Source organism: Pseudomonas bananamidigenes (assembly GCF_001679645.1).
GTDB classification, from domain to species: domain Bacteria; phylum Pseudomonadota; class Gammaproteobacteria; order Pseudomonadales; family Pseudomonadaceae; genus Aquipseudomonas; species Aquipseudomonas bananamidigenes.
On record NZ_LRUN01000009.1, the window covers coordinates 1 to 96,939 of the forward strand.

Consider the following 96,939-nt stretch of genomic DNA (forward strand, 5'->3'; position numbering starts at 1 on the left):
TTTTTGGTTACTTTTTCGGCGTTTGGAAAAAGTGACCCGCCGTAAGGGCGGAACCCTAAGCAGCCATAACCGCAGCAACGGATATGCCCCCAATCCAGATTGACTGAAATCCCCCCCGCATGGTCTCCTACACAACTTGTTACGGGTGCCCTGCAAAGGGTGAAACGGGAAACCGGTGAATCATGTGCTTTACTCAAAAGCCATGTCAGTCCGGTGCTGCCCCCGCAACGGTAAGCGAGTGAAGTGTCAGATCCACTGTGCCCACGGGCATGGGAAGGTGACGCTTGCAGGTCGGCAGACAGCCACCCCTCGCGAGCCCGGAGACCGGCCCGCAACGCACAGTGCGCATCCTGCGTCGCTGAACATAACAACCCGCGGTGGGCGGGCGCTGTTCGAACCGCTGCGTGCCCGCTCGCAGGGGTCTTCATGCGCTCCATTCACCCGCTGACACTCCAGAGGGAAGCGCCATGTCGATCATCAGCAGCACCGCCGGCAACACGGACAAAATCGCCAGCACCACCACCCTGAGCCAACGCCTGACCGCTGCGATCTTCGCGTCGATCCTGGGTGCCAGCCTGGTCTACTTCGCCGGTTTCTCGCACATCGAAGCAGTGCACAACGCCGCGCACGATACCCGCCATAGCGCCGCGTTCCCGTGCCACTGAGGCCTGACGACATGATCAAGCGTATTGCGCAGACCGCAGGTTTCAGCGGTCTCCTGGCCGCCTTGCTGCTGACCCTGCTGCAAAGCCTCTGGGTTTCGCCGCTGATTCTGCAGGCGGAAACCTTCGAGAAAGCCGAACCGGTGGCCGAGGTCCATGAACACGCCGCCGGCACCGCCGCACACACCCACGATGCCGAAGCCTGGGAGCCGGAAAACGGCTGGCAGCGCGTGGTCTCCACCACCGGCGGCAATCTGGTCGTCGCCGTAGGCTTCGCCCTGATGCTGGCCGGTCTGTACACCCTGCGTGCGCCGACCAAGACCTCGCAAGGCCTGCTCTGGGGTCTGGCGGGTTACGCGACTTTCGTGCTCGCACCGACCATGGGACTGCCACCCGAGCTGCCGGGAACGGCTGCCGCAGATCTGGCCTCGCGCCAGATGTGGTGGATTGGCACTGCCGCTTCGACCGCTGTGGGCCTCGCGCTGATCGTGTTCAGCCGCCACTGGCTGATGAAGATCCTCGGCGTGGCGATCCTCGCCGTGCCGCATGTGATCGGTGCGCCGCAACCGGAAGTGCATTCGATGCTCGCTCCGGAAGCACTGGAAGCCCGCTTCAAAATCGCTTCGCAGCTGACCAACGTGGCGTTCTGGCTGGCTCTGGGCCTGATCAGCGCCTGGTTGTTCCGCCGTAAAAGCGATGGTCAGTACCACGCATGACCGATGACAGCGCAGCGCCGACCCTGGTGGTCGGCCTGGGCTGCCAGCGCGGTTGCCCGGCGAGTACGCTGCGCGCCTTGCTCGACCAGGCCTTGCAGGCCCATCACATCGAAATCGAGGCGGTCAATGCTTTGGCGAGCATCGACCTGAAACGCGACGAACCCGGCCTGCAGGAACTGGCGGCGCAACTGGCGCTGCCGTTGCTGTATTTCAGCAGCGAAGAACTGGCCGGCTATCAGCAGCGACTGAGTCACCATTCACAGATTGCCTTCGAACGCACCGGTTGTTACGGCGTGGCGGAAAGCGCTGCACTGGCGCTCGCAGAACAGTTGATTCAAGCCCCGGCAAAACTGCTGATTTCCCGGCAAAAGTACGCTCAGGCAACCCTGGCATTGGCCGGCGCGGCTTGAATTCCCGATAATCCCCGCTTTCGATCATGAGCATTCTTCATCTGAAGTGCTTATGAAGCCTCGACCCGCCCTACTTTCACAGGATTGAGCGATGACCGTCTACTTCATCGGCGCCGGCCCCGGCGACCCGGAATTGATCACTGTCAAAGGCCAGCGACTGATCCGCAGTTGCCCGGTGATCATCTACGCAGGATCGCTGGTGCCAGCGGCGGTACTCGAAGGTCATTCGGCTGAAACCGTGGTCAACAGCGCCGAACTCCATCTGGAACAGATCATCGACCTGATCAAGACAGCCCATGCCAGTGGCCATGATGTGGCGCGTGTGCATTCGGGCGATCCGAGCCTGTATGGCGCCATCGGCGAGCAGATCCGCTGTTTGCGAGAGCTGGAAATCCCGTTTGAAATCGTCCCCGGAGTGACAGCCACCGCCGCATGCGCTGCGCTATTGGGCGCCGAACTCACGCTGCCGGACATCTCGCAAAGCGTGATCCTGACCCGTTACGCAGACAAGACTGCGATGCCTGCAGGAGAAGAACTGGGCAACCTGGCGCAGCACGGGGCGACGATGGCGATTCATCTGGGGGTCAATCATCTGGAGAAGATCCTCGCCGAGCTGCTGCCGCACTATGGCGCGGACTGCCCGATTGCAGTGATCCACCGGGCGACGTGGCCGGATCAGGACTGGGTGGTGGGGACGCTGGAGGATATTGCCGCGAAGGTAGCCGCCAAGGGCTTTCGGCGTACGGCGCTGATTCTGGTCGGGCGGGTGTTGGCCAGCGATCATTTCAGTGAGTCGTCGCTGTATCGCGCGGGGCACGCGCATCTTTACAGGCCCTGAAAGCAATTGTGGCGAGGGAGCTTGCTCCCGCTGGATCGCATCACGATCCCGAAACCAGACAACCCACTCATCACGGGTCAATGCGTTGCCTGGTTTGTGACTGCCAAGCAGTCAAGCGGGAGCAAGCTCCCTCGCCACATGCCGTTCGACTGTGCAGCGAACGCCTTAGTAGTAGGCGTTTTCTTTCTGCGTGTGGTCGGTCACGTCGCGAACGCCCTTGAGCTCCGGAATGCGCTCGAGCAAGGTGCGCTCGATACCTTCCTTCAGGGTCACGTCCGCCTGGCCACAGCCTTGGCAACCGCCGCCGAACTGCAGCACGGCAATGCCGTCGTCAACCACATCGATCAGACTGACCTGACCGCCGTGGCTCGCCAGCCCCGGGTTGATTTCGGTTTGCAGGTAGTAGTTGATGCGCTCGTTGATCGGGCTGTCGGCATTGACCATCGGCACCTTGGCGTTCGGCGCCTTGATGGTCAGCTGGCCGCCCATGCGGTCGGTGGCGTAATCGACGACGGCGTCGTCCAGGAACGCTTCGCTGAACGAGTCGATCCAAGCGGTGAAGCTTTTCAGCCCCAGCGCGGTGTCTTCAGGTTTCTCTTCGCCCGGCTTGCAGTAGGCAATGCAGGTTTCGGCGTATTGGGTGCCAGGCTGGGTGATGAAAATACGAATGCCGATGCCCGGGGTGTTCTGCTTGGAAAGCAGATCGGCCAGGTAGTCATGGGCGGCGTCGGTGATGGTAATAGCGGTCATGGAAACTCCTCGCAGGCTTGGGCGGAGTTTACGCCAATCGGCGTGCGACACAAAGTCCCAGTATTTACGTAGGAATAGTTCGCAATCGGCTAATCCGCAGGTTTGCCGTCGATTCGCGCCTTAAGCCACTGATAACTGCGCTTTTCTACCCATTCGTAACTCAACCAGGAACCGAAGAGGATGGTCAGCGCACAGACAAAAAACATCAGATACGGGTTGATCCCATAGCGTCGGGCCAGATAACCGCCGGTCGAAAGTATCAGCACGTGCATCAGATACACCGAGTACGAACAGTCGCCCAAAAGTTTGAGCAGCCTGTAACGTTGCACATGACGTTCCAAAGCCATGCTTGCCATCACCAGCACCGCACTGGGCACGCCCCAACTCAGCAATCGGGGTTGCGGCGGCAGTTGGTAGATCGTCAGCAATGCCGCAGTGATCCCGAACAGCGGCAGCCAGAGCGCCGGCCCGATCCAGCCACGACGATAGAGCATGCCGATGCCGATCCCCAGCAGGAACTCGTAAACGATGTCCGAGCGATAGAACTCGCTGATCCAGCCGAACCCGGTCCAGGCCTGGCACACCGCGAACAGCAGCGCCGCGACCACCCACAACCGGACTTGCAACCGAAACAACAGGGCCCAGGCGAACAACACGTAGAACAGCATTTCGTAATTCAACGTCCAGCCGACATTCAAGGTCGGATAGATCCCGTAACCGCCGGGGTTTTCGGTCGGAACAAACAGCAACGACAGCAGCAAATGCCCCCAGTCCAGTTTCTGGTCCGGCAACAGCGGTCGGGCGAACACCACCAGCAACGCCATCAGCACTGTGTAGAGCCAATACGCCGGAACAATACGAAACAGTCGATGCAGCAGAAACCGCGCAGGCGGCAGCGCCTTGCCCTCGGTGGACAGAAAAATCACCAGCCCGCTGATCACGAAAAAGATGTCGACGCCTACGGCCCCCTTGTCGATGAACAGTTGGCCCAGGGGCCCGCTCGCCTCGAAGCCGAAGAAAATCTGCATGAAGTGATGGCAGACCACCGCCCACGCGGCGAGCGCTCGCAGGGCCTGCACTGAAATCAACATTGCCCGCTCTGACCTCATTCCCAAAATGCCACTTCACCCTGTGGGAGCGAGCCTGCTCGCGAAAGCGATGGCACATTCAATGTATCAGTGCCTGACACTCTGCCTTCGCGAGCAGGCTCGCCCCCACAGGAGATTTTGTTTTACCTGGGGTTGGGACAGCAGGCCTGCCTCAAACGATCAAAGATTCTCGTACCGGTTCATGTCCAGCACGCCCTCTTCCACCGGGTCGGTTTCGTGGATGTACTGGCTCAGGTCATGAAAGTAGAACCAGAACTGCGGATGGCTGCGGCGTATGCCCCAGCGCTCGATGATTTTCTCGAACTGTGACGCATCCTTCGCGTTTTCCATGGCATCGACAAACGCCGGCACCTGATCCGCCGGGATGTTGAACATGAAATTCGGGTAGCTGCTGAGCACGCCCGGATAAATGGTCACGCTGTCGAGCCCCGGCTGATAGCGCAGCGACTCGCCCAACAGAAACGCCACATTGCTGTGGGCGCGGTTGCGCAGCAGGCTGTAGACCTCGCGCTTGCCGCTGCGGGTCTCGATGCGCAGCATGGTGGCTTCCGGCAATTGATCGATCACTTTCAGACCGGCCGCGGGACGCGCCGTCAGGCGGCTCAGGGCCTGCTCGGCGTTTTGCAGCGCCGGGTCGATATTCGGCCGTGAACAGTAAGCATCCTTGCAGCGGTTGATCGGATCGGGCCGCGCATTGAGGTCGCCGTAACGGGCAAGCAACTGCATGGCGAAATCGTGTTTCGGGTCTTTTGCGTCCAGTTTCAGCGCCGTCGGCTTGTCATCGTCGATGGACTCATAGTCCAGCCACATCTTGAACTGGCCACTGCTCTGATACCAATCGTCGAGATAAGCCTCACGGGAATCGGCGGGCATCAGGCGCAGAAAGTTCTGCTCGGCACCATTACGGATCAGGTCGAAATACAAGCGTGTCTGCGCCTGATGGGAGACGTTGCCGAACACATCGAAATTCACCGCCAACTGGTAATAGGTGCGTTCCAGCAGCGGATAGTCGAACAGCCACATCGTCTGCGGCACCTCGCCGATCAGGCCTTTGGTCACCGAGGCGCTGTCGAAATGGCGGAAAATGCTCAACAGCGCATTGTCATTGCCGGCCCACAGGGTCGACCAGCTCGGCGGCGGCAGTTCGGCGTAGCTGTCGCGGCGCAGGGCCTCGTATTTGTTGCGCTTGTTGCGATAGTCGTGCCACAGGCTCAGAACGCTTCCGACGTCGTCGTTCTGCCCCGGCATGGCCAGCAACGGCGTGGCCTGGCCGCGATAGTTCGGATCGGTGATGTACAGGTCGTGTTCCGGCGCCTGAAACAAGGCCCAGAAGTTGTCGCGGATCACGTCGGTCGCAATCTGCCCGCGGCACACCGGGCCACGAATGAAAGTGCGCACAAAATACTCGGCGTTATCGAGCATGAACTGATAACGCGCCTGCGCCGGAATCGCCTCGAAGGTCGCGAACGGATTGGCCCGGCTCTGCGGCCCGTAACCCGGCAACGCATGCACTTGCCAGTTGCCGTTGTAGAACAGGCTCTTGACCCGCGCCATCTTCGCCGCACTCAGCGGGTAGGTGATGTGAGTCTTGTGCACGATCACGCCCTGCACCGGCCACAAGCGGTAATACACCTGGGTGCCCGGGTCGTCGTTGGGGCGGCGGGTGGCGATCAGGTCGATCGGCTGGCCGGTCGGCGTGCGCGAACGCACCCACTGGAAGAAATGTCCCGGTTCGCCGTCCTTGAAATAGACATGCGCCAGGAACCAGTGCTCAAAGAGCCAGCGCCCGACCAGACTCTCCCGGGCCCCCGGCTGATTGAGCAGGTTCTCCCACTGCACGATCTGCAGCGCTTCTCTGGCGCTCGGCGCCAGCCCCTGTTCATCAATGGGCGCGCCGGAAGCCAGCCAGCGTTGCAGGGTCTGGTATTGCTGATCGGTCAGCCCGGTGACCGCCAGCGGCATGCCCTCTTTCGGATGGGCACCGGCATAACCGTCGAACTCGGCAGGCATCGCGCACATGTTTTCCCGTTGCAGACCGAGAACGATCTCCTCCGGCAATCTCGCGTTGGGGGTCAGCGGGGTCCTGTGACCCAGCTCCAGCATGCGCGCCATCAGCGCAGCCTGGCTGCCCTGGGCATCGAGCACCGAATAGAACCCTTTCTGCTGCCACGCCCGCTTGCCGGAAGCGTCGTAGAACAGGCGCGTGGTCGGCGCCGCCTGAGTGCGCTCACCGTCGTAGACGGGCATTTTGCTCGCGCCCCGGGCCGCGCCCTCGCCACTGCCCAGGTTCAACTGGCAGGCCGAGTCGTAGCACGCATGGCAGGCCACACACTTCTCGGTGAAGATCGGTTGAATATCACGGGTGTAGGAAATCGAGGGTTGCTGCGCAGCGGCGCCCCAGCTTAAGAACAGCAAGAAAATGCTGACGACGCGATACGACATGTCCCTGATCCTGATCCTGAAGAAAATCGCCGCGATTCTACCGTTATGACGCCCGTGCCAACATGAGCGATATTCATGCAAAAGCCGCACATGCTCTAAATCCGCGCAGGTTTGTTATGATCCGGGCCCTTAGTCATGGTCTTTTTTCGAGTAGCCCCAATGTCCGATCGCAGCGTCCGCCTTCAAGCTCTCAAGCAAGCTCTCAAAGAGCGCATCCTGATACTCGATGGCGGTATGGGCACGATGATCCAGAGCTACAAGCTCGAAGAGCAGGATTATCGCGGCAAGCGTTTCGCCGACTGGCCAAGCGACGTCAAGGGCAACAACGACCTGCTGGTGCTGACCCGTCCCGACGTCATCGGTGGCATCGAAAAGGCCTACCTGGATGCCGGCGCCGACATTCTGGAAACCAACACGTTCAACGCCACCCGGATTTCCATGGCCGACTACGGCATGGAAGAACTGGTCTACGAACTCAACGTAGAAGGCGCCCGTCTGGCGCGCAAGGTGGCCGATGCGAAAACCCTTGAAACGCCGGACAAGCCACGTTTCGTCGCCGGCGTGCTCGGCCCTACCAGTCGCACCTGTTCGCTGTCGCCGGACGTCAACAACCCCGGCTATCGCAACGTTACCTTCGATGAACTGGTAGAGAACTACACCGAAGCCACCAAAGGCCTGATCGAGGGTGGCGCCGATCTGATCCTGATCGAAACCATCTTCGACACCCTCAACGCCAAGGCTGCGATCTTCGCCGTGCAAGGCGTGTTCGAAGAGCTGCACATCGAACTGCCGATCATGATTTCCGGCACCATCACCGACGCCTCCGGCCGCACCCTGTCAGGCCAGACCACCGAGGCGTTCTGGAACTCCGTGGCCCACGCCAAAGCGATTTCCATCGGCCTGAACTGCGCCCTCGGCGCCCGTGAACTGCGTCCATACCTGGAGGAGCTGTCGGACAAGGCCAGCACCCACGTCTCGGCACACCCGAACGCCGGCCTGCCGAACGAATTCGGCGAGTACGACGAGCTGCCGGTGGACACCGCCAAAGTCATCGAAGAGTTCGCCCAGAGCGGTTTCCTCAACATCGTCGGCGGTTGCTGCGGCACCACCCCGGGCCACATCGAAGCCATCGCCAAGGCTGTGGCCGGTTATGCGCCACGGCAGATTCCGGACATTCCGAAGGCCTGCCGCCTCTCGGGTCTGGAGCCGTTCACCATCGATCGCAACTCGCTGTTCGTCAACGTCGGCGAGCGGACCAACATCACCGGTTCCGCCAAATTCGCCCGTCTGATCCGTGAAGACAACTACACCGAAGCCCTGGAAGTCGCCCTGCAACAGGTCGAAGCCGGCGCCCAGGTGATCGACATCAACATGGACGAAGGGATGCTCGATTCGAAGAAGGCCATGGTGACCTTCCTCAATCTGATTGCCGGTGAGCCGGACATCTCTCGCGTACCGATCATGATCGACTCCTCGAAATGGGACGTGATCGAAGCCGGCCTCAAGTGCATTCAGGGCAAAGGCATCGTCAACTCGATCAGCATGAAAGAAGGCGTCGAGCAGTTCATCCACCACGCCAGGCTGTGCAAACGCTACGGCGCGGCAGTGGTGGTTATGGCGTTCGACGAAATCGGCCAGGCCGACACCGAAGCGCGCAAGAAAGAAATCTGCAAACGCTCCTACGACATTCTGGTCAACGAAGTCGGCTTCCCGCCGGAAGACATCATCTTCGACCCGAACATCTTCGCGGTGGCCACCGGCATCGAAGAACACAACAATTACGCTGTGGACTTCATCAACGCTTGCGCCTACATCCGTGACGAGCTGCCGTATGCCCTGAGCTCCGGCGGTGTGTCCAACGTGTCGTTCTCGTTCCGCGGCAACAACCCGGTGCGCGAGGCGATCCACTCGGTGTTCCTGCTGTACGCGATCCGCGCCGGCCTGACCATGGGCATCGTCAATGCCGGTCAGCTGGAGATCTACGACCAGATCCCGCAGGAACTGCGCGACGCTGTTGAGGATGTGATCCTCAACCGCACCCCGGAAGGCACCGACGCCCTCCTCGCCATCGCCGACAAGTTCAAGGGCGACGGCAGCGTCAAGGAAGCCGAGACCGAAGAGTGGCGCAGCTGGGACGTCAACAAGCGTCTGGAGCATGCGCTGGTCAAAGGCATTACCACCCACATCGTCGAAGACACGGAAGAGTCCCGGCAGTCCTTCGCCCGTCCGATCGAAGTGATCGAGGGCCCGTTGATGGCGGGCATGAACATCGTCGGCGACCTGTTCGGCGCCGGCAAAATGTTCCTGCCGCAGGTGGTCAAGTCCGCCCGCGTGATGAAACAGGCCGTGGCCCACCTGATTCCGTTCATCGAACAGGAAAAAGGCGACAAGCCGGAAGCCAAGGGCAAGATCCTCATGGCCACTGTGAAAGGCGACGTGCACGACATCGGCAAGAACATCGTGGGTGTGGTGCTGGGCTGCAACGGCTATGACATCGTCGACCTCGGCGTAATGGTGCCGGCAGAAAAGATCCTGCAGGTGGCCCGCGAAGAGAAATGCGACATCATCGGACTGTCCGGCCTGATCACTCCGTCGCTGGATGAGATGGTCCACGTGGCCCGCGAGATGCAGCGCCAGGACTTCCACCTGCCGCTGATGATCGGTGGTGCGACCACCTCCAAGGCGCACACGGCGGTGAAGATCGAACCGAAGTACAGCAACGACGCGGTGGTCTACGTGACCGACGCCTCCCGTGCCGTGGGCGTGGCGACGCAATTGCTGTCCAAGGAACTCAAGGCCGGTTTCGTCGAGAAGACCCGCGAAGAGTACGTCGACGTGCGTGAGCGCACGTCCAATCGCAGCGCCCGTACCGAACGCCTGAGCTACGCCGCATCGATCGCGAAAAAACCGCAGTTCGACTGGGCGTCCTACACACCGGTCAAACCGACGTTCACCGGCACCCGCGTGCTGGACAACATTGACCTCAACGTCCTGGCCGAATACATCGACTGGACGCCGTTTTTCATCTCCTGGGATCTGGCCGGCAAATTCCCGCGCATCCTCGAAGACGAAGTGGTCGGTGAAGCTGCCACCGCGCTGTACAGAGACGCCCGCGAAATGCTGACCAAGCTGATCGACGAAAAGCTGATCAGCGCCCGCGCGGTGTTCGGCTTCTGGCCGGCGAATCAGGTGCATGACGACGACATCGAACTGTACGGCGATGACGGCAAGCCGATGGCCCGCCTGCATCACCTGCGTCAGCAGACCATCAAGACCGATGGCAAACCGAACTTCTCCCTGGCCGACTTCGTCGCGCCGAAGGACAGCGAAGTGACCGACTATGTCGGCGGTTTCATCACCACCGCCGGCATCGGCGCCGAAGAAGTGGCCAAGGCCTATCAGGATGCAGGCGACGACTACAACTCGATCATGGTCAAGGCCCTGGCCGACCGCCTGGCCGAGGCCTGCGCCGAGTGGCTGCATGAGCAAGTGCGTAAAGAGCACTGGGGTTACGCCAGGGATGAAGACCTCGACAACGAGGCGCTGATCAAGGAGCAGTATTCCGGCATCCGCCCTGCCCCGGGCTACCCGGCGTGCCCGGATCACACCGAGAAGGCCACCCTGTTCGCCCTGCTCGACCCCGAGGCTCAGGAAATGCGCGCCGGCCGCAGCGGCGTGTTCCTCACCGAGCACTATGCGATGTTCCCGGCAGCGGCGGTCAGCGGTTGGTACTTCGCCCATCCGCAGGCGCAATACTTCGCCGTGGGCAAGATCGACAAGGATCAGGTGCAGAGCTACACCTCGCGCAAGGGCCAGGAGCTGAGCCTGACCGAACGCTGGCTGGCGCCGAACCTGGGTTACGACAACTGATCCGGCGTCACGCGACACCCTGTGGGAGCCTGTTGGCTCCCACAGTTATTTCTGCGGTCTGAAAAGGGTTGACTATGCTTGTCTGACACACACGGCAGACGAGGGATTTATGGACGATCCAGTCGACAACAAGCCACCAACCTTCTGGCAGATGCTGCACAGCGTCATGGCGGCAGCGTTCGGCGTGCAGAGTGGCAAGAACCGGGCAAGGGACTTCACCCATGGAAAGCCCAGCCACTTCATCTTCCTGGGCATCGCATTCACGGCAGTGTTCGCCCTGACGCTGTTCGGCATTGTGCAACTGGTGGTGCATCTGGCAGGCGCCTGAGCGGCGTCAGTGCATGAGGGTCTGCAAGTTGAACGGGTAGCGATACGAAACCGGACGGCCCTTCGCCGACATCTTGCTGAAGCGCACGCCGTAATCCGGCGCCGTGCCCATGGCCAGCATTCGACGTGCCTGCTCCTTGTCGATCAATTGCAACAACGGGATCTGTCGGTCGCGGCCACCGTACTGATTCAGGTCGACGCCCTGAGCATGATCGTGCACTTCGACCAGCGCCCAGCCGCCGAGCGTGAAATGACCGCCGAGCAAGGCGCTCAGGCGACCGTCGACCAGCGCCTGCAACGCCGCAGGTGATGTGTTGACCGCGCTGAACAGCACGTCTTTGCCGGGCACCTTTCCGGTTTCCGAAACCGCCCGCATTGCACCGAAGGCCATTTCGTCGTTGGCAGCCCACACCAATGACACTTTCGGATAACGAACCAGCAACTGCCTGGCTTGTTCATAGGCGCGCTGCTGTGTCCAGCCGCCGTAGACCAGTTGCCGCAAACGCACTTCAGGATGCTCCGCCAGCGCCCGTTGCATGCCCTTCTCGCGCAACTGCGACGATGGGGTGATCTTCAGGCCGGAGAACGCCAGCAATTCGATGCTCTCGCCGGGCGCCACGGGTGGGTGCAGACGGATCAACTCCTTCATCAACAGGTAACCGCCCTCCTCGTCATTGGGAACAAGGCTGCCGATCCGGTCGGCCCGATCTCCGACCAGCGCCTGCTGGTTAGGGGTCAGTGCAGCATTGACGATGAACAGTTTCACGCCGCTCTTGTCGGCCATTCGCAAGATCTGCGGCGCGATGTATTGCTCGTTGGCGAACATCAGATAGTCGGGACGATCAGGCCCCTGCAGGGCCAACCGCGCCTGGGCCAGTGTCATTTCGGGCTGGCGCTGGGAATAGAGGATCCGCAGATCGACGCCCAGGTCCCGGGCGGCCGCCTGCATGAACTGTGAATAGCTGACCCAGAATGCTTCGTTGGTCGAACCGGGGTTCAGAAACAGCACGGACTCGGCCCGCGCACCGGCACCAAAGGCCAGACCCAGCAACAGCAGGCTGATGTGAAGAAACTTGAACATGAAGCATCCGGGCCCGGGGAAAAATGGCCACGCATTATAGCCATTCAATCGCCGGCCATTAGCGCCTGATCCCGCTTTTTGTCCGACAATCGTCGGAAGCGGGCCCGGAGAGGTCGTTTTACTGATGACTGACCCAGAACACCGCCGTTCCAACGACCAGAATGATCAGGAACAGAATGGCCCACGCATCGACACTGCTATCGCTTTTCCTTGCCTTGGTTGGATTGCTCATTGCATCGCCTCTTGTCGGTTTTATCGGTGATTGCAGAAAGACTCGACCACAGTTAAGACGATGATTGTCCGCACGACAAATGCGGGTTAGTTGACACTCATTCCTGTTAGGCGATTTGGTTCTTTACATATACTCAAACATCACTTTTGCGCATAACTGCAAACGGGTATATTGCCCCGGCTCCATCAGGGAGTGCGCGGCCGTGCGCGCGTAATTGCCGAGGCACCATCGGACTCCAGCAAGCGAAAACGCAGCGTTTTCCGAGTAGCCCAAAGCCTGAGAACAGGACTTATATGTACGTATACGACGAGTACGATCAGCGGATCATCGAGGACCGCGTCAAGCAGTTCCGTGATCAGACCCGACGCTATCTGGCAGGTGAGCTGAGCGAAGAAGAATTCCGCCCCCTGCGCCTGCAAAATGGCCTGTACATCCAGCGTTTCGCGCCGATGTTGCGGGTGGCGGTGCCCTACGGCCAACTGACCTCGCGTCAGGTGCGCATGATGGCCAAAATTGCCCGCGACTACGACAAGGGCTATGCCCACATCAGTACTCGCCAAAACGTGCAATTCAACTGGCCGGCGGTGGAAGACATCCCGGACATTCTCGCGGAACTGGCCACCGTGCAGATGCACGCGATCCAGACCAGCGGCAACTGCCTGCGCAACGTCACCACCGACCAGTTCGCCGGCGTCGCGGCGGACGAGCTGATCGACCCGCGTCCATGGTGTGAAATCGTTCGTCAGTGGACCACGTTCCACCCGGAATTCGCCTACCTGCCGCGCAAGTTCAAAATCGCCGTCAACGGCTCGACCTCTGACCGCGCAGCCATCGAAGTCCACGACATCGGCCTTGAGCCGGTACACAACGCCGCCGGCGAACTCGGCTTCCGCGTGCTGGTCGGTGGTGGTCTGGGCCGTACCCCGGTAGTCGGCGCGTTCATCAATGAGTTCCTGCCGTGGCAGGACCTGTTGAGCTACCTCGACGCCATTCTGCGGGTCTACAACCGCTATGGCCGTCGTGACAACAAATACAAGGCGCGGATCAAGATCCTCGTCAAGGCGCTGACTCCGGAAGTCTTCGCCCAGAAAGTCGATGCCGAGATGGAACACCTGCGCGGCGGCCAGACCACCCTGACCGAAGCCGAAGTGCATCGCGTGGCCAAACACTTCGTCGATCCGGACTACAAGGCACTGAGCAATCAGGACGCCGAACTGGCCGCCCTCGACAAGGAACACCCGGGCTTCGCCCGCTGGCGCGCCCGTAACACCCTGGCCCACAAGAAGCCAGGCTATGTGGCCGTGACCCTGTCCCTGAAACCGACCGGTGTTGCACCGGGCGACATCACCGACAAGCAGCTCGACGCCGTCGCCGACCTGGCCGACCGTTACAGCTTCGGTCAACTGCGCACTTCCCACGAGCAGAACATCATTCTGGCCGACGTCGAGCAGAGCCGGCTGTTCACCCTGTGGGGCGAGTTGCGTGAAAGCGGTTTCGCTACCCCGAACATCGGCCTGCTGACCGACATCATCTGCTGCCCGGGCGGCGATTTCTGCTCCCTGGCCAACGCCAAATCGATCCCGATCGCCGAATCGATCCAGCGCCGTTTCGACGATCTGGATTACCTGTTCGACATCGGCGAACTGGACCTGAACATTTCCGGTTGCATGAATGCCTGCGGTCACCACCACGTCGGCCATATCGGCATTCTAGGTGTGGACAAGAAAGGTGAAGAGTTCTACCAGGTCTCCCTTGGCGGCAGCGCCAGCCGCGATGCGAGCCTGGGCAAGATCCTCGGCCCGTCCTTCGCCCAGGAAGACATGCCGGACGTGATTTCGAAACTGATCGACGTGTACGTGGAACAGCGTACCGAAGACGAGCGCTTCATCGACACCTACCAGCGTATTGGCATCGACCTCTTCAAGGAACGCGTCTATGCAGCGAATCATTAAGAACAACGAGGTCGTCGACGAAACCTGGCACCTGCTGCCCAAGGATTTCAACATCGACGAGATCAGCAACTGCGACGATCTGATCGTCCCGCTGCAACTGTGGCGCGATCACAGCCGCATGCTCAAGGCCCGCGATGGCGGTCTGGGCGTATGGCTGGATGCCGATGAAGAAGCCGAGGAAATCGCTGCCGACGTGGATCAGTTCCAGGTCATTGCGCTGAACTTCCCGGCCTTCACCGACGGCCGCAACTATTCCAACGCCCGCCTGCTGCGTGACCGTTACGGCTTCAAGGGTGAGTTGCGGGCGATTGGCGACGTGCTGCGTGACCAGTTGTTCTACATGCGCCGCTGCGGTTTCGACGCCTTCGCCCTGCGCGCGGACAAGGATCCGTACGATGCCCTTGAAAGCTTGAAAGACTTCTCGGTGACCTATCAGGCCGCCACTGACGAACCTCTGCCGCTGTTCCGTCGCCGGTAAATCCACGGGGCGTACTCAAAAAAAACGCCGGTCATTCGACCGGCGTTTTTTATTGTCCGCTCTACCAGAAACGCTGCTGGGTCAACCGGCTCCACCAGTTCAGCAACACGCGATCCACCGAACCGCTGGCCGCCATGCCGATACGTTCCTGAAGGCTTTTGCGTTCGGCGTAATGAAGATGATAGACCTCGGCTTTTTTCGCCCGCTCCGCCAGATACTCGTCACTGGTCTTGAGTTCGTCCACCAGTCGTTTTTCCAGCGCCGCGAGGCCGAGCCAGACCTCGCCGGTGGCCACTTCGTCGATGGCCAGCTGAGGGCGATAACGGGCGACGAAGTTCTTGAACAGCCTGTGGGTGATATCCAGGTCTTCCTGGAACTTCTCCCGGCCCTTCTCGGTGTTTTCGCCAAACACGGTCAGGGTGCGTTTGTATTCGCCGGCGGTCAGCACTTCGAAATCGATGTCATGCTTTTTCAGCAGGCGATTGACGTTCGGCAACTGCGCAACCACCCCGATGGAGCCGAGAATGGCGAACGGCGCGCTGATGACCTTCTCGCCGATGCACGCCATCATGTAGCCGCCGCTGGCCGCTACCTTGTCGATGCACACCGTCAACGGCACGCCGGCCTCACGGATACGCGCCAGTTGCGAAGAGGCCAGACCATAGCTGTGAACCATGCCGCCGCCGCTTTCCAGACGCAGGACCACCTCGTCCTTCGGCGTGGCCAGGGTCAGCAGTGCGGTGATTTCATGGCGCAGGCTTTCGGTAGCGGACGCCTTGATGTCACCATCGAAATCCAGCACGAACACCCGGGGTTTGCTTTCGGTTTTTTTCTTCTGTTTCTTCTCGGATTTGGCCTCGCCCTTGCGCAACGCCTTGATCTGATCCTTGTCGAACAGGCTTTGCTCCAGGCGTTCACGCAGGCCTTTATAGAAATCGTTGAGCTTGCTGACCTGTAACTGGCCCGCGGCTTTGCGCCGGCCTTTGCTGCGCAATGCAGCGAAACTGGCCAGCACCACCAGAATGGCGATGACCAGTGTCACGGTCTTGGCCAGGAAACTGGCGTATTCAGTCAAAAGCTCCACAGTGACTCCTTCAAACGATGCGCCGTTGCTTGCCAGGCGCGGAATGCTTCCAGCATACCCATGCCGTGCGTCGTCGGCCAGCCGTGAAACCTCTGGAAACAGCCCTGTAACGGGCATTTCAAACAAGCGTATGTTTTTTCATTGACAGCTCACCGTCATCCCCATAACCTCGCCACAACCTTCAACGTACCGGGATGACGCGGACGTGGGCAGCATCTACTTGATTCGACATGGCCAGGCCTCCTTCGGTGCAGACGACTATGACGTCCTGTCGCCGACCGGTGTACGCCAGGCAGAGATCCTCGGGCGCCATCTCGCCGACCTCGGAATCAGCTTCGACCGCTGCCTGTCGGGCGACCTGCGTCGTCAGCAGCACACGGCGAACAGCACGCTGGAACAGTTCGCCGCAGCCGGCCTGCCGGTTCCTGCGCTGGAGATCGATCCGGCCTTCAACGAATTCGACGCCGACGCCGTTATCCGCGCCCTGCTGCCGGCCATGCTGCCCGAAGAGCCCGAAGCACTGGACATACTGCGCAACGCTGCACAGAACCGTGGCGAGTTCCAGCGCATCTTCGCCCTGATCATCGAGCGCTGGCTGGCCGGTACCTACGACACGCCCGGTCTGGAAAGCTGGCTGGGATTCGTCGAGCGAGTCCAGGCGGGGCTGAACCGCATCCTCGATCAGGCCGACAACACCCGGAAAATCGCAGTCTTTACCTCGGGCGGCACCATCACCGCCCTGCTCCACCTGATTACGCAGATGCCTGCCCGGCAGGCCTTTGAACTGAACTGGCAAATCGTCAACACCTCGCTCAACCATCTTAAGTTTCGTGGTCGCGAGGTGGCTCTGGCTTCCTTCAACAGTCACGTGCACCTGCAACTGCTGAAGGCCCCGGAACTCATCACTTTCCGCTGAGTCCGGATTACTGTGACCCTGCTGCAATCAACCAAAAAGGATCGAACAATGACCTCCGTAGCCGATGCCGTAAAAGCAATGCAAGCCAAGTTCAACCCAGCTGCCGCTGCCGGCCTGGACCTGGTTTTCGGTTTCAACATCACTGACGAAGACAAGCACTACGCCCTGATCGTCAAAGACGGCACTTGCGACATCCAGGAAGGCGAAAATGCCGACGCCAACTGCACGCTGGTGCTGGACAGCGAAACCCTGAAAGGCATCGTCAGCGGCGAAACCGACGGCATGCAGGCCTTCATGGGCGGCAAGCTGCGCGTCGAAGGCGACATGATGCTGTCGATGAAACTGTCCGAGCTGTTCCCGGCGTAAGTCGCAGGCCAGCCAAAAAAAAAAAATCCCGCCTTGATGGCGGGATTCTTGTTTATGGAGTGTTTGAGACGATCCTTCAGCGCCTGCGCCGCTCGGCCTCATCCAGCTCGTTGAAGATCTGGACATACTCGGCATCCGCCTGCTGATCCACTGAAATCAATCGTGCACTGTTGCTATCGATCAGGTTCCCGGTCTGCCCATCGCGGCTGAACGTGATCACAAAGCGCTGCCCCTCCAGCTCAAGAAACAGGTTATACAGATCAACGGGCTTGTCCGGCTTGTCGAACTTGCTAAGCCAATATCTGACCCGTTGATTCAGTTGCGGAGGATGGCTTATCAGCGAATCCGTATTGACTCCCGGAAAGTCATATTCCAGAGCAACACCTGCAGTGGCAACCAAATCCTCGTTCATGTCTCGTGTTATCGGCAGCGGCTTGTTTCGAAGCATGGTGTCTGCACTGACTTCGGGCGGTGTCCCGATCGAACGACGGCGGTACATTCCGCTGTCGAACCAGCGAGATGCATCGAAACGATTGTCTTCAGGGCTCCAGAGGCCGTAGTTCATCATCACTTTTGCAGGCATTTCATCTTCCTTGCCGACAGAAAAAAGACCAATGGCTAACGCTGTCACGAACAAAGCGCTGACAACGAACCCTTTGAACGTTCTTGTCGGGATCATCATTTGGCAGGTCTGTACTCGCACAACTTTTTCGGTACGCCATCTGGCGTGTTGCCAGAGCGAACCGGGTGAACGGCGCCTTCAGCATCCAGGGGATACCCGAGGGTACTGTTGTAGTGATCCCTTCCCTGAGCCTGCTTGAGTAAAGCGGCATCTTTGTCCGTCAGTGTCTTTTGTGGCGCAACGGGTGCCGTCTCGTTCGGTAACTGCGCCTCTGGATTTTTTTGTGCCGTGCGATGGGCTGCCAGACGTCGCTGGTAGTCACTGAGCTGTTTACGATAAGCGCGACTGGCCGCTTTGTCGGCTTCCTGTCGGGCGGGTGCCTTCTCGACAGCTTTACGATCCTCATCGGTGCCATAAGTCTGGTCGTACAGACTTCGTCGAGGAAACGCCCAGACCACTGCGCCGGTCGCGTTCGCCATGACTTGAGCCAGGCTTCGTTCGTAATGCGGATCCTCGTTTTCCCCCACCTTCAAATCGGCATCGATTCCCAAACCGGTACGACAGGCGTAGGAATAAATCTTTGCACCGTAGGCAAATGCGTCCGGTGTGAACATTTGTGCCTGAGCGTCGCGTAAACGGTAGCTCAAGCGTTTGTCGAGTTCATAGCCAAACTCGATGGCTCCGACAATACCGTGGGAGAAGAAGTCCATTTGCTTGATCTCACGCCCTCTGCGCTTACGCGAAACCACGAAATCAACCAGTTGCGAAATATTGTCGTATTCGCGGTACTCAGCCTTGTAGCGCTCCGTCACGATCTTTTTGACTTCCGCCAGCAGCTTCGGGTCGTATTCATCCTTGAAGATGAGAAACACCCGTTGTACGGCATAGTTCGGTTTGGGCTCAGGGTAGTTCCGGACCTGCCGGATTCCCTGATTGATGAAGTTCATCATGTTTCCGCGTTGGCCGCGAAAATTGGCGACAAAACTGATATAGGACGCCCCCACCACCGTCACATAATCCTGCGCCAGCGTCCCCGTGACTTGTGTCGTTCCATGCTGATCGCTGGTTTGGACCTGTTTCTTTTGCGGTGCTGCCACGGTTGATACTCCTTAGTATTCGATACCCAGTGCGTCCAGATGGGCAGCCGCTTCCTTGCCCCATTGCACGGTAATGGAGGTCGGATTGGCGGTGAACACCCGAGCGGCATTACCGTGGTTGTCTGTGTGTCCGACCAGCCGCTGTCCATCGCCGGTTTCGATGCAATAGAGCATGTCGGGAATGGCTTCTCCGCTGGACTCATCCACCAGTTGAAAGCGTTCGCTGTGTTTGGGCACGGTGACAATCGGGGTAAAGGGCGCCGCGCCAACCTGAGTACCTACAAAAACATCGCCGGAGCCGGTGATGATCATGCCGCCATGGGCAGTGGCGCTACCGAGAAAGGCTATGGGCTTGCCGTTTATCAGGATATTGCTGATACCTTCGGTCACCGAGTCACCGCATGCGGTGGCATCACCGACACGTAACACCGGCATGCCGTTGATAAACACGTTCGAAGAGGCGCTGGTGCTGGGATTGGTTGCGTGCCCGGTCACCGGGCAGGCATTGAGATCGCTAAGTCGAGCGGCAGGTTTCGCCATCGCCTACGTCCTTGTAAGTGAAAGAGGTCGAAAATTTACCGGATTCACTCGCCAGTTGAAAGTCGGCCATCCGCCAGTTGCGACGCGGCCATCAATTCCCGGGTGTAAGGATGCTGTGCACAGGCGAACAACGCTTCCGTTTCCCCACGCTCCACGACCTCACCCTCCTTCATCACGATCAGATCGTGTGCCAGCGCTCGCACCACCGCCAGATCATGACTGATGAACAAATACGTCAGCCCATGTTCCTCCTGCAACCGGCGCAACAGCGCGACGATCTGTTTCTGCACCGTGCGATCCAGCGCCGAGGTGGGTTCGTCCAGCAGGATCAGATCCGGTTTGAGCACCAGCGCCCGGGCGATGGCGATGCGTTGACGTTGCCCGCCGGAAAACTCGTGGGGGTAGCGGTGCGCGCGGCAGGGTCGATGCCTACTTCCCTCAAGACATCGATCACGGCCTGTTCACGTTCCCTCGCGCTCAAGTCACTGTGCACCTGCAACCCCTCGGCAATGATCTGCTCAACACACAAGCGCGGACTGAGGCTGCCGAACGGGTCCTGAAACACCACTTGCAGGCGCTTGCGCAATGGCCGCAGTTGTTTGCCGCTCAGTTCCTCCAAGGCTTCGCCTGCAAAGCGGATGCTGCCGTCGGCGTCGATCAGACGCAGGATCGCCTGGCCGAGGGTGGACTTGCCCGAACCGGATTCGCCGACGATGCCAAGGGTCTTGCCTCGCTGCAGAGTCAAATCAATACCGTTGACCGCGTGCAGATACGACTTGCGCCGCAGCCAGCCGCCACCGAGGCGAAAACGCACGTTGAGATTGCGCACCTGCAGCAGATCCTCCGCCCGGTCCCGGCATAACGCCGCGCCACCGGGTTCGGCATTGAGCAATTCGATACTGTAAGGATGCTGCGGCGCCCGGAATAACTGCTCGCAAGTCGCCTGTTCGACGATTTCGCCGGCACGCATCACCGCCACCCGCTGGGCGATGGTGCGCACCAGATTCAAGTCATGGCTGATGATCAGCAGCGCCATGCCCAGTCGTTGTTGCAGGTCCTTGAGCAGCAGCAGGATCTTGCGTTGCACGGTGACGTCAAGGGCCGTGGTCGGCTCGTCGGCGATCAATAACCGAGGCTCACACGCCAGCGCCATGGCGATCATCACTCGCTGCCGTTGCCCGCCGGAGAGCTGATGCGGATAAGCCTTCAGACGCTCGTCCGGGCGTTGAATACCCACCAGTTCCAACAGCTCGATAATCCGTTTGCGCGCCGCCGCACCCGCCAGACCTTTGTGCAGCGCCAGGCTTTCCCCCAGTTGTCGTTCGATGCTGTGCAACGGGTTCAGCGAACTCATGGGCTCCTGAAAAATCATTGCGATCCGGTTGCCCCGCAGTTGCCGCAGGTAACGCTCATGTACGCCAAGCAACTCTTCGCCACCATAGCGAATGCTGCCATGGATCTGCGTAATGTCCGGGTCGAGCAGTTGCAGGATGCTGTGGGCCGTCACCGATTTGCCGGAACCCGACTCCCCCACCAGGGCCAGGCATTCCCCCGGACGAATGTCCAGATCAATACCGTGAACCACTGCCTGGCCTTTGAAAGCCACGCGCAGGTCGCGTATTTCGATCAAGTGTTCACACATATCAAGTCCTCGGGTCGAAGGCATCACGACAGGCTTCGCCAATGAAGACGAGCAATGAAAGAATCAACGCGAGCGCAAAGAACGCCGTCAGTCCCAGCCATGGCGCCTGGAGATTGCTTTTGCCCTGACCGATCAACTCACCCAGCGAAGCGCTGCCCGCCGGCATGCCGAAGCCGAGAAAGTCCAGCGCCGACAACGTCGCGATAGCCCCGGTGAGAATGAACGGCAGGTACGTCAGCGTGGCGCTCATGGCGTTGGGCAGGATGTGCCGCACGATCACCTGTGTATTTCCGACGCCCAGCGCACGCGCCGCTTTTACGTACTCCAGACCCCGGCTGCGCAGGAATTCGGCACGCACAACGTCCACCAGGCTGAGCCAGGAAAACAGTGCCATGATCCCCAGCAGCCACCAGAAATTCGGCTCGACGAATCCCGACAGGATGATCAACAGATACAACACCGGCAGCCCCGACCAGACCTCCAGCAAACGCTGCCCGATCAAGTCGACCCAACCGCCGTAATAACCCTGCAGAGCGCCGGCGGCAATGCCGATCAAAGCACTGGCGGCAGTCAGCGCCAACGCGAACAGCAACGAAACCCGGGTGCCGAAAATCACCCGCGCCAGCACATCGCGCGCCTGATCATCGGTACCCAGCCAGTTGTCGCCGGAGGGCGGGCTCGGTGCCGGTTCCGTGAGATCGTAATTGACCGTGTCGAAACCGAACGGGATCGGCGCAAACCACGTTCGCCCGCCCTGCCCTTCGATCAGCTGGCGCACCTGGGCGCTGCGATAGTCCGGTTGAAATGGCAGCTCGCCACCGAAGTCCTGTTCGGTATAACGCTTGAATGCCGGAAAAAACCATTCCCCTTGAAACGTCAGCAACAGCGGTTTGTCATTGGCAATCAGTTCACCGCCCAGACTCAGCCCGAACAATCCCAGAAACAGCCACAACGACCACCAGCCGCGCCGATGAGCCTTGAACCGCGCCCAGCGGCGCTGCCCGATGGGAGAAAGCGTCAGCATCACGTAGCCCTCGCAGTCAAGTCGATACGCGGGTCAACCAGCGTGTAGCACAGGTCGCCCAGCAGCTTTATCAGCAGCCCGAACAGGGTGAAGATGAACAGCGAACCGAACACCACCGGGTAATCTCTCGATACTGCCGCCTCGTAACTCAGGCGTCCGAGGCCGTCGAGGGAGAAGATCACTTCGATCAGCAATGAGCCGCCGAAGAACACCGTCACCAGTGCCTGAGGCAACCCGGCAACCACCAGCAGCATCGCATTGCGAAACACATGTCCGTACAACACCTGCCGCTCACTCAGGCCCTTGGCCCGGGCCGTGACCACGTACAGCCGGGAAATCTCGTTGAGGAAGCTGTTCTTGGTCAGGATCGTCAGGGTCGCGAAACCGCCGATGACCAGCGCGCTGACCGGTAGCACCAGATGCCAGAAGTAATCCGCTACCTTGCCCCAGAGCGTCAGCTCGGCGAAGTTGTCCGAGACCAGCCCGCGTACCGGAAACCAGTCCAGCACCGTGCCGCCGGCGAACACCACGATCAGTAGCAGCGCGAACAGAAATCCGGGCATCGCGTAGCCGACGATGATCGCTGCGCTGCTCCAGACATCGAACGCCGATCCGTTGTGCACGGCCTTGCGAATGCCCAGCGGGATCGACACCAGATAAGTGATCAAGGTCGCCCACAGCCCCAGCGACAAGGTCACCGGCAGCTTCTGCCAGATCAGTTCGGTCACCGTGGCCCCGCGAAAGAAGCTCTTGCCGAAATCCAGTTGCGCGTAGCTTTTGAGCATCAGCCACAAACGCTCGGTGGCGGGCTTGTCGAAGCCGTACTGACGCTCGATATCGGCCACCAGTTTCGGGTCCAGACCGCGAGTGGCGCGGGACTCGCCGCCAATGGTTTCGACATGGCTCGCTCCCACGGCACCACCGGCGCCGATCCCCTGTAACCGGGCGATGGCCTGCTCCACCGGGCCACCGGGTGCGGCCTGCACGATCACGAAATTGAGCAGCAGAATCGCCAGCAGAGTCGGCACGATCAGCAGCAGACGCCGCAGGCTATAACCCCACATGGGCGAACTCCTTTTGCTGTTTTTGCGCCTGAGTGGCGGTCAACGCCGTCGGGCTGATTTCCCACCAGGTATCCAGACCGGCGTCGTACAGGGGCGCAATCGCCGGCCGACCAAAACGGTTCCACCACACCGTGGAGATACCGGGCGGGTAATAGTTGGGAATCCAGTAGTATCCCCACTGCAGTACCCGATCCAGCGCCCGGGCATGACGCAGAAGACTTGCGCGACTGTCGGCCTGCACCACGCCTTCGAGCAACGCATCCACCGCCGGATCACGCAGCACCATGTAGTTGTTGGAGCCCGGATCATCGGCGCCGTCGGAACCGAAGTAATTGAACATCTCACGGCCCGGCGCCTGGCTCACCGGATAACCGACGACGATCATGTCGTAGTCACGGTTGCGCACGCGGTTGGTGTATTGCGCGGTATCGACCTGACGGATATCGAAACCGATGCCGATCTGTGCCAGGTTGCGCTTGAACGGCAACAGCAAGCGCTCGAAACCTTTCTGGCCATTGAGAAAGGTGAATTGCAGCGGCTCGCCGGCAGCGTTGACCAGTCGATCGCCGCGGGGTTTCCAGCCGGCGGCCTCCAGCAGTTTCAACGCCTGCAACTGCTGCGCGCGAATATTGCCGCTACCGTCGGTGCGCGGCGCTTCGAACACCTGGCTGAACACTTCGTCGGGGATCTTGCCGCGCCAGGGTTCGAGGATTTTCAGTTCCTCGACGTCCGGCAATTCAGTGGCCGACAGCGCGCTATGGGAAAAGAAACTGCGCTGACGCAAGTACATGCTGCGCATCATCTGCCGGTTGCTCCATTCAAAGTCCCAGAGCATGGCAATCGCCTGGCGCACCCGGCGGTCCTGAAACATCGGCTTCTGCAGGTTGAACACGAACCCCTGGGCACCTTGCGCAGCGCCCGGTGCGAGGTGTTCGCGCAGCAGCTTGCCCTGCTCCAGCGGCGCACCGGCATAGCCGATGGTGTAACCGGTGGCAGAAAACTCGCGGTTGTAATCGAACCCGCCGGCCTTGAGCACTTGCCGTGACACGTCGGTGTCGGCAAAGAACTCCACGCTCAGCTGATCGAAGTTGTAGAGCCCGCGAGTGATCGGCAAATCCCTGGCCCACCAGTTCTTGATCCGCTGGAACTTCACGCTGCGCCCGGCATCCACCGCGCTGATCCTGTACGGTCCGCTGCCCGGCGGAATCTCGAATCCGCCGCCTTCGGCAAAGTCCCGCGTGCGCCACCAGTGTTCAGGCAAAACGGGCAGCACCGCCAGATCCAGCGGCAAGGTGCGGCTGTCGTTGTTCTTGAACACGAAGCGCACCTGGGTGGGTGACTCGACCTGCACTTCGGCGACATCGCGGAACTGCTGTCGGTACTTCAGGCTGCCCTTGGTGATGAACAGTTCAAAGGTGTAGCGCACGTCCTCGGCGGTGATCGGCGCGCCGTCTTCGAAGCGCGCCTTTGGGTCGAGATAGAAACGCACCCAACGTCGATCCGCATCCAGTTCCATTCGCTGCGCCACCAGACCATAGACGCTGTAGGGTTCATCCTTGCTGCGATAAGCCAGCGGCGCGTATAGCCAGCCATCGACTTCGGCGACACCGGTGCCTTTGTCGACGTAGGGAATCAGGTGATCGAACGGACCGCTTTCCAGCGAGGAACGCCGCAGGCTGCCGCCTTTGGGCGCATCGGGATTGACGTAGGCCAGATGCTGGAAATCCGCGGCGTATTTCGGGGCTTCGCCGTAGACCGTGAGGGCGTGTCGGGGCTGCGCAAATATCGCCGGGCTCAGCAAAAGACATACACCCAGCAAAGTGATTCGGGAGAACATGGTCAGATCCTTCAACCCCGCGCCCGCCTGATTGTGATGTGCAACAGGCGGGCATTTTTTATAGGGCCGGTTTTAGAACGATGGGTTACTAAAACCGGCACTGACTGGTCATCTCAGAACTTGTAGTTGACCCGCGTGTACAACGTCCGCCCGAACGGGTCACCGTATTTCGGGTCGTAGCCGCTCTGGAACGTGTAGGTCTGATTACTGAATGGCGGCTCGCGATCGAACAGGTTTTTCACGCCCAGCGTCACCGCCAGTGTCTTGCGCCAGGTGTAGGTGCCGGCCGCATCCCAGACGTTGTACGAACCGACGTAGTCGTGGGTTTCGCGATCCGAGTCGTGATAACCGCTGGTGTAGCGGTTGGTCAGGCTCGCGCCGAACGGGCCGTAGTTCCAGCTGCCGGTCAGGCTGTGACGCCAGCGGGCCACCGCGCCGGCCGACGCGAAGTCGCCACCCCGAAAATCGCCAAGCTTGTCGATGAAGTCGCCCTTGAGTTGCTGCTGATACTCGTAACGACTGACATAGGTCCCTTGCAGAGCAATGCCGAAATCGCCGTACGGCGTGCTCGGCAGGCGATAGTCGAAACTGACGTCAACGCCGTTGGTCTTGATCTTGCCGAGGTTGGCCAGGCCGGTGACAACGTGATCGATGGAGCCGTCGGGCTTGCGGATCAAACGCTCCGGATACAGTTCCGGGCTCTCGAACACCGCCGACTCGGGGAACTCGGCGATCTGGTTGGCGATGCTGATCCACCAGAAGTCCAGCCCGGTGGTCAGGCGGTCGAAGGGCTGATAAACGAAACCGAGGGTGACGTTGCGAGCCGTTTCCGGACTCAGGTCAGTATTGCCGCCCGTGGTGCGGTTGAACTGCTGGGCGCAGTCGCGGTTGGCAATGCCGCCGTTGCTCGGATTGCCACCGGCACACAGACGCGGGTCGTTGTAATTGGCGTTGGTGAAAGTGGTGAAGTTCGGGTTGTAAAGTTCGTAAAGCGACGGCGCACGGAAACCTTCGCTGTAGGCACCGCGAACCACCAGTTCCTTGAACGGCTGGAAGCGGAACGAATACTTGGGGTTGGTAGTGCTGCCGAAATCGCTGTACTTGTCGTGCCGAACCGCAGCGGACAGTTCCAGACTGTCGAGCACCGGCACATTGACCTCGGCGTATTGCGCCGAGACGCTGCGATCCCCTGACACACTGCCATTGGGGTCCACACCGAGGCTCTGCACATCGCCGGCAAACGCGGCGAAGTCCTGATGAAAATCTTCCTTGCGATACTCGCCACCCAACGCAAGCGCCGAAGGACCGGCGCCGAACCAGTCGCCAATCTCGCGGCTGACGCGACCATCGATCGCCTTCACCCTGCCCACGGCTGTCGCGTAATCGCCGTCCACAGCGTTGGCCGCCAGCAATGCTGAACCGGCAGCATTCTGCGGGCCGAACGGGTTGATCACGCCGCTGGCGATGCCCTGGCTGACGGCCCGATCATTCACGTAACCGCTGCGAATGGTATTGACCACTTTGTTCTGGTTGTAGGAGGCGCCCAGATTGTAGTCCCAGCCCGCCAGCGCACCGTCGAAACTCAGCAGCAGGCGCTGGCCGGTGTTGTCGTCTTCGTGGCGGCGGGCGCCGACAGCGGTTTCACGCCAGTTCACATCTACCGGTTGCGTCGGATCGAGGTCGAAACCGCTCGGCCCGGGGGTGATGCCGTTGCCCGGATAGAACGCCGTGCCGGGATTGACCTGGTTGCCCATCAACGTGCCGGGGCCGATCTGGGTTTGGTTTTCATTGCGCGCCCAGAAGTATTCGAGGCTGACATTGTGATCGTCCGACAGCTTGCCGGTGGCTTTGGCGAAGGCCGACGTTTTTTCGGTTTCCGGCACCAGGTCGAGGTAATTCCACAGGCTCTGGCGGCAGATGCCGTTACGCAACAGCAAGCCTGGCGCGTTGCATCCGGAACCGGTCAGCGGGTTGGTGGCGTTGCGGCCCTGGCTCCAGTTGGCGGGTGATGCTGTGCCGGACGTGTAATCAAGCCCCCGTCCGGGCTGGTAGTTGTAGGTGTAATCACGATCTTCGGCGGCCAGCCGTTGCTGCTTGTCGTAACTCACGACGCCGAAGACGTTGAAGCGATCGTCCTGCAAATCACCGAAACCCCAACTGCCGCTGAAGTTGCGGCTTTCACCGCCGCCGGAATGGGTAGGCGTGTCGTAGCTGGTGCTGATCTGGCCTTCGGTGAGGCTGGTTTTGGTGATGAAGTTGATCACCCCGCCGATCGCATCGGTGCCGTACAGCGCCGAAGCACCGTCGCGCAGAACCTCGACCCGGTCGATGGCGGCGAACGGAATGGTATTGAGATCCACGCCTGAACCATTGATCGCATTGGTCGCGTTGTTACTCAAGCGGCGCCCGTTGAGCAGCACCAGCGTCTTGTTCGGCCCGATACCGCGCAGGTCCGCGTAGGACGCCCCGCCGCTGCTCGAACCCACCGAGCGCCCGGAACCGACGGAGGACTGGTTGGCGGAGATCCGGCTGACCAGTTCCTCAGTCGTCGTCACACCTTGCTTTTGCAATTCTTCCACCCGAAGGATGGTGACCGGTACGGCGGTTTCGGCATCGACGCGGCGGATCGCTGTGCCGGTGACTTCTACGCGTTGCAGTTGGGTCGTCGGCTCGGTTGCCGTGCTGTCGGCGGCGACAGCCGGCAACGTATTGATTGCCAGCAGCAAGGCCAGGCTCAAACGGGATTTAACGGGTGAAAAATGAATCATGAAAAGCCATCCCTGCGTTCTGGTTTATGCAGGGATGTGCGATGGAGGATGGCGATTTATAGGGCGCGATTTAGACCGTTGGGTACTGAGGTTATGCAAAATGCGGCATGGCGATTCATCAGACCAATGCCATTTCCCTGAGTAAACGGGTATCGAGGCCGAACCGCTCCTGCGAGACCATCCTGAACTGCCCTTCTGCCAGTTCACAACTCACCAGTAGATTCCACGAGTAGCGGGTCGCTGCCGACGGGATCAGCACGAATGGATGCTCCGCCAATAACGCGTCAGCGAACAATCGCTGATTGGGCGAAGGCCGTGCAGGGCTCAGCCAGTAAGGATTCGGTACCTCTTCGGGCTGCACGATTTTGACCTTCGCATTGTTGATGACTTCGAAACACGTCAAAACGTAAGGTTCGCGGTCCAGGTCATCGAAACTGCGGTTGGCTGCCACCTCCAGAATGGCCGAGGACGGATCGACCGATGCATAGACGACGCGTCGTCCGGGTCTATTCCATCGACCGCCTCTCAGCTTTGATCCCATTCCGCTGTCCCACGTTCTTCCATAAACCTCGCGATCCAGCCGCCATGCATACCAATGCTCGTCCCAGGGCAATGGGTTCATGGATAAACCCCATAGATAAGCTGCCCCAGATACTGCTCCACCATCTGAAAGCCCAGTGGGTGTCGGGTCAACTCCAGGGGAACACGACCGTGAAAATAGGTGGATGGATTCTGCATCCAGGCCTCCGCCCGAGGCTGCCCACCGAAGGCCTCGATGGCCAACTCCAGCACCAGTGCATATTGGTAGGCGATGACGCTCTGCTGGGGGTCAAGACGTACCGGCTTGCCTTCTTTCAACAGGCGCCGAACCGTTCTGACAGACTTGCCAGTGATGCGCCGGACCATCTCGCCTTGCTGGTAAAGCGCGGAGGTCGAAAGCATGTCGACGACGTCGCTCAACTCGAAGCCTTCATCGGTCAGGTGAACGATCAGCATCGCGTCATCACCGATGTTCCGGCCATGCACAAGCAAATCGACAGGTTTGCCCTCCACCTTCTTCAAGCCCGCCAACCGGGGTACTTTGGCACTGGGCAACGCGACATCCTCCTTGGGGCACCTGGCACAATCGTTGCGCCATTGATGACGAGCGGAATAAGCAGGCGTTTCGTATTCGAGGTGTGCAGTTCGCATGATCCATCCATTATCAGAGGCCTTAACGTCCAGGCCGATTGCGACTTCAATGTCAAAGCCGATGCTATAGATCATGCTTCCGACGACCAACCTGAAAAAGTCGTCGGAAATATCCCTGATTTCTCGCGAAACCTTCTTGTTTCCGTAGGACGATACCGACCACAGAGACTCAGCTCCCGAAGTGATAACTCACATCCAGCCACCACTGCCGTCCATACGGGTCGTAGTTGCCGGTGGGGTAATAAGGCCAGCCTGCGGAGTCGTCATGCTTGACCTGATTGAGCACGTTGTTCACGGTCAGCCCGACGCTCGCCCGGTCGTTCAAGCGGTAACGCGCACTGGCGTTGAATACTGTCCACGGAGACAGACGCCCGTCGCCCGCGCCGTTGGTGACCGAACCATAGCGAATGCCCATCAGCGTCGCCGTGGCCTTCTGGTACTCCCAGGTCAGGCTGGCGTTGACCTTGCTGCGCCAGTCGTAGTTGCTGCGCGAGGTGCGCAAGTCCTGGGTCGGGGCCTCGTCCGATTCCTTGTAGAAGTGCGATAAAACCAGGGTGTAACCCAGCGCCGAACTGAACGCTCCGTACTGCCCGGCACCCCAACGAATGTTGCTCTTGAAATCGAGTCCGCTGACCCGCTCGCTGGCGGCGTTGATCGCATTCACCCGCACTCGCTGCAACTGGTTGGGATCGATGGCGGCATTGCCGGGATTGCGATCGACGCGGGCCAGCGTCGACTGACAGTTGGCCGAGTTGATGTCTTGAGTGCCGTTACGGCATTCGTTCTCTTCCTGCAACAGACGGTTTTCATCGACGGTGGTCAGCAAATCATCGATCTCCACCCGCCAGAAGTCGGTAGAGAAATCGAAGTTGCGGAACGGCGACCAGACGAACCCGTAAGTCCAGGATTTGCCGCGCTCGGATGCCAGATCCGCCGTACCGCTCTGGGTGTAGTTGACCCGCCCGCGATCACAGGCGCCCTCCACACCCTGGCTGCAACCGTAGTAATCGATCTGGGCCGGGTAGTAGCCGTTGCTGTCGGACTGGTAGATGTAGTTCAGGTCCGGCGCCCGGAAACTGGTGCCGTAGCTGCCGCGCAGCAGCAGGCTGGTGACCGGTCGCCATTCCAGACCGAGGTTGTAGGTTTTCTGCTGCTCGGTGCGACCACTGAATTTGTACTGGTCCCAGCGCCCCGCCGCAGTTGCCAGCACCGTGTCGGTGACTGGAATGCTGAACTCACCGCCGGCTGCGTAACGCTTGCGCGAACCGCCGGAGCCTTGCGCCGGCGTCACGCCGTAAAAGCTGCCGTCGTTGAGGCTGTCGTCCGGATCGATGCGGTATTCCTGCTTGCCCGCCTCCAGCACGCCGGCAAATCCGACCGGGCCGGCGGGCAGGTCGAACAGATCGCCATTGACCGAGGCGTTGTAACTGGTGGATACCGACTTGCTGCTCTGGGTCAGGTTGCCGCGAAACTGCTGCCATTCCTCAGGCGTCAACGGCCGGTCGAGGCGCGAGGCGTCCGGTGCGAACACCGGATAACCGTCACGGGTGCCGAGCTGCGGGCCGAGATAAAAGTCCTGAATCGACGACAGCGGCGTATAGCGCGTGGTGCGCACGCTTTTGTATTCCGAGCGGTTGGCCGCCAGGTCAAAACGCCAGCCGCTGTCGGCGATCTTGTCCGAAAGCCCCAACGTGCCGGTCCATGAGGTGTCGCGCCATTTGCTGTTGTTGCTGGTGCGCCCGCCGATTTCCTCTTCACCGAAGCGGCGATACCAACGCTCCAGATTGCCACTGTTCCGGTTGATGAAATCCGGCGACGTAAAAGTCGGGCCACGGGTGTTGTTCTGGATATGATCGAGGCCGTACATCAGGTCAGCGAACACTTGACCGCTGTCACTGAAATGCCAGGTACCGCGGGTGTAGCCGTCATAATTTTCCTTTTGCGTCTGGATCGTCCAGTAATCGTTGTACATCTGGTCGGTGCGGCAACGTCCGCCGTTGTTGAACAGCTTGTTGTCGAACGTGCCTTGATAAGCGCCGCAGCCCGGCCCCAGATAACGGTTGCGGGTCAAGTCACGACGGTAGCCGACATCCGCCAGCGGACCGCTCTGCATGAAGCCGCGATCATCGGCCCAGATCGGGTCGCGGTTGGTCAGCTCAAGTCCGAACAACCCGTCGAAATCGCCCCAACTGCCGCCGCCGCTGATTTGCAGCCGCCGGTTGTCACCGCCGCCACGCTCGCTGGTGCCGCCCTTGAGGTTGACGTCGACGCCATTGATCTTGTCCTTGAGGATGATGTTGACCACCCCGGCAATCGCATCCGAACCGTAGATCGCCGAGGCGCCGCTGCTGAGGATTTCGATGCGGTCGATGATCGCCGACGGAATGTTCGCAAGGTTGGTGAAGTTGACCTTGCCGTCGTACGGCGTCGGGTAATCAGCGACCCGCCGACCATTGATCAGCACCAGCGTGTGGTTGGGCCCGAGCCCGCGCAGGTTGAGGGCGCTGGCCGCCGGTTGCCAGGTGTTGCCATAGTCTTCGCCCTGGGTCATGCCGGTGTTCTGGGTTTGCGTGGCGAGGGCGTCATAGACGTTCTTGTAGCCCCTCGCTTCCATTTCTTCATGGGTGATGACGTTGACGGGTGTCGCGCCATCGCTCTGCGCCCGGGCGATCCGCGAGCCGGTGACCGTAACTTTTTCCATGCGGTAATCGGCGTTGCCGGCAGGCGCCACAGCGGCGGCCTTGACGGGCACGGCGCTTGGCGCATCGGCCTGACGAATGCTCAGACCTTGAGTGCCCTGCTCGACTTGCAGACCGCTGCCGAGCAAGGCTTTCTCCACCGCTTGCCGCCCTCCCAATGCGCCGCGCACCGCACCGCTGCGCTTGCCCTGAACCAGATTCTGATTGAAGGAAATCGGCACGCCGGTCTGGCGCGAGATATCCAGCAGCACCTCGTCGAGCGCACCTGGGGCGATGTCGAAAGTGAACACTTGTGCGGCAGCGTCTTGCGCCAGAACGGCCGAAGGAACGATGCCTGTCGCCAGCGCGGCGGCCAGCGTCAGGAGGGGTAATTGTTGTTTGAATGAGAACATCGAGGGGCTTCCCTGTTGAAGGCGTCTGCAGGGAATGAGCAGCGGGCCGACGCTTTTTATAGGGTGGCGGATAGACCGGGAAGTTATGGTTTTATAACCGCGCTTCGACGCTCACCCAGTACGGGTTGTGCCAGGTGACACGGATCGGCAGGGAACGCTCAAGCAATTGCAGCGTGCGGTCACTGTCGTCCAGCGGAAAAAGACCGCTGAGGCGTAAACCGGCGACCTCGGGGCTCAGGTGCAGGATGCCGCGACGGTAGTTGCGCAGGCTGTCGATGACTTCACTCAAGGGGCGGTCGCGCACTTCGAGACGACCCTGAACCCAGGCACTTTCCTGTCCCTTGCTGCGTTCCAGAGAGAGGGTTTGCCGTTCGTTGAACAACAGGCTTTCGCCCGCCTCCACCACCTGTCGCGCGCCGCTGGCGGTTACGACTTCGACCTGGGAATGCAGCATCACCAGCCGCGTCGCATCTTCTGCGCGCTGTACCAGAAATGTCGTGCCGAGTGCGCGCATCCGTCCGTGGCCGGTTTCGACCACGAAGGGCCGGGCCGGATTTTTCGCCACATCGACCAACAGTTCACCGCTGCGCAAATCCAGCAACCGCTCGACGCTATCGAATCGCGGCACTACGCGGCTGCGGGCGTTGAGTGTCAGAGCGCTGCCATCCTCCAATGTGAATGCACGTCGCTCGCCTGTTCCGGTGGACAACTCGCCAGCCTCCGGCAGCCAGCCATAACGACGGCCGAGCAGACCGGCCAGCACCGCGATACCGATCACGCTCAGGCTGCCGCTGATAAACCGGCGACGGCTGGACGGTGCATTGAGGCTGTGCAACAGACTTTCACGGGGCACCCCGCGCAAATCCGAATGGCGCAACAGGCTCAGCCCTCCACCCATCTGCTCGATGATCTGCTGGTGCCTTGGATCCGCCGCACGCCAGGCTTCGAACGCTGCACGCTCCTGCAGGCTGACGTCCCCCGACTGCAACAGCGCCATCCATTGTGCGGCTTCATCGATCAGCGTTTCGTCCGGTCTCATGCCTGCATCGCCTGATAGCAACGCTTGAAGGCTTCGACCATGTATTGCTGCACACGGCTGGTGGACACGCCGAGGTGTTCGCCGATTTCGCTGTAGGTCAGGCCATCGAGTTGATGGTAGAGAAACGCAGCCTTGGCCTTGGCCGACAGACCGTTGAGCAAGCGATCCACCGCCAGCAGCGCTTCGATCACCAGCGCCCGTTCTTCGGGTGACGGATGCACCGGCTCCGGTGCCAACGCCAGGCTCTGCAGATAGGCGCGCTCCAGATCCTGCCGTCGCCAGCCTTCATAGACCAGCCGCCGGGCAATCGTGGTCAACAGCGCGCGCGGCTCGCGAATGGCCAGCGGATCGGGCAGCGCCAGCACCCGCAGAAACGTTTCCGAAGCAATGTCCTGTGCACTGTGCGGGCAACCGAGGGTACGGCTGACTGCGGCGCATAACCATCGGTAGTCCTTTTGGAACATCTGCCCGATGACCTGGTAATGCGGGTTGTGACTCCCCATGCCTTGCTCCCTGAAAACGGGCTCCACCCGCTGCGAAAATCCATGGATACGCCGGGATCGTCCGGCGTTGATCAGGGCTGCGACTGTGCAATAGCGTCGCGGACATTTGAAGTAATAAAAAATCAGGATATGCAAACCATTGAGCATAAGGCGTTTTATCGCCACGGCAACATTGGCTGACACAACGTTGATCTCGATCAGTGGCGCCCGCCACGCCAATCTCTAACCTTGCGCCTCCATCGATAGCCACGGACGGCTCACCGGGAGCTGCGGCTGACCTTTCAAGGAAGAGCAATCATGCGATCACTCAACATCATTCTTTTGTCTTCGGCGTTCAACGGTCTGACTCAACGTGCCTGGCTGGATCTGCGCCTGGCCGGGCATTCGCCCAGTGTGGTGCTGTTCACCGATGAAGCCGCCGTGTGCGAGCAGATCGAAAACAGCGGCGCCGATCTGGTGATCTGCCCGTTCCTCAAGGACCGCGTCCCCCATGCACTGTGGAGCAACCTTCAGCGTCCGGTGGTGATCATTCATCCCGGCATCGTTGGCGATCGCGGTGCCAGCGCACTGGACTGGGCCATCATGCGCGAACTGCCGACCTGGGGCGTGACGGCCCTGCAAGCCGTCGAGGAAATGGATGCCGGGCCGGTCTGGGCCACCTGCGAATTCAACCTGCCGGCAGGCCTGCGCAAATCCGAGCTGTACAACGGCCGGGTCGCCGACGCGGCAATCCGTTGCATACGCGAAGTGGTGGAAAAATTCATCGACGGTTTTGTTCCGGTGCCCCTGGACTACACCGATCCCAAGGTTCGCGGCTGCCTGCAACCGAACATGAAGCAGGATGACCGCACCTTCAGCTGGCACGACTGCTCGCGCTTCATCAAACGCTGCATCGACGCGGCGGACGGCCAGCCCGGCGTGCTCGCCAGCCTCGCCGGCGGTCAGTATTACGTGTACGACGCACACCTCGATCAGCGCACCGGCATCCCCGGCAAGATCCTCGCGGTACACGACGACGCCGTGCTGGTGGCCACCGGTGATCACAGCCTGTGGATCGGCTCGCTGCGACGCAAACCGCAACCGGGCGAAGAAACCTTCAAGCGTCCGGCGCGACATGTGCTGGCCGGGCAACTGGCGGATGTACCGGTGCTGGACTGGTCAATCGCCAATGCGCCGTTCAGTGACGAAGCGTATCAGCCGATCCGTTACCGCGAATCCGGACACGTCGGCGAGCTGACGCTGGAGTTCTACAACGGCGCCATGAGCACCGAACAGTGCCAGCGCATGGTCGAAGCGCTGCGCTGGGCCAAATCCCGTGACACCCGGGTGCTGCTGGTCAAAGGTGGGCGCGGCAGTTTCTCCAACGGTGTGCATCTGAACGTGATTCAGGCCGCCGAAGACCCGGGCGTCGAAGCCTGGGCCAATATCCAGGCCATCGACGACGTCTGTGCAGAGTTGCTCAGCGCGCGGCAACTGGTGGTCAGCGGGATCACCGGCAATGCCGGCGCCGGTGGCGTGATGCTCGCGCTGGCGGCGGATATCGTGTTCGCCCGTGCCGATATCGTGCTCAACCCGCATTACAAGAGCATGGGCCTGTACGGCTCGGAATACTGGACCTACAGCCTGCCCCGCGCCGTCGGGCCGGCCATGGCCGAACAACTGACCCAGGCCTGCCTGCCGGTCAGTGCTGCGCAGGCGTTGCAACTGGGCATGATCCAGGAAGTCGGCCCGCGCTGCCCGGACGAATTTGGCCTGTGGTTGCTGCAACGGGCCAACGCGGCGCTGACCGATCCGACGTATGCGGCGGTGCGCGAACGCAAGCTGCGGGTCGATCACGAGTTGATCCGCCAATGCCGCGAGACCGAGCTGCAAGAGATGCAGGAAGACATGCTCTACAACCGCAATCAGTTTGCCGAGAAGTGCCGCAATTTCGTGTACAAGCGCAAGACGTGCTGCACGCCGGCGCGGTTGGTGGAGGATTGGGCGCGGGTGCGTGAGGCTGAGTTGGCCGGTTGAATCCCGATGCAGGTTCGCGATTGCCCGATGACGTGATCGCGAACCTGCACCTACAATGCCGGCACCTCAACCACCGGCCCGCCCATGGACATCGACCTCGCCCGCACTTTTCTGGAAATCGTCCGCCACGGCAGTCTCGCGGCAGCGGCGGAAAAACTGTTCATCACCCAGACGGCAGTCACCGCCCGGGTCCAGAAACTCGAAAGCCAGTTGGGCAGCACACTGTTCGTGCGCAACCGTGCCGGTGCGCGTCTGACCGCCAACGGCGAGGCCTTCGTGGTCTACGCCAATCAACTGGTGCAGACCTGGGAAGCCGCCCGCCGCGACTTGCCGCTGCCCGAAGGCTACGACAACGTGCTGCACATCGGCGGTGAGGTCAGCCTGTGCAACCCGTTGATGCTCAGTTGGGCTGCCGAGCTGCGGGAAAAAATCCCCAGCCATGCCCTGCGCATGGACATCCGTGACGGCGAGAATCTGCTGCGCCAGCTCGAACTTGGCGTGCTCGATGCCGCCCTCGTCTACCAACCGGAATACTGGCCGGGACTGCAGGTCGAGCAAGTGCTGGAAGAAAAACTGATTCTGGTCCGCACGCCGAACCGCCCCGCTCCCTACGTGTACATCGACTGGGGCAGCGACTTCCGCCGCCAGCACGATGCCGCACTGCCGGAAAAAGCCAAGGCCGCCCTGAGCTTCAACCTCGGCCCGCTGGCCCTGCAATACATTCTGGAGAACGGCGGCAGCGGCTACTTTCGCACCCGAGTGGTGCGCACTTACCTGGAAAGCGGCGCGCTGGAAGTGGTGACCAAAGCCCCGGAATTCGGTTATCCGACCTATCTCGTCTACTCCCGTGACCGCGACTCGGCGACCCTGCAACAGGCGTTCGACCTGCTGCGCGAAGTCATCAGGGCCGATGACGACTGGTCGCAGCGCTGGAACCCGTTGAGCTGACGGCCACTTTGCACCGGAGCATGGCCGTTGTGTCGTCAAGGCAGGCCCTGCATAAACGGCGGGATCGGCTAATCTGCCGGGATAACGACAATATCCGCAGGTGACCGCAGTGAGGCAGACCACCGAGGCATTTCGCAGCCGCTACCGTGCGGCGATTCATCCGCTGTACAACCCGTGGCTGCACGGCGCCTTCGTGCTGCTGTTCGGCGTGCTGGCCATCGGCGCGTTCTGGAGCAGCGTGCAGCAGGTGCGTGCGCTGGAATGGTTGACGGTGCCGCTGACTTTGCTGTTCTTCAATTTCGGTGTGTACGTGGTGCATCGCCACCTCGGGCATCACAAAAAAGCCTTCGCCAGGATGTTCTACGCCCGCCATGCCGGCGACCATCACAGTTTTTTCACCCCCGGCCACATGACCTGGGACAGCGCCCGCGACTGGCGGGTGATCCTGTTTCCGGCATGGCTGATCGTGGTACACACCCTGGTGATTACCCTGCCCCTGTGGTGGCTGTTCGCACAGGTCAACGCCAATGTCGCCGGACTCTTCGGCGGCTGCATGGTGCTGGGTTATCTGATCTATGAGGTGTTCCACGCCTGTGAGCACCTGCCGCAAGAGCATCCCCTGAGCCGTCTGCCGTGGATTCGTCAGATGCGTCGTCTGCACGAATTGCACCATCGCCGCGAACGCATGCAGGAGCGCAATTTCAATATCGTCTTGCCGCTGATGGATTACCTGTTCGGCACCCTCTACTGGGAGCCGGAGCCCATCCCGCTGACTGACCCGAGACTCTCCATGACCCGCATGCAGCACCCGATCGACATTACCGGCGAGCCGATTGCCGTTCTCGCCTACGCCGCCACGGTCAGCCGCTGGCCGGAGTGGCATCCGTCTTCGCTGAAGATCGACGGCCCTGCCGGCCCGCTGCATGCCGGCGCGCGTTTCGAGGAAGACATTCACGCCGGTGGCCGCGAAGGGCATCTGAGCTGGGAGGTGACCGAATACCTGCCGGGCCGGCGCTGGTGTGCCCGGGCCCAGGGCGATCATGGTCTGTCCCTGCTGCTGACCTATGAGTGCTCGGCCCAAAGCGATGGCACGCGATTCGTACGTACGCTGGATTACCGGTTCGAAAGCCTGGGCATGCGTATCGCCAATCAGCTGTTGCTCAAGCGTCGTATCGAACGCGAGTCGGCCGCCTCGATGCTGGCCCTGCGCGACAGGGCGACCCGACACCTTTCACTCGCAGGGGCCCACGTGTGAAGCTGCGCCATCTGATCCTGCTGCCGGTGATGCTGATTCTGGCCTTCCTGCTGCTGATGCCGACCAAAGTCGAGCCCGTGACGTGGACGCCACAAGCGGCCCCGTCGCTCTCCGAAGGCCTTTATGCGGACAATCAGCGTCTCAAAGGTTTAAAGCAGGTGGGCCCGAGTGACATCGAAGGTCCGGAGGCCCTGCTGCTGGAAAACGACTTTCTGATCACCGGCCTGCACGACGGGCGCCTGCTTCGCACCAGCCTCGACGGCCAGCAACGCCAGGTGCTCGCCGACACGGGCGGGCGGCCGCTCGGGCTGGCGCGGCATCCCAATGGTTTGCTGGTGATTGCCGACGCCGTGAAAGGCTTGCTGTCCCTCGATGCCCAGGGCCGGCTGACCGCGCTGACGACTGAAGCCAACGGGCTGAAATTCGGTTTCACCGACGATGTGGCCATCGACAAGTCCGGGCATTACGCCTACTTCAGCGATGCCAGCAGTCGCTGGGGCTACGGCCACGACGGCGAAGCGATCATCGAGCATGGTGGCGACGGTCGCTTGCTGCGCTATGACTTCCAGAGCGGCAAGACCAGTGTCCTGCTGGACAGGCTGGAGTTCGCCAACGGCGTCACCCTCGGCCCGGATGACGCCTATGTGCTGGTCAATGAAACCGGCGCTTACCGCATCAGCCGCTACTGGTTGAGCGGACCGAAGGCCGGCACTCACGACTTGTTCATCGACAACCTGCCGGGGCTGCCGGACAACCTCGCCTTCAATGGTCGCGACCGCTTCTGGGTGGCGCTGTACACGCCTCGCAATCCGCTGCTCGATGGCACCGCCGGACACCCGTTCGTGCGCAAGATGATCGTGCGGGCCATGACGGTGCTGCCCAAACCGGTGGAGAAGCGCGCCTTTGTCCTGGGACTGGACCCGGACGGCAAAGTGATCGCCAATCTGCAGGATGGCGGCCCTGGCAACTACTCGCCGATCACCACGGCGCGCGAATATGGCGACTGGCTGTATTTCGGCTCGCTCAAGGCGACGCACATGGCGCGGATGCCGCTGGAGGCTGCCTTGAAGTGAACCCCGACCGGCGATAGCGGGCAGTCAGTTGCCGGATCGATCGAATTTTTCGGGATCTTCGTCTTCCGGCAAATCGTCTTCCGTCGGCTCTGCCTCGGGATTCGCAGTCGTGTGTGCCGGGCTGTTGGGTTCGGGATGGGTGGGAACCGGGTCGAATGCGCCCTGCTCTTCACTGGGGAATCGGGGATCGCTCATGAGGCACCTCGCAAGGGAGTCGATGACAATGGACTCTGAGCTTTCGAGGTGCCGATCGCGGGAATCGTTTCAATTGATCCGCCCGGCGGCCGGGAGATCGACCATGGGTCAGAGATGCGGCTGCAATTGCGCGACAATCTGATCCTTGACGTACACGCGGGTTTCTTTCAGCTTGCGCAAGACATCGTCGCTCGGCGCATTCGATGTTGCGTTTTCAGCCTCGACGACGTCTTTGTCCGCCAGCAGGTATTTGTTGATCAGTGCATCCAGATGCGGGTCCTGAGAGCGTATCTGCTGGATCTTTTCCTTCGTGATGTTCAGATCCTGATAAAGATCGTGGGGAACCGGCATAAAACACCTCCATAATTGATCGATGGCGAGCGCCACTGATTGCGCTACCGGCTCCAGAATGGCCCGTCCGCCCCCCTTCTGTCGACCCCTGCGGCAAACCGGCGACAGCCGTTCGTCGCCCTGACGCAAATACGATAAAACCTTCCTTCACCCGCTTCCCTCCATTGAATGACACCCACAAAAACCTGCGTGGAGAAACATCAATGGACGGATTCAACCTGCGTCACCTTGCCCTCGCCATCGCCTTGAGCACCGGCGTGAGCGGTGCTTTCGCCGCCACCTCCAACAGCTTTGTCGATAACGCGGCGGCCGGCGGCATCGCCGAGATCGAAACCAGTCGTCTGGCGCTGGAAAAGAGTCAGTCGGCGGACATCAAGGATTTCGCCAACATGATGATCACCGACCACAGCAAGGCCAACGATGAACTGGCGGCCATTGCCCAGGCCCACGACATCAAGGTCCCGGATTCCACCACCCTGGTGAAACAGGCCAAGGAGAAAATCCTCGACATGCGTGATGAATCCTTCGATGCGGCCTACGCCAACAATCAGGTCAAGGCTCATGAGGAAACCATCGAGCTGTTCAAGAAAGAAGCCAATACCGTGACCGACGACAAGGTCAAAGGCGCCAGCGAATTGAAGGGTTTCGCCCAGAAGATGCTCCCGGCTCTGGAAAAACACCTCGCTGCGGCCAAGGAACTGCAGGCCAAACACCCAAGCAAATAAGCCCAGACACACGAAAAGGCCGTATCCGGTGGATACGGCCTTTTCGTTTGCGCCACTTGCCAGCCCCCCAGCCGTGAAAAGTCCGCCCCCGTCCTCCACGCCGACTAGAGTTACTCGAGCGTTGCTTGCGGCAAATCAAAAAAATCCCTGGCGCAACGAACAACTATTTCAAACGGCAAATGTCATTGATTTCGCGCCGGGCATTTCTTTTGCACCGGCCCCCATTCGCGAAGGAGCAAGACCCCCATGGCAGCACTGCAGAACAGCACATTCGATGCAATGAAGAACAAACAGGCACAGCTGCTGGGTGAATGGATACAAAACATGGAGGACAGCGGCGCCACCCGCCACCTCAAGGAACAGGAAGTGCTGCAACAGACCACTGAGTTCCTGCAGCTGGTGGTCGATGGAATGGCCAGAAACAACGGCACCGACATCTACGCCCCCGACTGGGAAACCACCCGTCACTTCCTCGAACGGCTGTCCCACAGTCGGGCCCTGCTCGGCCAGGACTCGCAACAGACCGCCAGCTTCATCTTCGCGCTGAAAGGCCCGCTGTTTGCCTTGTTGCAAAGCCATTACCGGGAACAACCGGCATTGCTCGCCGAACAGCTTTGGGAAATCTCCGAACTCCTCGACGCCTTCGGCCTGCACACCGTGCGCACCTTCCAGAAATCCCGTGAAGCGGTGATCAAGCGCCAGCAGGAAGAACTGCTGGAACTGTCGACCCCGGTGGTCAAACTCTGGGAAGGCGTCCTCGCCCTGCCGATGATCGGCACTCTGGATTCGCAACGCACTCAGGTTGTCATGGAGTCGTTGCTGCAACGCATCGTCGAGACCGGTTCGGAAATCGCCATCATCGACATCACCGGCGTGCCGACCGTCGACACTCTGGTGGCCCAACACCTGCTCAAGACCGTGACCGCGATTCGCCTGATGGGTGCCGATTGCATCATCAGCGGCGTGCGTCCGCAGATCGCCCAGACCATCGTCCACCTCGGCCTCGACCTGCAAGGCGTGGTGACCAAGGCCAATCTGGCCGACGCGCTCAAAGTGGCCCTGACCCGCCTGGGTGTCAGCCTGAACAAGACGGCTTGAGCATGGAACGTATCCCGATTCTCCAGATGGGCGACTTTCTGCTCGTGACCATCCAGGTCGACATGCATGACCAGCTCGCCCTGACCCTGCAGGACGATCTGTCCGAGCGCATCAGCAAGACTTCCGCGCGCGGCGTGTTGATCGATATCTCGGCGCTGGACATGGTCGACTCGTTCATCGGTCGAATGATCGGCACCATCTCCGGCCTGTCGAAAATCATGGACGCCGAAACCATGCTGGTGGGCATGCAACCGGCCGTGGCGATCACGCTGGTTGAGCTGGGCCTGAACCTGCCGGGTGTCAGCACGGCGTTGAATGTCGAGCGCGGCATGAAACTGCTGCAGGAACGAGTACGCCAGCAATGACCGTGCGCAGCAGTGGTACGCAATCGATTCACATCGAACAGGACGTGGTGCTGGCCCGGCAGACGGCGCGCAAACTGGCCACCGAATGCGGCATGCGCCTGATCGACCTGACCAAACTGGTGACCGCCGTCAGTGAGCTGGCGCGCAACACCATGGTGTACGGCGGGGGTGGCGACATGGACTGGCAGATCCTCGATGACGAGCACAAGGTCGGCCTGCGCCTGACCTTCCGCGATGAGGGACCGGGCATTGCCGACATCAAACTGGCGATGACCGACGGCTGGACCTCCGGCAACGGCCTGGGCCTGGGCCTGACCGGGGCCAAGAGACTGGTGGACGAATTCGAACTGGACACCGCCCCCGGCAAGGGCACTCGCGTCACGATCACCCGATGGACATGACTATCAGCGGGTCATTGACCCAGGTGTTGTTGATCGAAGAGAACAGTCAGATCGGTCACGCCCGGCGCATCGCGCAGAAACTTGCCGAACGGCACGGCTTCGACGAGCGTGACGCCGGACGTGTAGCGCTGGTGGCGACGGAACTCGCCAGCAATGTGCTCAAGCATGCCGGGCGCGGCGAACTGCACCTTCGCGTCTTGTTGCGTGGCACCGGTTTCGGTATCGAAATGCTGGCGGTCGACAGGGCCAATGGTTTCGATCTGGACAATTGTCTGACCGACGGGTTTTCCACCGGAGGTACCCAGGGCATCGGCCTCGGCGCAATATCCCGACAGACTGAAGTCTTCGACGTCTACTCCGACACACGGGGCGCCGTGTTGCTGGCACGTCTCTACTCGCGCAATGACAGTCAACCCGACATGCGCTTCGGAGTCAGCCAGCACTCGCTGCACAACGACCCGGCCTGCGGGGATGTGTGGCACCTGGCGTTCAACGGGGCGGACATCAGCGCCTTGATCATCGACGGCCTCGGCCATGGCGAAGACGCCGAGCGCGCCGCACGGGCCGGAGAGAAAGCCTTCGCCCTGACCCCGTTCGCTTCCCCGGCGTCGCTGATGGAAGACCTGCACCGTGAAATGATCGGCACCCGTGGCGGTGCTGTCGCGTTCGCGCAGTTTCAGGGCGAACGCGACAGCCTGACCTTCGCCGGTGTCGGCAACATCGGCGCCAGCCTGGTCACCGTCGAAAAGGCCCACGGGCTGGCCTCGCACCCCGGCATCGTCGGCGGCCAGTACCGGAAAGCCCAACCCTTTGACTATGCTCACGTGAACGGACATCTATTGATCATGTACAGCGATGGCTTGCAGTCCCGTTGGAACCTTCAGGACTATCCCGGCCTGGTGCATCGCCACCCCGCCGTGATAGCCGCCGTCCTGCACCGCGACTTCAGTCGTGGACGCGACGATGTAACGGTGCTGGTCGTTGCGCTGGAGGCCACCCATGGCTGAGTCCCCGAGCTTGAGCCACGAAGAACAGGCTGCGCTGATCGTCCGCTTGCAGAACGAAACCGCTGCGCTGCGCGATGAACTCGACGAAACCAATCAGGGTGTGCTGGCGTTGTACGCCGAGCTCGATATCCAGGCCGAACAATTGCGTCAGGCCTCGGATCTGAAAAGCCGCTTCCTGTCGTACATGAGCCACGAATTTCGCACCCCGCTGGGCTCGATCCTGAGCATCAACAGCTTGCTGGCCGATGAACTCGACGGGCCGTTGAGCCCCGAACAACACAAGCAGGTCGCGTTCGTCAGCAGCGCCGCCCGAGAACTCAGCGACATGGTCGACGACCTGCTGGATCTGGCCAAGATCGAGGCCGGGCGCATTACCATTTCCCCGGCATGGTTCGACATGTTCGACCTGTTCGCGGCGTTGCGCGGAATGTTCCGGCCAATTGTCGACGCCTCGGCGGTGGACCTGATTTTCGAAGAGCCCGTGGGCCTGCCGCGTCTGTACACCGACGACAAGAAGCTCGCACAGATCCTGCGCAATTTCATTTCCAACTCGCTGAAATTCACCACCCGAGGTGAAGTCCGGGTTTCGGCGCGTCTCGAAGGCCAGGACAAGGTGCGTTTCGCCGTCAGCGACACCGGCATCGGCATCGCTGCGGAGCTGCACGGCGCGTTGTTCGAAGACTTTTCCCAGGTCGATTCACCGCTGCAGAAACGCCTGCGGGGCACCGGTCTCGGGCTTTCCCTGTGCAAACGTTTCGCTGCGCTGCTGGGCGGCGAAGTCGGTATGCAAAGCGCACCGGGAATCGGCTCGACCTTTTTCGTGATCATCCCACTGGCGATCGCTCAGGAGAACGTCGATGAAACCTGACATGCGCCTGTTGATCGTCGACGACAACGTCGCCACCCGCTACGCCATGCGCCGACGGCTGGAGCGCCATGGCTATCAGGTGCTCGAGGCCGGCACCGGCGGCGAAGGTCTGGCACTGATCGCCAGCGAAGCGCTGGATGCACTGATTCTCGACGTCAACCTGCCGGACATGAGCGGCTTCGACATCGTCCGCGAACTGCGCGCCGACCTGCGCACCGCCCTGCTGCCGGTGATCCACGTCTCGGCCGCATCGATCCAGACCGGTGACATCATCACCGGTCTGGATGCCGGGGCCGATGCCTACCTGATTCACCCGGTGGACCCGGATGTACTGCTGGCCACACTGCGCACGCTGTTGCGGGTGCGCGACACGGAAAATGCCCTGCGCGAGAGTGAGGCGCGGTTCCGGGAGATTTTCGTCAACGTCTCGGCGCCGATTGCGGTGCTCGACGCGACGCTGACCGTTCACGAATGCAATCACGCCTTCGCCCGGCTGATCCAGGACAACCGTGACGCGCAGCCGCTCGATGAATGTTTTGTCGAGGATCAAGGCACGATCCTTGACGAGCTGCGCCTGCGGCTGGTGGACGGCGAGCGCTGGAAAGGCACGCTGAACATGCGTGTGCAAGGCGAGATCCGCGAAACCGAATGGCAGATTTCTCCCTATCGCACGGCGGGACTGAGCCTGGTGTTCGTCGAGGACGTCACCGAACACCGTCACCGCGAACGCTCGCACCTGGCGCGTCTGGACGACACCACCACGCAACTGGCCAAGGAAGTCGCCGACCGGGTACGGGCCGAAACGCAACTGCTGCAAGTGCAGAAAATGGACGCACTGGGCAAGCTCACCGGCGGCATCGCCCATGACTTCAACAACCTGCTGACGGGAATCATCACCAGCCTGGAACTGATCCACAAACGTGTCGTCGATGCCCGCCTCGACAAGGTGCAGTTCTACGCCGACGCGGCGCTGAGCTCAGCGATGAGCGCCGCGTCACTGACTCATCGTCTGCTGGCCTTTGCCCGCCAACAGCCCCTCGACACCCGCCCAGTGGACATCAACGATCACGTGCGCTCACTCGAAGAACTGCTGGTGCGCACCATCGGCGAACGTATCGCCCTCAAGCTCGAACTGACCAGCAAGCCGGCCATCGCCCTGGTCGATCCGATTCAACTGGAAAGCGCGGTGCTCAACCTGGTGATCAACGCCCGGGATGCACTGCCGCACGGGGGCAATATCTGGGTCAGCACCTATGCAACCTACTCCCACGGTGATCCGAACCTGACCGATGGCTCCTATGTGGCATTGTCGGTACGTGATGACGGCACCGGTATCGAGCACAGCGTTATCGACAAGGTGTTCGACCCGTTCTTCACCACCAAACCGCTGGGTCAGGGCACGGGGCTGGGGTTGTCGACGATTTACGGTTTCGCTCGCCAGTCCGGCGGTGATGCACACATCCGCAGCGTCGCCCGGCGCGGCACCGAAGTCACGATCCTGTTGCCGGCCACCAGCGATCCCACCGCCGTTGAAGGGGTGCCGCCGGCAGTCGATCCGCAAGGCTCCGGCGAGCATGTGCTGATCGTCGAGGACATGCCCTCGGTGCGCCTGTTCGTCACCGAAGTGCTGGAAGACGCCGGCTATCGCTGCACCCAGGCCGGCGATATCGAAACCGCACGGGAGCACTTGCAGAACGACCCTTCGATCAACCTGCTGCTGACCGACGTCGGCCTGCCGCGCATGAACGGCCGTGAACTGGCAGACGCTGCCCGGGGCTGGCGCGAAGGGCTGCCGATCCTGTTCATGACCGGCTACGCGGAAACCGCAATCAACCGCCAGGTGTTTCTCGGGGCCGGAATGGAGATGCTGGTCAAACCGTTCCAGATCAGCGAGTTGCTGGACAAGGTGCGCCGCACCCTCGACGGTGCCTGAAACACCGCCATCGCGAGCAAGCCCGCTCCCACAGAGTCTGATGTGTTCACGAATTTGTGTACGGCACAAAAAACTGCGGGAGCGGGCTTGCCCGCGATGAGGCCGGCCAATGGGCTGCAATCAGCAGCCCAAAGCCCGGGCAAGAAACGGCGCAGTCCGGCTTCTCTTGCTCGCCGCCACTTTTTGCGGCGTGCCGGCCACAACAATTTTGCCGCCCTGTTCCCCCGCTCCGGGGCCGATATCGATCACCCAGTCGCTCTGCGCCACCACGCGCATTTCGTGCTCGACCACGATCACCGTGTGCCCGGCGCTCACCAGATTGTCCAGTTGCTCCAGCAAGCGGTCGACGTCACGCGGATGCAGCCCGGTCGTGGGCTCGTCCAGCACGTACAGCGTCGCACCACGGGCATTGCGCTGCAGCTCGGTCGCCAGCTTGATCCGCTGCGCCTCGCCTCCGGACAGCTCGGTCGCCGGTTGCCCGAGACGCAGATAATCGAGGCCGATATCCCGCAGCACTTCCAGTGAACGGCGGATCGCAGGCTGCCCGGCAAACACGGTCACCGCCTCGTCCACGGTCAATTGCAGCACCTGAGCGATGCTCAGCCCCTGCCACTCGATCGCCAGCGTCTCGGCGTTGTAACGTGCGCCATGGCAGGTCGGACACGGCGCATAGACGCTGGGCATGAACAGCAATTCGACACTGACAAACCCCTCGCCCTCGCAAGTCGGACAACGACCCTTGGCGACGTTGAAGGAAAACTGCCCGGCATCGTAACCCGCCGCTTTCGCCTCAACGGTCGCGGCGAACAGCTTGCGTACGTTGTCGAACAGCCCGGTGTAAGTCGCCAGATTGGAGCGCGGCGTGCGGCCGATGGGTTTCTGATCGACCTGTACCAGTCGCTTGATCGATTCCAGCCCGGCGCTGATCTGACCGGTGCTGGGAGGTGGGGAGTCGTCTTCCAGGTTGAGTTCTTCCGGCTCGGCGTCACTGCTGCTGCGACCGAGCTGCGCGCCGACCAGTTCCAGCAGCGCCTGACTGACCAGGCTCGACTTGCCCGAGCCCGACACACCGGTCACCGAGGTAAAGCAGCCCAGCGGAAACTCGACGCTGAGGTTATTCAGGTTATTGCGCGTGACACCTTCCAGCCTCAACCAGCCTGAAGGTTCACGGGCAGCTCGCGCCGACCGCTGATGTTCAGCGAACAGGTAGGCACGGGTCTGTGACCGCTCGACTTCGGCCAGTCCGGCGGGCGGACCGCTGTAGAGAATCTGCCCGCCCTTTTCACCCGCCGCCGGGCCGACATCGATCAACCAGTCGGCGCGGCGCATGGTTTCCAGGTCGTGCTCGACCACAAACACACTGTTGCCGTCAGCCTTGAGCCGCTGCAAGGCTTCGAACAATGCTTCGCCGTCGGCGGGATGCAAACCGGCAGAGGGTTCATCGAGCACGTAGATCACACCAAACAGTTGCGAGCCCAGTTGCGTCGCCAGGCGCAGGCGCTGCAACTCACCGGACGACAGGGTCGGCGTGCTGCGCTCCAGGGCCAGATAACCGAGGCCCAGATCGGTCAGGGTGCCGACCCGCTCCAGCAGATCCTGGGCAATGCGCTGGGCTGCCAGGCGCTTCTCCAGCGACAGGTTCGGCGTATGGCGCACGTCCGGCGCGTTGGCGTGACCGCTGGCGCCATGGGCCACGCGCTGCGCCCGGGCTTCGCGGGTCTGGCTGTGGGTCAGGGTTTCGCCGGGCTCATCGGCGTGTTCCAGCCAACTCGCGTCTGCCACTGGCTTCAAGACTTCGGCGACTTGCAGCAGCGGCATCCGCGACAGCTCGCCGATGTCATGGCCGGCAAACGTCACCGACAGCGCCTCGCGCTTGAGGCGTTTGCCATCGCACAACGGGCACAGGCTGCCGAGCATGAACCGGGAAACGCGCTTCTTCATCAGCGCACTTTGCGAATGCGTAAAGGTGTGCAGGATGTAGCGTCGGGCACCGGTGAAGGTGCCTTGATAACTTGGTTCCATCTTGCGCTCGAGGGCGACGCGGGTTTCTTCCGGCGTCAGCCCGGCATAGACCGGAACGGTCGGGGTTTCTTCAGTGAACAGGATCCAGTCGCGCTGTTTTTTCGGCAGTTTGCGCCAGGGGATGTCGACATCGATGCCCATGGTCACGAGGATGTCGCGCAGATTCTGCCCCTGCCAGGCCAACGGCCAGGACGCCACGGCGCGCTGGCGGATGGTCAGCTCCGGATCGGGCACCATCAAGGCTTCGGTCACTTCATAGACCCGGCCCAGTCCGTGGCACTCCGGGCAGGCCCCTTGTGGGGTATTCGGCGAGAAGTCCTCGGCGTACAGCATCGGCTGGCCCGCCGGGTAACTGCCGGCACGGGAATACAGCATGCGGATCAGGCTCGACAGCGTGGTCACGCTGCCCACCGACGAACGTGTGCTGGGCGTGCCGCGCTGCTGTTGCAGCGCCACTGCCGGTGGCAGACCGTCGATGGCGTCGACGTCCGGTACGCCGACCTGGTCGATCAGCCGTCTGGCATACGGCGCCACCGATTCGAAATAGCGGCGCTGCGCTTCGGCATACAACGTGGAAAACGCCAGCGACGACTTGCCCGAGCCGGACACCCCGGTGAACACCACCAGTGCATCGCGGGGAATATCGACATCAACGTTCTGCAGATTGTGTTCGCGGGCGCCGCGCACCCGGACCATGCCGGCGGCGGAATTTGAGCTGCGCTTGGAAGTCATCGGCCAACCCTGGTCTGAAGAGAAATTGCTCAGGTGCTCAAAACCGCACGGATCATCTGCAACAACGCCTCGGGGCCGTAGGGCTTGCCGAGCAAATGGGTGTCGGGGCTGAGCTGGTGATTGCGCGAGATGATGTCGCGGGTGTGGCCGGAGGTGAACAACACCGCCACCGGTGGTGTCTGGACCTTGGCCCATGCAGCCAGGTCGGCACTCTTGATCAGCCCCGGCATGACCACATCGGTGAAAATCAGATCCACCCGGGCGCCGTCCAGCAGCATTTGCATGGCCGCGTCGCCATTACCGGCGACCAGGATCCGATAGCCTTCTTCGCGCAACAATTCGACCGCCGAGGTGCGCACCGCTTCGTTGTCTTCCACCACCAGAATGGTTTCGTGGCCGCCCGCCTGTTGCCGGCGCACGCCAGGCGTTTCATCGAGCAGCGGCCGCCGACTGCGCGGAAAATACAGCTGCACCCGCGTGCCCTCGCCGACCCGGCTGTCGATCTCGACATGCCCGCCGCTCTGTTTGACGAACCCGAACACCATGCTCAACCCGAGGCCCGTGCCCTGGCCGTCGGCCTTGGTGGTGAAGAACGGTTCGAACACCTGCTCCAGCATATGCGGGGCAATCCCCACCCCGCTGTCGCTGACCGAGACCCGCACGAAATCCCCCGGCGCGATGCCCTTGCCGGCGCAGAACGCACGATCCAGCGACGTGTTGGCGGCGCCGAGCACGATGGTGCCCTCGCCCTTCATGGCATCCCGGGCGTTGATCGACAGATTGAGAATGGCGTTTTCCAGCTGGTTGCGGTCGACGTTGATGTGCCAGGGCGCTTCAGGCAACTGCACGTCAATCTGGATGGTTTCCCCCAGCGCACGTTGCAGCAACTCGCCGACGCCTTCGAAAATCTGCCGCGGATTGCACACCGCCGGCGACAGCGGCTGACGCCGGGCAAACGCCAGCAATTGCGAGGACAGCTTGGCTCCGCGCTCCACCGCCGCCAGCGAAGCGCTAACCCGGCGTTGCACATTGGCATTGTCCGGTTCGTGTCGCGCCAGCAAATGCAGGTTGCCGGCGATCACTTGCAGCAGATTGTTGAAGTCGTGAGCCACGCCACCGGTAAGGCCGCCGATGGCTTCGAGTTTCTGCGACTGACGCAATTGCTCTTCGGCATTGAGGCGCGCTTCCACCTCATCAGCGACCCGCTGTTCAAGATTGCGGGTGAATTTGAGCAAGGATTCTTCAGCGGTCTTGCGCTCATGGATGTCGATCAGCACCCCGGGGAAACGGAACGGCTGGCCCTGTTCATCGAACTCGCAACAGCCGCTGGCGAGCACCCACAAATGGCTGCCATCGGCGCGCAACACACGGTATTCAGCGTTGTAAGGTTCGCCGGTACGTACCGAATTTTCGATGCACTCCTGCACCCAGGCGCGGTCATCGGGGTGAATGTGCGCTTCGGCAATGTGCTGAGGCAGGTTGGTCAGGTCCTGATCCGGCGGGAAGGAAAAGGTCCGGGCAAATCGCTCGTCCGCCGACAGTACGTTGTTTCTCACGTCCCAGACAAACGAGCCAAGCAGTGCCCCGGCGTTAAGGGCCAATCGAACCCGTTCGTTGTCGGCACGATAGGCATCTTCGGCGGCCTGGCGCAGGCGTTCGGACAGTATCAACTCGGTGGTCTCCACCACCATTGCCATCACGCCTGAAGGCACTCCCGCATCGTCGGCGACCGGACTGTAATACAGATCCATCCAGACATCTTCCGGCACGCCGGCGCGTAGCAGGACCAGTTCCTTGTTGCGATAGGACAATGTGCCACCGGCCAGACAGGTATCGACCACATGCCGGTTGAAATCGGCGACTTCCGGCCAGCCCAGTTCCACCGGCACACCGAGCAGGTACGGGTGACGGCCGCCGGCGAACCGCGAGTAGGCGTCGTTGTAGATCATGTAGCCGGCCTGGCCCCAGAGCATGACCATCGGCAAGGGCGAGGCCAGCATCAGTTGCACGGTGCTGCACAAGCTGGCCGGCCAGGTTTCAAGCGGGCCCAGGTCGGTCTGGCTCCAGTCAAAGGCGCGGATGCGTCCGGCCATCTCGCCTTGCCAGCCGTCACACCCGTGGCTATCGGATAAAAACTGCATCGACTGCTTGAATGCCTTGTGGTTGGTTCGCTCGATCGCTACGTCCGTTGACGTGGCGCCCGTAAGCTTCGAGCGCATCGGGCAGCGATGGTTTCATAGAGGTATAGCCGATTTCGCTGGCGACCGACGGTCAGACCTCGATCAGGTGCTTGAGCGGATGGTAGCCAGTCTTGAGCTTGGCGGCCACATCGAGAATCGCCTTCTGAATGCCGTCCAGGTGCATGCAGGTCAACTCGATCGCCGCGTTTTGATTGCCGGCCTCGATGTACTCGATCAACCGCAGATGTTCGTCGTCGCGACAGGCTTCGTGGCTGTCGTCATCCAGCGCGGCGGCGTACAGCGAGGCGCGGGAGATCAGCTTCTGGAACCAGTCGAGCAGCACCGGGTTGTTGAGGCTGCGAGCCAGTTTGATATGGAACTCGCCCAGCAGGTGAATCAGCCGCTCGTGGTCACCGGCTGCGTGGGCTTCATCTTCCAGCAACAAATGCTCGCGCAGGTCCTGCATCGCGGCGGAGTCCTTGCGTCGGCACAGTTCGGTGACGATGCCGATCTCGATCAGGCGCCGGGTTTCGAACAGAGAACGGATCTCTTCATCGCTGGGCAGCGACACCGATGCACCTTTATTGGGCTCGGTGGTGACCAGCCCGTCGGCCTCCAGTTGCTTGAGTGCGGCGCGAACCGACGTGCGGCTGACATTGAACAACTCCGCCAGCGACGCCTCACCCAGTTTCATTCCCGGACGCAGCGAACGCTTGCTGATCGCCTCGTAAACCCCCTGGTAGACGCGGTCGACCGTGGTTTCCGTTTTTTTCTCGGTCATTTGAAAGCTCCTTCAATGCTGGCAACGCGGCCCGACGCACGACTCGGACAGGGGAAATGGGGGTTGCACAAGCAGATTAATCCGGGTATTTCTAAATTGCATTCAGATATTGCATACAATAATTAGAGGATTGCACCATTATGGGTCAACCAATAGCAATTGAAGTGCGTAATGTCTCCAAACGGTATTCCGACGACCCTGGCCTGGCGCCAGCCCTCGACAACGTGTCGGTGAACATCGCCGACAATGAGTTCTTCACCCTGCTCGGCCCCTCGGGTTGCGGCAAAACCACCTTGCTGCGCACCATCGCCGGTTTCGAACACGTCAGCGACGGCGAGATCCGTCTGGCGGGCGAAACCGTAAACCACTTGCCGCCGTTCAAACGCCGGGTCAACACGGTGTTTCAGAGTTACGCGCTGTTTCCGCACATGAGTGTCGCGCAGAATATCGCCTTCGGCCTCGAGATGCAGGGTCTTGATCGCAAGTCGATTCCCGAACGGGTCGAGGAAATGCTCGCGCTGGTGCAGATGGAGCACCTGGCCGGGCGCAAACCGGCGGAACTCTCCGGCGGCCAGCAACAGCGCGTCGCTCTGGCCCGGGCCCTGGCGCCAAAGCCGAAAGTGCTGCTACTCGACGAACCGCTGTCGGCGCTGGACCTGAAGCTGCGCAAGGAAATGCAGGTCGAACTCAAGCGCGTGCAGCAGGAAGCCGGGATCACCTTCATCTTCGTCACCCACGATCAGGAAGAAGCCCTGACCCTGTCCGACCGGATTGCAGTGATGTCCGCCGGCAAGATCCTGCAGATCGGCACGCCGAACGACATTTATGAACGTCCGCAGCACCGGTTCGTCGCCCAGTTCATCGGCGACATCAACTTCCTACCCGGCCAGCTCAAGCGCGGCGACCACAACCAGAACCTCTTCGTGCCCAACGGCATGCCGGTGGAAATCCCCTGCCCGCCCCAAGGTGTCAATGGCAGCAGCGTGCAACTGGCATTCCGGCCCGAGCGCTCGCAACTGGTCACCGCGGACCAGCCCCATCACTTGCGCGGGGTGATCGAAGCGGTGCTGTATGTCGGTACTGCGACTCTGTACCAATGCCGCTTGAACAACGACGTCAAAGTCATGCTGCGAGAAAACAACGAAGGTTTGAACGCTTGTCGCGCAGTCGGTGAGCCCGTGGCGGTGCATCTGCCACCCCAGGCCTGCCTGTTGATGGAGGCCTGAGATGAGTGTCAGCAGCACTTCTCCCTCTCTCAACCGTGCGCTGTTGCTCAGCCCGGTGGTGTTGACCCTGCTTGCCCTGATCGCCATTCCGCTGGGGATCATGGGCTACATCAGCCTGTTGCCGCGCAACACTTACGGCGGCGTCGACTGGCAGGCCCAATGGCAATTGCAAAGTTACGTGCAGCTGTTTTTCCAGGAAGGGTTCGACGGCGAACTGGAGCTGAACTGGGTCTATGCCCAGGCATTGCTGCGCTCGGTGTTCCAGGCCGGCGGCACCACGGTGCTGTGCTTCCTGTTCGGGTTTCCGGTGGCGTTGTGGATGTCGAGCCTGACCCCGCGCCGGCGCAACCTGATGGTGTTGCTCATCACCATTCCGTTCTGGACCAACCTGCTGATCCGCAACTACGCGTGGCTGATCATCCTGCGCGAACAGGGCTGGGTCGCCCAGAGTCTCAACGCGCTGCTTCCGGGTGCCGGCAGCATCACCCTGCTCTACAACGACTTCGCGGTGAGCATCGGTCTGGTCTACAGCTTCCTGCCGTTCATGATCCTGCCGATCTACTCGACCCTGGAAAAACTCGACTGGCGCCTGGTGGAAGCCGCCTATGACCTGGGCGCCAACCGCTGGCAGGCGCTGCGGCGGATCATTCTGCCGCTGTCGATGCCCGGCGTGATCGCCGGTGCGTTGCTGGTGTTCGTGCCGAGCCTCGGCGCTTTCATCACCCCGGCGATCCTCGGGGGCGGCAAGACGTTGATGATCGGCAACCTGATCCAGCAGCAGTTCGGCACCGCACGCAACTGGCCGCTGGGCAGTTCGCTGTCGTTCCTGCTGCTCGGGATCCTGCTGTTGTCGCTGGTGCTCTACGCCCTCTACAGCCGCAGCGCGGCGAAAACCCTGAACCGGGGAGCGAAAGCATGATTTCTCTGCACCTGAAAAAACTCCCGGCGACCCGGGAAATCAGCCTGCTGGTCCTCGCCTATCTGTACGTGCCGATCCTGGTGTTGATCGTCTACAGCTTCAACGCCAACCGCTCGGCGACGGTGTGGACCGAGTTCTCGTTCGCCTGGTACGGGCGGATCCTGGCCAACCCGTCGATCCAGACGGCGGCGCTGAACTCAATCATCGTCGCGACCATTGCCACGATCTGCGCCACGGCGATTGCGCTGCTGGCGGCGCTGGCGACTTACCGGCCGTTCTACGGACAGAAAATGGTCGAGGGCGGGATCAACCTGCCGCTGATCCTGCCGGAGATCGTCACCGCCGTGGCCACCCTGCTGCTGTTCATGGCGCTGGGGATCAAGCTCGGCCTGGTCACGGTGATCGTCGCGCACATCGGCTTCTGCATACCGTTCGCTTATCTGCCGATCCGCGCACGGCTCAACGATCTGGACAAGAGCCTGCTGGAAGCCGCCAACGACCTTTACGCCAACCCGTGGCAGGTGTTTCGCCGCGTGACCTTGCCGCTGTTGTGGCCGGCGGTGCTGTCCGGTTCGGTGCTGGCGTTCGTGGTCAGCCTCGACGATTTCATCATGACCTTCTTTGTCGCCGGTCCCGGTTCGACCACGTTGCCGGTGTACATCTTCTCGGCGATCAAGGCCGGTGTGACACCGGAGATCAACGCAATCTCGACCCTGATGCTGGTGATATCCATCGTTCTCGTGGTGCTGGCCTTCTGGCTCGGCCAACGCGGCAAACAACAATAAACCTGGAGCGCGCTCATGAAAGTCAAACACATGCGTCTGGCAGTATCCGGTCTGGCCCTGAGTTGTTTCACCGCGTTCGGCGCCCACGCCGCCGAGCCCAGGGAGCTGTTTTTCTACAACTGGACCGATTACTACCCGGTCGACCTGCTGGCCAAGTTCGAAAAGGAGACCGGGATCAAGGTCACCATGGACGGCTACGACAGCAATGAAACCCTGCTCGCCAAGTTGCAGGCCGGCGGCGCGGCGTATGACGTGATCGTGCCGTCGCAGTCGATCATGCAGACGCTGATCAAGCAGGACCTGCTGCTGGAAATCGACACCCCGTCCCTGAGCAACTTCCAGTATGTCAAAGGCCCGTTCCGCGACCCGGGCTTCGATCCGGGCCGCAAATATTCGGCGCCGTATCTGTGGGGCACCACCGGGTTTTCCTATGACAGTGCCCGGGTGCCTGGCGGCAAGCTCGACGACTCGTGGAAAGAGTTCTTCGAGCCGCGCAAGGAGCTGCAAGGCCAGCTCGCCGCCCTCGACACCTCCAGCAGCGTGATCAACGCCGCCAGCCATTACCTGAACGTCGACGAATGCACGGAAAACCCGCAGGACGCCAAGCGCATCCTCGAGCTGCTGCAAAAGCAGAAACCGTTTTTGAAGATGTACAGCTCCGACAACACCGTCGACCGCATGGCCTCCGGCGAAGTGATCATGATGCAGAACTGGAACGGCTCGACCGCCCGCGCCACGTTGCAGAAGAGCACCATCAAATACGTATACCCGCGTGAAGGCCTGGCGATGTTCCAGGACAACTTCGCCGTACCGAAAAGCGCGCCGCATCCGGGCAACGCGAAGATCTTCATCGACTGGATGATGAAACCCGAGAACGCCGCAGCCGTGTCCAACGCCATCGCCTACGCCAACGGCATTCAAAGCGATCAGTTGCTGGATGCGAAATGGAAAGTCATGGATGCCATCAACATGCCCGAGGAATACGCCTCGCGTCTGCGCCCGGAAAAGGAATGCAGCAACAAGGCGCGGGAGCTGCAGGACCGGATCTGGTCGAAGCTCAAGGGTTGATCGTCTGACTCAGGACCCGGTTGCGGCCATCGCGAGCAAGCTCGCTCCCACAAGGATCGGTGGCGCTCACAGTTCCAATGTGGGAGCTGGCTTGCCAGCGATGAGGCCCGCCCAGACAACATAGAAACAGAGGTATGAAATGTCCCACCCCCGCTGGCTCAGAAACATCCGCCCCTACGGCGCCCCCGCCGAAGACCTGCTGATCGAAAACGGCCGGTTCAGCCAACGCCGCCCGGCCTCCAATGCTCCAATGGCCGCCACCGACATCGACGGCCAGAACCAGCTGCTCACCGCCCCGCTGGTGGAAAGCCACGTCCACCTCGACAAAACCTTGTATGGCCAACCCTGGCGCCCGAACAGCGCCGGCCCGACGCTCAAGGACTACATCAGCAACGAGCGCCGCGTCCTGCGTGAAGTGAAAGCGCCGATTGCCGAACGCGCCGGCGCGCTGCTGGAAAACTGCATCGCCCGGGGTTCGCTGACGATGCGCTGCCACGTCGACATCGACCCGGAGTTCGGCCTGCGTCACGTCGAAGCCATGCAGCAACTGCGCGAGCGCTATAACGACCTGATCGACCTGCAACTGGTGGTGTTCCCGCAAACCGGCCTGATCAGTCGCCCCGGCACCGCCGAACTGATGCGCGAAGCCATGGCCCTGGGCGTGGAAAACGTCGGCGGCCTCGACCCTTGCGGCATCGACAACGACCCGATTGCGCAACTGGAATTCGTGTTCAACCTGGCCGGCGAATTTCAGCGCGGTGTCGACATTCACTTGCACGACAAAGGCGAACTGGGCCTGTGGCAAATCGCGCGGATCGCCGATTACACCGAGCGTTTCAACCTGCAAAACCGGGTAATGATCAGCCACGCCTATTGCCTCGGCATGCTGCCCTGGAGTCAGGTCAAGCCGGTCGCCGAACGCCTCGCGGCGCTGGGTATTTCGCTGATGAGTTCGGCACCGGCCGACTGTGCGGTACCGCCGTTTCTGGCGTTGCGTGAGATCGGCGTCAACGTCTGCCTTGGTTCCGACGGCATCCGCGATGCGTGGTCGCCGATGGGTAATGGCGACATGCTCGAACGAGCAATGCTGCTGGCGTTCCGTTTCGATCTGGGCAAGGACGATGAACTGGCGGCGGCGTTCGAAGCGGCAACGGTCAATGGAGCTCGCGCGTTGGGGATCGAGGGCTACGGCTTCGACATTGGCAAGCCTGCGGACTTTCTGCTGATGCCCGTGGAAACCCTTGGCGAAGCGGTGGTCGCCCGGCCTGTGCGTCAGGTCTATCGTGGCGGTGAACTGATCGCCAGCGGCGGTCGTCTGCTGGGCAGTCGGCTGTGAAACGGATCGGCCTGCGGGCGAGTTGCGTGGTCGGTTTCGACGGCTCGCAACATGTGCTGTGGCGCGACGGCGAAGTGGTGTTTGCCGGCTCGCGCATCGAGTTTGTCGGGCGCGGTTACCCAGGGCCGGTGGATCAGTGGATCGACTACGGCAACGCGCTGATCGGCCCCGGTTTCATCGACCTTGACGCCCTCGGCGACCTCGATTCCACGGTGCTGACTCTGGACAACGGAGACGAACGCGCCATGGGCCGCATGTGGTCGGCGGAGTATCTGGCGGCCGGCCCTCGTGAATCGTTCAGCCCGGAAGAAGAAGTCTTCAAATACCGCTACGCCTTCACCCAGTTGATCCGCAACGGCATCACCACGGCGATGCCGATCACCTCGATGTACTACCGCGAATGGGCGGAGACCTGCGACGAGTTCGCCGCCGTCGCCGACGTGGCGGGCGAACTGGGGCTGCGCACATACCTCGGCCCCTGCTATATGAGCGGCATGAGTTACTGGCGCGCCGACGGCACCCTCGCCCACCACTGGGATGAGGCGCGGGGGCTGGCTGGCCTCGACGCAGCCGAACGATTCTTCAAGGATTTCGATGGCGCCCATGGTGGTCTGATTCGCGGTGCGCTGCTGCCGGATCGCATCCAGACCTGCACCCCGGCGCTGCTGCAACGGACGTCCGCATTGAGCCGTGAACTGAACGCACCGATGCGTCTGCACTGCTGTCAGGCGCTTGGCGAAGTGGCGATGGTCGAGCAGTTACGCGGCACCTCACCGCTGGGCTGGTTGCAGCAACTTGATTTGCTCACCCCGCGCAGCCTGCTGCCCCACGGCATCTACACCTCGGGCGATGACGATCTGCAACGGGTCATCGACGGCGGCGCGAGTCTGGTGCACTGCCCGTTGGTATTCGCCCGTGACGGCGAGGCGCTGAATTCATTCGGTCGCTATCGCGCCAAAGGCATCAATTTCGCTCTCGGCACCGACACCTGGCCGGCGGACTTGCTGGAGAACATGCGCCACGGTTTGAACATCGCCCGGTTGATGGAGGGCGGGCCATCGTTGACCAGCAGCCTCGACCTGTACAACGCCGCCACCCTCGGCGGTGCCAAGGCCTTGGGCCGTGACGACCTCGGGCATCTCGCCCCCGGCGCCAAAGCCGATATCACCGTATTCAGCCTGCGCGGCCTGCATTTGGGCCCGCTGTTCGATCCACTGAAAAATCTGCTACTGGCCGGGCGCGGCGACGACTGCATCGCCAGTTACATCGACGGGCGCTGCGTGATGCACGACGGCCAGGTCAACGGCGTCGACTACCCGGTCCTGCAACGCCAGGCCCAACGCCAATACGAAAAACTGATGCGCAGCCACAGCGACCGGGCCTTTGGCCGACCGGACTGGAGAACCCTGTTCCAGCCGGCCATTCCCTTTGCCGATGACTACAGCGCCGAAACGCCGTTGAGCGCCATTGATCCACTTCTTTAGAGAACACTGCCATGCACAGCTTCGATTTCAGCCAACTGAGCCCACGGGAAAAATACAAGATACTGATCGGCAGCGTGGTGCCGCGCCCGATCGCTCTGGTCACCACCATCGATGGCGAAGGCCGGGTCAATGCAGCGCCGTTCAGTTTCTTCAACGCGCTGTCTGCGGATCCGCCCATTCTCGCGCTCGGTGTCGAGAACTACGACGATCAGAGCCCCAAGGACACCACGCGCAATATCCAGATGAATCAGGAATTCACCGTCAACATCGTCAACGATGCGCTGGTGGAAGCCATGAACGTTTGCGCGGTGCCGTTCGCGCCGGGCTTCGATGAGTTGACCGCTGCCGGCCTGACGGCAATTCCCGGTACGTCGGTCAACTGCCCGCGAATCGGCGAAGCGCCGGTGGCGCTGGAATGTCGGCGGATGATGGCGCTGAACATCGGTCAGTCGCGGGAAATCATTTTCGGCGAGGTGTTGATGGCGCATGTGCGCGACGAATTGATCGACCCGAAAACCCTGTACATCGATCAATTGGGGCTGGATGCGATCGGCCGCATGGGCGGCCACGGTTATGCGCGGACCCGGGATTACTTCGATTTGCCGACCCGCTCGTTGCAAGCGTGGACGGAGGCGCCGGGAGGCGGCGAGCGGTTCTGGCCCGTCAAATAAAACGGCGAATGAACACATTGCCCCCCTGTGGGAGCGAGCTTGCTCGCGAAGGCGGTCTGTCATTCAACATGGATGCTGACTGAACCACCGCTTTCGTCGGAGCGCCGCCCGGAGCAAGCTCGCTCCCACAGGACCTATATCGTTTGCTCAGTCAGTGCCGTACTTCGGCGACCGTGGCCCGTACAGCAGGCCCGCCGGATGTCCGGCCGACAGCAGTCGATTGCTGGCCACACCCGCAATCGGGTAACCGGCATCGGTGGAGCTGTTGACGATCTGTTTCACCGCAGCGGTGATCAGCGCGCCGATCAGGCCGCCACCACTGTTGTTGCCGCCCTCCTCGCTGGACGCCCGGGCCGCACCGGTCCACAGGGTGGTGCCGGTTTTCAGGTCCACCAGTCTGGCGCTGGCCGTCACTGCGGTTTCGCTGCTGAGGACCATGTAGCGCGTGCCGTACTCGCTGACAGTGATGTACAGCGCCGCGTCGGCCCCGAAGATTTCCTGCAGTTTGTTGACCGGCGCCTGATGGATGTCATCCGGCGTGGTCAGGCCGTTCTGGCGGAACGTCTCGTCGACCAGGGTGATCGGCAGCACGTAGTAACCGGCCTCGGCCAGCGGGAACGTCACTTGCGACAGCAGGCTGTAGGACGCCTTGACGTCCGGCGAGGTGTTCAGCGGCGGCAATACCAGAATGGACTTCGGGCGCGCTTGCTTGTACGCCGAATAATCCACGGTCTTCGGTGCGACGCAGCCACCGAGAACGGTCAGCGCCAGGCCAGCGGCCAGCAGCTTCAAGGCACGGGAGATCATTGGGCATCTCCGGTCTTGGCGTTCTTGAGCAGAAAGTCCATGTAGGTGCCGGACTCGGGGAACAGGGTCTTCTCGGTGCGCAATTGCTGCACCATCTGATCATCCTTGCCCATGCTCAGGTACAGCAGACCAAGGTGCGCGTGGTAACCCGGCGGGACAGGCTTGCCACTGGCGCGGATCTTTTGCAGATCGGCTTCCAGCGCTTCGGCCTGGGCCTCTTTCGGCGTTTCGCTTTTGAAGTATTCGTAGACTTGTGGCTGATAGCCTTCCCACTGATACAGGGTCTGCGGGCTGCTGCAACCGGCCAGCAACGCGCTGGACGCCAGTGTCAGGGCCATCAGCGGCCGGGACAGGGACAGATTCATGGTGTGTTGCTCCTTGCGATGGGCGTCTATCAGTTGCCCGGTTTCCAGGCGCCGGCGTTCATGCCATCGACCAGACGATTGATCGCCTCGCGCATGGCCAGATCGAGGACTTTGCCGTTGAGGGTGGAGTCGTAGGCAGCGGTGCCGCCGAAGCCGATGATTTCGCGGTTGGACAAGGCGTATTCGCCGGCGCCCTGGGTCGAATACACCACTTCGGAGGTGCTGATATTGACGATGTTCAAGTTGACCTTGGCGTAGGCGACCTGAGTCTTGCCACGACCGAGAATGCCGAACAGCTGGTGATCGCCGGTCTCTTTGCGACCGAACTCGGTAACGTCACCGGTCACCACATAATCGGCACCTTTCAGACGCTGGGCCTGGCCCTTGATTGCCGCTTCCTGCTGGATTTCGCCCATGTTGTCACGGTCGAGCACGGAGAAGCGGTTAGTCTGCTGCAAGTGGGTGATCAGGATGGTCTTGGCCTGACCACCGAGACGGTCGACACCATCGGAGAAGATCCCGCGCATGTAGCTCGAACGGTTGTCGAACTTGCCCACGGCCATCGGGATACGGGCACCGGTCCAGACCTGGGTGGCACTTTCCACCTTGGCCACCGGCAATGCCCGGGAGCTTTCGGTGGCACAACCGGAAAGCGAACCGGCCAACGTGCCGAGAACGGCAATCGCAATGCCCGAAACCAACATCCGGGAGATCAATCTCACTGTGCATTCCTTCTGAAAAGTGATGTGTCCCGGCACGGCAGAAAACGTGGGGGATCGGAAAAGGGGCGGCATTATGCCAAAGTGCCACCAGTGAGGACAGGTTTTTTTGACGCCAGTGAATTGGCTTTCGAATCAACTGCCGATCGTTCCCACGCTCTGCGTGGGAATGCATCCGTGACGCTCTGCGTCACAGTGGACGCGGAGCGTCCATGGCGGCGTTCCCACGCAGAGCGCGGGAACGAGCAGCAGGCTCAGTGGAAATCGCGGCTTTGCACCCGAATTCCGTTGAGCAGCGGGGTCAGATCACTCATGCGCCCGGCGATCAGATGCCGCACTTCGCCTTCCCGCTCCCAGCGGCCATCGACCTTGAGCAACTGCGAGCCCACCAGCACCTGACGCTGACGCTCGGCCAGATCGCGCCAGACCACCACGTTGACGTTGCCGAACTCGTCCTCCAGGGTCACGAAGGTCACACCGCTGGCGGTGGCCGGGCGCTGACGGCCGGTCACCAGCCCTGCCACGCTGACCGGCCGGCCATGCTCGACCTCCAGCAATTCCCGGGAACTGCGACAGCGCCGTGCCCGCAACTCGCCGCGCAACAACGTCAGCGGATGCGGCCCCAGCGTGGTGCCGAGCGTGGCGTAGTCGGTGAACAGATCTTCGCTGACACTCGGCGTTGGCAGTACCACCTGCGGCTCTTCCTGACTCGGCACCCCGGCAAACAACCCGAGCTGTTTCTGCACGCCCGCCACTTCCCAGCGCGCCCGATGACGGTGACCGGCCAGCCCGCGCAACGCACCGGCATCCGCCAGCAACGCCTGGGCCCGACTGTCGAGCCCGGCGCGTTCGCCCAGATCGGCGACATCGGCAAACGCGCCCCTCGCCCGAGCGCTTTCAATGTTCCGTGCATCGTCCTCGCGAAAGCCCTTGATCATGCGCAGCCCCATGCGAATCGCCGGTTGCCCGCCGGTGATCGGTTCCAGGCTGCAATCCCAGTCACTGGCGCGCACGTCCACCGGGCGGATCTGCAAATGATGCCGGCGCGCATCCTGGAGAATCTGATCCGGACTGTAGAAACCCATCGGCCAGCTGTTGATCAGCGCGCAGGCGAACGCCGCCGGTTCATGGCACTTGAGCCAGCAACTGGCATAGGTCAGCAAGGCAAAACTGGCGGCGTGGGACTCGGGAAAGCCGTAACTGCCGAAGCCCTTGATCTGTTCGAAAATCTGCGCGGCAAATTCCGGGCTGTAGCCGTTTTTCTTCATGCCGGCCGCCAGCCGCTCCTTGTGCGGCTCCAGCCCGCCGTGGCGTTTCCACGCGGCCATGGAACGGCGCAACTGATCGGCCTCGCCGGGGCTGTAGTCGGCGGCGACGATGGCGATCTGCATCACCTGTTCCTGAAACAGCGGCACACCGAGGGTGCGCTTGAGCACCGCCTTCAGTTCCGGCGACGGATAGGTTTCCTCTTCTTCCTTGTTCCGCCGCCGCAAGTACGGATGCACCATCCCGCCCTGGATCGGTCCGGGCCGGACAATGGCCACTTCGATCACCAGGTCGTAGAAGTCTTGCGGGCGCAGACGCGGCAGCATCGACATCTGCGCCCGGGACTCGATCTGGAACACGCCGATAGTGTCGGCGCGGCTGATCATGTCGTAGGTCGGGCGGTCGTCAGCCGGAATGGTCGCCAGGCTCAGATCCTGATGACGATGACGGCGCAGCAGGTCGAAACAGCGACGAATCGCACTGAGCATGCCGAGGGCGAGGATATCCACCTTGAGCAGCCCGACCGCATCGAGGTCGTCCTTGTCCCACTGGATGATGGTACGGTCGGCCATGGCGGCGTTTTCCACCGGCACCAGGGTGTCCAGCGGTTGCTCGGAAATCACGAAACCGCCGGGATGCTGCGACAGGTGCCGGGGGAAGCCGATCAGTTGCCCGGTCAGGCTCAGCACCCGGTGCAGGATCGGGCTGTCCGGGTCGAAGCCGTTTTCGCGCAGGCGTTCCACGGGCGGTGTTTCATCGCTCCAGTGGCCGCAGCAGTCGGCCAGTGCATTGATCTGGTCCGGCGGCAAGCCCAGCGCCTTGGCCACATCGCGAATCGCGCCGGTCGCGTGATAAGTGCTGACCACCGCCGTCAGCGCCGCACGACGGCGGCCATAACGCCGAAACACATATTGCAGGACTTCCTCCCGGCGCTCGTGCTCGAAATCCACGTCGATGTCCGGCGGTTCGTTGCGCTCTCTGGACATGAAACGCTCGAACAGCAGCGTGGTGCGATCCGGGTCGATCTCGGTGATGCCCAGGGCAAAACACACCGCCGAGTTGGCCGCCGAGCCCCGCCCCTGGCAGAGGATCTGCTGCTTGCGGGCGTAGCTCACCACATCGTGCACGGTGAGGAAGTAGCTTTCGTAGCCGAGTTCGGCGATCAGCTTCAGTTCCTTGTTGATCTGCCTCAGCACCTTGAAGGGTGCGCCGTTTTCCCAGCGCCAGGCGATACCCTGTTTAGTCAACTGTCGCAGCCAGGAACGACCCGAGTGTCCCTCGGGTACCAGCTCTTTCGGATACTGATAACGCAATTGGCTCAAATCGAAGGTGCAGCGCCGGGCCAGCTTCACCGACTCGTCCAGCAAGGTCTGCGGATACAACTCGCTCAACACATCGAGACTGCGCAAATGCCGCTCGCCATTGGGGTGCAGGCGCAACCCGGCTTCGGCCACCGGGACGTGATGACGGATCGCAGTCATGGTGTCCTGCAAGGCCCGCCGGCCCCGGGCATGCATGTGCACGTCGCCGCTGGCTACCGCTGGAATCTGCAGTTCATTTGCCAGACTCAGCAGTGCGGCCAGCCGCTGCTGGTCGTTCTGCCCGCGATGCAACTGCACCGCCAACCACAGGCGTTCGCCGAAGGTCTGTTTCAGCCAGCGGCCTTCTTCCACGTCATCGACCGTATCCGGCACCCACAGCACCAGCAACCCCGGCAACGGCTCGCTGAAATCCTCGCGCAGCACTTGATACTGGCCTTTCTGCATGCGCCGTCGAGCCTGGGTGATCAAGCCGCACAACGCCTGATAACCCTCAATGTTCTCCACCAGCAACACCAGTTTCGGGCCGTTCTCGATGCGGATCTCGCTGCCGATGATCAGCGGCAGTTCCACGGACTTTGCTGCCTGCCAGGCACGGACGATCCCGGCCAGGGTGCATTCATCGGTGATTGCCAGCGCCTGATAGCCGTGCTTTTTCGCCCGCTGGAACAGCTCCAGCGCACTGGACGCACCGCGCTGAAAGCTGAAGTTCGACAGGCAGTGCAGCTCGGCATAACCCTGATTCACGCGAACCAGCCCTGCAGCCACAACGGGCCGCTCTCACCCACCGCCCGGTACGCCCAGCCTTGCTGGCCGGCACGGTTCTGGATCAGGTAATAGTCGCGGCGCACGTCGTCACCATCCCACCAGCCGGACTCGATGCGTTCCGGGCCCATGAGGATGCGCGCCGAACCTTCGGGCACGGCCTGCGGCTCGCCCAACAGCCAGCCCGGTCGCTGCACGCCCGGCAACGCAGGGCAACGCTGTTTGTCATCAGCGTTCTGCCACGCACACTCGGGCCGATGATCGGCCTGAAAACGCAGGCCCTGCACCGCCTCATCCCCCAGTCGCGCACGCAGGCGTTCGCGCAGCTGCGCCCAGGGCAAGGTCTGCTGCGGACGCTCGTCGAACAGTTCCTGAAACTGCGGCACAAAGCTCGGCAAGTCCTCGGCGCGCAGGCGAAAACCGCGCACCGGGGCCTCGACCTGCACCTGCTCCAGCCGGCCACGGGCCAGCTCGAAGAGCATCGCCGGGTCACGCTCGGCGCTGAGCAGGCCGACCTTGATCAGCGTGTCCGGCAGCGCCGCATGTTCCAGGTGCAGATCGAAACGCTGCACGCCACTGTCGCGCCCGCACAGGAACGCCGACAGATCGGCAGTCAGGCGACGCAACGGGAACAGCAGCGCCTGATGGGACTGCACGTCGAAATTGAGCTCGATGCGCACATCGAAACGATCCGGCGGCAGGTAGAACGCCAGCGCCAGTGGTCGTGCGCCGAACAGCGTGTCCAGATGCTTGAGCACCGGCGCCTCGAAGCGCCGGGCCAGGGCCTGGCGCGGCAGGCTCTGTACCTGATGGAGGTGACGCAGCCCCATGCGCGACAACGCCGTGGCCACGCCCGGCTCCAGCCCGATGCGGTCGACCGGCAACTGCCCGAGGTGATGGCGCAGGGCTTCACCGTCGGGCACCACCAATCCGTCATAGGCGTTGGCCAATATCCGCGCCGCCACCGGGTTGGGCGCGGCGACGATGCGATGACGAAAACCCAGCTCCGTCAGTTCCGTGCGCAATCGTGCTTCGAACTGCGCCCAGGAACCGAACAGCCCGAGGCTCGATTCGATCTCGAATACCACGGTGCGCGGGTAATGCACGCTGACCTGAGCGCTGAAGCGATAGGCCCAGGCGGCGAGAAACTGCTGCCAGTGCCCGACTTCCGCCATGTCGTAATCGACGGTGGAGAAGCCTTTGTTCAAGGCCTGCGCGGCAGTCATCGACTGCCCCGGACGCAAGCCCAGTGCCCGCGCCGCCGGATTGACCGCCTGCAGCACCCGGCGCTGGGCCGGGCCACTGAGCAGCGCCAGGGGTTGTTCGGGATCGGGGCGTTGACGCATGACCGCGTCGAGAGCCAATTGCGGAAAAAGAATACAGACCCAGCGCATGGCGACCTCAATGCCCCACGGCAAAGGCAATCGGGGCGGAATGCGCCAGACCGCCCCGGCACTTGAGCACGCGCAACTGCGCCGGACGCGCATCGATGGCAATGCGCAGCGCGGCTGGCGACGGGTTGACCGCCTCGCTCAAGGGACGCCAGGCGAACGCCAGGGTCTGGCCGGTTTCCGCCGCCACCTGCAAGCGGCGCAAGGCGCGGTCATCGGCCTTGTGCGGCCAGCACAGCACCGCGCCGCAACTGCCCGAACGCAGACATTGTTCCGCCGCCCACAAGGCATCACGCTCACTGGCCTGAATTACTGACAACTGGCGCAGATCGACCCCGGCATTGGCCCAGGCCTGCGGATACGGCACGAACGGCGGCGCCACCAGCACGATGCGTTCCCCCGCCGCCGCCAGCCGCGCCAGGGTCGGCCACACCAGTTGCAGCTCGCCCACCCCGGGCCCGGCCAGAAGGATTTCACTCAGCGCCGCCTCCGGCCAGCCACCGCTGGGCAAGGCGGCATCCAGCGCCGCGTGCCCGGTGGGTTGCGGGCTGGCGGCCGGTGGCGCAGGTCGGCCCTTCCAGACCTGGCCGCCATTGAACAGCGTATCCAGCGCAACGACGGCACCCATCAGCCTTGCCTCACCAGACCGCAGAACACGCCTTCGATGGCCAGGTCCTGATCGTCACGCACCACAATCGGCTGGTACGCCGGGTTGCGCGGCAACAGGCGAACCTCATCGCCGACCCGCTCGAAGCGTTTGATGGTGACCTCGCCGTCGAGCCGCGCCACCACGATCTGGCCGTTGAGCGCTTCGGGATTGCGCCGCACGCCGACCAGATCGCCGTCGAGAATGCCGTCCTCGATCATCGAATCGCCCTGCACCCGCAGCATGTAGTCGGGCGTGCGGGAGAACAGCGCCGGGTCGAGCATCAACCGATTGTGAATGTCGGCATCGGCGCCGATGGGCACACCGGCGGCCACCCGGCCGAGCACCGGCACGTCGAGCAGTTCCGGCCGTGGCGGCTGCCCGAGCAAACGAATGCCCCGGGCCTGATGCGGATTGACCTCGATGAACCCGGCTTCGGTGAGCGCCAGCACATGCTTGCGCGCCACGCTGCGGGAAGCAAAACCAAAAGCCTCGCTGATTTCAGCAAGGCTTGGGGGCTGACCGTGTTCGGCGATGCGTTCGCGGATGAAGGTCAGGATGGCGGTACGGCGGGGAGTCAGATTTGTCATGGAGTACATTTGTACTCTTGTGGGAATTTCCTGACAAGCACCGCCAGTCAGCTCAAATCCTGTGACTGATCGTTCCCACGTCGAGGCGTCGAACCGTCTGCGTGGGAATGCCTCCAGGGACGCTCTGCGTCCAGTGACTCGGAGCGTCACGGGCTGCATTCCCACGCGGAGCATGGGAACGATCTCACGGAGTCAGCTCAAACCGCGTTCCGCCAGAAACCCTGCGATGTAGTCGATAAACGCCACGACCTTGGCCGTCGCCCGCCGATGTTGGCGGTCGTCAGGTCTACGCCTCGACTCTTGAGCAACACAGTCTGGTTGTCAGGAAGTGAGTTGCGCCAGGTACTGCCACGGATAAATCCCGCGCTGATGACCATCGCTGAACACCAGTTGCAGTCCGTAGCCCTGTGGGTTGAGTTCGATCACGCGCACCCGGTCATCCACCAGCGGAGCCAAGCCCCGCAGGCGAAACGCCCGGCACTGCGAGCACGGGCAATGGCGGCGCAGTTCGGCATGGTCGAGCAGTTGCTCGCGGCCATCCGGCCAGCTCAGCCGCAACCGGTGTTCGCTTTGGGAATTGCCGATCGCCAGCGGATTCATTGCAACTGACTCAAGGCAATCCGCACGGCTTTGCGCACCTCCGGGTCGCCGTCGTCCTGCGCGGCCTGCAACGCGGCCACAGCGCCACGATCATTCAGTTCGCCGAGCGCCAGCGCCGCTTCCTTGCGCAGGTTGCTGATGCGATGGCCGAGGGTATCGATCAAGGCGTCGAGTGCCGGCACGTAACGCAAACGACCGAGGCTGCGGGTGGCACGCAAGCGCACTTGCCAATAATCGTCAGCCAAGGCTTCGATCAGCGCCGGCCCCGCATCGGTGTGGCCGACCTTGCCAAGCGTGGTCGCGGCTTCTTCGCGCACTTGCCAGGTGTCGTCCTGCAACGCCCGGCGCAATGCCGGCAGTACATCGGCGCCACTCGCCAGGCCCAGGGCGCCGGTGGCGGCGCGGCGTACTTCAGTGTCCGGGTCATCACTGGCCAAGCGTGCCAGATCCGGTAAAGCATCCAGCTGTTTGAGCCAGCCGAGCACACCGACCGCTTCGCGGCGCACACTCGCATCAACATCGCTCAACGCTTGAATCGCAGCAGAGGCAGCGCCAGGGTAGCGCAATTCGCGCAAGGCCCGAAACGAGGCAATCCGCACGCTGGTTTCAGCATGGGCTGTCCACGGCAGAATCACCCTGCCCGCCGCTTCGGTCTTGAGCAGGCTCAGACTCTGCGCCGCAGCAGACTGCACTGCCGGAGACGGATCCGTCAGCGCCTGGCATAGCGCTTCAACCACCGGTTCGTCTTCCCAGGCTTCCAGCAAGCGCGCCGCTTCAGCGCGGACTTCCTCGGCCGGATCTTCGGCCAGTCGCTCGACCAGCCAGAGCAAGCCGTCCGGCTCTTCGAGGTCGGCCAGATCGATCAGTGCAATCCGGCGTACACCGGCGTCATCGGCGGTCAGGCGCGGCTGCAGGGCCAGAATCTCTTCGTTATCGGTCACAGCAAAAAATGAGGTCACAGGGCAAATCTCGGCAAGGCGTTTTCGGGAGGCAGGCCGAGCGGATTGAGGCGCGGCAGCGGTCGGTCGTTGTCGTGGCGCAGCAGGTCGAGGCAGTGGCGCTTGAGGCGCGAGAACTCGTGGCTGGTCACAAGTTCGGTGGTGCGTGGGCGCGGGAAGTCGAGGCGCAGGTCTTCGATGATCCGCCCCGGCCGTGCGCTCATCACCAGCAAGCGGTCAGCGAGAAACAGCGCTTCGTCGATGTCGTGGGTGACGAACACCACGGTGGTGCGGATGCGCGTCCAGATGTCCAGCAGCAGTTCCTGCATGTTCAGTCGGGTCAGCGCATCGAGCGCGCCGAAGGGTTCGTCCATCAGCAACAGCCGTGGCCGGTTGACCAGTACCCGGGCGATTTCCACCCGTTGCTGCATGCCTCCGGAGAGTTGATCCGGCCAGCGTTCGGCGAAGCCCTCGAGGCCGACCAGTTTGAGCATTTCATCAGCGGCACGATGGCGCTCTGTCTTGCCGATACCGCGCATTTTCAGCCCGAAGGCCACGTTGTCGCGCACCGTGCGCCACGGAAACAACGTGTGATGCTGGAACACCATGCCGCGTTGTGGCGACGGGCCGGACACTTCGGCGCCGTCGACTCTCAACTGCCCGCCATGGGGTTGCAGATGCCCGGCCAGCGCGCCAAGCAAGGTCGATTTGCCGCAACCGGACGGGCCGAGAATGCACACGAACTGGCCGGGCTCGATCTGGCAATCCAGGCCCTGCACCGCTTCGAATGCCTGAAGGCCTTCGCCGAGGACAATGGACAGCTGACGGATGTCGATCCGCCCTTCCGGGGTTTGCATCACGCTCATCAGGCTTTCCCTCGTGTTCGATGCCAGGGCGTGAACAACCCGCCCAGACGTTTGATCAGCAGACTGCTGCCCATGCCCAACACGCCGATCAGCAACATACCGACCACGATGTCGGCGTAGTTCTGAATGGTGTAGGACTCCCAGGTGTAGTAACCGATACCGAACTGGCCGGAGATCATTTCGGCGGTCACCAGACAGAACCACGAGGTGCCCATGCCGATCGCAAGGCCGGTGATGATGCTAGGTGCAGCGCCCGGCAGGATGACTTCCAGCAGGATCGCCCGGCGCCCCGCCCCAAGGCTTTTGGCCGAGGCGATCAGGCGCCGATCCACGCCTTCGACGCCGTGCACGGTGTTGAGCAGGATCGGGAACAGCGCGCCGGTAAAGGTGATGAACACCATCGACAGTTCGGACGACGGGAACATCAGGATCGCCAGTGGAATCCACGCCACGGCGGGGATCGGGCGCAGCACTTCCAGTGGTGGCAGCAGCAGGTCTTCGGCCCATTTCGAGCGGCCGATGGCCAGACCCAATGCAACACCGATCACCAGCGCCGCGAGGTAACCCGCGAAGACCCGGCCGAGACTCGCGCTCAGGTGCTGGATGAGCTTGCCGGAGTCGCCCAGGCCTAATGCGGCTTCGATCACGGCCAACGGGGTTGGCACGTTGGCGAAGGTGACGAGGCCGAGGTTCCAGTGGTGGCTGGCGGCGAGTTGCCAGAAGAGCAGGCAGAGCAGCAGTGAGGCGGCTCGGGGGATCCAGCGTCGATAAGGTCTGAACACAACAATTCCTCTCATCCCGACTCTATGTGGGAGCGAGCTTGCTCGCGATTCGGATAGGTCAGGCAAAGTTGTCCCGTCTGACCGGACGCCTTCGCGAGCAAGCTCGCTCCCACAGTTGACCGAGTTGTTATCGGGTTAACGACTGGCCACGGCCTGCGCGGTGGCATCGGTGAAGTCAAAGACTTTTCCGCCCTGCGCCGTGGCAAACTGCTGCGCCTGCCCTTTCAACAAAAACGCGCTGAGGCGCCCCTTCCCGTCACTGGCAAACCACGCCTGCTCCGCCAGCAACTTGATCCCGCTGTCACTCGCCTGGGCATACATCGCCCGGATGTTCTTGCCTTCCGACTTGAGGCCGGCCAGTGCGGAAAACGCCTCTTCAGCCGAGGCATACCGCCGGACTTTGTCCTCACCCCGCACCCAGATTTCCGCGACATGGCTGAAATCGGTGATCGTCTTGCCGGTCGCCGAGTCGACGGCCTTCAACGGCGTCTGCGCGTAGTTGGCCAGTTGCGCGGTGTAATCCAGATTCGAGGCCTTGAACGCCGCGCGAATGTATTGATCATCGATAAAGGTGTTCAGATCGAGCCCGCGATCGGCCTTCTTCAGCAGCTTCAGCGTATCGATGGCCGTGCCCACAGCCTGGCGGTATTCCGGTTTCCAGCTCAGATCGCGGGTCTGCACGCCGAGCGGGCCGTGGAACAGATAATTGACCTCGGCATCGACGCCGGTGACCTTGGCGATCAATTCGCTGTACTTCTCCGGTTCGGCGGCCAGCAACTGGTTGGCCTCGATGCTCGCCCGCAGGTAGGCGATGACGATTTCCGGGTACTTTTTCGCGTAGGCCTGATCCACCAGCGCACCGTGGAAGGTCGGCGCATTGGCCTGGGCGCCGTCGTAGATCTTGCGGGCGAAGCCACGGCTCGGGAACAGTTCGGCGAACGGTACGAAGTCGGCGTGAGCGTCGATCTTGCCGGCCTGCAGTGCGGAACCTGCGACTTCCGGCGGCTGGGCGATGATGTTCACATCCTTCAGCGGATCCCAGCCCTGCTCCGCCACGGCGCGCAGCAACATGCCGTGGGCGGTGGAGGCGAACGGCACGGAAATGGTCTTGCCCTTGAGTTCGCTCAGTGACTGCACACCGGACGCACTCGGCACCACGATGCCGTTGCCGCTGCCCTTGATACTGCCCGACAGCACGCTGATGAACAGGCTGTGCTTGCCGGCGGTTTCAAACGCCACGCCATTGAACGCGCCGGGGAAATCGGCCATGGCGCCAAAGTCGAGTTTGCCCGCAACCATTTCATTGGTCAGTGGTGCGCCGCTGGTGAAGTTCTTCCACTGCACATCGTACCTGGCGTCCTTGTAGGCGCCGTCGTGTGGCAGGTATTTGTCGAGCAGGCCCAGCTCGCGGATCAACAGCCCGCCGGCGGCGCAGTTGATGGTGGTGTCCTGGGTGCCGATGGCAATGCGGATGGTTTCGGCCGAGGCCGACAGGGTGAACGAAGCCAGTACCAGACCGGCGATTGCTGCACGCAACATGGTTGAAGCCCCTCGAATCATTTATTGGATGTTCGTCTCCGCCGCGATCAGGGCGCGGTGGGAAACGAGGGGTGTTTGGTGAATCCAGCGTCCGGGGTTCACCGGATGGCTTTGGGGCTGTCTGTGTGGGCCTCTTCGCGAGCAAGCTCGCTCCCACAAAATTTTCGGTGTACTCATTATTTGCGGCTGGCATCCATCCACTGTGGGAGCGAGCTTGCTCGCGAAAGCGGACTACCAGTCAACGCAATAAATAAGGAATTTCGACTTTCACCGCACCGGTCGGGCAGTCCTTTTCGCACGGCATGCAGTACCAGCACTCATCGAAGGCCATATAGGCCTTTTGCGTGGCCGGGTTGATCGCCAGCAGGTCCATCGGGCAGACGTCGACGCATACGGTGCAGCCCTTTTCGGCGATGCATTTGTCCTCGTCCACGGTGACGGGGGCATTGGAGCGGAAGAAGATTTCCTGGGCTTGGTAGGCCATGGTTCGGACTCTCTCTGGTAATGCCTCAAGCGGCGAAAGCGCCAACCCGAAGACGGTCGTAGGCCTGCATTTCCTCGGCATCGAGGGGGATGATGTAAGGCTCGACGGCTTTCTTGAAACTGGTCATGCGCCCGTCTTCGCCTTTCTTCAGGTGGCAGTGGCAGAACCATTCACGGTCATCCCGTTGCGGGTGATCGACGCGGTAGTGGTACAGGCCCCAGCGGCTTTCGGCGCGGAACAATGACGCGCGTGCGGCCATTTCGGCGCAGTCGCGGATCACGTTGGTTTCCATGGCGCGCATAAGTTCGTGGGCGTTGTTGGCCTTCATCTGGTCGAGATCGCGTTCGATATCACTGAAACGCTGCAGGCCGATTTCCATCTTTTTCGTCACTTTCGGCGGTTGCAGGTAATCGTTGACGAAGCGCCGCAGCTTGTACTCGACCTGCGCCGGCGGCAGACCGTGTTCGCGGTCCAGCGGTGCGTAGACCCGGGCCTTTTCCTTTGCAATCTGTTCAGCATTCAGCGCAGTGAATTCACGCCCGGCGACAAACTCCGCCGCGTTGTGACCGGCAAACCAGCCATAGGTGAACGCGCCCAGCATGTAATTGTGCGGCACGGCGGCCATGTCACCGGCAGAGTACAAGCCTTTCACCGAGGTTTCGGCGCGCTCGTTGACCCACACGCCGGACGCCGAATGGCCGCTGCAAAAGCCGATCTCGGAGATGTGCATCTCGACCATTTGCATGCGGTAGTCGGTGCCGCGATTGGCGTGAAACTGGCCACGACTCGGGCGCTCGTTGCTGTGCAGGATTTCCTCGATGTTCTGGATGGTTTCCTCGGCCAGGTGATCGAGCTTGAGGAACACCGGGCCGTTGCCGCTTTCCAGTTCCTGGTGGAACTCCCACATCATCTGTCCGCTCCAGTAGTCGCACTCGATGAAACGTTCGCCCTTGTTGTTGGCGGTGTAGCCGCCGAGCGGACCGGTGACGTAAGCACAGGCCGGCCCGTTGTAATCCTTGATCAGCGGGTTGATCTGGAAGCATTCGAGGTTCGCCAGTTCGGCGCCGGCGTGATACGCCATTGCATAACCGTCGCCGGCGTTGGTCGGGTTTTCGTAGGTGCCCATCAGGTAACCCGAGGACGGCAGACCGAGTCGTCCGGCAGCACCGCAGGCGAGGATGACGGCCTTGGCCTTGATCACATGGAAGTCGGCGGTTCGGCAATCGAAGCCCATCACACCGTTGACGGCGCCCTCCTCGTCGGTCAACAGACGGGTGCAGACGAGACGATTGGTGATGTTCACTCGCGCCCGTTTCAACTGGCGGTACAGGACTTTCTTGATGTCGTGCCCCTCCGGCATCGGCAGCACGTAAGCGCCCATGTGATGGACCTTCTTCACCGCATAATCGCCGGTTTCGTCCTTCTCGAACTTCACGCCCCAGCGGTCGAGCTGCTCGATGGTTTCGAAACTGTGGGTTGCATAGGCATACACCGCGGCCTGATTGACGATGCCGTCGTTGGCGATGGTGATTTCCTTGGTGTACTGCTCCGGCGTCGAGTGACCGGGAATGATCGCGTTGTTCAGACCGTCCATGCCCATGCTGATCGCGCCGCTGCGCTTGACGTTGGCCTTGTCCACCAGCAACACCCGCAGATCCCTGTTTTTTTCCTTGGCCTTGATCGCCGCCATCGGGCCGGCGGTGCCGCCGCCGATCACGACGATGTCGTATTCCTGTTCGAGCGTCGTTCGACTCATGCCTGTTCCCCTTTTTGCCGGTCGATCCGCAGGCGGTACTGGAACGCATCGCCACGGTAGTAAAGGTGTTCGAAGTCCAGTGGCTGGCCGTTGGCGTCGTGGGTCAGACGCTCGATGCGCATGATCGGCGAGCCGGCTTCGACGTTCAGCGCCTGGGTCAGGTCGCTGTCGGCCAGCACCGCGTCGATGGCCAGATCGGCGTGGCCGAGAGCAATGCCGCAGTCGTTTTCGAGGATCAGGAAGATGTCACGGGTGACCAGATCGGCCTTCTCCAGCCGTTCGCCGACGGCTTTGGACAGGTAGGTGATTTCCAGCGAGATCGGCTCGCGATTGATCAGCCGCACCCGTTTGATCTGCGCGACGATCTCGCCTTCGGCGACCTGCAGGCGCTCGGCGACCAGTTTGTCGGCGGCAATGAATTTGAAGCTGCGCAGACGGTTGATCACCTCGTAGCCTCGACCGGTCATGGACTCGGCGAGGCCTTGCAGGGTGCTGACGTTTTGAAAGGTCTTGGGTTTGGCGACGAAGGTGCCTTTGCCGTGGATCTTGAAGATCAGCCCTTCTTTCTGCAGATCGCCCAGCGCCTGGCGCACGGTGATGCGGCTGACTTTGAACAGCGTGCCAAGCTCGCTTTCGGACGGCATCTGGCTGTCTTGCGGGTATTCGCCGTCGAGAATCCGGGCGCGCAGTACGTCGCGCAGTTGGGTGTGCAGCGGGACGCTACTTAAGGAGAGAACGTTATCGGTCATCGCGGGATCACTTGTCATAACGAGTTATGACGTGATCTTAGAGACGTTATGACAAGCTTGAGAAATACCGAATGAGCATAAGGTTAGATGCGCAACACCATACCCTGTGGGAGCGAGCTTGCTCGCGATAGAGGTGTATCAGTCACCAAAGTTATTGACTGACAGTACGCTATCGCGAGCAAGCTCGCTTCCACAGGGGGGACGGTGTGGTCTGGGGAATTATTGGCGCTTGAGAATCTGATCCATGACCCGATCGGTCTTCAGAGCCTCGGCGGCGACTGCCGGATGCTGCGACTCACCGCGAATCTGCGCGTTCATGCCCAGCACGTGATGCCACTGAATGTGTTCGTGATGGGGGATTTCAAGGCTGATGTGCTCATCGCCATGTAACTCGACCGGATGCTCGTCGAACACCGAAAAACCGATCCGCCCCTGGCTGCCGATAACCTCGACCCGATCCTCGCGCCGGTCCGCCACAAAACTCCAGCAACCCGTGCCCAGCGCACCCGAAGCGAATCGCCAACTGGCGCTCACCGCATCTTCCGCCGCGTACAACCCGGCCTGACGCGCCGTGAAACCGGCGACTTCAACGATGTCGCCAAGCAGGTACTGGAACAGGTCGAAACCATGGCTGGCCAGATCCGCGAAATACCCGCCACCAGCCACCGCCGGATCAGTGCGCCAGTTGGCGCTGCCATCCAGATCCTTCGATGAAGGTGCCTTGGTCAGGGTCCAGCTCAGGTGGCGAACCTCACCGATACGCCCCTGCTCCAACCATTGCCGAACCTGCTGGAAACGCGGCAACGAACGGCGGTAATAGGACACGAACAGGTGCAGACCGGCGTCGGCAAACGCCTGCTGCATCTCGCGACTTTGCCCGGCGTTGAGCGCCATCGGTTTTTCCACGCAGCAATGTTTGCCGGCAGCGGCGACCTTCAGGCTATAGGCGTGGTGACTGTCGGGTGGCGTGGCGATGTACACCGCGTCCACCTCGGGGTCATTGATCAGGGCATCGACATCGGTGTAAGTCCGGGCGATGCCGTGGCGCGAGGCGTAATCGGTCACGGCTTCGAGGCGGCGCCCCATCACCGCCACCAACGCCGAGCCGGGGGCCTTGTAGAAGGCCGGTCCACTCTTGCGTTCGGCGACACTGCCGCAACCGATCATGCCCCAGCGCACCACGTTCATGCTTGCGCTTCAGCCGATGCGCAGTGCGCGCAGGTCGAGGTGGCCGTTTTGCAACGGCGGGCACCAGTAATAGCCGCCAGTGATCGGCCGGCTGATGCGGTACAGGCCGTCGGTGATGCCGTCTTCCAGACCGCTCATGCGCCGCAGTTGCGCTTCAAAGGCATCGAGGGAGAAACCGAACGCCAGGAACATCAGGCCGGCGCGCTCACCTTCGATCCACGGCATCGAACGGCGCACGACGAAGGCTTCGGGAGCGAAGCTTTCCTGGGCGGTGCGCTTGACGTGGGCGGACACCGGGGCGTCATCGATCTCTTCGTTGTCGCTCAGGCGACGGCCCATGATGTTGTCCTTGTCTTCGGCGGACAATGCATGGAAGCCCTTGAGGTCGTGCTGCCACTGCTGGATCGCGGCAAAGCTGCCGCCGACCAGCCCCTCGGCACCTTCACTTTGCAGTGCGGCGGCGATGGCGGCTTCGTCATGGGGGTTTTCAGTACCGTCTTCATAACCGGTGAGGTCATGGCCGTCCTTGTGGCGGAAGGCTTCCTGCATCTGCACCAGGCGCAACGCCGGGGCCAGTGCGGCCTCAAGCGCGGTGCTGCGGTTGAGCAGTTCACCACGATCGACGCCGTGCAGCCAGACCCACAGGGCGTGCTGGGTCGAAGGGTTTTCCACGCCGACGCCGGTCAGCGCCGGAAAGCTGCGCAGGCCGTCGATGTTCACGTTCAGGGCCTTGACCAGGGATTCACCGAAGCCGACCACCGCCGATTTGCCGTCCACCAGCGTCAGCAGGTTGTCGATCGCCTGCGGCAGCGCTTCAACCGACTCGAGGGCGAAAAACAGGTGACGTGCTTGCGGCGGAACTGGGGTGGCGAGGATGCCCGGCTGGTAGTAACTCATGTGAACTCCTTGGGAAAGAGCGCGGAGTTTAACTGTAGGCGGAGGGTTTGTGTGGGATTGATTGGCGTCAAAAGCTTCCCCTCACCCTAGCCCTCTCCCAGAGGGAGAGGGGACCGACCGAGTGGTTTGTGAGAAGTACACCGAAGAGAAAGACAGAGTTGAATATGGATTCGCTGAAAAGCTTTCAGGTCGGCGTATCTCTCGAATATCCCCGAATCGGCCCCCTCTCCCTTCGGGAGAGGGCTGGGGTGAGGGCCATGGGTCTCAGATCAAATCGAAGCACTGCGCCACACACTCGGACTCTTCCCCGTCCAGCGCTTGAACGCCCGCCGAAAACTGCGCACGTCGCTGTAGCCGACTTCCTCGGTGATGCGCTCAATCGACATGTCGGGATTGGTCAGCAGGCTCATGGTACGCGCCTGACGCACTTGTTCCAGCAATGCCTCAAACGTCAATGAATGCTCGGTCAGGCGCCGACGCAAGGTACGGCTGCTCATGTTCAGGTCACCGGCGATCTTCTCGATATGGCTGCCCCGGCTCAGATCCCGGGCAATGGCGCGTTCCACGGCCTGGATCAGATCGAGTTTCCGATGGACTTGCGCCGCCTCCAGCTCCAGCAGTTTGACCGCCTGACGCAACGCCAGCGAATGATGGTTGGGCAGGTTCACATCCAGCCACTGCGCGTCGATCAGCATTCGATTGTGCAGACAGCCGAAGCGTATGTCCGGCCCCAGCAGCCGCCGGTATTCATCGACGTAGTCCGGGGCGGCGTGAACGAACTCCACGGCAATCGGTTTGAACGCCTCACCCACCAGCGCCCGGCCGTAGACCAGCAGGCTGGCGTAAAACTCTTCGACTGCAAACACCTGCACGTCGGCAAACGGTAGCCGGCATTCAACATCCAGGTAGATCTGATCGCCCACTACATCGACGCTGGACACGACGATCCCGCCGGACGTGTGCTGATGCCGGACCCCGATTTCGAACGCATCGCGCAGGGTCTTGCACAGCGAAAGCACGTGTCCCAGCAGACCGAGAGTCCCGAGCACGTTCTGCGCACCGACCCACAGTCCCAGCCCCTGATTGGGCACCGCCTTGAGCGCACGCTGGATCATGGCCACGGCCTGCCGGTAGGAAATGCGTTGCGACGGATCCTGCAGATCCTCGACGTCAAAGCCCAGGCCACGGCACAGGCTTTGCGGCTCGATGCCCTTGCCGGCGACGACTTCGGCCAGGGTCTGCAACAGAAAAGGCGACACCAGCGCCAGATCGAAGGTGGGGTCTTGGAGTTTTTCGTTCATGGCGGCTGACATTCCGGATCACGTTGAATTGTTATTTTTGTTACCGGTTATGTCGAAGGAAGTTAGCACAGGGTTGATCGACTGTCCGCAGAAGCCCCCTTCCGTGTCCGCCAATACCCTGCCCCGGTGTGCGCCAAGGGCTTATTTCTATAGTGGCCGGGCGCCCTGCGCGCCGGCAGTGCGCTCAAACACAATAATAATGAGGACAGACATGATCCCGAACCGCGCGACACTTCCTGTGCGAATGGCGCTGAGCCTGCTTGGCTGCGCCGCCACCCTGCCGGCCCTGGCCACCGAAGCCGGCGTCGACAACATCGGTACCGGCACCGACGGTTTTTTCGTGCTGCCGCTGGACGTCGACAACCTTCCCGAAAACATGGTTGCCTTCAACCTCTACTACAACCATTACAAGGCGACGAAGCTCAACATCAGCTCATTCGGCGGGAAGGTGCCGAACGTCGAGATCGAATCCACGGCGGTCATCCCGCGCATCGACTACCTGAGCCCGGTGCGGGTGTTCGGCGGACGTCTCGCCGGCTATATCGCCCAGCCATGGCTGAAGCAGGAAGTCTCGGTATTCGGTCAGAGCGACACCCGCGAAAGCATGGGCGATACCACCTTCGCGCCGATCATCCTGTGGGACATGGGCAAGAACCTGACCCTCGGCGCCGCCGTGGAAATCACCGTGCCCACCGGCGAATACAGCGTCGATCGGCTGGCCAACACCAGCAACAACTTCTACACCTACAAGCCGCTGTTCTCCTTCACCTGGCTGCCGACGGACAAGACCGAAATCTCGATGAAGACCACCTACAGCTTCAACGAGAAAAACAAGGACACCGACTACAAGTCCGGGCAGATCTTCCACTTCGATTACTCGGCCAGCTACAAGATCACCGACGACCTGATGCTCGGCGTCAACGGCTACTACCTGAAGCAGACCACCGACGACAAACAGTTCGGCCATACCGTGCAGTTCGCCGGTCAGGATGTCGACGATGGCGTACGCGGCAAGGTCTTCGCCATCGGCCCGGCGCTGCACCTCACCTTCCTCAAGTACGCCAGCGCGGAGATCCGCTGGGCCAGGGAGTTCGACGTGGAGAACCGGCCGGAGGGGGACATGTTGTGGGCGAAGGTGAGTATTCCCTATGCGTTTTGAGCGTATTTGTAGGAAAGCGCGCCTGAATGTGTAGCCGGAAAAGCTGAAAAATACTGGGGTGGAATTGGCCTACAGCGGCGGTCGAGATTGCCGGACAACGGTGGGAAACGTCCGGCAGATTTCAATGGGGGTACTTGCAGATACTGGGTCCCGCTGCCTCGTGGCTCCTCGAGGGCTCATGGGGTGCATCGTCTGCCAGTGACGACAATGGGCCATTCCCCCTTAAACTGCCGAGATTGATCACGGAGATCACTATGAGCATATTGCATTCCCCGTTTTACGCTGACTTCGAATCCGAAGAAGAGGCAGAGAGCTACGATCGCTGGTTTCGTGCCGAGGTTCAGGAGGCACTTGATGATCCCAGCCCGGGCATTCCCCATGATGACGTTATGGCAATGCTCGACCAGATGCTGGAAGAGATGCGCAGGAAGCCCCGCTCTGCTGCTTGAATGGAGCAGCAAGTCCTCGCGTCAACTGGCTGACATCTTCAAATACATCGAGCAACACAACACCAACGCTTCCATTTCGCTAAGACGCAAGGTGGGTGTCGCAGCACAGCGACTGTCATCAATACCTTATGGTTACCGGCCTGGCCGAGTACCTGGCACTCGCGAAATGGTGATTCACCCGAACTATCTGCTGGTCTATCGAGTGAATGGCCACATCAAAATACTGAGGGTGCTTCACGCCCGACAAAAATACCCTCCAACTTCATCAACCTAAAAAAAGGGCGGCCAAATGGCCGCCCGAAGCGTACTGCACGAGAGTCCTTTACAACGTCAGCTGCCCCCGCTCCTCCTCGGTCAGCTGCTGTTTCGCCTGTTCATCCAGGGCTCCGGCGCCCAACACCTGCACCGGGCTGTCGGGGTTGTAGCCCGGTGTCGGTGCGCGGCTGGCGCCATCGCGGGTCGGGGCCAGTTGTTCGTTGCCGAAGCTCAGCACCTGCACGGTGAACACCGAGGCCTGGTTCTGTCGTGACGCGGCCTGCTGCTGACGGGCGACGTCTTCCGCCGCCTGAGTCGCCGACGACGCCGCGGAACTGGCCGATGTGATCGCCCCGGTGTTGACCGCCGAAACCACCGGCACACCGGTCGCCTTGCCCTGCACCGAGATGTTCGCGGCATTGACCACCGTCAGCGCGGCGATGTTGACGTTGCCCGAGACGCGAATCCCCGCTTCGCCCGCATCGATAGTGCCCAGCGGCGCGATCAGGTCGATGTCCCCCGGGGCCACTTCGGCAATCGGGTTGAGCGTGGCGATACCGGCACCGGTGCTCGGCACCGAGGGCGACAGGGTCACGTTGCCCCAGCTGTCGTACACGCGTTTCGGCGGGGTATAGACCACAGTGGTTTTCGAACCGCGACCGGCGTTGATGTCGCCCTCGGCGGACCAGCCCAGAATCGAACCGCCGAAGGTGGTCATGATCCGGCTCTGCCCCAGCAGGATACTGTCCCGGGAATACAGCTGAATGTTCCCCGAACCCTGGGTGATGATGCCCGCCGTGGACGGCGGCGCGGCGCCTTCTATGCCGAACACCTGACCACCGCCCGGCGTGAGCATCTGGATATCGCCGCCAAACAGCGTCTTGACCCCGGCGCCTCCATAAAGAGTGATATCGCCGTCATAACGGATCGGGTTGCCGGCCACATCGGTGCTCGGGAACAACGAAGCGATGGCGTTACGTCCACGCAGATAACTGCCTTTGCGCGGGCCGTCGACATCGTTGTACTCCAGGCCACCGGCGCGCAGCTCGGCGAAATACACCTGGCGGGCAAAGATCGCCTGCTCGGCACTCGGCAGCGCAGCGAAGAACGCTTGCGCCTGTTCGGCGTTGCCGCTGAAGCCATAGCCGAGGTTCAGCCAGCTCTGCAGTTCGTCGAGGTAAGTCTTGACCACTTTGCCCGGTTGCCCATTGAGGGAAGCATTCGGGTCGGCAAGGTTCTGCGGATTCAGGTAGCGGGCGATGAACCGCGAATAGTCCGGCCCCTGTGCCCCCACACCGGCCTGCAACACCACACTGGCGCCCGGTCGCTGATCACCCGCCACCAGCGAGCCGAGACTGGTGATGCTGGCACGGTCTTCCATGAGGATATGGCGCCCGGCATTGATATCCAGGACGCCGGGACCGGCGATATCGAAGCTGCTGTAAAGGATGTCACGCCCTGCCGAAACCCGCGAAACATCCCGAGGATCGTCATGCACGAACAGGTTGCCGGTCGAAGTGATGCTTTCTGTTACCGGTACGCCCATCTCGGCGTTGGGCACGGTCGTGGGGTTGCCGAGGAAAGTGCCCGACGCCACGATATCGCGCCCCGCCAGCATCCACACCGGGCCTGCCGCTTCGTACCAGGTCCGTTTCGACAGATTGAACGTCAGCGTTTCACCACTGCGCACCCCCACCAGGTCACCGGTCAAGGCATAGAACCGTGCGGGCGCCTGCACCTCGCTCAAACCCGAGTAACTGTTGGCATCGAAAGCAAACAGCGGATAGCGCAGGTTTTTATCGGGTGAAACCCCGTCACTGCCACGGTTGGTCATGACCGGCGTTTTTGAAGTGTTGTTACCGTAGCCATTGAAGGCCGGTGCGAATGGCGTAGCGATGGCCGACGGACTGGCACCCGACTGATTGATTGCATAGCCACCGGCATAGATCGAATCCTGCGCCAGGAGCTCCAGTTGCCCGGCCTTCGAGGGCGCCAGCAACAACGAGTACGCCGTCGCCGGCAAAAATCCGCTGCCTTGCATGTAGGTCGCCGACGGCCCGGCATAAATCGAGCCCTGGGCCGCCACCGCACGCAGAATCGACGGATATACAAAGCGCCCATCGGTAGGCGATGTGTTTCGCCCGATCACCGGGCCCTGTCCGTCGACCTCGCCCAGTTGTGTACTTGGCGTCAGGTTGCCGCCAGCCGAAAACAGATCGATAGCCGTGTGGTCGGTCCATAGCGAGAAACCACTCAATCCGCCCCCGTCGCGCACGACTCCGTCAGCGGTGGAGAACGGCGTCGAGTTCTGCAACCGGACCCGACCCGGGTCCGCCGCGCCACCCAACACCAGATCGCCGCGGGTATTGAGGCTCATGCCCGAGTCGCCAGGGATCAGCACCAGGCCGCCGGAAGCACTGCCAGCGGTGGATGTGAACGGGTCAAACGGTCGGACTTCGCGCGGGTCCTGCACATAGGATGCTGCGCCGTACTGCAGATTGATTCCACCCAGCGCTGCGCCGGTCAGTCGTGCAGCGCCGCGCAGGTTGATCAAGGCGCCTTGCAGGTCGTGTCGGGGGGGAGCCACGCCATTATTGCCGGCCCGGGCCTGCAACGACGGATTGAGCGAACCACCGATGCGGATGTCCATGTCACCGCCACCGGTCAATTGCAGCCGCCCATCCTCGCCGACGCGCCCGGTACTCCCGACCGCCACGATCAAGCCTTGACCACGGGGATAAAGATTGGTGTTGGAATTTTCACCCAACGCCTTGAGCATGCCCGCATCGGCACCTGCGCGCAGGCTGATGTTGCCGCCACCCAACGTGCCGAAACCGGTGAAGCCAACCAGGAACGGCCCGGTATCGACGCCTTGGTCAGGCAACGGCTGAGTCGCATAACTGCCGAAGTTGATCCACCACGCCGTCGGCACATCGCTGTTGCCGGTACCCTGGCGCCAGAGCCAGTTGCCCACCGCCACACTTGGCACTTCTTCAGGTGTTTCCAGGGTTGCCGAAGGGCCACGCCGCCCCAGCACATCCCCCGAAACAGAACCACCGGCGTTGATGGTCAGGTTGCCGCCCATCCGGGGGTACCAAGCCTGATACAGACTGTCGTTGCCCGTAACCCACCGCTCGTAATCGCTGCCGGCACTGCCCAGCACCGAACCGTTGTCCGACAGACGTCCGCGCGGCTGGTTGAAGCGTGGATCGATCTCTTCGGATTGGGTGCCGGCGGTATACACGCCAAACGGTGAATCCATGCTCAGATTGCCGGCGGCGAGCACGTCCAGATCCCCGGTGCCGGTGCGCAGCACGCTGAACATTTGTGTGCGGGTCTTGACGGTAATGCCCGGTTTGTTTTCCACGCACAGCTCAGGGAAAGGCCCACACCAGGCCAGCACGTCGTCATCGCTTATCGCTGACCCCGGGGGCATGCCCATCCAGTTGTCCGGTGCCCAGGTCCATCGCGGTGCCGAAACGCAGGAGTTCGGTGCCCAGTCGCACCATTCCTTGAGCTCGTCAGGGACCGGATCGCCCGGGGTGAAACCACCCAGGTTGCCTTCACCCCAGACCAGGGTTGGTGGTTTTTCAGTGACTTTGAGCCCGTAATGCGTGTCGGCCAGACGCAGATTGCCGTCGCTGGAAACCGGCTTGATCGCACGCGTATCGGCGGCGCCCAAATCGGCCCCCGCCACCACCCGCATCGACCAGGACGCGCTGCCGGCCGGCAACAGGCTGGCAACGGCCCAGTTGCGCCCCTGCTGGTTGCCGTTCAATGGCCGCAATTCGATAAAAGCCGTGCCATCGGCCAGCACCACATCGGTCATCGACGGAATCAAGGAACCGCGCAGCAATGCCAGCGATCCACTCAAGCGCACGCCTTTGATGGCATTGGTACCGGCTTCGACGCTCCCCGGCAACGGCACGCCTTTGGGCCAGCGAATCGCTTCGACAGAGGTGACGCCATTCAAGCGAATGCCCGCGCCAAGGCGACTGCCGGCCGGCAATGTGACGCTGTCGGTCAACAGCGTTCCAGCGGCATAAAGCAGCTGACCCGAGGCATCGTGAACTGCGCCTGCCAATACCGTACCGGCGCCCAGCGTATAAGGTGCGGCCAGGGTCGCCTCGGTTGGCAACAACGTGCCACCGGCCAGGGTTGTCGCTTGCAGCGGCACGTCGTAGTTCAGCGTGACGCCCGGCTGGAACAGCGTGCCTTCAGCCAATGTGACGCCAGCCCCCGGCACCACCAGATCTCCGCCGAACGGCTGAATCCCCGGCAACAGTTTCCAGCCTGCATCGTCGACCGTCTCGGGTGGTGGTGCAAAACCGTCATTGAGGCTGCCGTGAATATCGAGGTTGCCGCCGGCACGAATCACCAGGCTGCCTGACTCGCCAGAGCCATGGATTGCGGTTTTCTGCGTATGCGGATTCAGACTGGCATAGCGGTAACCGGACAGATCCACATCGCCCTGCACCACCAGATCACCGTCAGCGGTTTTGCTGACAATCTCGACGCCCGGCCGCAGATGGAAGGCATCGGCATAGGTGGCATTGTTCAGGCCGGACAGTTTGTTCTGCAGCAGGTTGCTGTTGAGCAACGCGGCATCGATGAATGCCGTGCTGTCGCCATGGATACGGTCAAGGTAGGCCTGGTCGATGACCTGATACGGACGTCCGCTGGCCGCCGGGTCTGTACCGTCGCTGGCATCGCTGTAACGGCGCATGGCATTGAGCCCGATCGAACGGGCGCCCTGAATGTCCAGCGTACCGCTGGCATCAATGGCGATGTCACCGCCAGCCAGACGTGGCGCGTTCAGTTCCAGCGTACCGCGCGCCAATCCATCGGATTGCCCGGGCAATGGCCCCGAAGCAGCCTCGGTGCCATGGCGCAGATCGATCCGCGCGCCGGTCCCCAGTGTCAGCCTGCCGTCGCCGGAGTTGAGCTCGACCATCGCCCGGTTCGGTGCATCGATGATTTTTCCGTAGCTGTCGACCCGCAACACACGGCCATGGGTATCGAGCACAGCACTGCCGGTCAACGTCAGGCCGTTCTTCGCCGACAGACGAATCGAACCGACCCTTGCACCACTCGCGTCGACAAGCCCTGCGACGGTCAGGCTACCGTTGTCCACCGAGACATTAACCTCACCGGCACTGAGCCCGTTGCCGATCAACAGATCACCCTGCTTGAGCTGCAGGCTGCGGCTGCCAAAAACCTGCCCTGCGTTCAAACGCTGGTTAAGGGCCGCGAATTGCTGGCTCGGATCGCCATTCAAGTGTTGCGCGCGGATGTCCACGCCACCGGCCTTGTACGGCACCCACGTGCCGCCTGCGTCATAACTGCCGCTGCTGGCGCCGAGGATCCGGCCCTGCAGATCGACCATTCCGGCATCGCTGCCCAGGGCAATGGCGCTGAGATTGCCGGCCTGATTGTTCTGCGCCGACAGGTCAATGAGCGAGCCCGCAGCCTGACGGATATTGCCGTGGCTGCTGTACAACGCCACATCACCGCCCCAGCTGTACTTGTTCACATCGTTGAAGGCCAGGGCACGCCCGGCCATATCCAGGTACGCGCCACTGTTCAGGGTCAGATCTTCTGTCGATTTGATCACCAGTTTGCCGCTGGCCAGAGCAATGCGACTGTCGAGCGTGACATTGCGCGCATCGAGGGTCAGTTCCGCGCCGAGGGCATTGGCCGCAGCCGGGGTACCGCCGCCAGTGAGCGTCAGGTTGTTACCGGCCTTGAGCAGATTCACCGAGGCCGCCTCTCCCGTCAGCAACGGGGTGCGCAGGTTGAGGTTGCCGCCGCTGTAGGCATAGCCCTGGACCGGATCGAAAGCACCTTGCGCCTGATACACCGCCAGGCTGCCTTTGTGGTTGGCGGTGATGCGGTCGCTGGCGGTCAGATTGACGTTGGCAAAACCCAGCACCAGGCGATCGTTCTGCTCCAGACCACTGGCCTGCGGATTGGGCCCGTAACCGAACTCGATGCGTTGTGCCTGTATGTCGAGCGTGCCCTGTCCGGTGCCCGCGCCGCCGCTGATGACAGCAGCGGACGCTTGCGTGGCACCGTTCCACACCAGATTGGCAGTGCGGATGCTCGCCACGTCAGTGGCTTCACCCAAGCCGTAAATGGCCGGCGTGCCGAGTATCAGATTTTGCAGTTTGCTCACGCCAGTCTGCGGATCCAGCGTATCGAGAGTGACATTGCCATAGAAATTGAATGCATCGCGGCTGGTCAGGCTCAACGTCTCCAATGCCGGAGCGCCGAACTGCGTGTCGCCGCGCAACAGCCGGTCGAGCACGTTCTGATTCAGGGTCAGGCCGGTCGGCACGCGACTCCCGGCGGCACTCAAGGCTTCGGCACTGCCGGCATTGATCGCGCCCACCGCCAGCGTCAGATGGCGGGTACCGAAGCGTACCGTTTCATCAAGCTCGAACCGTTTGTCTGTGGCCGCCGTGATGCTGCCCTTGGAGTAAAGCAGCGTCGGGTTGGTGCAGGCGGTCGTCGGGCAGTTGCCGATGCGAATATCCCCCGCGCCAGAGGTCGGGGTCGACGGCGACGGCGCGAGCACATTGGTCCAGCCGTTCGAGACCACCAGCAGACCTGCCGTGCCCGGCGCATAGGTAAAGCCTGCGGAAGAATCGTACGGTACGTCGCCGCGCCCCAGGGTGTTGATCCCCGAGCCGGCCTCAAGACTGATGCGGCCACCGGTACTGGTGGTACGCAGCAGCACTTCAGGCGCAGACAACACGGCGCCCTCACGCAAGCTGATATTCGATGTGTCGCCGATGAACGAGACGATGTTGCCAGCCGTGTTGTAATCGATCGTCGGCTGCGCCCCGAGGGTCAGACGGCCTGCACCCAGTCTGTTGAGGCTGTCGGCATAGAGCGACACACCGCTGAACCCCTCGGTACGCCGATGCCCGTCGCCGAGCAGTTCCACATCGCGTGCGCCCCTCACCACCGCCGTCCCGACCACGCCGCCGGTGGCCGGTTTGAACAACACCTGTCCAGAGAAATCCAGCGCAATGCCCTGCTCGGCGCCCGACATCAGGTACAGATTCAGCGACTTGCCGTCCATCGGTGCCAACGCCCGTGGTACGCCACGCCGTGCAGCGTCACTGCGGATGAATTGAGTAAAACCGGTTTCGTTGTACTGCGAATAGCGGCGCACGACATCGGCCGAGGTCAGGATGACCTGGCTGGCCAGGCTGTCGCGCAGCCCGGTGTTGGCGATCGACATCAGCCCCGAGAGGGTCCATGAACCATTGCGCAAGGGTAACGCGCCAGGCGTGACACCCGGTGCGGCCTGGCCGTTGACCTCGACCCGAAACGCCCCCGGCAACAAGGCGAACGTCGAAGGCAGCAGCGTATAGGTGCCCGCCGCCAGCCCCGGCACGCCGGCCCCGAGGGTGATCTGCTGGCCGATACGCGGATCAACCGCTCCCGCTTCGGCGAGCATCGGCGCGTAGGTACTCTGATTGCCGGGCACGATGGCGTACACCGGGTTGCTGGCCAGGCCTGGCAAACTGAACGTGCCGTCCGCAGCGTTGCGTACCAGCGGATTGAAGCGTGCATCGGTAGAGCCGCCGCGCCCGGACACAAATCCGGCCCCTCGCAGGTCGCCGCCGCCAGACAAATCGATCAAGGCGCCCTGTTGCACATCGACGTATCGCGAAGTCAGCGTTACACCGGCGGTTTCTGCGGTAATCCCCTTGAGCACAACCGATTTGCCAGCGTAGCGATAGTCGATGCCGTCGGTGGTGCCGCCATAGGGCATGACCAGTCCGTTCGCGCTGACCGACGTCACACTGCCCGGCAACAAATGCAGGTCGTGGGTATTGACCACGGTCTCGTCACCCAGGCGGATCATGCCCAGCGGCGCACGAACAATGCCGCCCTGCTCGATGTGCCCGGCAGCCAGCGTCAGGTCGCCAAACACCGAGTAAGGCAGGGCGACCGGAGCGTTCCCGGCGCCGGTGATGCGCAAGGTGCGCGCCGGGTCGGCGCCCGGGTGCACGCTCTGGTAACCGACCCGCACCTCGGCAGTGACATCACTGGCCGGATAGATTTGCGCGGCTTGCAGGTTCAGGTCTCCTGGGGTCCACAACTCTGATTTGGTGGTGTACCCCGTCGGAGCCAGGAAGCGCAGATCAGCCCGGCTGTGCAAAGTCACCTGATCAAAGCCACGCCGACTGACCTCGATTGCCGCACCGTTGCGTGACGCAATCGTTCCCGCCGTGCCGAACGACAGGCTGTTGCCCAGATCCAGCAAGTCCGCCGTGGCGTTGAACGTGGCGGGTGCCACATGGGTCGTGGGCGTATTCATGACCCGCGGGCGCAGGTAACCCGGCGCGTCGAAGTATTTGCCGGTCCCCGACAATCGCAGATACGGCGCTGACAGGTTGATCCGCGCATTGTCTCTGGCGCCGTCGGCCAACGCCAATGCGCCGGCATACAGGCTCAGACTCTGGCGGCTGTGCAGATCGACATCGCCGTCGAACGACAGCAAGCCGTTGCTCAACAGGCTCAGGTTGTCGAAACCGCCGGCCATCAATTGATTGGCGCCCAGGCGGGCACGACCGTATTGCAAGGCTGAAGCGCCGGAACCGGGCTGCAGATCCGGCGGCAACAGGGACTTGCCTGCGTCCTGTCCGAGGATGATTTCCCTGGGGGTACGCACTTCATTGGCGGCAAGATTGAGGTTGTAGATCGGCGTCTCCAGCGCGATGTCCAGACGCCCGCCGGCTGCGCCCGCACCACCGGCGACTGCACGCAGGCTGCCATCGATGAACAGGCCGTTATAGGAGCTCAGGCTGATTCGTCCGCCGTCGGTGGCTATCGGCGTCGCCCCCTGCCCGGCGATATCCAGCACGGCTTGCGCGCCGGACGCATCCAGTCGCGCACCCTCGCGCACGATCACATAAGCATCGGCCGACGTGGCCGTGGCTTTTTTCGCATCGATTTCACCGCCGACGATGATCGTGCCGCCCTTGCCCACCAACCCGTAAGTACGACCCAGCGCATCCACCGCCGTGGCCGCGCGGCCGGCCACATCCAGCACCGCGTGTTCGCCGATCCAGATCGAGCGGTTGTGCGCAGCGTTGTCAGCCAGTTGCGAGGCGTCGGCGACGTCGAGCGAACCGAACTGTTGCTGGCGAATATCGAGGGTACCGCCCCAGGCATTCAGCTCGCCATCGAGGGTGATCTGCCCCGCGCCGCGCAAATTGATGCTCTGCCCCGGATCGACGCTGATGCGCGAGCCCCGGCCGAGGCTCAGGGTCGTGTGCGCAGGATCGACCAGCCTGACTTCGCCGGTACCGGCCTGCAGCGTCAGGCTGGCCCCGGCACGCCGGGTCAGTTGGGCCCTGGTCGGGTTTTCCTGATAGAGCGGCGGCGTCCACAGTTCGAGTGCCTGCTGCGGCGCGACACCGCTGACCTGATTGGCGGCCGCCTCGCTGAAGCGATAGACCGGCATGGACACGTCAATGACGGTGTTATCCGTCACTTCCATCCGGTTCAGGCCAATCAGGTTGTAGGTCGAGAAGCCTTTGTCAAACAGCGTCGGCGTCAGCTGCAACACCGTATCGGCCTGAGGCTTCTCGGTCTGGCCGATCAGCACATCGCCGGTCTGCAGTGACAAACGGCCGCCGCCGGACACACCATAACCCCGAAGTTGGCCGTCCAGGGCCAAATGACTGTCACCCGACGCGGACAAGGCGCCGGCCTCCAGCGTCACGTCACCGCCCTTGCCACCGCGGGTCTTGCCGTTGGCCAGAATCGCGCCGCCGGACGACACATCCAGCAGGCTGCCGGCACCGACTTCGATGTCGCCACTGCTGCGAATCGACACCGACCCACCGTCCAGATACGCCAGGCTTGCGGCATCGTCCGGGTTGGTGCGCAGGTTGCTCCACAGACCGCGAGTGTCCAGTTGCACGCCTTCAGCCACGCTCACGCGAGTGGCCTTGCCGGTCGGTGCGACGAGCCGGGTGTCGGTGAGGCGATCGGTGTTGAGCTGATTGAGCACATTGCCCAGATGCAGGCTGCCGCCCCGGGCCGTCAGGCCGGCGTCAACCTGCACGTCCGGACCGTAAAGGGTGATGTCGCCGCCATTGTCGACAGTGACGGCGCCTTGCACATCGATTCGCTCTTTGGCCGCGACCTTCAGCGCGCCCAGTTGCCAGTCGCTCAGTTGCCCGGCATCGAGGAACAGTTTGCCGCTGCGTGCATCGGACACCGCAGCGGTCAGGTCCCGATCATTGCCGGCGACCGGACGCTCACCGCCGACCTGCACCTGATCGAGCAACGGATTGAGGCCGTAGAGCAAGCCACCGGACGCCGCCACATACGCCGGGTCATAACTGCCGACAATCAATTGTCCGCGCCGCGCCAGCGCCGTCTGACTCTGCGCATAGCCATCGAGTACGGCACGCGGTGTCTGGGTCTGGCGTTCGCCCTGATACACCTCGCCGAGCATCTGGCCTTCGAGCACGGCGTTACGGGTGCCGATCACCAGTTGCCCGGCATCGCGCCCCACGGTGTAGCCCGACTCCCGACGGCTGGCCGGCGCAATCAACGGGTTGTAGTAGTAATTCGTCTGGCCCCAGCGCTGACTGCTGTCTTCATAGCCCTTGTAGAGCCCGGTGTAGAGCAGATCTCCCGGCGCTCGGGAGACCTCATACAGGTGTCCGTCGACACCGCGCAGCCAGCTCTGGCGAATCTCGCCGCTCTGGACATCCAGCGTGCCGCCGGACAGGTTGATCAACGAGCCCTTCTCGGTGACCACGTCATTGCCGGCAAAACTCACCTGCCCGCCTTGGGCCATCCATTCGCCGACGCTGTGGCCCTGGGTACCGAGGTAACCGCCGACCTCCAGCAAACCACCCGCGGTGTACCAGCGATCCGTGGCGTAACCGTTGGTGCCGGCCGGGACGTAGACCAGCTCACGCACATCGACCCAGATGTCATTGCTGTTGAGCGCACCCTTCTCGCGGTTGACCGAAGCATCGCGCTGCTCGTTGCCCTGGACGTTGATTTTGATGCTGTTGGATTCCATCGCGACTTTCACGCCGATGGCACCGGAGACATCGATCAATGCACCATCACGCACCAGGCTGCGACGTTGCGCCGCCACGGCGACCTGGCCGCCGGTGGCCAGAGTGATCGAGCCGTTCTGGAACTCGACGCTACCGCCGCTCTGAATGTCGATGCGCGACTGATCGCTGCGAATCCTGTTGTTGGGCGTAACGCCCGTCAACGCGGCTTGATGCTGGCTGTCGAGCGCCGTCAGGTCGCTGCTGTCGAGCAGGATCGCCGTCGCACCGCCCTGCCCCAGTGTCACGCTGCCCTGGGTGTCGGTGGCCGGGTTGAGCAAATGGATCGTGCCGCGTGTCGCTACCGAAGTGCTGGCCAGCAGCACACCGTTTTGCACGACCTCGTGACCGGTCAGGGTGATGTCGCCGGTCGCCGCCTGAATCAGGCCATTGTTGCTGACCTTGCCGGCCGCGCTGCCGGTCTTGAAGCCCGGCGTGACTTCATTGCCGAAGGTCGTGGAAAACGCGTTGCCTTCAGTGCCCGAGCCTTTGCGGATGTAAAAGCGATCGCCTGCGCCGAGCACGGTCTGGCCCTTGGCGGCGTCGATGCTGCCGTCGTTCTGCACTTCGCTGCCGAGCAGCAAGGCATAACCGCCGGCATCGGTCGATTTGGCAGGACGGGCCGTTTCGATGGACGCGCCGCGCTCCACCAGCACCTTGCCGGCCGCCTCGGTGAACGTCGGCTGACTGCCGTTACTGTCGAAATACAGGCCCCGCTCGCGAAACTGAATGTCCGTGATGTTGGCCGCTGCGGCCACCAGGTTGCGTACGTTGACCTCGCTGGTGCCGCTGAAGACGATGCCGTTGCGGTTGATCAGCATCACCGTGCCGTTGCCCTTGATCCGGCCCTGAATCTGGCTGGCTCGCGCATTCGGATCGTTGACTCGGTTGAGTACGGCCCAGTTCGACTGCTGGGCGAAATCGACCGTGGTGTTGCGACCGACGTTGAACGTCTCCCAGTTGAGGATCGCCTTGTCGGCGGTCTGTTCGATTGTCACCGTGGTTTTGCCGTCGATCTGCGTCTGCTGCGGACCTTTGGCGTTCTGCCAACCTTGAGTGAGGCTGTTGTCGACCTTCAAACCGCCCTCGCCCAGACCGTCCGGCACAAACTGTGCCGTGCCCAGCGCCGCCGAACGACCGGCCGCCTGCGCTGCCTGTTGGGCGGCAATGGCGGCCACTGTGTTGTTCAGGGTCTGAATCGAACGCTGCAATTGCGCATTGGCCTTTTGCTGCTGGGCCAGCGGTGGGGTCATCCCTGGCAGTCCGCCCACACTCGGGCGTGACGCGGCAGCCTGTTGCGCCGCGCCCTTGGCGGCAAACCATCCCGAACTGAACGCCGTCGCCGCCTCGGCACTGCCCGCCACCAGGCACAAGGCAACCGCCTGCGCCAGGGGCTTGAGCAACCACAGCGCCGGATCGGCGGCCATGCGCTGCCGGGGCTGGACACGGGTACTGCGACGGGACGGGCGAGCGAGCATCACTACGAGATCCTTTTTGTTTGCCACATGAGGCCGCAGGTCGGCTTGCCCCTGCTGTTACGACATAGGCGGTTGGCGAGAGCCACGACCGAACGGATGTCACACAAACTTCATGAATGAGGAGTAAATCGGCCAAAAAAAATGGCAGCAGCCCGCAGGCTGCTGCCATTTCATTGCGCTGAAGCGAGGCTTATCAAGGACGGCCGACAGCGTTGCAGACGCTGGCGTTGTTGATGTCCAGGTTGTTGCCCGAGGTGTTGGTGACGAAGTTGGCAGTCACAGCGGCTTTCCAGTTGGTTGGAACCGGAGTGAAGCTGTGGGCCACGGTGGCAGCGTTGTTGCCCGGGTTGCTGTAGTGAGTGGTCAGGAAGGCTTTGACATCAGCGGCCACGGAGGCGTCCTTGTAGCACTGACCGAAGATGAAGTTGGTGTAAGCCACGATCGGGTAACCGCTGGCAGGGTTAGGCACGACCGGTACCCACTGCGAAGGGTTCGAAGGGGCGGTTGGCAGAGCAGCCGAACCCAGAGCCAGCGAAACGTTGGCGGTGGTTGGCTGTACGCCGTTGACGCGAGCAACCACGGCATTGCTGGCGGCGTTCACACCGTCCGGACCGACGTAACCGATCGAGCCGTCAACGGCGTTGACTTGAGTGGCCACGTCAGCAGTACCGGCAACGCCTACCCAGGTCGAAGGCAGGGTCGAACCGGCTGGCAGACGAGCGTTGGTGAACGTGGAGTTGGTGGCGAACTTGGTCGGGCAGATCGAGTTCAGGTGACGGGTCAGGATTTCAGTAGTGCCGCTGGATACGTTGCGATAAACAACGCGGATCGGCGTGGTGTCGGAAGTGCCCAGCAGGTCGCCCCAGGTGGTTTTGGTGCCGGAGAAGGCGTCGCACAGTTGAGCGCTGGTCAGGTTCAGAGCGGTCTGACCGGATTTTTTGTATGGAATGGCAACCGAAGTGGCCACCGAAGGCAGTTGAATCAGCGGACCGTAAGAAGCGCCGAAGTTGGCGTTGTAGGTGCTGATTTCCGAAGCGCTGAGGATCGAGTCGCTACCGGCGAAGTGAACCGAACCAGTGGTGTTGAACAGTGCCGAGTTGTTGGTCAGGAACGCGGTCTTGCCGGTGCCGCTACCGGTACCCAGGTAGCTGAAGTTGGCTGGCAGGATGCTGTTGCTCGAGCCTTTGTACAGAGCGGCAGGCAGAGTCGCGCCACCACCGGTTACGTTGGCAGCCATGGCCTGGGCGGAAGCCAGGGCAGCGACGGTCAGGGAAGCTGCGATCAGAGTGCGCTTGAACATGAAGAATCTCCTTTTCAACGTTGGTTGTGAACACAGGTTTTCAGGGGACTTGCATGACACTGGGAGGACTCACCGCCGACCTTCGCAAGCGGGGTCCGTGGTTAAGTCGCAGTGAGAAATTCGCAGTTTCCGGTGACAGATAAAGGAAAAAACCTCGGGAGGTGCAGGCTGATTTTCGAGGGATTTTCTCGGGTGTTTACGCCGTTGTGCGGAGTGTCTGCGGCGGGCTTTTCGAGGGAACCGGCCACAGCCCTTGAAGGGCCGTTGCAGATGACAGAAAGGAGAACCCGAGGATGAGGGGAATGAGGGTCGGGTGATGCTGAAGCCGCTGAAAAAAACCTGGATTATTTATTGCTCTGACCGGCCTCTTCGCGAGCAGGCTCGCTCCCACAGGGTTTGCGGGCGCTGCAAATCGATGTGGGAGCGAGCCTGCTCGCGAAAGGGCCGGAACAATCAACATCAAACCAACAGACATACCCCTACTGAACCAGCTGATTGATCTCGATGATCGGCAACAGCACCGCCATCACGATCACCAGCACCACCCCGCCCATCACCACAATCATCAGTGGTTCGAGCAACGCAGTCATACCCATCGCCCGGCGCTCGATATCCCGGGACAGGGTTTGCGCCGCACGTTCGAGCATTGGCGGCAGTGCGCCGGTTTTCTCACCGCTGGCGATCAGGTGGATCAGCACCGGCGGAAACACGTTCTCCACCTTCAGCGCGGCCGCCAGGTTGGCACCCTCGCGCACCTTGGCGGTGGCCTCGTTGACGCTCAGGCTCAAGCGATCATTCGACAAGGTCTGCCGGGCCGCCTCCAGTGCCCGCAACAACGGTACCCCGGCACCACCGAGTATCGCCAGCGTCGAGGCGAACCGAGCGGTGTTCAGCCCCAGTACGAAACGCCCGATCAGCGGCAGCTTCAACACCCGATGATGCCAACTCAGGCGCGCCGCCGGGTTGCGCAGATACAGGCGCCAGCTCCAGAACGCACCGGCCATGACGCCAGCACACAACCAGCCCCACGCCCGAATGAAATCACTGGCATTGAGCATCGCCAGCGTCAGCCCCGGCAGATCCTGCCGCGCCTGGGAAAACGCGCTGACCACCTGCGGCACCACGTAGCTGAGCAGGAAAATCACGATGCCGACCGACACCAGCCCGACCACGCCCGGATAAATGAACGCGGTGAGAATCTTGCCGCGCAGGTTGTTGCGTTCCTCGATGTAATCCGCCAGCCGTTCCATCACTTGCGCCAGATCACCGGACTCTTCGCCTGCGGCAATCAACGCCCGGTAAATCTCCGGAAAGTCCCGAGGCCGCGCCGCCAGCGCTTCGGCCAGGCGCATGCCACTGCGTACGTCGGCACGGACGGCGCTGAGGGTGTGGGCGATGTGTTTTTTCTCCGCCTGCTCCACTGTGGCACTCAAAGCAGCTTCCAGCGGCAGACTGGCGCCGAGCAGGCTCGCCAATTGCCGGGTGGCCCAGGCCAGATCGTTATCCGAGAGTTTGGCGCTGAACAAACCGCCGCCGCCCTGCTGGGCGACGTTGCTTTCCTTCTCCACCGACAACGCCGTCAAGCCACGACCGCGCAGCACGCCGAACGCAGCGCCCTGACTGTCCGCCTCCAGATGACCGGTTTCGATCTTGCCGCTGGCATCGGCGGCCTCAAAACGATAGCGATTCATCAGGCATCCCGTGTCACACGAAGGATTTCTTCCGGCGCCGTGGCACCGCTGCGGATCCAGCGCTCGCCGTCCTCGCGCAGGCTGGACATCCCGGCCTTGCTCGCCGCCGCACGCAAGGCCTGCTCCCCTGCCCCGTTGTGAATCAGGGTGCGGATGTCGTCATCGATGCAGAACAATTCGTGAATGCCGGTCCGGCCGCTGTAACCGGTGTGATTGCACGCCGCGCAACCCACCGGGCGCCAGGTGCAGGGCGTGGCCGGGTCTTCCTGTTTGCAGTGATTGCACAGCCTGCGCACCAATCGTTGCGCTAAAACCCCGAGCATCGACGAGGCCAGCAGAAACGGCTCGACGCCCATGTCGATCAAGCGGTTGACCGCCGACACCGCATCGTTGGTGTGCAAGGTGGCGAGCACCAGGTGACCGGTCAGCGAAGCCTGCACCGCGATCTGCGCGGTTTCGAGGTCGCGGATCTCACCGATCATGATGATGTCCGGGTCCTGGCGCAGTATCGCCCGCAAGGCCAGGGCGAAGGTCATGTCGATTTTGGCGTTGACCTGAATCTGGCTGATGCCCGGCAAGTCGTATTCCACCGGGTCTTCCACGGTGAGGATGTTGCTGGTGCTCGCATCCAGTCGCGCCAGCGCCGCATACAGACTCGTGGTCTTGCCGCTGCCGGTCGGGCCGGTGACCAGCACGATGCCGTGGGGCTGGCGGATCAGGTGATCGAGCCTGGCCAGCACCTGCGCGTCCATGCCCAGGGTCTCCAGTTGCAGACGTCCGGCCTGTTTGTCCAGCAGACGCATCACCACCCGCTCGCCATGGCCGGTGGGCACGGTGGAGACGCGAATATCGATGGGCCGCCCGGCTACGCGCAGGGCGATGCGGCCATCCTGCGGCAAGCGTTTTTCCGCGATATCGAGCTGGGCCATGATCTTGATCCGCGACACCAGCGCACCGTGCAACGCCTTGCGTGGCGACACCACGTCGCGCAGCGTGCCGTCGACGCGGTAGCGCACCACCGAATGGGTTTCGAACGGTTCGATGTGAATGTCGCTGGCCTCGTCCCGCGCCGCCTGGGTGAGCAAGGCGTTGATCATGCGGATCACCGGCGCGCCGTCCTGGGTGTCGAGCAGGTCGGTGATTTCCGGCATGTCCTGCATCAGGCGGTCAAGATCGACTTCGTTTTCCGCCGCGCCGACCACCGCCGCCGCGCTGCCGGTATCGGCGTAGGCCGTGGCGAGCAAGCCGTCGAGTTCGTCGTCGCGCACCCGCTCAAGCTTCGCTGCGCCGAACTGCCGCCGCACTTCGCTGATCGACCAGCCCGGCGTCGACGGGCACACCGTCAGCACGCCGTCGCGCAGCAGAATCCGCTGGGCCTTGGCCCAGGCGTAAGGTAATGCGCTCATCTCATGCCCTCCGCAGTGTTGCTCCTGACCTCTGTGGCGAG

75 protein-coding genes, 1 pseudogene and 1 riboswitch are annotated in these 96,939 nt (G+C 61.8%); of the genes and pseudogenes, 31 read left to right on the forward strand and 45 right to left on the reverse strand.

Annotated elements, in window-relative coordinates; genetic code table 11:
- Positions 1-126: 126 nt before the first annotated feature.
- Positions 127-347: riboswitch (cobalamin riboswitch) on the forward strand.
- 120 nt (positions 348-467) lie between these two features.
- The 4 genes from BBF94_RS04255 (at position 468) to cobM (ending at position 2,626) form a co-directional block, all read left to right on the forward strand.
- The gene (locus BBF94_RS04255; protein WP_065257802.1) at positions 468-665 is read left to right on the forward strand and encodes a CbtB domain-containing protein; all 198 of its coding nucleotides are present in this window, start codon (positions 468-470) and stop codon (positions 663-665) included.
- Positions 666-676: 11 nt separating this feature from the next.
- Positions 677-1,378 (forward strand): CbtA family protein, encoded by a 702-nt coding sequence (locus tag BBF94_RS04260; RefSeq protein ID WP_065257803.1) that lies wholly within the window; start codon positions 677-679, stop codon positions 1,376-1,378.
- On the forward strand, positions 1,375-1,788 hold the full coding sequence (locus tag BBF94_RS04265; protein WP_065257804.1) for a cobalamin biosynthesis protein: 414 nt from the start codon (positions 1,375-1,377) through the stop codon (positions 1,786-1,788). The genes BBF94_RS04260 and BBF94_RS04265 overlap by 4 nt, the downstream gene beginning before the upstream one ends.
- A gap of 91 nt (positions 1,789-1,879) precedes the next feature.
- Entirely contained in the window at positions 1,880-2,626 is a 747-nt protein-coding gene (gene cobM / locus BBF94_RS04270; RefSeq protein WP_065257805.1) for a precorrin-4 C(11)-methyltransferase, read from the forward strand.
- Between the two features lie 165 nt (positions 2,627-2,791).
- Here cobM and nfuA read toward each other — a convergent pair whose 3' ends face one another.
- The 3 genes from nfuA to BBF94_RS04285 all read right to left on the reverse strand — a co-directional run bounded on the left by nfuA (position 2,792) and on the right by BBF94_RS04285 (position 6,927).
- Complete coding sequence (gene nfuA, locus BBF94_RS04275) at positions 2,792-3,376, reverse strand: Fe-S biogenesis protein NfuA (protein WP_065257806.1); 585 nt, start codon at positions 3,374-3,376, stop codon at positions 2,792-2,794.
- Positions 3,377-3,465: 89 nt separating this feature from the next.
- A complete protein-coding gene (locus BBF94_RS04280) occupies positions 3,466-4,467 on the reverse strand; it encodes an acyltransferase family protein (RefSeq protein WP_065257807.1) in 1,002 nt (333 codons plus the stop codon).
- Between the two features lie 177 nt (positions 4,468-4,644).
- Entirely contained in the window at positions 4,645-6,927 is a 2,283-nt protein-coding gene (locus BBF94_RS04285) for a fatty acid cis/trans isomerase (RefSeq protein ID WP_065257808.1), read from the reverse strand.
- Positions 6,928-7,086: 159 nt separating this feature from the next.
- Here BBF94_RS04285 and metH point away from each other — a divergent pair, with 159 nt between their 5' ends.
- The gene (gene metH, locus BBF94_RS04290) at positions 7,087-10,797 is read left to right on the forward strand and encodes a methionine synthase (RefSeq protein ID WP_065257809.1); all 3,711 of its coding nucleotides are present in this window, start codon (positions 7,087-7,089) and stop codon (positions 10,795-10,797) included.
- Between the two features lie 109 nt (positions 10,798-10,906).
- Positions 10,907-11,125, forward strand: a complete 219-nt coding sequence (locus BBF94_RS04295) for a DUF2970 domain-containing protein (RefSeq protein ID WP_065257810.1) — start codon at positions 10,907-10,909, stop codon at positions 11,123-11,125.
- Positions 11,126-11,131: 6 nt separating this feature from the next.
- Here the strand turns inward: BBF94_RS04295 and BBF94_RS04300 are convergent, their stop codons facing one another.
- Complete coding sequence (locus tag BBF94_RS04300; RefSeq protein WP_065257811.1) at positions 11,132-12,205, reverse strand: ABC transporter substrate-binding protein; 1,074 nt, start codon at positions 12,203-12,205, stop codon at positions 11,132-11,134.
- 525 nt (positions 12,206-12,730) lie between these two features.
- On the opposite strand from BBF94_RS04300, the gene BBF94_RS04305 reads away from it, so the two are divergent.
- Complete coding sequence (locus BBF94_RS04305) at positions 12,731-14,389, forward strand: nitrite/sulfite reductase (protein ID WP_065257812.1); 1,659 nt, start codon at positions 12,731-12,733, stop codon at positions 14,387-14,389.
- Complete coding sequence (locus BBF94_RS04310) at positions 14,373-14,867, forward strand: DUF934 domain-containing protein (protein ID WP_065257813.1); 495 nt, start codon at positions 14,373-14,375, stop codon at positions 14,865-14,867. Before BBF94_RS04305 ends, BBF94_RS04310 begins: the two co-directional genes overlap by 17 nt.
- Positions 14,868-14,928: 61 nt before the next feature.
- Here the strand turns inward: BBF94_RS04310 and sohB are convergent, their stop codons facing one another.
- Positions 14,929-15,951 (reverse strand): protease SohB, encoded by a 1,023-nt coding sequence (gene sohB / locus BBF94_RS04315; RefSeq protein WP_065257814.1) that lies wholly within the window; start codon positions 15,949-15,951, stop codon positions 14,929-14,931.
- A gap of 205 nt (positions 15,952-16,156) precedes the next feature.
- On the opposite strand from sohB, the gene BBF94_RS04320 reads away from it, so the two are divergent.
- Together BBF94_RS04320 and BBF94_RS04325 are read left to right on the forward strand one after the other, a co-directional pair.
- Entirely contained in the window at positions 16,157-16,867 is a 711-nt protein-coding gene (locus tag BBF94_RS04320) for a histidine phosphatase family protein (protein WP_065257815.1), read from the forward strand.
- A gap of 48 nt (positions 16,868-16,915) precedes the next feature.
- Entirely contained in the window at positions 16,916-17,233 is a 318-nt protein-coding gene (locus BBF94_RS04325; RefSeq protein WP_010223709.1) for an SCP2 sterol-binding domain-containing protein, read from the forward strand.
- A gap of 76 nt (positions 17,234-17,309) precedes the next feature.
- Here BBF94_RS04325 and BBF94_RS04330 read toward each other — a convergent pair whose 3' ends face one another.
- The 13 genes and pseudogenes from BBF94_RS04330 to BBF94_RS04390 form a co-directional block, all read right to left on the reverse strand.
- Positions 17,310-17,915, reverse strand: a complete 606-nt coding sequence (locus BBF94_RS04330) for a hypothetical protein (protein WP_065257816.1) — start codon at positions 17,913-17,915, stop codon at positions 17,310-17,312.
- Complete coding sequence (locus BBF94_RS04335) at positions 17,912-18,952, reverse strand: hypothetical protein (protein WP_065257817.1); 1,041 nt, start codon at positions 18,950-18,952, stop codon at positions 17,912-17,914. Before BBF94_RS04335 ends, BBF94_RS04330 begins: the two co-directional genes overlap by 4 nt.
- Positions 18,953-18,964: 12 nt before the next feature.
- The gene (locus tag BBF94_RS04340) at positions 18,965-19,492 is read right to left on the reverse strand and encodes a PAAR domain-containing protein (protein ID WP_065257818.1); all 528 of its coding nucleotides are present in this window, start codon (positions 19,490-19,492) and stop codon (positions 18,965-18,967) included.
- Positions 19,493-19,536: 44 nt separating this feature from the next.
- Positions 19,537-21,134, reverse strand: a pseudogene (locus BBF94_RS04345) (ABC transporter ATP-binding protein).
- A gap of 1 nt (position 21,135) precedes the next feature.
- Positions 21,136-22,158, reverse strand: coding sequence for an ABC transporter permease (locus BBF94_RS04350; RefSeq protein WP_065257819.1), 1,023 nt, complete (start codon positions 22,156-22,158; stop codon positions 21,136-21,138).
- A complete protein-coding gene (locus BBF94_RS04355) occupies positions 22,158-23,222 on the reverse strand; it encodes a microcin C ABC transporter permease YejB (protein ID WP_065257820.1) in 1,065 nt (354 codons plus the stop codon). The genes BBF94_RS04350 and BBF94_RS04355 overlap by 1 nt, the downstream gene beginning before the upstream one ends.
- Positions 23,209-25,059, reverse strand: a complete 1,851-nt coding sequence (locus tag BBF94_RS04360; protein ID WP_065257821.1) for an extracellular solute-binding protein — start codon at positions 25,057-25,059, stop codon at positions 23,209-23,211. Before BBF94_RS04360 ends, BBF94_RS04355 begins: the two co-directional genes overlap by 14 nt.
- A 113-nt stretch (positions 25,060-25,172) precedes the next feature.
- A complete protein-coding gene (locus tag BBF94_RS04365; protein WP_065257822.1) occupies positions 25,173-27,827 on the reverse strand; it encodes a TonB-dependent receptor in 2,655 nt (884 codons plus the stop codon).
- 118 nt (positions 27,828-27,945) lie between these two features.
- Positions 27,946-28,449 (reverse strand): RES family NAD+ phosphorylase, encoded by a 504-nt coding sequence (locus BBF94_RS04370; protein ID WP_065257823.1) that lies wholly within the window; start codon positions 28,447-28,449, stop codon positions 27,946-27,948.
- On the reverse strand, positions 28,446-28,922 hold the full coding sequence (locus tag BBF94_RS04375; protein ID WP_065257870.1) for an antitoxin Xre/MbcA/ParS toxin-binding domain-containing protein: 477 nt from the start codon (positions 28,920-28,922) through the stop codon (positions 28,446-28,448). The genes BBF94_RS04370 and BBF94_RS04375 overlap by 4 nt, the downstream gene beginning before the upstream one ends.
- A 265-nt stretch (positions 28,923-29,187) precedes the next feature.
- Complete coding sequence (locus BBF94_RS04380; RefSeq protein ID WP_065257824.1) at positions 29,188-32,109, reverse strand: TonB-dependent receptor; 2,922 nt, start codon at positions 32,107-32,109, stop codon at positions 29,188-29,190.
- Positions 32,110-32,200: 91 nt separating this feature from the next.
- Positions 32,201-33,148 (reverse strand): FecR domain-containing protein, encoded by a 948-nt coding sequence (locus tag BBF94_RS04385; protein WP_065257825.1) that lies wholly within the window; start codon positions 33,146-33,148, stop codon positions 32,201-32,203.
- Entirely contained in the window at positions 33,145-33,651 is a 507-nt protein-coding gene (locus BBF94_RS04390; RefSeq protein ID WP_065257826.1) for a sigma-70 family RNA polymerase sigma factor, read from the reverse strand. The genes BBF94_RS04385 and BBF94_RS04390 overlap by 4 nt, the downstream gene beginning before the upstream one ends.
- Positions 33,652-33,948: 297 nt before the next feature.
- Between BBF94_RS04390 and BBF94_RS04395 the strand changes: the two genes are divergently transcribed.
- The 4 genes from BBF94_RS04395 to BBF94_RS04410 all read left to right on the forward strand — a co-directional run bounded on the left by BBF94_RS04395 (position 33,949) and on the right by BBF94_RS04410 (position 38,943).
- Complete coding sequence (locus tag BBF94_RS04395) at positions 33,949-35,667, forward strand: hydrogenase maturation protein (RefSeq protein ID WP_065257827.1); 1,719 nt, start codon at positions 33,949-33,951, stop codon at positions 35,665-35,667.
- Positions 35,668-35,751: 84 nt separating this feature from the next.
- The gene (locus BBF94_RS04400) at positions 35,752-36,615 is read left to right on the forward strand and encodes a LysR family transcriptional regulator (RefSeq protein WP_065257828.1); all 864 of its coding nucleotides are present in this window, start codon (positions 35,752-35,754) and stop codon (positions 36,613-36,615) included.
- Positions 36,616-36,724: 109 nt separating this feature from the next.
- A complete protein-coding gene (locus tag BBF94_RS04405) occupies positions 36,725-37,870 on the forward strand; it encodes a sterol desaturase/SRPBCC family protein (protein WP_065257829.1) in 1,146 nt (381 codons plus the stop codon).
- 29 nt (positions 37,871-37,899) lie between these two features.
- Positions 37,900-38,943: an SMP-30/gluconolactonase/LRE family protein gene (locus BBF94_RS04410; RefSeq protein WP_176704412.1), complete on the forward strand. Its 1,044-nt coding sequence runs from the start codon at positions 37,900-37,902 to the stop codon at positions 38,941-38,943.
- A gap of 24 nt (positions 38,944-38,967) precedes the next feature.
- Here BBF94_RS04410 and BBF94_RS27895 read toward each other — a convergent pair whose 3' ends face one another.
- Together BBF94_RS27895 and BBF94_RS04415 are read right to left on the reverse strand one after the other, a co-directional pair.
- Complete coding sequence (locus BBF94_RS27895) at positions 38,968-39,138, reverse strand: hypothetical protein (protein ID WP_176704411.1); 171 nt, start codon at positions 39,136-39,138, stop codon at positions 38,968-38,970.
- 108 nt (positions 39,139-39,246) lie between these two features.
- Entirely contained in the window at positions 39,247-39,489 is a 243-nt protein-coding gene (locus BBF94_RS04415) for a hypothetical protein (protein ID WP_065257831.1), read from the reverse strand.
- Positions 39,490-39,692: 203 nt separating this feature from the next.
- On the opposite strand from BBF94_RS04415, the gene BBF94_RS04420 reads away from it, so the two are divergent.
- The 7 genes from BBF94_RS04420 (at position 39,693) to BBF94_RS04450 (ending at position 45,886) form a co-directional block, all read left to right on the forward strand.
- Positions 39,693-40,214, forward strand: a complete 522-nt coding sequence (locus tag BBF94_RS04420) for a DUF4142 domain-containing protein (RefSeq protein WP_065257832.1) — start codon at positions 39,693-39,695, stop codon at positions 40,212-40,214.
- Positions 40,215-40,460: 246 nt separating this feature from the next.
- The gene (locus BBF94_RS04425) at positions 40,461-41,312 is read left to right on the forward strand and encodes an STAS domain-containing protein (RefSeq protein ID WP_065257833.1); all 852 of its coding nucleotides are present in this window, start codon (positions 40,461-40,463) and stop codon (positions 41,310-41,312) included.
- Positions 41,313-41,314: 2 nt separating this feature from the next.
- A complete protein-coding gene (locus tag BBF94_RS04430) occupies positions 41,315-41,677 on the forward strand; it encodes an STAS domain-containing protein (protein ID WP_007959463.1) in 363 nt (120 codons plus the stop codon).
- Positions 41,674-42,078, forward strand: a complete 405-nt coding sequence (locus BBF94_RS04435; RefSeq protein ID WP_065257834.1) for an anti-sigma regulatory factor — start codon at positions 41,674-41,676, stop codon at positions 42,076-42,078. The genes BBF94_RS04430 and BBF94_RS04435 overlap by 4 nt, the downstream gene beginning before the upstream one ends.
- Positions 42,075-43,085, forward strand: coding sequence for an ATP-binding protein (locus BBF94_RS04440; RefSeq protein WP_065257871.1), 1,011 nt, complete (start codon positions 42,075-42,077; stop codon positions 43,083-43,085). Before BBF94_RS04435 ends, BBF94_RS04440 begins: the two co-directional genes overlap by 4 nt.
- Positions 43,078-43,953, forward strand: a complete 876-nt coding sequence (locus tag BBF94_RS04445; RefSeq protein ID WP_065257835.1) for a sensor histidine kinase — start codon at positions 43,078-43,080, stop codon at positions 43,951-43,953. Before BBF94_RS04440 ends, BBF94_RS04445 begins: the two co-directional genes overlap by 8 nt.
- Positions 43,943-45,886 (forward strand): response regulator, encoded by a 1,944-nt coding sequence (locus BBF94_RS04450; protein WP_065257836.1) that lies wholly within the window; start codon positions 43,943-43,945, stop codon positions 45,884-45,886. The genes BBF94_RS04445 and BBF94_RS04450 overlap by 11 nt, the downstream gene beginning before the upstream one ends.
- A gap of 120 nt (positions 45,887-46,006) precedes the next feature.
- On the opposite strand, the gene BBF94_RS04455 is transcribed toward BBF94_RS04450, so the two are convergent.
- The 3 genes from BBF94_RS04455 to BBF94_RS04465 form a co-directional block, all read right to left on the reverse strand.
- Positions 46,007-48,640, reverse strand: a complete 2,634-nt coding sequence (locus BBF94_RS04455) for an excinuclease ABC subunit UvrA (protein WP_065257837.1) — start codon at positions 48,638-48,640, stop codon at positions 46,007-46,009.
- 29 nt (positions 48,641-48,669) lie between these two features.
- Positions 48,670-50,781 carry a hybrid sensor histidine kinase/response regulator gene (locus tag BBF94_RS04460; protein ID WP_065257838.1) on the reverse strand — a complete coding sequence of 704 codons (2,112 nt, stop codon included), beginning with the start codon at positions 50,779-50,781 and terminating at the stop codon, positions 48,670-48,672.
- Positions 50,782-50,911: 130 nt separating this feature from the next.
- Entirely contained in the window at positions 50,912-51,601 is a 690-nt protein-coding gene (locus BBF94_RS04465) for a GntR family transcriptional regulator (RefSeq protein ID WP_065257839.1), read from the reverse strand.
- Between the two features lie 140 nt (positions 51,602-51,741).
- On the opposite strand from BBF94_RS04465, the gene BBF94_RS04470 reads away from it, so the two are divergent.
- The 7 genes from BBF94_RS04470 (at position 51,742) to BBF94_RS04500 (ending at position 59,090) form a co-directional block, all read left to right on the forward strand.
- Entirely contained in the window at positions 51,742-52,827 is a 1,086-nt protein-coding gene (locus BBF94_RS04470; protein WP_065257840.1) for an ABC transporter ATP-binding protein, read from the forward strand.
- Between the two features lies 1 nt (position 52,828).
- The gene (locus tag BBF94_RS04475; RefSeq protein ID WP_065257841.1) at positions 52,829-53,746 is read left to right on the forward strand and encodes an ABC transporter permease; all 918 of its coding nucleotides are present in this window, start codon (positions 52,829-52,831) and stop codon (positions 53,744-53,746) included.
- Complete coding sequence (locus tag BBF94_RS04480) at positions 53,743-54,531, forward strand: ABC transporter permease (RefSeq protein WP_065257842.1); 789 nt, start codon at positions 53,743-53,745, stop codon at positions 54,529-54,531. The genes BBF94_RS04475 and BBF94_RS04480 overlap by 4 nt, the downstream gene beginning before the upstream one ends.
- Positions 54,532-54,546: 15 nt before the next feature.
- Positions 54,547-55,599, forward strand: coding sequence for an extracellular solute-binding protein (locus BBF94_RS04485; RefSeq protein ID WP_065257843.1), 1,053 nt, complete (start codon positions 54,547-54,549; stop codon positions 55,597-55,599).
- Between the two features lie 139 nt (positions 55,600-55,738).
- A complete protein-coding gene (locus BBF94_RS04490; protein ID WP_065257844.1) occupies positions 55,739-56,935 on the forward strand; it encodes an amidohydrolase family protein in 1,197 nt (398 codons plus the stop codon).
- Entirely contained in the window at positions 56,932-58,419 is a 1,488-nt protein-coding gene (locus tag BBF94_RS04495) for an amidohydrolase family protein (protein WP_065257845.1), read from the forward strand. The genes BBF94_RS04490 and BBF94_RS04495 overlap by 4 nt, the downstream gene beginning before the upstream one ends.
- 11 nt (positions 58,420-58,430) lie before the next feature.
- Positions 58,431-59,090 (forward strand): flavin reductase family protein, encoded by a 660-nt coding sequence (locus BBF94_RS04500; protein ID WP_065257846.1) that lies wholly within the window; start codon positions 58,431-58,433, stop codon positions 59,088-59,090.
- Positions 59,091-59,237: 147 nt separating this feature from the next.
- Here the strand turns inward: BBF94_RS04500 and BBF94_RS04505 are convergent, their stop codons facing one another.
- The 18 genes from BBF94_RS04505 to BBF94_RS04590 form a co-directional block, all read right to left on the reverse strand.
- A complete protein-coding gene (locus BBF94_RS04505; RefSeq protein ID WP_065257847.1) occupies positions 59,238-59,897 on the reverse strand; it encodes a DUF799 domain-containing protein in 660 nt (219 codons plus the stop codon).
- Positions 59,894-60,262 (reverse strand): DUF4810 domain-containing protein, encoded by a 369-nt coding sequence (locus tag BBF94_RS04510; RefSeq protein ID WP_065257848.1) that lies wholly within the window; start codon positions 60,260-60,262, stop codon positions 59,894-59,896. Before BBF94_RS04510 ends, BBF94_RS04505 begins: the two co-directional genes overlap by 4 nt.
- 29 nt (positions 60,263-60,291) lie before the next feature.
- On the reverse strand, positions 60,292-60,966 hold the full coding sequence (locus tag BBF94_RS04515; protein WP_176704413.1) for a CsgG/HfaB family protein: 675 nt from the start codon (positions 60,964-60,966) through the stop codon (positions 60,292-60,294).
- A 269-nt stretch (positions 60,967-61,235) separates the two neighbouring features.
- On the reverse strand, positions 61,236-64,334 hold the full coding sequence (locus tag BBF94_RS04520) for an error-prone DNA polymerase (RefSeq protein WP_218060132.1): 3,099 nt from the start codon (positions 64,332-64,334) through the stop codon (positions 61,236-61,238).
- Positions 64,310-65,725 carry a Y-family DNA polymerase gene (locus BBF94_RS04525; protein ID WP_065257851.1) on the reverse strand — a complete coding sequence of 472 codons (1,416 nt, stop codon included), beginning with the start codon at positions 65,723-65,725 and terminating at the stop codon, positions 64,310-64,312. Before BBF94_RS04525 ends, BBF94_RS04520 begins: the two co-directional genes overlap by 25 nt.
- 7 nt (positions 65,726-65,732) lie before the next feature.
- Positions 65,733-66,350 carry a translesion DNA synthesis-associated protein ImuA gene (gene imuA, locus BBF94_RS04530; RefSeq protein ID WP_065257852.1) on the reverse strand — a complete coding sequence of 206 codons (618 nt, stop codon included), beginning with the start codon at positions 66,348-66,350 and terminating at the stop codon, positions 65,733-65,735.
- Entirely contained in the window at positions 66,350-66,967 is a 618-nt protein-coding gene (gene lexA, locus BBF94_RS04535; protein ID WP_065257853.1) for a transcriptional repressor LexA, read from the reverse strand. The genes imuA and lexA overlap by 1 nt, the downstream gene beginning before the upstream one ends.
- Positions 66,968-67,279: 312 nt before the next feature.
- Entirely contained in the window at positions 67,280-67,558 is a 279-nt protein-coding gene (locus BBF94_RS04540; RefSeq protein WP_065257854.1) for a DUF971 domain-containing protein, read from the reverse strand.
- Positions 67,555-68,517 (reverse strand): HEAT repeat domain-containing protein, encoded by a 963-nt coding sequence (locus BBF94_RS04545; protein ID WP_065257855.1) that lies wholly within the window; start codon positions 68,515-68,517, stop codon positions 67,555-67,557. Before BBF94_RS04545 ends, BBF94_RS04540 begins: the two co-directional genes overlap by 4 nt.
- The gene (locus BBF94_RS04550; RefSeq protein ID WP_065257856.1) at positions 68,514-69,362 is read right to left on the reverse strand and encodes an ABC transporter ATP-binding protein; all 849 of its coding nucleotides are present in this window, start codon (positions 69,360-69,362) and stop codon (positions 68,514-68,516) included. Before BBF94_RS04550 ends, BBF94_RS04545 begins: the two co-directional genes overlap by 4 nt.
- Complete coding sequence (locus BBF94_RS04555) at positions 69,362-70,159, reverse strand: ABC transporter permease (protein ID WP_404820917.1); 798 nt, start codon at positions 70,157-70,159, stop codon at positions 69,362-69,364. Before BBF94_RS04555 ends, BBF94_RS04550 begins: the two co-directional genes overlap by 1 nt.
- 120 nt (positions 70,160-70,279) lie before the next feature.
- Positions 70,280-71,683: an ABC transporter substrate-binding protein gene (locus BBF94_RS04560; protein WP_065257858.1), complete on the reverse strand. Its 1,404-nt coding sequence runs from the start codon at positions 71,681-71,683 to the stop codon at positions 70,280-70,282.
- A gap of 238 nt (positions 71,684-71,921) precedes the next feature.
- The gene (locus tag BBF94_RS04565; protein WP_007959413.1) at positions 71,922-72,167 is read right to left on the reverse strand and encodes a 4Fe-4S dicluster domain-containing protein; all 246 of its coding nucleotides are present in this window, start codon (positions 72,165-72,167) and stop codon (positions 71,922-71,924) included.
- Positions 72,168-72,192: 25 nt separating this feature from the next.
- The gene (locus tag BBF94_RS04570) at positions 72,193-73,923 is read right to left on the reverse strand and encodes a fumarate reductase/succinate dehydrogenase flavoprotein subunit (protein ID WP_065257859.1); all 1,731 of its coding nucleotides are present in this window, start codon (positions 73,921-73,923) and stop codon (positions 72,193-72,195) included.
- Positions 73,920-74,672, reverse strand: coding sequence for a GntR family transcriptional regulator (locus tag BBF94_RS04575; RefSeq protein ID WP_065257860.1), 753 nt, complete (start codon positions 74,670-74,672; stop codon positions 73,920-73,922). The genes BBF94_RS04570 and BBF94_RS04575 overlap by 4 nt, the downstream gene beginning before the upstream one ends.
- A 219-nt stretch (positions 74,673-74,891) precedes the next feature.
- Entirely contained in the window at positions 74,892-75,860 is a 969-nt protein-coding gene (locus BBF94_RS04580) for a Gfo/Idh/MocA family protein (RefSeq protein ID WP_065257861.1), read from the reverse strand.
- 9 nt (positions 75,861-75,869) lie between these two features.
- The gene (locus BBF94_RS04585) at positions 75,870-76,757 is read right to left on the reverse strand and encodes a Dyp-type peroxidase (protein WP_065257862.1); all 888 of its coding nucleotides are present in this window, start codon (positions 76,755-76,757) and stop codon (positions 75,870-75,872) included.
- Between the two features lie 269 nt (positions 76,758-77,026).
- Positions 77,027-78,058 carry an AraC family transcriptional regulator gene (locus BBF94_RS04590; RefSeq protein WP_065257863.1) on the reverse strand — a complete coding sequence of 344 codons (1,032 nt, stop codon included), beginning with the start codon at positions 78,056-78,058 and terminating at the stop codon, positions 77,027-77,029.
- Positions 78,059-78,302: 244 nt separating this feature from the next.
- On the opposite strand from BBF94_RS04590, the gene BBF94_RS04595 reads away from it, so the two are divergent.
- The 3 genes from BBF94_RS04595 to BBF94_RS27015 all read left to right on the forward strand — a co-directional run bounded on the left by BBF94_RS04595 (position 78,303) and on the right by BBF94_RS27015 (position 79,940).
- The gene (locus BBF94_RS04595) at positions 78,303-79,217 is read left to right on the forward strand and encodes a SphA family protein (RefSeq protein WP_404820918.1); all 915 of its coding nucleotides are present in this window, start codon (positions 78,303-78,305) and stop codon (positions 79,215-79,217) included.
- A 254-nt stretch (positions 79,218-79,471) separates the two neighbouring features.
- Positions 79,472-79,666 (forward strand): type II toxin-antitoxin system RelB family antitoxin, encoded by a 195-nt coding sequence (gene relB / locus BBF94_RS04600; protein WP_065257865.1) that lies wholly within the window; start codon positions 79,472-79,474, stop codon positions 79,664-79,666.
- A complete protein-coding gene (locus BBF94_RS27015) occupies positions 79,599-79,940 on the forward strand; it encodes a type II toxin-antitoxin system RelE/ParE family toxin (RefSeq protein WP_141676549.1) in 342 nt (113 codons plus the stop codon). Before relB ends, BBF94_RS27015 begins: the two co-directional genes overlap by 68 nt.
- Positions 79,941-79,988: 48 nt before the next feature.
- On the opposite strand, the gene BBF94_RS04605 is transcribed toward BBF94_RS27015, so the two are convergent.
- The 4 genes from BBF94_RS04605 to gspE all read right to left on the reverse strand — a co-directional run bounded on the left by BBF94_RS04605 (position 79,989) and on the right by gspE (position 96,898).
- Positions 79,989-92,501: a filamentous haemagglutinin family protein gene (locus tag BBF94_RS04605; RefSeq protein ID WP_065257866.1), complete on the reverse strand. Its 12,513-nt coding sequence runs from the start codon at positions 92,499-92,501 to the stop codon at positions 79,989-79,991.
- Between the two features lie 193 nt (positions 92,502-92,694).
- Positions 92,695-93,801, reverse strand: a complete 1,107-nt coding sequence (locus BBF94_RS04610; RefSeq protein WP_065257867.1) for a substrate-binding domain-containing protein — start codon at positions 93,799-93,801, stop codon at positions 92,695-92,697.
- Between the two features lie 479 nt (positions 93,802-94,280).
- The gene (gene gspF, locus BBF94_RS04615; protein WP_065257868.1) at positions 94,281-95,492 is read right to left on the reverse strand and encodes a type II secretion system inner membrane protein GspF; all 1,212 of its coding nucleotides are present in this window, start codon (positions 95,490-95,492) and stop codon (positions 94,281-94,283) included.
- The gene (gene gspE, locus BBF94_RS04620) at positions 95,492-96,898 is read right to left on the reverse strand and encodes a type II secretion system ATPase GspE (protein ID WP_065257869.1); all 1,407 of its coding nucleotides are present in this window, start codon (positions 96,896-96,898) and stop codon (positions 95,492-95,494) included. The genes gspF and gspE overlap by 1 nt, the downstream gene beginning before the upstream one ends.
- Positions 96,899-96,939 lie beyond the last annotated feature (41 nt).

Coding starts and splice junctions, on each gene's coding strand:
- relB (WP_065257865.1), top strand. CDS start 79,472: ATGAGCATATTGCATTCCCCGTTTTACGCTGACTTCGAATCCGAAGAA.
- BBF94_RS04460 (WP_065257838.1), bottom strand. CDS start 50,781: ATGCAGTTTTTATCCGATAGCCACGGGTGTGACGGCTGGCAAGGCGAG.
- BBF94_RS04330 (WP_065257816.1), bottom strand. CDS start 17,915: ATGATGATCCCGACAAGAACGTTCAAAGGGTTCGTTGTCAGCGCTTTG.
- BBF94_RS04400 (WP_065257828.1), top strand. CDS start 35,752: ATGGACATCGACCTCGCCCGCACTTTTCTGGAAATCGTCCGCCACGGC.
- BBF94_RS04565 (WP_007959413.1), bottom strand. CDS start 72,167: ATGGCCTACCAAGCCCAGGAAATCTTCTTCCGCTCCAATGCCCCCGTC.
- BBF94_RS04470 (WP_065257840.1), top strand. CDS start 51,742: ATGGGTCAACCAATAGCAATTGAAGTGCGTAATGTCTCCAAACGGTAT.
- BBF94_RS04265 (WP_065257804.1), top strand. CDS start 1,375: ATGACCGATGACAGCGCAGCGCCGACCCTGGTGGTCGGCCTGGGCTGC.
- BBF94_RS04590 (WP_065257863.1), bottom strand. CDS start 78,058: ATGAACGAAAAACTCCAAGACCCCACCTTCGATCTGGCGCTGGTGTCG.
- BBF94_RS04410 (WP_176704412.1), top strand. CDS start 37,900: ATGCTGATTCTGGCCTTCCTGCTGCTGATGCCGACCAAAGTCGAGCCC.
- BBF94_RS04455 (WP_065257837.1), bottom strand. CDS start 48,640: ATGACTTCCAAGCGCAGCTCAAATTCCGCCGCCGGCATGGTCCGGGTG.
- BBF94_RS04595 (WP_404820918.1), top strand. CDS start 78,303: ATGGCGCTGAGCCTGCTTGGCTGCGCCGCCACCCTGCCGGCCCTGGCC.
- cobM (WP_065257805.1), top strand. CDS start 1,880: ATGACCGTCTACTTCATCGGCGCCGGCCCCGGCGACCCGGAATTGATC.
- BBF94_RS27895 (WP_176704411.1), bottom strand. CDS start 39,138: ATGAGCGATCCCCGATTCCCCAGTGAAGAGCAGGGCGCATTCGACCCG.
- BBF94_RS04465 (WP_065257839.1), bottom strand. CDS start 51,601: ATGACCGAGAAAAAAACGGAAACCACGGTCGACCGCGTCTACCAGGGG.
- BBF94_RS04300 (WP_065257811.1), bottom strand. CDS start 12,205: ATGTTCAAGTTTCTTCACATCAGCCTGCTGTTGCTGGGTCTGGCCTTT.
- BBF94_RS04480 (WP_065257842.1), top strand. CDS start 53,743: ATGATTTCTCTGCACCTGAAAAAACTCCCGGCGACCCGGGAAATCAGC.
- BBF94_RS04605 (WP_065257866.1), bottom strand. CDS start 92,501: ATGCTCGCTCGCCCGTCCCGTCGCAGTACCCGTGTCCAGCCCCGGCAG.
- BBF94_RS04280 (WP_065257807.1), bottom strand. CDS start 4,467: ATGTTGATTTCAGTGCAGGCCCTGCGAGCGCTCGCCGCGTGGGCGGTG.
- BBF94_RS04420 (WP_065257832.1), top strand. CDS start 39,693: ATGGACGGATTCAACCTGCGTCACCTTGCCCTCGCCATCGCCTTGAGC.
- BBF94_RS04355 (WP_065257820.1), bottom strand. CDS start 23,222: ATGTGGGGTTATAGCCTGCGGCGTCTGCTGCTGATCGTGCCGACTCTG.
- BBF94_RS04610 (WP_065257867.1), bottom strand. CDS start 93,801: ATGTTCAAGCGCACTCTGATCGCAGCTTCCCTGACCGTCGCTGCCCTG.
- BBF94_RS04295 (WP_065257810.1), top strand. CDS start 10,907: ATGGACGATCCAGTCGACAACAAGCCACCAACCTTCTGGCAGATGCTG.
- BBF94_RS04395 (WP_065257827.1), top strand. CDS start 33,949: ATGCGATCACTCAACATCATTCTTTTGTCTTCGGCGTTCAACGGTCTG.
- BBF94_RS04500 (WP_065257846.1), top strand. CDS start 58,431: ATGCACAGCTTCGATTTCAGCCAACTGAGCCCACGGGAAAAATACAAG.
- lexA (WP_065257853.1), bottom strand. CDS start 66,967: ATGTACTCCATGACAAATCTGACTCCCCGCCGTACCGCCATCCTGACC.
- BBF94_RS04310 (WP_065257813.1), top strand. CDS start 14,373: ATGCAGCGAATCATTAAGAACAACGAGGTCGTCGACGAAACCTGGCAC.
- BBF94_RS04450 (WP_065257836.1), top strand. CDS start 43,943: ATGAAACCTGACATGCGCCTGTTGATCGTCGACGACAACGTCGCCACC.
- BBF94_RS04370 (WP_065257823.1), bottom strand. CDS start 28,449: ATGAACCCATTGCCCTGGGACGAGCATTGGTATGCATGGCGGCTGGAT.
- BBF94_RS04380 (WP_065257824.1), bottom strand. CDS start 32,109: ATGTTCTCATTCAAACAACAATTACCCCTCCTGACGCTGGCCGCCGCG.
- BBF94_RS04445 (WP_065257835.1), top strand. CDS start 43,078: ATGGCTGAGTCCCCGAGCTTGAGCCACGAAGAACAGGCTGCGCTGATC.
- BBF94_RS04560 (WP_065257858.1), bottom strand. CDS start 71,683: ATGTTGCGTGCAGCAATCGCCGGTCTGGTACTGGCTTCGTTCACCCTG.
- nfuA (WP_065257806.1), bottom strand. CDS start 3,376: ATGACCGCTATTACCATCACCGACGCCGCCCATGACTACCTGGCCGAT.
- imuA (WP_065257852.1), bottom strand. CDS start 66,350: ATGGGTGCCGTCGTTGCGCTGGATACGCTGTTCAATGGCGGCCAGGTC.
- BBF94_RS04575 (WP_065257860.1), bottom strand. CDS start 74,672: ATGACCGATAACGTTCTCTCCTTAAGTAGCGTCCCGCTGCACACCCAA.
- BBF94_RS04540 (WP_065257854.1), bottom strand. CDS start 67,558: ATGAATCCGCTGGCGATCGGCAATTCCCAAAGCGAACACCGGTTGCGG.
- BBF94_RS04510 (WP_065257848.1), bottom strand. CDS start 60,262: ATGAATCTGTCCCTGTCCCGGCCGCTGATGGCCCTGACACTGGCGTCC.
- BBF94_RS04365 (WP_065257822.1), bottom strand. CDS start 27,827: ATGATTCATTTTTCACCCGTTAAATCCCGTTTGAGCCTGGCCTTGCTG.
- BBF94_RS04580 (WP_065257861.1), bottom strand. CDS start 75,860: ATGAACGTGGTGCGCTGGGGCATGATCGGTTGCGGCAGTGTCGCCGAA.
- gspF (WP_065257868.1), bottom strand. CDS start 95,492: ATGAATCGCTATCGTTTTGAGGCCGCCGATGCCAGCGGCAAGATCGAA.
- BBF94_RS04585 (WP_065257862.1), bottom strand. CDS start 76,757: ATGAGTTACTACCAGCCGGGCATCCTCGCCACCCCAGTTCCGCCGCAA.
- BBF94_RS04515 (WP_176704413.1), bottom strand. CDS start 60,966: ATGTTGGTTTCGGGCATTGCGATTGCCGTTCTCGGCACGTTGGCCGGT.
- BBF94_RS27015 (WP_141676549.1), top strand. CDS start 79,599: ATGACGTTATGGCAATGCTCGACCAGATGCTGGAAGAGATGCGCAGGA.
- BBF94_RS04435 (WP_065257834.1), top strand. CDS start 41,674: ATGACCGTGCGCAGCAGTGGTACGCAATCGATTCACATCGAACAGGAC.
- BBF94_RS04340 (WP_065257818.1), bottom strand. CDS start 19,492: ATGGCGAAACCTGCCGCTCGACTTAGCGATCTCAATGCCTGCCCGGTG.
- BBF94_RS04440 (WP_065257871.1), top strand. CDS start 42,075: ATGACTATCAGCGGGTCATTGACCCAGGTGTTGTTGATCGAAGAGAAC.
- BBF94_RS04550 (WP_065257856.1), bottom strand. CDS start 69,362: ATGAGCGTGATGCAAACCCCGGAAGGGCGGATCGACATCCGTCAGCTG.
- BBF94_RS04430 (WP_007959463.1), top strand. CDS start 41,315: ATGGAACGTATCCCGATTCTCCAGATGGGCGACTTTCTGCTCGTGACC.
- BBF94_RS04525 (WP_065257851.1), bottom strand. CDS start 65,725: ATGCGCTGGGTCTGTATTCTTTTTCCGCAATTGGCTCTCGACGCGGTC.
- BBF94_RS04260 (WP_065257803.1), top strand. CDS start 677: ATGATCAAGCGTATTGCGCAGACCGCAGGTTTCAGCGGTCTCCTGGCC.
- metH (WP_065257809.1), top strand. CDS start 7,087: ATGTCCGATCGCAGCGTCCGCCTTCAAGCTCTCAAGCAAGCTCTCAAA.
- BBF94_RS04505 (WP_065257847.1), bottom strand. CDS start 59,897: ATGATCTCCCGTGCCTTGAAGCTGCTGGCCGCTGGCCTGGCGCTGACC.
- BBF94_RS04305 (WP_065257812.1), top strand. CDS start 12,731: ATGTACGTATACGACGAGTACGATCAGCGGATCATCGAGGACCGCGTC.
- BBF94_RS04285 (WP_065257808.1), bottom strand. CDS start 6,927: ATGTCGTATCGCGTCGTCAGCATTTTCTTGCTGTTCTTAAGCTGGGGC.
- BBF94_RS04385 (WP_065257825.1), bottom strand. CDS start 33,148: ATGAGACCGGACGAAACGCTGATCGATGAAGCCGCACAATGGATGGCG.
- BBF94_RS04425 (WP_065257833.1), top strand. CDS start 40,461: ATGGCAGCACTGCAGAACAGCACATTCGATGCAATGAAGAACAAACAG.
- BBF94_RS04570 (WP_065257859.1), bottom strand. CDS start 73,923: ATGAGTCGAACGACGCTCGAACAGGAATACGACATCGTCGTGATCGGC.
- BBF94_RS04490 (WP_065257844.1), top strand. CDS start 55,739: ATGTCCCACCCCCGCTGGCTCAGAAACATCCGCCCCTACGGCGCCCCC.
- BBF94_RS04390 (WP_065257826.1), bottom strand. CDS start 33,651: ATGGGGAGTCACAACCCGCATTACCAGGTCATCGGGCAGATGTTCCAA.
- BBF94_RS04350 (WP_065257819.1), bottom strand. CDS start 22,158: ATGCTGACGCTTTCTCCCATCGGGCAGCGCCGCTGGGCGCGGTTCAAG.
- BBF94_RS04475 (WP_065257841.1), top strand. CDS start 52,829: ATGAGTGTCAGCAGCACTTCTCCCTCTCTCAACCGTGCGCTGTTGCTC.
- gspE (WP_065257869.1), bottom strand. CDS start 96,898: ATGAGCGCATTACCTTACGCCTGGGCCAAGGCCCAGCGGATTCTGCTG.
- BBF94_RS04555 (WP_404820917.1), bottom strand. CDS start 70,159: ATGAGAGGAATTGTTGTGTTCAGACCTTATCGACGCTGGATCCCCCGA.
- BBF94_RS04485 (WP_065257843.1), top strand. CDS start 54,547: ATGAAAGTCAAACACATGCGTCTGGCAGTATCCGGTCTGGCCCTGAGT.
- BBF94_RS04255 (WP_065257802.1), top strand. CDS start 468: ATGTCGATCATCAGCAGCACCGCCGGCAACACGGACAAAATCGCCAGC.
- BBF94_RS04325 (WP_010223709.1), top strand. CDS start 16,916: ATGACCTCCGTAGCCGATGCCGTAAAAGCAATGCAAGCCAAGTTCAAC.
- BBF94_RS04415 (WP_065257831.1), bottom strand. CDS start 39,489: ATGCCGGTTCCCCACGATCTTTATCAGGATCTGAACATCACGAAGGAA.
- BBF94_RS04360 (WP_065257821.1), bottom strand. CDS start 25,059: ATGTTCTCCCGAATCACTTTGCTGGGTGTATGTCTTTTGCTGAGCCCG.